The sequence below is a fragment of the Microbacterium altimontanum genome, from assembly GCF_058349865.2.
In genome coordinates, this window is the sequence record NZ_JBYRJB020000011.1 from 1 (window position 1) to 96,690 (window position 96,690).

The 96,690-nt window shown below is 68.6% G+C and carries 103 protein-coding genes, 1 tRNA gene and 2 pseudogenes; 63 read left to right on the top strand and 43 right to left on the bottom strand.

The genetic code is table 11. The features are described from left to right. The 11 genes from AC3RX1_RS16190 to AC3RX1_RS16240 form a co-directional block, all read left to right on the top strand. A partial coding sequence (locus tag AC3RX1_RS16190) for a hypothetical protein (RefSeq protein WP_491502303.1) occupies positions 1–519 on the top strand: 519 nt, incomplete at its 5' end. Positions 520–662: 143 nt separating this feature from the next. Then, the gene (locus AC3RX1_RS16195) at positions 663–1,160 is read left to right on the top strand and encodes a hypothetical protein (RefSeq protein WP_491502304.1); all 498 of its coding nucleotides are present in this window, start codon (positions 663–665) and stop codon (positions 1,158–1,160) included. Between the two features lie 117 nt (positions 1,161–1,277). After that, complete coding sequence (locus tag AC3RX1_RS16200; RefSeq protein WP_491502305.1) at positions 1,278–1,832, top strand: hypothetical protein; 555 nt, start codon at positions 1,278–1,280, stop codon at positions 1,830–1,832. A 110-nt stretch (positions 1,833–1,942) separates the two neighbouring features. After that, entirely contained in the window at positions 1,943–2,284 is a 342-nt protein-coding gene (locus tag AC3RX1_RS16205) for a hypothetical protein (protein ID WP_259984119.1), read from the top strand. Between the two features lie 165 nt (positions 2,285–2,449). Further along, the gene (locus tag AC3RX1_RS16210; RefSeq protein WP_259984117.1) at positions 2,450–3,454 is read left to right on the top strand and encodes a DUF4192 family protein; all 1,005 of its coding nucleotides are present in this window, start codon (positions 2,450–2,452) and stop codon (positions 3,452–3,454) included. Between the two features lie 55 nt (positions 3,455–3,509). Next, positions 3,510–4,037 (top strand): hypothetical protein, encoded by a 528-nt coding sequence (locus AC3RX1_RS16215; RefSeq protein WP_061016818.1) that lies wholly within the window; start codon positions 3,510–3,512, stop codon positions 4,035–4,037. A gap of 119 nt (positions 4,038–4,156) precedes the next feature. Then, positions 4,157–4,666, top strand: coding sequence for a hypothetical protein (locus AC3RX1_RS16220; RefSeq protein WP_259984113.1), 510 nt, complete (start codon positions 4,157–4,159; stop codon positions 4,664–4,666). Between the two features lie 264 nt (positions 4,667–4,930). After that, entirely contained in the window at positions 4,931–5,473 is a 543-nt protein-coding gene (locus AC3RX1_RS16225; RefSeq protein ID WP_061017194.1) for a hypothetical protein, read from the top strand. Between the two features lie 164 nt (positions 5,474–5,637). Further along, positions 5,638–6,564, top strand: coding sequence for a DNA-processing protein DprA (gene dprA, locus AC3RX1_RS16230; protein ID WP_259984110.1), 927 nt, complete (start codon positions 5,638–5,640; stop codon positions 6,562–6,564). 59 nt (positions 6,565–6,623) lie between these two features. After that, on the top strand, positions 6,624–7,004 hold the full coding sequence (locus tag AC3RX1_RS16235; RefSeq protein WP_061016556.1) for a hypothetical protein: 381 nt from the start codon (positions 6,624–6,626) through the stop codon (positions 7,002–7,004). A 614-nt stretch (positions 7,005–7,618) separates the two neighbouring features. Continuing rightward, a complete protein-coding gene (locus tag AC3RX1_RS16240; RefSeq protein ID WP_491502306.1) occupies positions 7,619–7,945 on the top strand; it encodes a hypothetical protein in 327 nt (108 codons plus the stop codon). A 23-nt stretch (positions 7,946–7,968) separates the two neighbouring features. Here the strand turns inward: AC3RX1_RS16240 and AC3RX1_RS16245 are convergent. Then, positions 7,969–8,997 (bottom strand): annotated as a pseudogene (locus tag AC3RX1_RS16245) (IS256 family transposase); the annotation flags it as partial. A 395-nt stretch (positions 8,998–9,392) separates the two neighbouring features. Between AC3RX1_RS16245 and AC3RX1_RS16250 the strand changes: the two are divergent. Further along, positions 9,393–10,542: pseudogene (locus AC3RX1_RS16250) on the top strand (IS3 family transposase). Between the two features lie 104 nt (positions 10,543–10,646). Here AC3RX1_RS16250 and trxA read toward each other — a convergent pair. The 3 genes from trxA to AC3RX1_RS16265 all read right to left on the bottom strand — a co-directional run bounded on the left by trxA (position 10,647) and on the right by AC3RX1_RS16265 (position 13,163). Next, the gene (trxA, locus tag AC3RX1_RS16255; RefSeq protein WP_061018793.1) at positions 10,647–10,970 is read right to left on the bottom strand and encodes a thioredoxin; all 324 of its coding nucleotides are present in this window, start codon (positions 10,968–10,970) and stop codon (positions 10,647–10,649) included. A 74-nt stretch (positions 10,971–11,044) separates the two neighbouring features. Then, positions 11,045–12,025 (bottom strand): thioredoxin-disulfide reductase, encoded by a 981-nt coding sequence (gene trxB / locus AC3RX1_RS16260; protein ID WP_061018795.1) that lies wholly within the window; start codon positions 12,023–12,025, stop codon positions 11,045–11,047. 85 nt (positions 12,026–12,110) lie between these two features. Further along, positions 12,111–13,163, bottom strand: a complete 1,053-nt coding sequence (locus AC3RX1_RS16265) for a lipid II flippase MurJ (protein WP_491502333.1) — start codon at positions 13,161–13,163, stop codon at positions 12,111–12,113. On the opposite strand from AC3RX1_RS16265, the gene AC3RX1_RS16270 reads away from it, so the two are divergent. The 4 genes from AC3RX1_RS16270 to AC3RX1_RS16285 all read left to right on the top strand — a co-directional run bounded on the left by AC3RX1_RS16270 (position 13,044) and on the right by AC3RX1_RS16285 (position 16,204). Then, positions 13,044–13,622, top strand: a complete 579-nt coding sequence (locus AC3RX1_RS16270) for a hypothetical protein (RefSeq protein WP_491502335.1) — start codon at positions 13,044–13,046, stop codon at positions 13,620–13,622. The two genes, AC3RX1_RS16265 and AC3RX1_RS16270, sit on opposite strands and share 120 nt — an antisense overlap. Positions 13,623–13,831: 209 nt before the next feature. After that, entirely contained in the window at positions 13,832–14,500 is a 669-nt protein-coding gene (locus tag AC3RX1_RS16275; RefSeq protein WP_061018327.1) for an HNH endonuclease family protein, read from the top strand. A 14-nt stretch (positions 14,501–14,514) separates the two neighbouring features. Further along, a complete protein-coding gene (locus tag AC3RX1_RS16280) occupies positions 14,515–14,922 on the top strand; it encodes a hypothetical protein (RefSeq protein ID WP_061018329.1) in 408 nt (135 codons plus the stop codon). Positions 14,923–14,935: 13 nt separating this feature from the next. Further along, entirely contained in the window at positions 14,936–16,204 is a 1,269-nt protein-coding gene (locus tag AC3RX1_RS16285) for a hypothetical protein (protein ID WP_061018331.1), read from the top strand. A 156-nt stretch (positions 16,205–16,360) separates the two neighbouring features. Here the strand turns inward: AC3RX1_RS16285 and AC3RX1_RS16290 are convergent, their stop codons facing one another. The 5 genes from AC3RX1_RS16290 to AC3RX1_RS16310 form a co-directional block, all read right to left on the bottom strand. After that, positions 16,361–16,732: a GNAT family N-acetyltransferase gene (locus tag AC3RX1_RS16290; protein WP_061018333.1), complete on the bottom strand. Its 372-nt coding sequence runs from the start codon at positions 16,730–16,732 to the stop codon at positions 16,361–16,363. 84 nt (positions 16,733–16,816) lie between these two features. Next, the gene (locus AC3RX1_RS16295; protein ID WP_061018335.1) at positions 16,817–17,734 is read right to left on the bottom strand and encodes a hypothetical protein; all 918 of its coding nucleotides are present in this window, start codon (positions 17,732–17,734) and stop codon (positions 16,817–16,819) included. A 37-nt stretch (positions 17,735–17,771) separates the two neighbouring features. After that, positions 17,772–19,094: an MFS transporter gene (locus AC3RX1_RS16300; protein WP_491502307.1), complete on the bottom strand. Its 1,323-nt coding sequence runs from the start codon at positions 19,092–19,094 to the stop codon at positions 17,772–17,774. Next, a complete protein-coding gene (locus AC3RX1_RS16305; RefSeq protein ID WP_061018340.1) occupies positions 19,091–19,471 on the bottom strand; it encodes an ArsR/SmtB family transcription factor in 381 nt (126 codons plus the stop codon). Before AC3RX1_RS16305 ends, AC3RX1_RS16300 begins: the two co-directional genes overlap by 4 nt. 49 nt (positions 19,472–19,520) lie before the next feature. Next, positions 19,521–20,126, bottom strand: a complete 606-nt coding sequence (locus tag AC3RX1_RS16310; protein WP_061018341.1) for a TetR/AcrR family transcriptional regulator C-terminal domain-containing protein — start codon at positions 20,124–20,126, stop codon at positions 19,521–19,523. A 93-nt stretch (positions 20,127–20,219) separates the two neighbouring features. Here AC3RX1_RS16310 and AC3RX1_RS16315 point away from each other — a divergent pair, with 93 nt between their 5' ends. After that, positions 20,220–21,161 carry a cation diffusion facilitator family transporter gene (locus tag AC3RX1_RS16315; protein ID WP_061018344.1) on the top strand — a complete coding sequence of 314 codons (942 nt, stop codon included), beginning with the start codon at positions 20,220–20,222 and terminating at the stop codon, positions 21,159–21,161. A 14-nt stretch (positions 21,162–21,175) separates the two neighbouring features. On the opposite strand, the gene AC3RX1_RS16320 is transcribed toward AC3RX1_RS16315, so the two are convergent. From AC3RX1_RS16320 to AC3RX1_RS16330, 3 genes are read right to left on the bottom strand one after another with little or no spacing between them, the layout of a single operon-like run. Beyond that, on the bottom strand, positions 21,176–21,868 hold the full coding sequence (locus tag AC3RX1_RS16320) for an SDR family NAD(P)-dependent oxidoreductase (RefSeq protein ID WP_061018346.1): 693 nt from the start codon (positions 21,866–21,868) through the stop codon (positions 21,176–21,178). 24 nt (positions 21,869–21,892) lie between these two features. Further along, complete coding sequence (fdxA, locus tag AC3RX1_RS16325; protein ID WP_061018348.1) at positions 21,893–22,225, bottom strand: ferredoxin; 333 nt, start codon at positions 22,223–22,225, stop codon at positions 21,893–21,895. Between the two features lie 9 nt (positions 22,226–22,234). Beyond that, positions 22,235–24,133: a multicopper oxidase domain-containing protein gene (locus AC3RX1_RS16330; RefSeq protein WP_061018351.1), complete on the bottom strand. Its 1,899-nt coding sequence runs from the start codon at positions 24,131–24,133 to the stop codon at positions 22,235–22,237. A gap of 139 nt (positions 24,134–24,272) precedes the next feature. Here AC3RX1_RS16330 and AC3RX1_RS16335 point away from each other — a divergent pair, with 139 nt between their 5' ends. From AC3RX1_RS16335 to lnt, 3 genes are all read left to right on the top strand, one after another. Then, positions 24,273–24,728 (top strand): hypothetical protein, encoded by a 456-nt coding sequence (locus AC3RX1_RS16335; RefSeq protein ID WP_157543647.1) that lies wholly within the window; start codon positions 24,273–24,275, stop codon positions 24,726–24,728. A gap of 283 nt (positions 24,729–25,011) precedes the next feature. Further along, positions 25,012–26,040 carry a flavin-containing monooxygenase gene (locus AC3RX1_RS16340; RefSeq protein ID WP_061018355.1) on the top strand — a complete coding sequence of 343 codons (1,029 nt, stop codon included), beginning with the start codon at positions 25,012–25,014 and terminating at the stop codon, positions 26,038–26,040. 304 nt (positions 26,041–26,344) lie between these two features. Then, entirely contained in the window at positions 26,345–27,982 is a 1,638-nt protein-coding gene (lnt, locus tag AC3RX1_RS16345) for an apolipoprotein N-acyltransferase (RefSeq protein WP_082738576.1), read from the top strand. Here lnt and AC3RX1_RS16350 read toward each other — a convergent pair. Then, positions 27,979–28,383 carry a four-helix bundle copper-binding protein gene (locus tag AC3RX1_RS16350; protein WP_061018357.1) on the bottom strand — a complete coding sequence of 135 codons (405 nt, stop codon included), beginning with the start codon at positions 28,381–28,383 and terminating at the stop codon, positions 27,979–27,981. The two genes, lnt and AC3RX1_RS16350, sit on opposite strands and share 4 nt — an antisense overlap. A gap of 108 nt (positions 28,384–28,491) precedes the next feature. Between AC3RX1_RS16350 and AC3RX1_RS16355 the strand changes: the two genes are divergently transcribed. The 3 genes from AC3RX1_RS16355 (at position 28,492) to AC3RX1_RS16365 (ending at position 30,517) form a co-directional block, all read left to right on the top strand. Further along, positions 28,492–28,923 (top strand): DUF6153 family protein, encoded by a 432-nt coding sequence (locus AC3RX1_RS16355; RefSeq protein ID WP_061018360.1) that lies wholly within the window; start codon positions 28,492–28,494, stop codon positions 28,921–28,923. Between the two features lie 87 nt (positions 28,924–29,010). Beyond that, positions 29,011–29,625 carry a DUF305 domain-containing protein gene (locus tag AC3RX1_RS16360; protein ID WP_061018432.1) on the top strand — a complete coding sequence of 205 codons (615 nt, stop codon included), beginning with the start codon at positions 29,011–29,013 and terminating at the stop codon, positions 29,623–29,625. Positions 29,626–29,683: 58 nt separating this feature from the next. Further along, complete coding sequence (locus tag AC3RX1_RS16365) at positions 29,684–30,517, top strand: F510_1955 family glycosylhydrolase (RefSeq protein WP_061018362.1); 834 nt, start codon at positions 29,684–29,686, stop codon at positions 30,515–30,517. 30 nt (positions 30,518–30,547) lie between these two features. Here AC3RX1_RS16365 and AC3RX1_RS16370 read toward each other — a convergent pair. The 12 genes from AC3RX1_RS16370 to AC3RX1_RS16425 form a co-directional block, all read right to left on the bottom strand. Beyond that, positions 30,548–30,621, bottom strand: a tRNA-Cys gene (locus AC3RX1_RS16370). Positions 30,622–30,679: 58 nt separating this feature from the next. Then, on the bottom strand, positions 30,680–30,994 hold the full coding sequence (locus tag AC3RX1_RS16375; protein WP_061018364.1) for a metal-sensitive transcriptional regulator: 315 nt from the start codon (positions 30,992–30,994) through the stop codon (positions 30,680–30,682). 15 nt (positions 30,995–31,009) lie between these two features. Continuing rightward, the gene (locus tag AC3RX1_RS16380; protein ID WP_061018366.1) at positions 31,010–33,190 is read right to left on the bottom strand and encodes a heavy metal translocating P-type ATPase; all 2,181 of its coding nucleotides are present in this window, start codon (positions 33,188–33,190) and stop codon (positions 31,010–31,012) included. Between the two features lie 25 nt (positions 33,191–33,215). Then, entirely contained in the window at positions 33,216–34,409 is a 1,194-nt protein-coding gene (locus AC3RX1_RS16385; protein ID WP_082738577.1) for an FAD-dependent oxidoreductase, read from the bottom strand. A gap of 56 nt (positions 34,410–34,465) precedes the next feature. Next, the gene (locus AC3RX1_RS16390; RefSeq protein WP_061018368.1) at positions 34,466–34,678 is read right to left on the bottom strand and encodes a YHS domain-containing protein; all 213 of its coding nucleotides are present in this window, start codon (positions 34,676–34,678) and stop codon (positions 34,466–34,468) included. A 141-nt stretch (positions 34,679–34,819) separates the two neighbouring features. After that, on the bottom strand, positions 34,820–36,340 hold the full coding sequence (locus tag AC3RX1_RS16395; RefSeq protein ID WP_061018370.1) for a multicopper oxidase family protein: 1,521 nt from the start codon (positions 36,338–36,340) through the stop codon (positions 34,820–34,822). Next, positions 36,337–37,569, bottom strand: coding sequence for an MFS transporter (locus tag AC3RX1_RS16400; protein WP_491502308.1), 1,233 nt, complete (start codon positions 37,567–37,569; stop codon positions 36,337–36,339). The genes AC3RX1_RS16395 and AC3RX1_RS16400 overlap by 4 nt, the downstream gene beginning before the upstream one ends. A gap of 84 nt (positions 37,570–37,653) precedes the next feature. Next, positions 37,654–37,944, bottom strand: coding sequence for a metal-sensitive transcriptional regulator (locus AC3RX1_RS16405; protein ID WP_061018374.1), 291 nt, complete (start codon positions 37,942–37,944; stop codon positions 37,654–37,656). A gap of 55 nt (positions 37,945–37,999) precedes the next feature. After that, positions 38,000–38,242 (bottom strand): YHS domain-containing protein, encoded by a 243-nt coding sequence (locus tag AC3RX1_RS16410; protein WP_061018376.1) that lies wholly within the window; start codon positions 38,240–38,242, stop codon positions 38,000–38,002. Positions 38,243–38,294: 52 nt separating this feature from the next. Then, entirely contained in the window at positions 38,295–40,571 is a 2,277-nt protein-coding gene (locus AC3RX1_RS16415) for a heavy metal translocating P-type ATPase (RefSeq protein WP_061018378.1), read from the bottom strand. A gap of 35 nt (positions 40,572–40,606) precedes the next feature. After that, positions 40,607–41,569, bottom strand: a complete 963-nt coding sequence (locus AC3RX1_RS16420; protein ID WP_061018381.1) for a DUF8832 domain-containing protein — start codon at positions 41,567–41,569, stop codon at positions 40,607–40,609. Continuing rightward, positions 41,569–41,778: a heavy-metal-associated domain-containing protein gene (locus tag AC3RX1_RS16425; RefSeq protein ID WP_061018383.1), complete on the bottom strand. Its 210-nt coding sequence runs from the start codon at positions 41,776–41,778 to the stop codon at positions 41,569–41,571. The genes AC3RX1_RS16420 and AC3RX1_RS16425 overlap by 1 nt, the downstream gene beginning before the upstream one ends. 199 nt (positions 41,779–41,977) lie before the next feature. Between AC3RX1_RS16425 and AC3RX1_RS16430 the strand changes: the two genes are divergently transcribed. The 3 genes from AC3RX1_RS16430 to AC3RX1_RS16440 are packed head-to-tail and all read left to right on the top strand — an operon-like array spanning position 41,978 to position 42,985. Further along, complete coding sequence (locus AC3RX1_RS16430; protein ID WP_061018386.1) at positions 41,978–42,535, top strand: hypothetical protein; 558 nt, start codon at positions 41,978–41,980, stop codon at positions 42,533–42,535. Beyond that, on the top strand, positions 42,532–42,756 hold the full coding sequence (locus AC3RX1_RS16435) for a hypothetical protein (RefSeq protein ID WP_061018388.1): 225 nt from the start codon (positions 42,532–42,534) through the stop codon (positions 42,754–42,756). The genes AC3RX1_RS16430 and AC3RX1_RS16435 overlap by 4 nt, the downstream gene beginning before the upstream one ends. 7 nt (positions 42,757–42,763) lie before the next feature. Further along, a complete protein-coding gene (locus AC3RX1_RS16440; RefSeq protein ID WP_061018390.1) occupies positions 42,764–42,985 on the top strand; it encodes a hypothetical protein in 222 nt (73 codons plus the stop codon). Between the two features lie 49 nt (positions 42,986–43,034). Here AC3RX1_RS16440 and nrdH read toward each other — a convergent pair whose 3' ends face one another. From nrdH to AC3RX1_RS16500, 12 genes are all read right to left on the bottom strand, one after another. Further along, entirely contained in the window at positions 43,035–43,268 is a 234-nt protein-coding gene (nrdH, locus tag AC3RX1_RS16445; RefSeq protein WP_061018392.1) for a glutaredoxin-like protein NrdH, read from the bottom strand. A gap of 43 nt (positions 43,269–43,311) precedes the next feature. Next, complete coding sequence (locus tag AC3RX1_RS16450; protein ID WP_061018394.1) at positions 43,312–43,593, bottom strand: hypothetical protein; 282 nt, start codon at positions 43,591–43,593, stop codon at positions 43,312–43,314. Continuing rightward, complete coding sequence (locus AC3RX1_RS16455) at positions 43,590–43,781, bottom strand: hypothetical protein (RefSeq protein WP_061018396.1); 192 nt, start codon at positions 43,779–43,781, stop codon at positions 43,590–43,592. Before AC3RX1_RS16455 ends, AC3RX1_RS16450 begins: the two co-directional genes overlap by 4 nt. Positions 43,782–43,796: 15 nt before the next feature. Beyond that, a complete protein-coding gene (locus AC3RX1_RS16460) occupies positions 43,797–45,905 on the bottom strand; it encodes an FtsK/SpoIIIE domain-containing protein (protein WP_197429275.1) in 2,109 nt (702 codons plus the stop codon). Positions 45,906–46,325: 420 nt separating this feature from the next. After that, positions 46,326–46,907 carry a hypothetical protein gene (locus AC3RX1_RS16465; protein ID WP_061018400.1) on the bottom strand — a complete coding sequence of 194 codons (582 nt, stop codon included), beginning with the start codon at positions 46,905–46,907 and terminating at the stop codon, positions 46,326–46,328. 100 nt (positions 46,908–47,007) lie between these two features. Next, positions 47,008–48,375: a M23 family metallopeptidase gene (locus AC3RX1_RS16470; RefSeq protein WP_061018402.1), complete on the bottom strand. Its 1,368-nt coding sequence runs from the start codon at positions 48,373–48,375 to the stop codon at positions 47,008–47,010. Next, positions 48,375–50,345: a hypothetical protein gene (locus AC3RX1_RS16475; protein WP_061018404.1), complete on the bottom strand. Its 1,971-nt coding sequence runs from the start codon at positions 50,343–50,345 to the stop codon at positions 48,375–48,377. Before AC3RX1_RS16475 ends, AC3RX1_RS16470 begins: the two co-directional genes overlap by 1 nt. After that, a complete protein-coding gene (locus AC3RX1_RS16480) occupies positions 50,342–52,861 on the bottom strand; it encodes an ATP-binding protein (RefSeq protein ID WP_061018407.1) in 2,520 nt (839 codons plus the stop codon). The genes AC3RX1_RS16475 and AC3RX1_RS16480 overlap by 4 nt, the downstream gene beginning before the upstream one ends. A gap of 11 nt (positions 52,862–52,872) precedes the next feature. Beyond that, on the bottom strand, positions 52,873–53,361 hold the full coding sequence (locus tag AC3RX1_RS16485) for a hypothetical protein (RefSeq protein WP_157543649.1): 489 nt from the start codon (positions 53,359–53,361) through the stop codon (positions 52,873–52,875). Positions 53,362–53,430: 69 nt separating this feature from the next. Further along, positions 53,431–53,706: a hypothetical protein gene (locus AC3RX1_RS16490; protein ID WP_061018411.1), complete on the bottom strand. Its 276-nt coding sequence runs from the start codon at positions 53,704–53,706 to the stop codon at positions 53,431–53,433. 30 nt (positions 53,707–53,736) lie between these two features. Further along, the gene (locus tag AC3RX1_RS16495) at positions 53,737–54,714 is read right to left on the bottom strand and encodes a conjugal transfer protein (protein ID WP_157543650.1); all 978 of its coding nucleotides are present in this window, start codon (positions 54,712–54,714) and stop codon (positions 53,737–53,739) included. Then, on the bottom strand, positions 54,714–54,944 hold the full coding sequence (locus AC3RX1_RS16500) for a hypothetical protein (protein ID WP_061018415.1): 231 nt from the start codon (positions 54,942–54,944) through the stop codon (positions 54,714–54,716). The genes AC3RX1_RS16495 and AC3RX1_RS16500 overlap by 1 nt, the downstream gene beginning before the upstream one ends. A gap of 295 nt (positions 54,945–55,239) precedes the next feature. Here AC3RX1_RS16500 and AC3RX1_RS16505 point away from each other — a divergent pair, with 295 nt between their 5' ends. The 16 genes from AC3RX1_RS16505 (at position 55,240) to AC3RX1_RS16580 (ending at position 70,362) form a co-directional block, all read left to right on the top strand. Further along, entirely contained in the window at positions 55,240–56,010 is a 771-nt protein-coding gene (locus tag AC3RX1_RS16505) for a hypothetical protein (RefSeq protein WP_061018417.1), read from the top strand. 773 nt (positions 56,011–56,783) lie between these two features. Further along, positions 56,784–57,446, top strand: a complete 663-nt coding sequence (locus AC3RX1_RS16510) for a ParA family protein (RefSeq protein ID WP_061018420.1) — start codon at positions 56,784–56,786, stop codon at positions 57,444–57,446. Then, a complete protein-coding gene (locus AC3RX1_RS16515) occupies positions 57,446–58,072 on the top strand; it encodes a hypothetical protein (RefSeq protein ID WP_061018424.1) in 627 nt (208 codons plus the stop codon). The genes AC3RX1_RS16510 and AC3RX1_RS16515 overlap by 1 nt, the downstream gene beginning before the upstream one ends. 3 nt (positions 58,073–58,075) lie before the next feature. Continuing rightward, complete coding sequence (locus AC3RX1_RS16520; protein WP_061018426.1) at positions 58,076–58,759, top strand: SAF domain-containing protein; 684 nt, start codon at positions 58,076–58,078, stop codon at positions 58,757–58,759. 8 nt (positions 58,760–58,767) lie between these two features. Further along, the gene (locus AC3RX1_RS16525; protein ID WP_061018428.1) at positions 58,768–59,562 is read left to right on the top strand and encodes a CpaE/TadZ family protein; all 795 of its coding nucleotides are present in this window, start codon (positions 58,768–58,770) and stop codon (positions 59,560–59,562) included. A 2-nt stretch (positions 59,563–59,564) separates the two neighbouring features. Further along, entirely contained in the window at positions 59,565–61,187 is a 1,623-nt protein-coding gene (locus AC3RX1_RS16530; RefSeq protein ID WP_259983354.1) for a TadA family conjugal transfer-associated ATPase, read from the top strand. Continuing rightward, the gene (locus tag AC3RX1_RS16535; RefSeq protein ID WP_061015152.1) at positions 61,184–62,050 is read left to right on the top strand and encodes a type II secretion system F family protein; all 867 of its coding nucleotides are present in this window, start codon (positions 61,184–61,186) and stop codon (positions 62,048–62,050) included. Before AC3RX1_RS16530 ends, AC3RX1_RS16535 begins: the two co-directional genes overlap by 4 nt. Beyond that, entirely contained in the window at positions 62,047–62,928 is an 882-nt protein-coding gene (locus AC3RX1_RS16540) for a type II secretion system F family protein (RefSeq protein ID WP_061015153.1), read from the top strand. The genes AC3RX1_RS16535 and AC3RX1_RS16540 overlap by 4 nt, the downstream gene beginning before the upstream one ends. A 129-nt stretch (positions 62,929–63,057) precedes the next feature. Then, complete coding sequence (locus tag AC3RX1_RS16545) at positions 63,058–63,261, top strand: hypothetical protein (protein ID WP_061015154.1); 204 nt, start codon at positions 63,058–63,060, stop codon at positions 63,259–63,261. 88 nt (positions 63,262–63,349) lie between these two features. After that, positions 63,350–63,682, top strand: a complete 333-nt coding sequence (locus AC3RX1_RS16550) for a TadE family protein (RefSeq protein WP_231728714.1) — start codon at positions 63,350–63,352, stop codon at positions 63,680–63,682. Further along, the gene (locus tag AC3RX1_RS16555; protein ID WP_491502309.1) at positions 63,679–64,125 is read left to right on the top strand and encodes a TadE/TadG family type IV pilus assembly protein; all 447 of its coding nucleotides are present in this window, start codon (positions 63,679–63,681) and stop codon (positions 64,123–64,125) included. The genes AC3RX1_RS16550 and AC3RX1_RS16555 overlap by 4 nt, the downstream gene beginning before the upstream one ends. 4 nt (positions 64,126–64,129) lie before the next feature. Beyond that, a complete protein-coding gene (locus AC3RX1_RS16560; protein WP_491502310.1) occupies positions 64,130–64,552 on the top strand; it encodes a TadE/TadG family type IV pilus assembly protein in 423 nt (140 codons plus the stop codon). Between the two features lie 12 nt (positions 64,553–64,564). Further along, on the top strand, positions 64,565–65,179 hold the full coding sequence (locus tag AC3RX1_RS16565; RefSeq protein ID WP_491502311.1) for a hypothetical protein: 615 nt from the start codon (positions 64,565–64,567) through the stop codon (positions 65,177–65,179). Continuing rightward, on the top strand, positions 65,173–66,192 hold the full coding sequence (locus AC3RX1_RS16570; RefSeq protein WP_292684370.1) for a hypothetical protein: 1,020 nt from the start codon (positions 65,173–65,175) through the stop codon (positions 66,190–66,192). Before AC3RX1_RS16565 ends, AC3RX1_RS16570 begins: the two co-directional genes overlap by 7 nt. A gap of 92 nt (positions 66,193–66,284) precedes the next feature. Continuing rightward, on the top strand, positions 66,285–69,734 hold the full coding sequence (locus tag AC3RX1_RS16575; RefSeq protein ID WP_491502312.1) for a LysM peptidoglycan-binding domain-containing protein: 3,450 nt from the start codon (positions 66,285–66,287) through the stop codon (positions 69,732–69,734). 13 nt (positions 69,735–69,747) lie between these two features. Continuing rightward, entirely contained in the window at positions 69,748–70,362 is a 615-nt protein-coding gene (locus AC3RX1_RS16580) for a prepilin peptidase (protein WP_491502313.1), read from the top strand. A gap of 10 nt (positions 70,363–70,372) precedes the next feature. Here AC3RX1_RS16580 and AC3RX1_RS16585 read toward each other — a convergent pair whose 3' ends face one another. Continuing rightward, positions 70,373–70,540, bottom strand: coding sequence for a hypothetical protein (locus AC3RX1_RS16585; protein ID WP_491502314.1), 168 nt, complete (start codon positions 70,538–70,540; stop codon positions 70,373–70,375). A gap of 159 nt (positions 70,541–70,699) precedes the next feature. On the opposite strand from AC3RX1_RS16585, the gene AC3RX1_RS16590 reads away from it, so the two are divergent. The 8 genes from AC3RX1_RS16590 to AC3RX1_RS16625 all read left to right on the top strand — a co-directional run bounded on the left by AC3RX1_RS16590 (position 70,700) and on the right by AC3RX1_RS16625 (position 78,810). Next, complete coding sequence (locus tag AC3RX1_RS16590; RefSeq protein ID WP_491502315.1) at positions 70,700–71,287, top strand: type II toxin-antitoxin system HicA family toxin; 588 nt, start codon at positions 70,700–70,702, stop codon at positions 71,285–71,287. Positions 71,288–71,547: 260 nt separating this feature from the next. Continuing rightward, positions 71,548–73,659, top strand: a complete 2,112-nt coding sequence (locus AC3RX1_RS16595) for a site-specific DNA-methyltransferase (protein WP_491502316.1) — start codon at positions 71,548–71,550, stop codon at positions 73,657–73,659. After that, entirely contained in the window at positions 73,659–76,214 is a 2,556-nt protein-coding gene (locus AC3RX1_RS16600; RefSeq protein WP_491502317.1) for a DEAD/DEAH box helicase, read from the top strand. Before AC3RX1_RS16595 ends, AC3RX1_RS16600 begins: the two co-directional genes overlap by 1 nt. Before the next feature lie 45 nt (positions 76,215–76,259). After that, positions 76,260–76,568: a hypothetical protein gene (locus AC3RX1_RS16605; RefSeq protein WP_491502318.1), complete on the top strand. Its 309-nt coding sequence runs from the start codon at positions 76,260–76,262 to the stop codon at positions 76,566–76,568. A gap of 230 nt (positions 76,569–76,798) precedes the next feature. Then, the gene (locus AC3RX1_RS16610) at positions 76,799–77,263 is read left to right on the top strand and encodes a sigma-70 family RNA polymerase sigma factor (RefSeq protein WP_491502319.1); all 465 of its coding nucleotides are present in this window, start codon (positions 76,799–76,801) and stop codon (positions 77,261–77,263) included. Then, positions 77,260–78,339 (top strand): zeta toxin family protein, encoded by a 1,080-nt coding sequence (locus AC3RX1_RS16615; RefSeq protein WP_491502320.1) that lies wholly within the window; start codon positions 77,260–77,262, stop codon positions 78,337–78,339. The genes AC3RX1_RS16610 and AC3RX1_RS16615 overlap by 4 nt, the downstream gene beginning before the upstream one ends. Positions 78,340–78,451: 112 nt before the next feature. After that, positions 78,452–78,676: a DUF2188 domain-containing protein gene (locus tag AC3RX1_RS16620; RefSeq protein WP_491502321.1), complete on the top strand. Its 225-nt coding sequence runs from the start codon at positions 78,452–78,454 to the stop codon at positions 78,674–78,676. A gap of 2 nt (positions 78,677–78,678) precedes the next feature. Then, positions 78,679–78,810, top strand: a complete 132-nt coding sequence (locus AC3RX1_RS16625) for a hypothetical protein (RefSeq protein WP_491502322.1) — start codon at positions 78,679–78,681, stop codon at positions 78,808–78,810. A 23-nt stretch (positions 78,811–78,833) separates the two neighbouring features. On the opposite strand, the gene AC3RX1_RS16630 is transcribed toward AC3RX1_RS16625, so the two are convergent. Beyond that, positions 78,834–79,754 carry a F510_1955 family glycosylhydrolase gene (locus tag AC3RX1_RS16630; protein WP_491502323.1) on the bottom strand — a complete coding sequence of 307 codons (921 nt, stop codon included), beginning with the start codon at positions 79,752–79,754 and terminating at the stop codon, positions 78,834–78,836. A gap of 708 nt (positions 79,755–80,462) precedes the next feature. On the opposite strand from AC3RX1_RS16630, the gene AC3RX1_RS16635 reads away from it, so the two are divergent. Beyond that, entirely contained in the window at positions 80,463–81,311 is an 849-nt protein-coding gene (locus AC3RX1_RS16635; protein WP_206543020.1) for an aminoglycoside phosphotransferase family protein, read from the top strand. A 25-nt stretch (positions 81,312–81,336) separates the two neighbouring features. Beyond that, a protein-coding gene (locus tag AC3RX1_RS16640) for an IS5 family transposase (protein WP_153004258.1) occupies positions 81,337–82,231 on the top strand; the annotation gives its coding sequence in 2 pieces (ribosomal slippage) (positions 81,337–81,687 and positions 81,689–82,231; 894 coding nt in all). Positions 82,232–82,456: 225 nt separating this feature from the next. Here AC3RX1_RS16640 and AC3RX1_RS16645 read toward each other — a convergent pair. Further along, positions 82,457–82,846 carry a heavy metal-responsive transcriptional regulator gene (locus AC3RX1_RS16645; RefSeq protein ID WP_019157635.1) on the bottom strand — a complete coding sequence of 130 codons (390 nt, stop codon included), beginning with the start codon at positions 82,844–82,846 and terminating at the stop codon, positions 82,457–82,459. 109 nt (positions 82,847–82,955) lie between these two features. Here AC3RX1_RS16645 and merA point away from each other — a divergent pair, with 109 nt between their 5' ends. Next, positions 82,956–84,380, top strand: a complete 1,425-nt coding sequence (merA, locus tag AC3RX1_RS16650; protein WP_055990915.1) for a mercury(II) reductase — start codon at positions 82,956–82,958, stop codon at positions 84,378–84,380. Positions 84,381–84,427: 47 nt separating this feature from the next. Further along, entirely contained in the window at positions 84,428–85,093 is a 666-nt protein-coding gene (merB, locus tag AC3RX1_RS16655; protein ID WP_055990918.1) for an organomercurial lyase MerB, read from the top strand. A gap of 48 nt (positions 85,094–85,141) precedes the next feature. On the opposite strand, the gene AC3RX1_RS16660 is transcribed toward merB, so the two are convergent. Next, positions 85,142–85,342, bottom strand: coding sequence for a Y-family DNA polymerase (locus tag AC3RX1_RS16660; protein ID WP_488250902.1), 201 nt, complete (start codon positions 85,340–85,342; stop codon positions 85,142–85,144). Further along, a complete protein-coding gene (locus AC3RX1_RS16665) occupies positions 85,343–85,780 on the bottom strand; it encodes a LexA family protein (RefSeq protein ID WP_491502334.1) in 438 nt (145 codons plus the stop codon). A gap of 240 nt (positions 85,781–86,020) precedes the next feature. Between AC3RX1_RS16665 and AC3RX1_RS16670 the strand changes: the two genes are divergently transcribed. From AC3RX1_RS16670 to AC3RX1_RS16690, 5 genes are all read left to right on the top strand, one after another. After that, positions 86,021–87,082, top strand: coding sequence for an ATP-binding protein (locus AC3RX1_RS16670; RefSeq protein ID WP_491502324.1), 1,062 nt, complete (start codon positions 86,021–86,023; stop codon positions 87,080–87,082). Positions 87,083–87,560: 478 nt separating this feature from the next. Continuing rightward, positions 87,561–87,875 (top strand): hypothetical protein, encoded by a 315-nt coding sequence (locus AC3RX1_RS16675; RefSeq protein ID WP_259983902.1) that lies wholly within the window; start codon positions 87,561–87,563, stop codon positions 87,873–87,875. 216 nt (positions 87,876–88,091) lie between these two features. Continuing rightward, positions 88,092–93,221, top strand: a complete 5,130-nt coding sequence (locus tag AC3RX1_RS16680) for a telomere-associated protein (RefSeq protein ID WP_491502325.1) — start codon at positions 88,092–88,094, stop codon at positions 93,219–93,221. Beyond that, a complete protein-coding gene (locus AC3RX1_RS16685; protein WP_491502326.1) occupies positions 93,221–93,802 on the top strand; it encodes a helix-turn-helix domain-containing protein in 582 nt (193 codons plus the stop codon). Before AC3RX1_RS16680 ends, AC3RX1_RS16685 begins: the two co-directional genes overlap by 1 nt. 47 nt (positions 93,803–93,849) lie before the next feature. Then, a complete protein-coding gene (locus AC3RX1_RS16690; protein ID WP_491502327.1) occupies positions 93,850–94,155 on the top strand; it encodes a hypothetical protein in 306 nt (101 codons plus the stop codon). Here the strand turns inward: AC3RX1_RS16690 and AC3RX1_RS16695 are convergent, their stop codons facing one another. After that, on the bottom strand, positions 94,156–94,680 hold the full coding sequence (locus AC3RX1_RS16695) for a DUF1643 domain-containing protein (protein ID WP_491502328.1): 525 nt from the start codon (positions 94,678–94,680) through the stop codon (positions 94,156–94,158). A gap of 172 nt (positions 94,681–94,852) precedes the next feature. Between AC3RX1_RS16695 and AC3RX1_RS16700 the strand changes: the two genes are divergently transcribed. The 4 genes from AC3RX1_RS16700 to AC3RX1_RS16715 all read left to right on the top strand — a co-directional run. Then, on the top strand, positions 94,853–95,005 hold the full coding sequence (locus tag AC3RX1_RS16700; protein ID WP_491502329.1) for a hypothetical protein: 153 nt from the start codon (positions 94,853–94,855) through the stop codon (positions 95,003–95,005). A gap of 12 nt (positions 95,006–95,017) precedes the next feature. Beyond that, entirely contained in the window at positions 95,018–95,533 is a 516-nt protein-coding gene (locus tag AC3RX1_RS16705; protein ID WP_491502330.1) for a hypothetical protein, read from the top strand. Between the two features lie 13 nt (positions 95,534–95,546). Continuing rightward, entirely contained in the window at positions 95,547–96,287 is a 741-nt protein-coding gene (locus tag AC3RX1_RS16710) for a hypothetical protein (RefSeq protein ID WP_491502331.1), read from the top strand. Positions 96,288–96,331: 44 nt separating this feature from the next. After that, positions 96,332–96,690 (top strand): hypothetical protein (locus tag AC3RX1_RS16715; RefSeq protein WP_491502332.1); only part of this gene is annotated, 359 nt, incomplete at its 3' end.

Below are 96,690 nucleotides of genomic sequence, written 5' to 3' on the forward strand. Positions count from 1 at the left end.
CGGATGGGGTGCCCGGCGCTGCGCGCCGTGCTCCGGGTGGGCGGCAAGCCGCCCACGGGCCACGCAGGTCGGCCGCTGCGCGCCCTCCCCGAGGGGGCTGCGCGGGACACCGACGCCCCGAACCTCACGGAGAAGCGTCTACAGAAGGCGATCGACCGGGCGGGGCTCGACATGGTGGATCAGGCCGTGGATCGAGACGGTGAGGGGTGGCAGATCACCGGGCATTCCAAGTACGAGGCCGAGGGGATCTACAGGCTGGCCGAGGACGTCACGCGCCGTCACCCGGGATCGCGCGCCGAGGTCTTGCAGGAGTGGGACACCCGCGATGCCGACGAGGCGGGGCAGAGCCTCGACGTGTACGTGGGCGGCGAGTACCAGGCCGCGCGGGCTCGCGTGTCCGGGCTGGTGCCCACGGATCTCGCGGCGAGCGTTGCGGCGGTGCGCGCTGCGCTCGACGGCGGTGGGGATCTCGCGGCCGCGGCGTTGTGGCTGGTCAACGGCCTCGACGGCACCCGGTAGAGGACTCCGCCGCCAGCGCCCCGCCGGGATCATCCGGCGGGGCGCTCTTTTGCATCCACCCTGACGGCGGTCCCCGGCCAATGTCCGACCCCCCTCCTAATGTTGTGTGTGTCAGATACACAACATGTCTTTAGGAGGACATCATGGGAATGGACGTCTACGGCAAGAACGCCACCGCTGAGGTCGGGGGCTACTTCCGCAACAACGTGTGGTGGTGGCACCCGCTGGCCGAGTTCCTGACCACGACCTACCCGGACCTCACCGCCGGGTGCGTCCACTGGCAGAGCAACGACGGCGACGGGCTCGACGCGGCCGCATCCGTGGCCCTGGCCGACGCGCTCGACCGCGACCTCGCCAACGGGCGCGTGACGGCCTACGCCGACCAGTACGCCGCCGAGCAGAACGCGCTACCGGACAGCGAGTGCGACCTGTGCACCGGGACGGGGCTGCGCACCGACGCCATCGGCCGCGAGTACGGCTACGACAAGCCGCGCGACCCCGACACCGGCAAGGGCGGATGCAACGCCTGTGCCGGGACCGGCCGCCGCGAGCACTTCGGCAAGTCCTACCCGTTCGACGTCGAGAACGTGCGCGAGTTCGCCGCGTTCCTGCGCCACTGCGGAGGATTCGAGATCTGGTGATCTCACACCCGAGCGCCCCGCCGAGACGATCCGGCGGGGCGCTCTGGCGTCCGCTTCCAATGTCGGAGGCTCCCCGTATTGTTTTAGGTGTCAGATACACAACATATGGAGGATGCCATGAGCACCATGAAGACGGAGACGGCAGCGGAAATCCTGGCGAGCTTCGATCAGAACTTCGGGGCGATCTTCGAGCGGATCAACTGGGCCGAGGACGAGATCGCGCAGGCAGCCGCCCGACACCCTGAGCGGGCCGACGCGATCTATCACTCGTTCTCGCTGCTCAGCGGCGGCGACGCCGCTGAGCGGATGAGCGTGGAGGCGGTCTATCGGGCGCACGCACGGGAGATTCTCGAGAGGGTGGCGCACGGCCAGGACACCCGCCTGGGCACCGCCGTAGAGGTCGTGATCGGCCTGCTGGCGGCCGCGGAGCGCGCCCCGCTCTCGCACGAGGGATTCGGGCTGTGCGCGCGCCTGTGGGTCACTGCGGGCCTGCCGGACAACGACGGGTTCAGCACCAAGTTGGAGCACATCGAGGCGCTGCACTCCTCCCGCATCGACGCCGAGGAAGCCGACGCCCGCCGCGCGTGCCGAGACGACGCCCGCAAGCTCGGCCGCATCGAGTGTGACGGCTGGCACCACGGCCAGCAGGTGCCCTGCACCTACGCCGCATGACGCGGCGAGCGCCCCGCCGATCCGATCCGGCGGGGCGCTCCCGGGGCCGTTCAATGTCGGACCGCACCAGTACATTTATAGGTGTCAGATACACAACACATGGAGGAACCATGACCACCGTTACCGTCGAGATCGACCGCGAGGTCATCGCCGAGGCCGCGCAGATGGTGCGCTACTGGAACGCGGGCGAAGTGCTCAACCGGATCAACATGGGCGAGGGCTTCACCCTGGCCGCCCTGTTCGACGCGCTGCACGAGCACGCCACCGCCGATCACATCATCCGCGAGGTCTGGGAGGGCGAGACCGAGGGCGACCGCGACCCGCTCCCCTGGGTCAACGGCCACGGCTCCCGACTCAGCGACGAGGACTATCGCGCTCGCGCCGATGACCTCGCCCACAACGAAGGCGACGAGCGATTCCACTTCACGCCGCGCCGATCGTGGGACGACTAGCGGCCCACCGCTGACGCAGCACAGATGCCCCGCCGGGACCAACACCGACGGGGCATCCGCACGTCTCGGCAACTACCGGCGGCGAGCGCAGACCAGGGTTGCCAATGTCCGCCGCATCGACTAGTGTTATGTATGTCAGATACACAACAGTTCTAGGAGGACGACATGACTACCACCCACAAGGTCACCGGAGCCGGCGACTTCCTCGCGGCGCTCCCGGCGCTGCTGGGCTTCCGTCCCATCGAGTCGGTCGTGGCGGTGCCGTTCACCGGCTCGCGCACGATCGGCGCGATGCGCTTCGATCTCCCTGCCGCCGACAATGCCGCCGAGCTCGCGCGGGTGGCGATGGGCCTGATCTGCAAGGTCGAGAACGTCACGGGCCTGGCGCTGGTCGTCTACGGCGAGCGCGAGCGTGCCGAGGCGGTCGGTGAGCAGATCGCCGCTCAGGCGGACGCGTGCGGGTTGCAGCTGATCGATCGGCTGTACGTCACGGGGGACGCCTGGGGCGTGATCGGCGAGGACGCGACCGAGGCGCTGCCGGAGACTCCCGCGCACCTGGCGGCGATGCTGACCGCTTCGGACCAGCACGCCGGGGCGGCCCTTCCGGTCGTGGATGAGGCGCTGGCGGACGAGGTCGCGGAGGCGCTGCCGACCGACCTGCCGGTGGCGCTGGCGCTGGCCGGTGGCGATCCACTGGACGTGATCGAGCGGGCGCTGTCCTGGGACGGCGCCGACCTCGAGGCGGGCGCGGTGGCGCTGCTGTCGGGGATGCTGAACCGGCCCGGACTGCGCGATGTCGCCCTGGTGCAGTGGGCGCACGGCTTCGCTGCCGGTGAGAGCGCGCTGGACGCGCAGATCGGCTGGGAGCAGGGTGAGGGGTACCCGGCGCACCTGGCGCGGGTGATGTGGGGTGAGGGTCCGCGACCGGACGCGAAGCGGCTGGACGCCGCTCTGACGGCCTGCCGGTACGTCGCGGCCCTCTCGCCCGAGGAGGCGCAGGTGGGGCCGCTGGCGGCCGCTGCGTGGCTGTCCTGGGCGCTGGGACGCTCCACTCACGCCGACGTCTACGCGCGTCGCGCGCTGGCGATCGATCCCGAGCACGGCCTGTCGCAGATCGTGCGGACGATGGTCGATGCCGGTCACCTGCCCGAGTTCGCGTTCTCGCGCTGACACTGACCGCCGCACCCTCCCCGGAGGGTGCGGCCCGGACCTCACGGAGGACACCATGACCAACCAGCTGACGCCCGCGAAGGGCATCACCGTGACCCACTACCGAGGCGCGAGCGACGGCGTGCCTGTGGTGCAGATCGACACCGCGCAGGACGCCGGACGGCTGCGCGTGAACCTCAACGACGGCCCGCCCCTGTACGACGGCGACCCCGAGCGGGACGACGCGCCGGGAGCGTTCCGCGGGCCGTCCGCGCCCGATTCGATCCTCGTTCAGGGTGCGCCCGAGTCCGCGCAGCAGATCGCGGATGCCGTGATCGCCGCCGGGTACGGCGACGCCGAGACGTTCGCCTTCGCGCTGCGGGCGGAGCCCATCGACGCGCACACCGTGCGCGCCCTCATGGCCAAGGCCGCACGCGCAGCGTTCGGCACCCTCAGCGTGCAGGTGGCGGACGTTCGCGAGGGCATCAGGAACCTGAACGACGCGGCCGAGGGTGATAGCAACGACGCCGTGATCGAGGCCGCTCACGACATGCTGAACGCCGCCGCATGGCTGGCCGACAGTGTGGACAGCGGCATGCGGTGAGACTCGCGCGGGCACCTGCACCCGAGCGGGTGCCCGCGTGACCCCGAGGCTTGCGAATGTCGGACCCCCCTACTAGTGTTGTGTATGTCAGATACACAACACGTTCTAGGGAGGACGACATGACTGACATCACCACCACCGCCCCGGCGAACGGGATCGCGGAAGGCCCCCTGACCTTCCCCGGCACCCCGTCCGTCACCGACCGCCGCAGCGCGTTCGCGGGCGAGCTGGCGCGCGCTCACGCCGAGCTGGCCGAGGCCCGCGAGCAGGTCGCCGCGCGCGAGCGCGAGATCGAACGGCTCCGCACCGAGCAGATCACGGACGGGTCCGACCCCCGCCTGATCGACTTCTGGGACAAGGCGGGTCGGATCGCCGATCACGCCGACTTCTGCCAGGAGTACGACCGGCTCGCCGAGGCGATGAACGGCACCCCTCGATACCGCGACTGGGAGGTGGAAGCCGAGGTCACCGTGACCGTCCGGGTCACCTACTCCACCAGCGCGACCACCGAGGAGGACGCTGACGACAACGCCCGCGAGGGCATCGACTTCGACGACGTGCTCGCCGCGTACCGCGACAACGGGCACGAGAGCTTCGACGTCTCGATCATCAGCACCGAGCGGGTCTAAACCCGCCCCTGGCGGGGCCACAGCGCCCCGCCAGGGCCACGTGCTGGTCTCGACCGTCACAGCACCCACCCACGACGGCACGCTGATCATCGACACTCTTGCCCTCACCGAGACCTACTGAGGCAGCGGGCGCTCGCCGCGACACCCCAGCGAGCGCCCTACCGGGCACGATGCCCCTCATCTACACTCCAATCCAGGCCACTGAAACGCAGTAGGTGGCCAGACATGCGCCCGAAGCGAAGTAGGGCGCGGAAGGTGGTCCCCATGACCGTTCTCGACCCGTCGAGCATGCTCCTCGACAACATCCAGCCCGGCCAACTCGTCACAATCAGCGGCCTGGCAGGCAGCGGCCGCACCACCCTCGCCCGCACCATCGCCGCCAGCCTCGTGCAGCGCGGGCACCGGGTGGGAGTGGTGTCCATGCAGCCCCAAGACACAGACCGAGCCGGACTCAATATCGAGTATCAACCGATCGAGCACCACGCGCTCGCCGCAGACGCCGACCGCCCCGACTCCACAACGGCAGTCGTCTACGACTACGGGAGCAGCTGGGCATCCGAAGAGCTCGCCGACGCGATCACCGCGGACCTCACCGCCGCGCGAATCGTCATCCTGGTGTCGATGCCAACCCCTCTCACCGAGCGCGCAGATGTCCGCGTGATCGTCGGCCGTCCAACCCGGCGGCTGTTCGCCGAGGTCTACGGCATCGAAGCGCCAAGCGAGGGCGTGCCCGCCCCGAGGCGAGGAACAGCGTTCGTCGCAGCACCGGGCGCCGATCCGATCCTGATCACCTACCGGGCCGCCTGAGCGGCGTTCGCGACCGGTAGCGGCGGCGATTCTGCCGCTACCGGTTCGCGGCTCGAAGAACAGAGAGCCGCGCGCGCTCGCCGACCGAAGGCTCGCCCTTGCAATGTCCCCCGACTATGCTAGTGTTATGTATGTCAGATACACAACATGCTCGGAGGGACGACATGAACACCGCACTCACCACCGCCACCGCCCTCGAGGCCCGCGCCGCCTGGTCGACGATCACCGAGCCCGGCGACGCCACCGCCGGAGCCCTCACCCGCCACATCGGCCACACCGCCGCCCTCGAGGCGCTCACCGCAGGCCGCGACACCCTCCTCGCCGCACTCGACGCCGCCGACGTCACCCCCGAGGACGCCGCACACGCCGCCGCCCGCTGGCTGCCCCGCCACAACCCCCGCCACATCGACGAGACCCTCGCGCTCGCCGCACGCCACGGCATCACCCTGATCGACCCGGCCACCATCCCCGGCCTCAGCGACCTCGGCGACGCCGCCCCGCACGTCATCTGGGCGCGCGGCACCCTCACCCCGCTCACCCGCAACCTGACCGACCGGATCAGCCTGATCGGAGCGCGCGCCGCCACCACCTACGGCGAGCACGTCACCGCCGAGATCGCCGCCGACCTCGCAGGCCGCGGCATCGTCATCGTCAGCGGCGCCGCCTACGGCATCGACGGCGCCGCACACCGCGCCGCGCTCGCCGCGGGCGGGTCCACCGTCGCCTGGCTGGCCGGTGGAGCCGACCGCCCCTACCCGGCCGGTCACAGCGACCTGATCGCCCGGATCGCCGAGCGCGGCGGCGCGATCGCCAGCGAGGTCGCCCCCGGCGCGGCGCCCACCCGCTGGCGCTTCCTCGCTCGCAACCGGCTGATCGCCGCGACCACCGCCGCGACGGTCGTCGTCGAGGCCGGCGCCCGGTCTGGGTCGCTCACCACCGCGACCCACGCCGCCGAGCTCGGCCGCACGATCGGCGCGGTCCCCGGCCCGATCACGTCCGCCGCATCCACCGGATGCCACCGCCTCATCCGCGAGGCCGACGCCCACCTGGTCACCAGCGCCGACGAGGCCTACGAGCTGCTCGGTCGCTGACGACGGCGGGGGCCGGCCACCCGCCGGCCCCCGCACCGCAGCCCCGGAGAGGACACCCCATGGGAACCCCGCACAACCTTGACCCGCTCGCCCTCGCGACGCCCGCGCTGCTGCTGCTGCTGCTGTGGCTCGCTGCGCTGCTCGCGCTGCTGCTGTGGCGACGACGCATCCGCAGCGCCCCGATCGCCTCCCACGGCGACATCCTGCGCCGAGCCGCTCGAGCTCGCCGCCACGCGGCCGCGATGATCGCCTGGCACATCCTCGGCGGCATCGTCCTCATCGGCGCGTTCGGGCTGCTGTCCTGGCCCGCCGCGGCCGCCGGCATCCCGCTGCTGCTCATCCCCGTGCTCGGCATCCGCAAGTGGGCGCGCACCGCGCGCACGCTCACCCACATCCTGCACAGCCCCGCTCCTCACACCCGCGCGCAGCTGCGCACCTGAAACCCGACCACAGGGGTTGCAGCATCCTCCTGACATGCACTAGTGTTGTGTATGTCAGATACACAACCTAACATCCGGGCAACCACAGACCACCAGACCCGCGGGGATCGCACCATCAGGTCGACCCCCGGCAGGACGGGCACCCACACGCAGCCTGGCGGAGCGCTCGCCGCACGCCGCTCGCCCGTCGATGGCAGCCGGCCCATTTCGTCCTCCTCCCGGCCCGCTGCCGGCGGGGGCGGCGCCCCTGACACCGCCGCCCCCGCCACTTCCGCATCACCGGCAAGATCCGCTTCCCTTCCTCCGCTCACGCTGGTATTGTTGTGCATGTCAGATACACAACTAGATCACGGAGGATCATCATGCGTTGTCCGATCTGCGGCCTACCGAAGGTCATGTACCTTCCCGCCACCGACGCCCCCGACATCGGCCTGTACAGCTGCGAGTGCGGATTCGAAATCGAAGGCCCCGCCGAGAACGTCGTCCGGCACGCTCGTCCCACCCGCTCACCGCTCAGCCGCCCCACGCCGATCTCCCTCGCCCCGGTCGGGCCGCTTGCGACGAGCAGCCCATATCGACGCTGAGCAGGCACCCAGAGACCCAGGAGACCCGACATGAGCACCAACCCCGAGACCGGCGACACCCGGTCATCCGAGGTCACATACATGGGCCGGCGCCAGCTGAGCACCGGCAAGCTCGGCTACGCCTACACCGACGATGACGGCTCGCCCCGCTACTACAAGGCCGCCCTCGTGACCGGCGCCCAGATCGGCCAGCGCATCACCATCGAAAGCCCGATCGACGAGCGCGACGTCTACTACTCGAAGGGACCGCGAGCTCCCCGCATCACCGGGTTCGACGAGACTGTCTCGCGTCAAGTAGTTGGCAGGATTTCTTCGGTTTCGAAGTTGGGGATGGTGGGGTCGGCCAGGCCGGCGTAGACCTCGGCGGGTCGGTTCCAGGCGATCGCCTCGTTGGGATTGTTGGACCAGATCTGCTGCCAGAGCCCGTCGGGGAAGCCGGAGAACGCGAGGATGTCCGCCCTTGCGGCATCGAGGTGCGCGAACGCGTCGGGGAGCTTCTCCTCGACGTAGTCCAAGAGCCGGTCGAACTGCGCGTTCACCGATGCTGCGTCGGGCTGGTCGTAGACGGAGTGCAGCATCGCTTTCACGGCCGGCCACATGCTCTTCGGGCAGACGCTCATCAGGTTCGCGGCGTAGTGGGTCCTGCAGCGCTGCCAGACAGCGCCGGGCAGGTTCGCCGCGATCGCTTCCACGAGTCCGGCGTGGGCGTCGGAGGTGACGAGACGGACCCCGCCGAGACCGCGGGCGACGAGGTCGGCGAAGAACGAGTTCCACGCCGCGCCGGTCTCCGATGTCGCGACGCGCAGTCCGAGGACTTCGCGGTGCCCGTCGGCGTTGACGCCGGTCGCGACGAGCACGACCGCGTTGATCACCCGGCCGCCCTCGCGGACCTTCATCGTGAGCGCGTCGGCGGCGACGAACGGGAACGGGCCCGCGTCACCGAGTGGGCGGCGTCGGAACTGGTCGACGTGCTCGTCGAGGTCCGCGGCCATCCGCGAGACCTGTGACTTCGAGAGGGAGTGGATCCCGAGGGGCTTCACGAGCTTGTCCATTCGGCGGGTGGAGACCCCGGCGAGGTAGCAGTCTGCGACGACGGTGATCAGCGCGGTCTCGGCGCGTTTGCGCCGCTCGAGCAGCCATTCCGGGAAGTAGGTGCCCTTGCGGAGCTTCGGGATCGCGACGTCGATCGTCCCGACACGCGTGTCCAGGTCGCGGTGGCGGTAGCCGTTGCGCTGCGCGGTGCGGTCCGGGGACGCCTGACCCCATTCGGCGCCGACAACGGCGTCCGCGTCCGCGGACAACAGTGCGTTGATCATCGTCTGCAGCAGCTGCCGCATCAGATCCGGCGACGAATCGACGAGGGCTTCGCTAAGTAGGCGGGCAGGGTCGAGAATATGAGGAGCGGTCATCGTGATGATGCCTTTCGAGTGGAGGTAAGAGACTTCTCGAAGGATCACACGGTGACCGCGCTTACGTCGCGAGCGACGAGGCGGCCACCGTGGGCTACACCACCTTATGGGGCACTACTGCTCAACAGCGCGATTGCTTTTATGACTTCCGCCCGCGGGAGCACACACGCCGCTTCGTTCCGTCCTGAGGATGTAGCGGTCAGACGCCCCACCGCGTCGAACACCGCTGCAGCCAACGAAAGCATTCCGAAATCTCTAACCGAGCCAGTCTCTCGCTGCGCTAAGCGGGCAAGCGAGGGTACGAGATTATGCTGGACTGACCCCGTCTTGTAGGTCCAGTCGTTGTGTGAGTCGTCCTGTCGCCCGAGGGTTCGGGCAGGGAGACTGGTCAGATCATGACGAACAGCAGGAAGCGTCACACCCCGGAGCAGGTCGTCCGAAAGCTCGGGCAGGCCGACAGGATGCTCGCCGACGGCGCGGACGTCGCCGCGGTGTGTCGGGAGCTCGGCGTGTCCGAGCAGACGTACTACCGGTGGCGGAACCAGTACGGCGGCCTGAAGGCCGACGACGCGAAGCGTCTCAAGGAGCTCAAGAAGCAGAACGCCACTCTGAAGCGGCTGCTGGCCGAAGCGGAGCTGGAGAAGGCCGCGCTGAAGGAGTTGGCTGAGGGAAACTTCTAGGCCCGGGCAGGCGCCGCGCCGCCGTCGCTCACCTGATCAGGACACTGCAGGTGAGCGAGCGGATGGCGTGCCGTCTGGCCGGGCTGAGCAGGTCCGCGTACCGTCGCCCGCTCAAGGGCGACACGACCGCCGACCCGGACAGGGCGTTGCGGGACTGGCTGCGCGCGTACGCGAAGAAGCATCCGCGGTGGGGATACCGCAGGGCCTACCACGACGCTCGCGGCGAGGGGTGGGTCGTGAACCACAAGAAGATCCAGCGGCTCTGGCGCGAGGAAGGCCTCCGTGTCCCCCAGCGGCGGCGGCGCAACGCGTCGGATCCTCGACCGTCGACGCCCCGGCAGCGGTCGCACCGAATCTCGTGTGGGCGGTGGACTTCCAGTTCGATGCCGACGAGCAGGGCCGCCCGATCAAGATCTGCTCCATCGTCGACGAACACACCCGTGAGTGCATCGGAGGGCTTGTCGAGCGGTCGATCACCGCGGACCGACTCACTGCCCACCTCGAGGACCTCGTCGCCGTCCGCGGCGCGCCCGCGGTGCTCAGATCAGACAACGGCCCGGAGTTCATCAGCGACGCGATGGCCGACTGGGCCGGCACCCGCACCGGCCTGTCCTACATTCCGCCCGGCTCGCCCTGGCACAACGGGTACGTCGAGTCGTTCAACAGCAGGCTCCGCGACGAGTGCCTGAACATCAACAGCTTCTACTCGCTGCTGCACGCCCAGGTCGTGATCGGCGACTGGAAGACCGAGTACAACCATGACCGCCGGCACTCATCGCTCGGATACCTCGCACCGGTCGACTACGCTCGGCAATGCACCCATCAACTGGAAACCGACGACTCGCACAGCGACCGGACCGAATGAAGGGGGCGGCCCACCGTCGTGGTGGGCGCGGATGTTCCGGCGGCGCGGAAACGACGAAGGACCCGGCGACCGGGGTCGCGCGGGTCCTTCGTGACGTGGGGTGCTCAGCCGATGTAGTCGGCGAGGTCCTGCTCGAGGGCGAACTTCGGCTTGGCGCCGATGATCGTCTTCTCGACCTGGCCCTTGTTGAAGACCTTCATTGCCGGGATCGACGTGATCTGGTACTCCATGGCGAGCTGCGGGTTCTCGTCGACGTTGAGCTTCAGAACCGTGATCTTCTCGGGGTTCTCGGTCTGGATCTCGTCGAGGATGGGGCCGACCATGCGACAGGGTCCGCACCACGCCGCCCAGAAGTCCACCAGGACGGGGCCTTCGGCGTCGATGACGTCCTGCTGCCAGGTGCTCTCACTCGTGGCCTTGGCGGTCATATGTCTGTCTCCTTAGGAATCGACACGTGGGTGTCAGAGGGGAAAACGCAGCGGATGCCGCAATTGTTCCGCGCTCAGGCGGGGGTCGGCAGCCCGTCGATCAGTGCGGCGTCCTGCGCGGGGGCACCCGCGTCGCCGCGCGCGGCGAGGTAGTGCTCGAGGTCGAGGGCGGCGACCGTGCCGCTGCCGGCCGCGGTGACGGCCTGGCGGTAGGTCGGGTCGATGACGTCGCCCGCGGCGAAGACACCGGGGACGGAGGTCTTCGAGGTGCGGCCGTCGACCCACACGGTGCCGTGCTCGGTGATGTCGAGGACGTTGTGCACGAGGTGCGTGCGGGGGTCGTAGCCGATCGCGACGAACACGCCGTCGAGGGCGAGGTCGCGCTCGGACCCGTCGACGGTGTCGCGCAGACGCACGCCGGTCACGGCATCCTCACCCAGGACGTCGATGACCTCGGCGTTCCAGACGAACTCGATCTTCTCGTTGGCCTTGGCGCGGTCCTGCATGATCTTCGAGGCGCGCAGCTCGTCGCGACGGTGGATCACGTAGACCTTCGAGGCGAACTTCGTGAGGAACGTCGCCTCTTCCATCGCGGAGTCGCCGCCGCCGACGACGGCGATGACCTTCTCGCGGAAGAAGAAGCCGTCGCACGTGGCGCAGTACGAGACGCCACGGCCCGACAGGCGGGTCTCGCCCTCGATGCCGATCTTGCGGGGCGCGGAACCGGTGGCGAACACGATCGCCTCGGCCTCGTGCGTCTCGCCGCGGCCGAGCGTGACGGTCTTGATGTCGCCCGAGACGTCGAGCGACACGACGTCGTCGTAGACGACCTCGGCGCCGAACTTCTCGGCCTGCTCCTGCATCTTGGTCATGAGGTCGGGGCCCATGATGCCCTCGGGGAACCCGGGGAAGTTCTCGACCTCGGTCGTGTTCATCAGCTCTCCGCCGGCCTCGACCGAGCTGGCGACGACGAGGGGCGACAGGTTCGCGCGCGCCGCGTAGATCGCCGCGGTGTAGCCCGCCGGACCCGAGCCGATGATGATGACCTTGCGCACGATGATTCCTCTCTTCGTCTGGGCGATGTTCGCGCCCGGACAGTTCAACCCATGGTAGCCGCGTGGCATTCCACGGACCGGGGGCTCACCGGCCCGGCAGGAAGCGGCGGACGGCACGGAACGCGACGCCCAGCTCGGGGGTGCGAAACAGGGCCAGGATGCCGCCGTAGACCAGCAGTGTCACACCGCCGATGAGCGCGGCGCCGAGGAGTCCGGGGAGACGCTCGGAGACGGCCCACCCCTCGACCCCGCCGAGAAGGAGGAAGACGGCCCACCCCGCGGCCGCTGCAGGGACGGCCGCGAGCAGGAAGCGCAGGACTCCGCGGAGCGCCGCACCGAGACCGAGCGGACCGATCTTCCGCCGCAGGAGGGTGATCGCGAGTGCGAACTGCAGGATGTTCGCCACGGACTGTCCGAGGGCGATCGCGAAGGCGAGCCAGGTCAGGGGCAGGATGCCGGCGTGGACGAGCGCCGACGCGGCCAGAGCCGTCGCGATGACGAGCGCCGCCTGCACGAGCGTGTACACGAAGGGGGTGCGGGTGTCCTTGAGGGCGTAGAAGGTGCGCTGGATGCCGAACTGGAACGACAGCGGCAGGAGCGCGAGCAGGTACGCGCCTAGGACCCAGGCGAAGGCGACGGCGTTGTCCGGCGTTGTCGTGAACAGGCGCGCCAGCGGCACGGAGGCCACGGCCATCGCGGCGAGGATGCCGACCATGAAGATGCCGACGGTCCGGGTGAGCGAGGACAGGTCGGCGGTGACCGCATCCGTCCGTCCCTCCGCGACGTGCTCGCTGAGCTTCGTGTAATACGGGGTCCCGAGGGAGAGGACGATGACGGAGAACGGGAGCATGAACAGGAGCCACGCGTTCTGCAGCGTCGCCCCGGCCGCCGCGGGACCCGAGGCGGCACCCACGATGTTGATCTGGAAGGCGCCGGCGATCTGCCCGACGACGACCATGAGGAACGTCCAGCCGGCGAGGCGGCCGATCTGGCGGAATCGCTCGAGCTCGGCCGCTTCGTGCTCACCGACGCCGTGCCCGCGAACGCCGAATCCTGGTTCCTCGCGCAGGTCTGGCGCCAGGCTGCCGCGGCCAGCCTCCGCGGGGTGGTCACCTTCGCCGATCCTCTGCAGCGGCAGCGCGCGATCGCCGACGTCGATGAGGACGGCCAATCGGTCACCCGCGTCGAGACGATCACCCCCGGCCACGTCGGGGTGATCTACCAGGCCACCAACGCCGTCAGCCTCGGCCGCTCCACCGCCCGCACGATCAACTACGTCCCCTCCGCCGGGCTCGTCCTCCCCGAACGCACCCTCTCGAAGATCCGCACCGGCGAGCAGGGCTGCGAAGCCGCAGAGCGCCACCTGGTGACCCTCGGCGCACGAGCCCGCCGAGCACACGAGGACACCCGCAGCTGGCTGCGCACAGCGCTCGAGGAGATCGGGACGCAGAAGATCCGCCACCCCGGCAACCACCGCTACGCCTGGGCGCTCGGCAACGCTCGCCAACGGCGCCGGCAGCTGATCGCGCTCGAGCGGACGCCCTACCCCAAAGCTGCCCGCGATCTCCTGCAGCACATCCCGTCGATCGGGGCTTGACCCCGCGCGCTCATCCGACTAGTGTTGTGCATGTCAGATACACAACTTAGGTCGACGGGGAGTTCTCGTCGACACGGCGAGCACTCTCCCGAGTGACACGCGACCGCGAGCCGGCCGGCACAGGCCCCGGCCCGCGGCCGCTCCACCCTCGCCGTCCGCGAACGGCCGGGGAACCGGCCTATATGCAGTGAGACCCGGGAGGTCACCCAATGAAGCTCACCCGCACCGCAGGCGCAGCCGCCGGCGTCGTCGGCATCGCCGCGGCCGCCGCGCTGCTGCTGTGGCCGGCCCCGCACGCCGGCGACAGCCTCTCCCCCGTCACGCTCCCCACGGCGACTTCGACAACCGCACAGTCCTCCCCAATGTCTGCCGCGGCCGAGGAGTACTCGCGGGAGGAGTTCGGCCCTCGCTGGGCCGACGTCGACCGCAACGGCTGCGACACCCGCAACGACATCCTCGGACGCGATCTCGTCGACGTCGTCCACAAGCCCGGAACCAACGACTGCGTCGTGCTCACCGGCATCCTGCACGACCCATTCACCGGGGAGACGGTCACCTTCACCCGTGTCAACGAGGGCTACCAGCCCGTGCAGATCGACCACATCTTCCCTCTCGCGGTCGCCTGGTCATCCGGCGCCGCCAGCTGGACGACCGAGCAGCGCACGCAGTTCGCGAACGATCCCGCCAACCTGCAGGCCACCACCGCCAACCAGGTGAAGGGAGACAGCACCCCGAGTGAATGGCTGCCCACCGGCGCCGCGGCCTGCACCTACGCAACCCGCTACCTCGAGGTCACCGACACCTACGCCCTCGAGATCTCCGCAGCCGACCTCAGCGCCCTCGACGAGGCGCTGACCCGCTGCCCGAGCACTCGATAACCCAGGAGACCGACATGAGCCTCACCCTCCGGCGCATCAGCGACGAGACCGGCACCAACTACACCGACCTGTTCGCTGATCTCGACCCCGACAGCTTCGACCTGCTGCCCGGCGAGCTCGGCCCCCGCGGTGTCGACGCCATGGTCCCCAACGCGCCCCACTCCCCCCGCGCCAACGCGGACGGCCCACTCGGGGCGGTCATCGTCCGGTGGATTCAGTCGCGGGTCGACACCCCTGCCGACCGATACGGCTGGCAGTACCTCGACGCCGCCGACGTCCACACCATCGCCTACCTCGACGACGCCAGCGGCGAGCTCGAGTTCATCAACATCTTCGGCCACGTCGAGCACGGCCGGCGCGGCTACCGACTGCGGACCATCGCCGACGCCCTCGGCCTGCTCATCGAGCACGACCTGCACTGAGAGGACACCACCGATGTCGACCCTCGATCTCCTCACCGACACCTTTCCGCACGGAACCCCGGACGGCTATCGTCTCGGCTGCCGCACCGCGGCGTGCCCGGCCGTCCTGCCCTGCCGTGCGGTGCACAGCCGCTACTGCGGCGACTTCACCTTCGCCAAGCTCATCGACGCCGGCGTGCCGCTGGCCGAGATCCTCGAGCGCGACGCCGCCGAGAAAGAGAGCATCCGCCACCGCGACCAGATCGCCGCCCGCAAGGCACGACGAGCAGCTGCACAGCCGAAGGCGGCGGCGCGAACGAAGACGGCGACCCGGCCTCGCGCCGCGGGAACCACGACGTCGCCCCGGCCGAAGCCGGCCGCCGCACAGCAGCCCGCTCGCACATCCCGGCCGCAGCGCCCCCACCCCGGGCACAAGTGGCTCGCCGAGGCGACCGAGGCGATCGCGCAGCTGCCGGCAGACATGCAGGCGCAGCGTCGGGAGGATCTCGCCCAGTACCGACGCGACCTCGATCGTCACGTCGCAGAGCTCGCCCAGTGGCAGGAGCGACGGGACGCGGCCCGCGCTCACCTGAAAGCCGCGGCCTCGACACTCAAGACCGCGACGATCGCCTCCGGCACCGGCCTGTCTGTTAGCGGCGCGATCGAGAACGCGCTGCACGCCGCCACCATCCAGCACCAAGCGGCGACCGACACGCTCGCGCAGGTCGACCAGCAGAAGCCTCCGGCACCGGCCAAGCCCCGCGCACCGCGGCCGCCTCGTGCGCCTCGCATCAGCAAACCCCGTCAGCTGCAGCCGCACGGCACGAACGCCTGCCGAGCTCGCGGCTGCGACCGTCCCGAGTGCATCGAAGCGGGCCGCGAGTATCACCGGATCTGGATGCAACAGCGCCGCGCCGAAAGCATCCCCCTCGAGCACCACGGCACCGCCTACGGGTATCAGCTGGGATGCAAAGACCGGGAGACCTGCCCCGCAGAGATCTCCTGCGCCGACGCCTCCCTCGCCGAAGAGCGCCGCCGGCGCCGCGAAGCCGGCATCGGCGAGCAAGCTCCTCGCGTCCCCGCCGAACCCGTCCGCGAGCACGTCCGTCAGCTGATGGCCGGCGGCATGACCGTCCTGGGCATCGCGGAGAAGGCGGGCGTGTCCAAGACCGGGGTGAAGATCCTGCTCTACGGACGCTCGGGCGCACGCAAGGGCGAACTCCCCCGCGAGATCGAAGAGACCAAGGCGCAGCGCATCCTCGCGCTGCAGCCCGCCGACGCCACCCTGGCGATCTCCGCCTGATCCCCTCGACGCCCACCCGGTAGCATCGAGGCCTGGGCACCCGTCCGTAGAGCATCCTCTGTTCGCAGTGGTGCCGCCCTCCCAGTTGTGTATCTGACAATCCGCATCTGAGTTGGCTCCGGACGGGTGCCCTTTCTCTTTGCCTGCAGACGCGGATTACTCGTCGTCGTCGTCGCCGATCGCGATAAACCGGAACTCCGGGTGCCGACGTCGCGCCGACGCCAGCAGGGCATCCATCTCCCCGGTCGCCGAGTGAGTGCGAACGGTCAGCTGCTCGCCGGAGAGCCGGTACGTCGCCAGCGCCATATCGAGCAGTCGCGTCGCTACACCCTTCCCGCGCCAAGCCTCATCGACCTCGACGTGCTCGAGGTAGAGATCCTGGTCGTCGATCCACCGCATCACGAGCGTTCCGTGCGTCACCCCGGCCCTGTCCTCCTCCCAACACGCCACCCGCGAGGGCTCTTTCCTCGCCTGCATCACCACGTACTCGTCCATGTCGCTCTCCCGTTCGATCGTGAGCACCTTCACTAAGAAATATCGGCCGCGCGGCTCCCGAACCGTGAAGCGTCCCTGTCCTCGTCGACGAGGCCCACCCACTGTGCGGCCAGACACTCACGACCCGGAGAACCACCGAGCCGGCGCGGCCGCCGCCCACTGATCCAACGCCGGCGACGAGTACCCGAAGTAACGCAGGATCAGCAGCGCGGCGTTGTAGGCGAAGAGGCACCCCAGCCTCACCTGGAAGTTGATCACCCGCGGGATCGCGGGGTAGTCGGTTGACGTGATCCCGTCTTCATCCCTCGTTGTGGACTGGAAGGCGAGCGAGATCACCGAGGGGTGCGTGTTGTCGGAGAGCACGTCGTACAGCGCTGCGGCCCCGGTCATGTGGAGCTCGAGAAAGAGACCGATCGACTTGCCCAGGGGCAGCATCGGCTCGCCGCCGATCCGCCACTCGTCAATCTGCTGCGGGTTGTCCAGAGGAGTGTCGACGTCGTCGAAGAGCTCACGGATGCGGGCGAGGAGCTCGTCGCGCTTGCCCTTGAACTGCTTCGCCCGGGGCTTGTCCCACTTGCCGGCTGTGAACCGCTGCCGCTGTATCGCCGCCAGGTGATCGAGCATTTCACGTGCGACCCTGCGGGTGCCCGCCTCCGCCTCCGGGAGCGGCTCAAGCAGCCACGCGACTCGACCGGCGTACTCGAGCTCCGATCTCACCAGCGGCCAAACACCCAGAGGAATCATCGGCTCAGCGCGCAGCAACGTCACCACGGACCGCAGCTGCAGCACGATCGCGTTGACCAGGTTGCCCGCCATCTGGCCATGGGCGTACTCGAGGTTCCGCGGCCGGTTCTCCGGGAACGCCTGCACGATCGCACGGGCGTCGAGCGCGGATGCCGAGTCCGGTGCTGCGCCGGCACCGGACTGAGCCGAATCCTCGTGCCATGCGGCGATGAGCGCCTCGCACACCTCCGCGAGCTTTATCGGGCTCAGGTCGCCGTCGTCGCTCGCCGCCGCCCGGTCGTAAGTGGTCATCTACCCAATTCCTTGTCGTCGTTGTCGCTGTAATCCGCTACAAGATGTCCAACCCCGGCCCAGTAGTTCTCAGTCGCAATAAGCCTCGAGGACCACCTCGATCAAGGCCATTTAGAGCCTCCGCTGCACTACCGCCTCGTCTATGTGCGCGGCGGAAAGGGCGGTTCTGTGGAGGACGGTGACGGCGATCGCGCCAAGGATCGCGAGTCCGAGGAGCGCGATGGCGGCGATCGGCAGGCCGATGGCGCCGAGCCATCCGGCGATCGGGTAGCTGATCAGAAAGCAGCCGTGGGACAGGGCGAACTGAGCGGTGTAGACCAGGTTGCGGTTGGCGGGGGTGGATGCGTCGGCGAGAAGCCGCGACGAGGGGGTATTGATCAGTGATGTGCTGGCTCCGAGGAGCGCCCAGGTGGCGAGCAGCGCCCACCACCCCCCCCCCCGTCGATACCGCGACGACCGTCATGGCGACAGCGGCGCCCATGGCGGCGACGAGGAGCCAAGCACCGATGCTCATGGTGCGGAGCACTCCGATTCTGTCCACGATCCAGGGGACGTTCAGCGCGACGACGAGGGACCCGACACCGTACGCGCCGAGCGCGAGGGCGAGCGCGGAGTCATCGAGGCCGAACACGCCCTTGGCGTAGACGACGGAGTTGACCAGGACAATCGCGGTGCCGGCTGCGACGACGATGTTAGCGGCCATCAGGAAGCGGAGGCTGGGGGTGCGGGCGAAGACGCGCAGGCCGGTGGGCAGCCGTTCCCAGAAGGTACCGGTGATCGCCTCCGGGACGTGAGCGGGGAGGCGGGCGATGAGGACGAGGGTGGCGGAGGCTGCGAAACCGAGCGCGGTGCCGATGAACAGGTTGTTGTAGCTGATCACGGTGAGCAGGGCTGCGGCGATGACAGGGCTGAGGATCGAGTCCAGGTCGTAGGCGAGGCGGGAGAGCGCGAGCGCACGGGTGTACTGCTGGAGGTCGGGCAGCACGCTCGGGATGAGCGATTGGAACGCGGGGGTGAAGGTCGCAGACGCGGATTGCAGCACGAACACGAGCAGGTAGATCTGCCAGGTGTCCTGGACGAAGGGCAGGGTGAGCGCGATCGCGAGTCGGACCGCGTCGGCGCCGACCAGGACGGCCTTTTTGGGGAGCCGGTCCACGAGCGCTGCGACCAGGGGTGCGACGCCGACGTAGGCGACCATCTTGATCGTCAGCGCGGTGCCGAGCACCGATCCGGCGGCGTCGCCGGCGATCTGGAACGCGAGCAGTCCGAGGGCGACGGTGAGCAGCCCGGTGCCGACCAGGGCGATGACCTGGGCGAAGAACAGCGCCCGGTACGTGCCGTTGCGGAGGACGGTGATCATGACGGCCCGGGTCGGGTGGTGTCGGCTTCGGTGTGGTGGTGCGGGACGGTGCCGCCAAGGGAGTGCTCTGCTTGGAAGATCGCGTCCGTGACGAGCTGGCGGGCGTGTTCGTCGGCGAGGGCGTAGAAGACGCGGGTGCCGTCTTGCCGGGTGGTGACCATGCGGGCCAGGCGCAGCTTGGCCAGGTGCTGGGAGACGGCGGCCGGGGACTTGTCGACGATGTCGGCGATGTGGTTCACGGACAGCTCCCCCGCCCCGTCCAGCGCGAGGATGATCCGCACGCGGGTGGCGTCGGCGAGCATGGTGAAGACCTCGACGGCGAGCTCGACGTACAGGCTGTCGGGGTCGCGACCGCACGTCTTGTTATCTGCATCCATACGCAGATTATTTCATATGGAGGGCGCGGCCGGCAGCTGACGAGAATGCTCAGTCGAGATGACGCGCGCGATGCAGCAGAGCATCCATGCCGAATTCGAGGTGCGCGGCGACGTTGTCGCCGAGGAAGAGATCGCGGACGCTGGTCAGGGCGGGGAACGAATGCGAGGCGAGTTCCTGCTCGAAACGGTGGGCGCCGTCCTCAGGGGTGGTCTGCTCTTCGTGGACGAGGCCGACCACGAGGTAGTTGAGACTCCAGAAGGTGGTGACCGCGAGGTCGGGGTCGACGCCGGCATCGAGCAGCGCGGCGATCACCGCCTCCCCCAGGCGCAGGGTGTTGGTCTCGGAGACCCGCGTGCCCGAGACGAGGTGCGCGCCGTCGCGGTGGTTCAGCAGGACCTGACGGTAGCGGCGGAAGATCTCCTTGACCCGGTCGATCGGCGGGTGCGGGAGGTCGTCGAAGGAGAGCTCGCCGAGGATGGCGTCGGCCATCAGGTCGAGCAGGCGCGCCTTGCTTCCCACCTGCAGTGACACCGAGTTGAGGTGGACGTCGAGGTGTCGGGCGATCCCCCGGAGGGTGATGGCGTCCGCTCCGTCGCGATCGAGCAGGAGCAGGGCGGCGTGGATGACGTCGCGGCGGGACAGTCGGTCGGCCACAGGGTTCTCCTCGGGGTTGGTCAGTGACCAACATTGTAGTAGCTTGGTCACCGACCAAGAGTGTTGGTCACTGACCAAGTGAGGGAGCAGGACATGGGTGCGGGTCACAATCACGGTGCGCCGGCGAGCGAGGCGGGAGCGCCTGGGGATCACCGGGCACGTCTGTGGATCGCGTTTGGTCTGACGACGACGATCGTGGTCGCGCAGGCGATCGGGTCTGTCGTCACCGGCAGCCTGGCGCTGCTGACGGACACCGCCCACGCGATCACCGACGCATCCGGACTGCTGGTCGCGCTGATCGCCGCGACCTTGATGCTGCGGCCGGCCAACCCGAAGCGGACCTGGGGGTTCCGGCGGATCGAGGTGATCGCCGCGCTCGGACAGGCCGCGCTGCTGCTGGTGGTCGGCACCTACGCCGCCATCGAGGGCATCCGGCGTCTGTTCGAGCCGCCGGAGGTCGCCGCCGGCGAGATGCTCGTGTTCGGCATCGTGGGACTGGCCGCGAATGTCGTGGCGATCGTGATCTTGTCGTCGAGCCGCGGCGCGAACTTCAACATGCGTGCCGCGTTCCTGGAGGTGATCAACGATGCACTCGGCTCCCTCGGAGTGATCGTGGCCGCGATCGTGATCGCCACGACCGGCTTCCAGCAGGCCGACGCGATAGCGGGCCTCCTGATCGCCGGGCTGATCGTGCCGCGCGCGATCATCCTGATGCGTGACACCACCCGGGTGCTCATGGAGTTCACCCCCGCCGGGCTCGACTTGGACGAGGTGCGCCGGCATATCCTCGAGCTCAAGCACGTCACCGACGTACACGACCTGCACGCGTCGACGGTCGCGACGGGCCTGCCCACCCTAACCGCCCACATCGTGGTCGAGGACGAGTGCTTCACCGATGGGCATGCCGCAGAGGTGTTGCACGAGGTCCGCGAATGCGTGGCCGGGCACTTCCCGGTGTCGATCCAGCACTCGACCTTCCAGGTCGAGACCGCGCACCTCACCGAGGACGAGTCGGCCCTGGTCCGGCACCGCTGAGCGCGGCTAGCAGCTCACGGGAGCAGTGTCTCGAAGGCCCCGCCGTGCTGATGCCGGTCCCAGATGGAGCCGGCGATCTGGGCGGCGTCGATGCTGGGGAAGCTGCCGTCCGCGTTCCATTCGGCGGCGGCGTCCGCGGCGGCGCTGCCCTCGATCATCGCGGCGACGAAGGTTGCCCCGACGAACACATCGCCGGCGAGCTCATCGCGCAGGGTAGCGAGGTAGTTGCGGGCGGCGGCCATCGCCGGGGCGGGACCACTCATCCCGGCGGGTGCGCCCAGGGCGCTGGCGCCGTTGACGTAGAAGATCGCACCGTGCTCGCTACCTCGGAGGTCCGCCAGGGTGAGTTGAACGGTGGTGATCAGCGGGTAGAGGAACAGGTCCGCGAAGGTGCGGGCCTGTTCGCTGGTGAGATCTGCCGCCGGGACGAATCCGTCGTCGGAGGCCGCGGTGAAGGCGATCGCGTCGATCCGCCCGAGCCGCTCGCGCACCTGGTCGATGACCGTGCGCAGCTCGTGCGGGTTTGTGATGTCGGCGGGGAACGCGGCGATCTCGCCGCCGTTGCGGCGGATGCTGTCGGCCAGAGCGGTGAGCGGGTCGGATCGGCGGGCGACGAGGGCGACGTTCCAGCCTTCGGCGGCGTAGGTGTGTGCGAGGGCGCGGCCGGTGCCGGGTCCGGCGCCGAGGATGAGCAGGGTGGCGGTCATGGGTGTCCTTCGGGGTGGGGTGGGTCAGTCGAGGCCGCGCGGGTGCTGCAGCGGGAGGGCAGCGACAGTGGGGTGGTCGAGACCGAGAACACCGGTCTTGGCGGCACCGCCGGGTGAACCGAGCTCGGTGAAGAACTCGACGTTGACGGTGTAGTAGTCGGCCCACTCGTCGGGGAGGTCATCTTCGTAGTAGATCGCTTCGACCGGGCAGACGGGCTCGCAGGCACCGCAGTCGACGCATTCGTCGGGATGGATGTAGAGCATCCGGTCGCCCTCGTAGATGCAGTCCACCGGGCACTCGTCCAGACAGGCGCGGTCGGTGACGTCCACGCAGGGCAGTGCGATCACATAGGTCATCAGTAGGGTCTACTCGGTGACGTTGATGATCATCGTGAGCCCGCCGGCGCCGTCGGTCTCGACGTTGTTGTTGGTCGTGTGGTGGTTGATGTGGCAGTGGATGAGCCACTTGCCGGGCTCCAGCGCCTCCCAGATCACGTCGTAGCGTTGACCGGGCCCGATGTTGATGGTGTCGGCTTTGAATTGTTGGTCTTCGGCGAGGGATTCACCGTCGCGGGCGACGACGGTGAACGGGCCGCCGTGGATGTGCATCGGGTGGATGCCGACGGTGTTCGAGCCGATGAAGCGGACCCTGAGGGTCTCGCCAACTTTCATGTCGATGGTTTCGGTGGCCGGGTACGCCTTGCCGTTGATGGTGAAGTAGTTCGGCATCCCTCCTTCCATCGGCATCGCCGGATAGGTCAGGCCTTCTCGGTTGAGCCATTCCTGCAGCTGGATCGTGTAATCGTGATCTGCTGGTGGCTGCTGGGACGGGTCGGCCGGGTCGATGATGAGGGCCCCGTAGAGGCCAAGGGATTGCTGCCGGTCGGCGTGGTCGTGGGAGTGGTAGAAGAAGGTGCCCCACTGCTTGACGGTGTACTCGTAGCTGTACGTGTCACCGGGCTCGATCGGGTCCTGGGTGATGCCGGCAGGGCCGTCCATCTCGTTGGGGACGTCCAGGCCGTGCCAGTGCACAGTGGTGGTTTCGCCGAGCTTGTTGGTGACGTCGATGCGGATCCGGTCGCCTTGGGTGAAGTTCAGCCGGGGCCCGGGCACCTGCCCGTTGTACGCGTATGCGTCGACGGCAACACCAGGGAGGATCTCCCATCGGATCAGGGAGACAGTGAGCTCGTAGATCTTCACGCCATCCTCGATCCGGGAAGGCTCGAGGACCTCGTCACCACGGGTGTCCACGTCGTAGGCGCTGGTGACGTCCCGCGGATCGACCGCAGCCATGTCCTCCATCGCCTCGGCGGGAGTGTCGCGGGTCATGATCATGCCCGGCGGCATGATCAGACCTCCGACGTCTTCGGCGCTGAGGGTCATGTTGACCGCGTTGGCGGGGGCGACCATGCCCACGATCAGTGCGATCGTCGCGAACGAGGCAACGACGGTCAGCTGCGGCACAGTGACCTTGCTTGCCCCATTGGGCTGATGCTGCTCATGCTCGGATGGCTGTTGCGCATCGTCATGCCCCGCTCCGGATCCGGCGGCCATCGCCGCGTGCCCGGCGTGTTCAGGCTGCGGATCGGTGGCCGGCTCCTTGCGCTGAGTCATCAGTCCGTGCTTGATGCCCTTCTTCACCATCCACACGTTGGAGGGGTAGGCCAGCGCAAAGCCGGCGGCAACACCGACGGACATCACGGCCCAGAAGATGAGTTCAGTGGGGACCATGGCCCGCATGTCCCGCCCCATCATCAGCAGCGACATCACCGGCGCCATCCCGGCCATCATGAAGTTCATGCTGATGAATTCCGGCAGGAACGAGCGGCGCACGTTCTGCCAGTAGGTGCCTCCCATCATGTTCTTCATGAACAGGGCCTGGAAGATGAAGAGCCCGAAAGCGAATCCGGCGATGTACTCGATGATCAGATCGAGCCACATCGGCAGGCCCAGGGTAGAGACGATCACCGCGGCGGCGATGATTCCCGTCGCGTCTCCGGCCACGCAGTGAATGGTCGATCCGATGCCCTGCTTCCAGAGGGGCTTTGTGAACTCTTCGTGCTCCCCCGGCCGTGGCTCCTTGTCCGCCAGGACATATAGGAGCGCACCGATGGGTCCGAGGTAGAGGGTGACGAGGATAAAGCCCCACTTCATCACGGTGGGCTCGGGGTTGCTTCGGAACTGGTCGACGCCGACCCAAAGGGTACTGATGGCTACAAGGACGAACCAGCCGACCAGGAAGTAGTCGATGGGTTGGATCAGCATGGCGCTCCTTTTCGCCGAGCCGGTCGGTGCGAAGGAGGCTCAGACCCGTATAGCCTACCCCCGCAGGGTATCCACGATTGGTGGTGTGCCTGCTCGTGCCCCTGGCTCCTCCGGCTGATTCATCAGCGTGATTGCTAAAGTGAGCGCCACCATGGTGTCGGCGCTGCGTTCTCCGGGAGACGCCCTGCGGGGCGATCGGTGGCTGGTGCTGCGTGCCATTACGGTGCTGGGCTTGGGGTTGCTGGTCTGCGCCGGGATCTTCTCGAGCACGCATGCCGAGGAGGGCTCCTCGGGAACGGGGACCGCGGTCAGTGTTGTCACCCCGGAGCTTGTGGCGGATGCGCCTGCAGGAGCAGCCGCTAGCGCGGAGACGGTCGCGGTGCCTACGGATGGGGCGCTCGGTGCAGCGGCATGTTTCATCGGGGTGCTGTGCACGCTGCTGATCTTTACCCTGATCCGCGCGTTCGTGTTGCGGGGGCGGGCCGCACCGTTGCGGGCGCCCCACGTGCGACGTCCGCTGCGCGCCATGCCCATGCCGGGCGGTGCGCCGCCCACGCCGATATCGCTCGTCCAGTTGTCGATTTCTCGAACCTGAGAACCGGGTCGCCGTCCCGTTGTGGGCGGCTCCTCCCCCGCCATCGGCGGGGATGATGACCTGCCGTTTTCGTGTTCTTGGAGAGCTTCGTGACTCATTTTTCGGGGGCGACGCCTGTCGCCGCTGCGGCCACCCCGCCGGGTGTGTGCCGTATTGACCTGTTTTTCTGCCCACCCGAGCCGTTCACCACCGTCCCGGGGGTGCTCGGTTCTGCTGTGACGCGGCGGGCGGGGCTGTCCCTGCGCCCTGGCATCGCGTTCGGTGAGTCTGTGGGGTACGGCTGGTGACCGCGCCGGGACTGTCGCATCGCCGCGCCATCATTGTCGGCGCCGGGCAGGCGGGCCTGGCGGTCGCCGCGGGGCTGATCGCTCGCGGTCTGCGCCCGCAGCAGGATTTCGTGGTCATCGATGCGGCGCCGCGCGGACAGCGCAGTTGGGCGTCCCGGTGGCATTCGATGGAGCTGCTGAGTCCGGCGCGGCACAGCACGCTGCCGGGACTGCCGCTGCCTGGCGATCCCCGACGGCGCCCGCGAGCCGATGAGATCCTCGAGTATCTGGACTCGGTGGAGGCCGCGCTGGGGGTCACCCCGGTGTGGTCAATCCGGGCCTTGGGGCTCGAGCGGCGCGGCGACGGGATGGCGTTGACGCTGTCCACGACAGCGGGCGAGGTGCAGACCCGCAACGTGGTGTGTGCGACGGGCGCGTCCGCGCGCCCGCGCGTCCCCGAATGGGTCACCCGGATGCGGGTTCCCGGAGTGCGGATCCACAGCAGCGACTACCACTACCCGAAGCAGGTCCCGGCGGGCAACGTGCTGGTCGTGGGCGGCGGCAATAGCGGCGTCCAGATCGCGCGTGAGCTCGCACCCTCGCACACCGTCACTCTGTCCACGCGCACCCCGCGACGTCACCGTCCAGCGATGCGGTATCCCGCCGCCGCCGGCACCTCCACGTCGTGGACGTCGGGGGCGCAGGTGCCCGAACCCGTCTTCGGGAACAGGGATGAGCAGCTCCGGCAGGCCGGGGTGAAGCTGGTGCCGGCCGTGATGGATGTGCAGGACCCGTCGACGGTGGTGCTGGCTGACGGCGAGCAGGTGCGGGGAATCGATTCGGTGATCCTCGCGACCGGGTACCGGGCGGGTGACGAATGGCTGCCCGAGGTGGTGCGAACCGAACCCTCCCGCCGCACCCTCACCTCAATGCCGGGCCTGTTCGTGGCGGGGATCCCCGCGTACAGTCGGCGGCGAGCCGACACGCTGGCCGGAGTGGGGCGTGACGCGGCCGCGATCGCTCGACAGATCGTGGACCGGCCGTGAACCGCGGCGGACACCAGCGGCGGCCGCGGGCTTGGTGGCGGCGGTCCCGTCCGGAGCATCCGCGGAGTGACCAGCGCGACGAGGTCGCCGACGCGGCTCGGCGGTACCGTCGGCAGCGCCGCTTCGTGCGTCTCGGGCAGGTTCTCATGTTGGCCGGTGTGGTGGTCGCGGTGGCGCACTGGTTGATGCACCTGGAGATCTTCGGCCCGGGGCAACCGGAAGGGTGGGTGGATCTGGCCGCGGGGTACCCGATGGGTGCGCTGCTACTCCTGGTGGGAGCGGTCATCGCGGGACGGAAACCGGCATGACACGCCTCCGCGATTCCGGCGCGCTCCGCGTTCTCCCCCCACTCCCCCGGACCCGTCGGCAGGATCAGGGACGGGAGCGGGCACCACTGCTGCCGTTGTGGGCGGCGCTGCCGGCAGCGGCCGTGGCCGGGATCCTCATGGACCTCGCCTACCCGGAGGTGGGCTGGTGGCCGGCCGCGTTCCTGGCAGCCGGGGTGCTGCTGGTCGCCGCGATCGGCCGCAGCGTGGCCGGTTCCCTCGCGGTCGGGCTGGTGTTTGGGCTGGTGTTCTTCTCCCTGGTGGTGTCGTGGACGTCCCGGTACCTGGGGCCGGTGCCGTGGGCGGCGCTGACGGTGGTCGAGGGGGCACTGACCGCGGTGTGGGTGATCCCGCTGACGTTGGCGTACCGGTGGGTTCCCCGGCTTGTTCCTCCGGGGACGGTGCGTCTGGTGCTGCTTCCCGGTGTGGTGGCCGCGCTGTGGACGGGCAGGGAGGTGATGCTCGGGGCGTGGCCGTACGGCGGGTTCCCGTGGGCGCGTCTGGGGATGACGCAGTCAGAGTCTCCCGCCGCGGCGGTCGCGTCGTGGGTGGGGGTGAGCGGGTTGAGCTTCGTGATGGTGTTTGCCGTTGCGGTCAGCATCGAGTGGGCACGCACCCGCGCCTGGCGATACCCGCCGCGCACACTGGTTCCTGCCGCGACGATCGGCGTCCTGCTGCTCACGCCGGCGTTCCCGACGACCCCGGCCGGGACGATGCGGGTCGGCGCCGTGCAGGGCAACGGCCCCTCCGGGTATTTCGATCAACGCGGCCCGTGGTCGATCGCGTCGGCGCAGGGTGACGCGTCGGCCGCGCTGGCGGGCACCGATCTGGATCTGCTGGTCTGGCCGGAGGGGTTGGACGACGACCCGTTCGACAGTGACTACCTCGCCGCCTACCTGACCGGGGTCAGTGAGCGGGCGGGGGCGCCGCTGCTGGCGAACGCCGCTACCAGGGTCGACGGGAAGTTCTACAACACGTCGTTCCTGTGGGACCCGACGCTCAGCTCGACCCCGCCCAGGGACCAGCTGCAGACACACGCGAAACGCAACCCGGTGCCGTTCGGCGAGTACGTTCCCGATCGGGACTTCTACATGATGTTGGCCCCGGATCTGGTGGGGCTGATCCAGCGGGAGTATGCGCACGGGACCAACCCGCCGGTCGTGTCGGTGGGCGGCACCAGAGTCGGGCTGGCGATCTGCTTCGACGTCATCTATGACCAGGTGATCTCCGAGAGCATCAGTGCCGGTGCGGAGCTGTTGGTGTTCCAGACCAACAACGCCGATTTCCGTGGCACGGATGAGAATCTGCAGCAGCTCGCGTTCGCGCGAATGCGGGCGATCGAGACCGGCCGGTCCGTCGTGAACGTGTCGACCGTCGGGACGAGCCAGATCATCCGTCCCGACGGGTCCACGATGGCCTCGCTACCCGCCGATGAGCCGGGCGTGATGGCCGAGGCCGTCGAACTGCGCACCGGCGTCACCCCGGGGGCTGTCGCGGGCGGATTCATCTCCACCGTGACGGTGTGGAACGGGCTGATTCTTCTCACTCTCGCCGGTGTGCTGGTGCTCCGGCAGGACCGGCGCCGCGGCGACCGGCCTGCCGGAGGGGCGGGTTAGAGCGTCGCGAGCAGGTCGGTGCAGGCCTGCTCGCAGCGGCGGCAGGCCTCGGCGCAGACCCGGCAGTGCTCGTGCATGTCGGCGTGCGCGTCGCACTCGGCCGCACATGCGGTGCAGGCGGCGCGGAGGGCCTCCAGGGTGGCGCGGAGGATGGTCGTGTCGGGAGTGGTGCGACGGGAGAGGATCCGTGCGGTGGCGTCGCACAGGTCGGCGCAGTCCTGGTTGATGCGGATGCAGGTGGTGAGCTCGGCGACCATCTCTTCGCTGAGACAGGCGTCCGCGCACGCGGTGCAGGCCTGCCCGCACTCCAGGCATGCGTCGATGCAGGCCAGCAGAGCGTCTCGTGCCGGTCCGTCGAGCGGGCGCGGGTGGGTGTCGATCATCTGGGCGGTGACAGTCATGGTTCCTCCGGGGTCGTGGGAGGCGCCACGCTACCTGGGGCGCTGCACGGGCCGCGACCCCCTTCGTTTACGGTGCGGGGGTATGGTACGGGCATTAGGCTGGGAGGGATGATCAGCCTGTCCGCGCTGCGTACCCGGCTGCCGCGTTCGACGCGGTGGCTGCTCCTGGTGTGCTTCGCGGCCGCGATCATCGTCGGGCTGATGGGCATGCACACCCTGGCCTCCTCCCACGCGCCGGCGATGTCGTCGACGGCGGAGATGACCGGCGCCACCGTTCCCGAGGGTCATCACGGCGCAGCCACTGCCCCGGTGGACGACGCGGGGCACGGGTGTGTGACGTGCAGCCCGGAGGGCGGTCACGACGCGCTGATGGTGATGTGCGTGCTGGCGCTGCTGGCGACGGTGCTGCTCCTCCTGCTCCCTCGGCTGATCCGCGGGACACCGCAGGAACGGGCCACATGGTGGCCGGTGATGTTCGTAGCGCGGCCGGCTCCGAGCCGCCCGCCTTCACTGCGGGAGTTGTCGATCAGTCGGACGTGAACGCGCCGGACCCCGCCGTCCGGTGGGGTTTGTTGCCGTGCCCGTTCGCGGGCGTTCACGTACACCCAAGAGAAGGACTGATTGATGATGATGAAGAAGAAGCTCCGCACCGCAGCACTCGTCGCCGTTCCGCTGGCGACGGCCCTGTTCCTCGCTGGGTGCGCCGGCAGCGGCGACTCGATGCCGGGCATGGATCACGGCGGCGGGTCCTCGTCGGCGCCATCGGAGTCCGCAGAGGCGGACTTCAACATGGCCGATTCGATGTTCGCGATGATGATGATCCCCCACCACCAGCAGGCGGTGGAGATGAGCGACATGATCCTCGCCAAGAGCGACGTCGACCAGCAGGTGCTGGATCTGGCGCAGCAGATCAAGGATGCGCAGCAGCCGGAGATCGACACGATGCAGGGCTGGCTCGATGACTGGGGCATGTCCGCCGACGATATGGACATGGGCGACATGGACCACGGCGGCGGGATGATGTCCGAGGAGGACATGGCGCAGCTGGAGGCCGCGACCGGCGCCGACGCTGCCCGGATGTTCCTCGAGCAGATGATCGAGCACCACAAGGGCGCGATCGAGATGGCCGAGACCGAGCTGGCCGACGGGAAGAACCCGGACGCGAAGGAACTGGCCCAGGCGGTGGTGGACACGCAGTCCGCGGAGATCACCACCATGGAAGATCTGCTCGCTCAGCTCTGAGGCACCCCGGTGGGGCGTCACCGATGGTGGCGCCCCACCCTGATCGTGGAGGGTGCATATGCGCGTCCGTTTCAAGGCGGCGGCCGTGATCGCCGCCGTCATGTCCGTGCCTGTCGTGTTGGCGGGGTGCGCGAGCACGCCCGCGTCGACAGGGGAAGAACACACCGCGTTGTCCACGCATGTGCACGCGGTGGTCGTGGACCCGGAGACGGGGCAGCTGCTGCTGGGCACCCACGAGGGCATCTACGAGGTGTCCGAATCGGGTGAGCTCGGCGGCCGGGTCAGTACCGCCGACTTCGACGCGATGGGGTTGACGGCGACGTCGCAGGGCCTGATCGCGTCCGGGCACCCGGGCCCGCAGACCCCCGAAGAGTGGGGAGCACCGAATCTGGGAGTGATCCGCAGTGTCGACGGCGGCGCGAACTGGGAACCCGTCGCGTTCACCGGGGAGAAAGACTTCCATGCGCTCACCGCGGGCGCCGATGACACCGTGTACGGGTTGGCGACCGACGACACCGACCTGTTGCGCAGCGTCGATGCCGGCGCCACCTGGACTCCGACGGGCGCGCAGGTGCCGGCGGTGAGTTTGACCGCGGATGCCAGCGGCCGGGTGGTCGCGGCGACCGCGGACGGGGTGACCGTGAGCACGGACCGGGGGGCGTCGTTCTCGGCGTGGCCGGATGCGCCGCTGCTGTACACGCTGGGAGCGTCCCCGGATCGGAAGCGGCTGGTCGGGGTCGGCACCGATGACCGGATCTGGGTGCTCGGGTCCGGGGAGGACCAGTGGCGGGAGGCCGGCACGGTGCACGAGCAGGCGCAGGCGGTGGGGATCGACGCGGACGGCCGGGTCGTCGTGGTCGACGCCAGCGGCATCACCGTGCTGCCCCAGTAGCGGGGGCCGCACGGCGGCTGCGGTGACGGGTGGAGGTGCCTACGGGAGTCGAACCCGTCTGGGCGGCTTTGCAGGCCGCTGCCTCGCCGCTCGGCCAAGGCACCAGGTTCCGCCCCGACGTGGGGCGGGGGGATGCCGGACGGGTCGTCCGTCTGGTCCGGGTTAGGACCGGACCAGACGGGCGATCGCGTCGCTGGCTTCCTTGATCTTTTGCTCGGCCTGGTCGCCGTCCATCCGTGCTGCGTCGATCACACAGTGCTTGAGGTGATCGTCGAGCAGCCCGATCGCGACGGCCTGCAGGGCGCTGGTGAGAGCGCTGATCTGGGTGAGGATGTCGATGCAGTACTTCTCGTCATCGACCATCTTCGAGATCCCGCGCGCCTGACCCTCGATGCGCTTGAGCCGGTTCAGGTACTTGTCTTTGTCGGTGATGTACCCGTGAGTGGTGTGCGTCGTGTCGACGGTGGGTGTGGACATGGCCGGTTCCTTCGGTCAGCGGTCGAGGACCGCGCGGGTGCTCGCTTCGGGTGTGAGGTCGATTCGGCGCAGCAGCTGCGCGTTCAGGGCGACCACGACGGTGGACAGCGACATCAGGATCGCACCGACCGACATGGGAAGCACGAACCCGATCGGGGCCAGCACGCCGGCGGCGAGCGGCACGGAGATCAGGTTGTAGCCTGCAGCCCACCACAGATTCTGCTTCATCTTCCCGTACGCCGCGCGGGAGAGCTGGATCACCGACAGCACCGACCGGGGGTCGGAGCTGGCGAGGATTACCCCGGCGGAGGCGATGGCGACGTCCGTGCCGGCGCCGATGGCGATGCCGACGTCGGCCTGCGCGAGGGCGGGGGCGTCGTTGACGCCGTCTCCGACCATGGCGACCTTGCGGCCTTCCTTCTGCAGCTCGGCGACCTTGCTGGACTTGTCCTCGGGGCGCACGTGCGCGAACACCCGGTCGATGCCCAGCTCGCTGCCGACGGCGTTCGCGACGGCTTCGGCGTCGCCGGTGATCATGACCACCTGCACGCCGAGCTTGTGCAGCGCCTCGACGGCTTCGCGGGACTCGGGACGGATCTCGTCGGCGAGCTTGAGCCCACCGATGACTTTCCCGTCACGGGTGACGTGCAGGATGATTGCGCCCTCACCACGCCAGCTGTCAGCCTGGTCGACCTCACGGGCGCCGACCTCCTCGAGCAGGCGGGGGCCGCCGACGCGGATCTCCGCACCGTCGACGGTGGCGGTGACGCCCACCGCCGGTGAGGAGCTGAACCCGGTCGCCTTGGGCAGGGTGAGGTTCTTCTCCTGCGCGGCACGGACGATGGCCTTGGCGAGCGGGTGCTCACTGTCGGCCTCGGCCGCCGCGGCGATCGCAAGCACCTGGTCAGCGTCCAGGTCACCGATCGGCTCCACCGCCGAGACGGTGGGCTCACCCTTGGTGAGGGTGCCGGTCTTATCGAACAGGACGGTGTCGACGGTGCGCATGCTCTCCAGCGCGAGCCGGTCCTTGACCAGCACCCCGCCGCGGGCGGCGCGCTCGGTGGCGATGGAGACCACCAGCGGGATCGCCAGGCCCAGCGCGTGGGGGCAGGCGATGACCAGGACGGTGATGGTGCGGATCACGGCTTCGTCGGGGTTGCCGACGAGGGTCCACACCACCGCGGTGATGGCGGCGGCGATCAGTGCGAACCAGAACAGCAGGGCCGCGGCACGGTCCGCGATCCGCTGCGCACGGGAGGAGGAGTTCTGCGCCTCGGTGACCAGCCGCTGGATGCCGGCGAGGGTGGTCTCGTCGCCGGTGGCGGTGACCTCCACGCGCAGCCCGGAGTCGGTGGCGACGGTGCCGGCGGTGACCGGGTCGCCGGTGCCGCGGGCGACCGGGCGGGATTCGCCGGTGACCATGGACTCGTCCATGTCGGCGCGGCCGTCGACGATCTTCCCGTCGGCGGGGACGCTGCCGCCGGGGCGGACCACGACGACATCCCCGACGGCCAGGTCGGCGGGTGAGACCTTGACGATCTGGTCTCCTTCGACTCGCTCGGCCTCATCGGGCAGCAGCGCGGCCAGGGTGTCGAGGGCGGAGCTGGTCTGGGCGAGGGAGCGCATCTCGATCCAGTGACCGAGCAGCATGATCACGATCAGCAGCGCCAGCTCCCACCAGAACTCGAGCTCGTGGTGCAGCAGCCCCAGCGTGGCGCCCCAGGACGCGAAGAACGCGACCGTGATCGCCAGGCCGATCAGCAGCATCATCCCGGGCTTGCGCGAGCGCAGCTCGCTGACCGCGCCGGTCAGGAACGGCCACCCGCCCCACACGTACATGACGGTGCCGAGCACCGGGGCGATGAACCGGGCCCAGCCGGGGACCTCGTAGCCGAGGATCATCGCGAACATCGGGGAGAACGCCACCACGGGGACGGCGATGATCAGGTTGATCCAGAACAGCCGCCGGAACTGGCCGACGTGGTCGCCGTGCCCGGCGTGCCCGCCATGGCCTCCGCCGTGGCCGGAGTGGTCCATCTGGCCGCCGGCGTGCTGGCCGTGGCTGGGCTGCACGTCGTGCCCGGTGTGGGTGTCGTGCTGCGTGGGCGGCTCCGGGGTGTGGTCGCCGTGCTCGCCGGTGGCGGTGGCGGCCTTGCCGGTGGGGTGGTTGGTGTGGTGTGCGTGCGGGTCGGTCATCAGTTCACTTCCCTGTGCCTAGCGGTTATTTCGAGTCTGCCGTGCCGGTCCCGGTGGAGGCGAGGGCCTCCGCGTCGGGGCCGGTCGGGGTGTGCAGCTTGGGCATCCAGCCGAAGACGGCGGGGGCGGCGTCCAAGCCGAGGACACCGACGGGGACCGGGCCGTGCTGGCGGATGACCACCAGCGGCTCGGAGCTGTCGATGCGGGTGTCGGTGCGGGTGTCGGTCAGTCCGGCGCCGGCGATCATCGCGCCGTGGACTGTGGCGGTGAACGGGGCGCGAGGCTGGTAGCTGCCGGGCTGCTCCCCCGCGCCGAGATCGGCGAGCAGGGTGCGGGCGGCGTGCTCGCCCTGCGCGGCCGCGTCGGACCAGTGATCGATCCGCCACGCCCCGAGGGCGGGGTCATCGTGCACGGCGACGCCGCCGGCGGCGTAGACGTGCGCGGCCGCGGTGCGCAGGCTCTCGTCGACCGGCACGGGTCCGTCCCACGGGGATGGTGCGGTGGGGGTGGTGCCGTGGGCGATGAGGAGGAGGTCGGCGGGCAGGGCGGTGCCGTCGTCGAGGGTCAGCTCGAGCCGGTCACCGCTCTCCTGTACCCCGGTGAGAGTGCGGCCGAACGCGGTGTCCAGATTCGCGTGGTGGGCGTCGTTGAGGCGTTCCGCGAGCTCGGCGCCGAATACCCGGACGCCCGGGGTGGTGTCGCGGGTGAGGAGGGTGACCTGGTGGCCGCGTTCGCGCAGCAGTGTCGCGGTCTCCGCGGCGACCAGCCCGGCCCCGGAGATCACGACCTGTGCGGGCCGCCCGAGCCCGGCGATCAGGTCGCGGACGGTGATCGCGTCTTCCAGGGAATGCAGCGTGGTGATCCGAGCTGTTCCCGTGGTGGCACCGGGGATGGTGTCCTCCAGGAGCCGCGGGGTGCTGCCGGTGGCGAGGATGAGGGCGTCGTAGTGCTCGACGCGGCCGGACGCGAACCGGACGGTCTTGTTCTCCGGGTCCACGTCCACCGCTGTGTCCGCCTCGGCGGCGACACCGGGGATGGCGGCTTGCTCGGGGGTGAGCAGCCCCACGGCGACGCCCTTGTTGACCAGGGTGCGGTTGTAGGGGGTTTCGCCGGTGCGCCCGATCAGGGTGACGGTCACCGTGTCCGTGCCCGCGAGGACGCGGGCGGCGGCTGTGCCGGCGGCGCCGGCACCCAGGATGAGGATCTTCTGGGGTGACATGTCGTTCCTTGAGAGGGTCTGTGGGGCCCGGATGTTCCGGGCCCCCGAGGGTGGTGTCAGGCGGCCTTGACGTACTTTTCGGGGTCGGCGTCGAAGAGCGGACCGCACGCGGCGCAGCAGAACCAGTACCGCTCGCCTTCGTAGTCCCGGTACAGGCCCTGGGCCTCGGCGACGCTCTTGCTGACGGTGCTGCCGGGCATCACGGGACAGACGACGACGTCGTTCGCGTCGGCGGGGGCCTCGTGGTGGTGGTCGTGGTCGTGGCTCATGGCGGGTGTTCTTTCTGTCGGTTGTCGACGGCCGAGCGGCCGTCGGTCCGGCACGGTGTGCGCCTGGGACTCCCCTAGCGTATACCCCGTATGGGTATCACAACAGGCGGGTGCCGCCTGCTATTCCCGTCCGGGTCGACCTCATTGGCGGTAGGCGAGGACGGTCATCATGCCGGCCTCGCCGTGGTAGATGTTGTGGCAGTGGGCCATCCACCGTCCGGGGTTGTCGGCGTCGAACTCCAGCTCGAGCGTTTGCTTGGGGAGCACGATGGAGGTGTCTTTGCGGGGGCCGCCGCCGGTGTGCTGGTAGGTGTGCCCGTGCAGGTGGAACGGGTGCCACATGTCGGTGTCGTTGGTGACGGTCAGCCGCACGCGTTCGCCCGCGGTGAGCGGGTGTGCGTCGCGGAGTGGGTCGTGCATGTCGAACTGGCGGCCGTTGAAGCCCCAGTCGTAGTCGGCCATGCTGCCGGTGAGGGTCAGCGCGATGGTGCGGTCGGCGTCACGCCGGTCGAGGGTGACCGCGGCGGTCGCGGCCAGCCGCTCGGCGGTCGCGACCTGGGCGCCCTCCCCCAGCTCGGTGATCTGCACGTCCGCGGCCGGCGCCTGCCCGCCGCCGGTGCGGACGAGCGCGAAGCCGCGTTCGCGTTTGCCTTCGGCTTCGGCGATGAGCGGGAACACTCCGTCGCCGAGGGTGACGAGCACGTCGTAGCGTTCACCCATCCCCAGCAGGACGCTGTCGACCTCGACCGGGTCGACGGGGTACCCGTCGGTGTGGGTGACGGTGAGCCTGTGTCCGCCGAGCGCGACCCGGAATGCGGTGTCTCCACCGGCGTTGATCAGGCGGATCCGGACCCGGGATCCGGGGGTGCCGGTGAACTGGGCGGGGTCGGCGGCGGGTTTGCCGTTGATCAGGTAGTGCGGGTAGTAGACGTCGCCGGCGTCACCGCCGAGCAGGTCGGAGGTCGCGCCCATCAGCATGTTGCCCATCCGCATGAACATGTCACCGTGGCCGCCCATCTCCCCCATCCCCTGCCGCAGCTGCTCGAGCACCTCGTCGGGGGTGGCGGTGACGCCGTCGAGCCAGTCGTCGAGGATGATGACCCATTCGTCGTCGTAGCGGAGCGGTTCGTTGGGGTCCTCGACGATGAGCGCGCCGTACAGTCCGGTGTCCAGCTGGGCGCCGACGTGCGGGTGGAACCAGTGGGTGCCCGGATCGGGGGCGGTGAACTCGTACCGGAAGGAGTCGCCGGCGGCGATGGGCTGCTGGGTGAGCGGGGGGACACCGTCCATGTCGTTGCGCAGCGCGAGCCCGTGCCAGTGCACGGAAGTGTCGAAGGGGAGATCGTTGCGCAGCGTCGCCTGCAGGGTGTCCCCGGCACGTACCCGCAGGACCGGTCCGGGCACCGACCCGTAGGAGAACGTCGCCGCGGCGGTGCCGGCGAGGTCGATGGTGGTGGCCGCGGCGGTGAGCGCCGCGGTGGTGACCCGTCCGGTGCCGCGCCGGTCCCGTTCGGCGCGGTCCACGGCGGCACCGGTGGGGGTCACCCATGCCGGGGTCGGGGTGCAGGCGGCGAGGGCCACGGCGGCGACGGCGCCGGTGCTGAGGGAGAGGAACCCGCGGCGGGTGAGCTGGCGGCGGGGACGAGGAGCGGGGGTGGTCATCGGCGCGTGGTCTCTTTCTGGTGGGCGGCCGCCGCGCGGCGGGCGGGCTGGTCGGTCAGGAGCAGGCGGGTGAGGATGGCGGTGATGCTCAGCGCCACAACAGCCCCACCAAGCAGGGTCGCCGCGCCCGGCAGGGTGAGCACGGGCACGAGGAGCCCGGCGAACACGGTGGGTAGCGACATGGCCAGGTAGGAGATCGTGTAGATCACGGCCATAACGGTGGCGCGCTGGCCGGGGTCGACGTGTGGGAGCAGGGTGCGCATGGCCCCCATGAACGCGGTCCCGAATCCGGCGCCGACGATGGCGACGCTGGCGAGGTATCCGGTGAGGCTGTGCCCGTGCAGGGTGAGCAGGCTGAACAGGGTGCCCAATCCGAGGCTGACGCTGCCGAACAGGGTGATGCGTCGCGGGCTGGAGCGGTGCAGCAGCACCGCGGCTGCGACACCGGCGGTAGCGAGGATCACGATGGACGCCGCTTCCTGAGTGCGGGTGTCGGCGGTGAACTGGGTGGCGACGATCCCGGTGCCCAGGGCCAGGAACATGCCGTTGGTGACCCACCCGGAGATGACCGCCGGGACGACGGACAGGATCACTCGCCGGGTGCGCGGCGGCAGCGGAACACGACGCGCACGGCCCCGGTCGTGGCGGGCGGGGGCGGCGTCGGGGATGCTCCACGCGGTCGCGGCGAGCACGACGAACGCGGCGGCGAGCACGAGGAAGATGGTGCCCGCGTCGATGCCGTCCAGGTCCAGCAGCACCGCGGCGGTGAGCGCGCCGAGTGCGAGCCCGGCCATGGGGGCGGCGGTGTTGGCCAGCGCGGCGGCTCCCGGCCGGCGGGGTGGTTCGAAGTCGACCATCATCGCGTTTAGCGCCGGGACGAGCAGCCCCGCGGCGAGGCCTTGGAGGGCCCGGGCGGTGAGCAGGGCGGGCAGCGAGTCGGCGGCCCAGAACAGCAGCAGGCTGACGGTGAGCAGCACCGCCCCGACGCTGAGGACGCGGCGTCGTCCGATCCGGTCGGAGAAGGAGCCGAGGGTGAGCAGGGCGATCAGCAGCGGGAGGGCATAAATCGCGAAGATCAGGGTGGTCGCGACCGGTGCCAGCTGCAGCCGCTGGGTGAGCTGCGGGTAGAACGGTGAGGGGGCGGAGGCTGCGGCCATCAGCAGCACGGTGCCAGTGATGGCCAGACAGAAGCCGCCGCGGGCGCGGGTCGCGAGTGCTGCGGCGGTCATAGGAGTCCTCCTGGGCGAGCGGCGACGGGGCGCGGCTGGCATGTCTGTGTGCGGTGTCCGCTGCGCTGCGAAGAGGGGTGGGGGTTAGGGCTGGATCAGCCGGGCGATGGCCGCGGAGGTGGCGGCGAGGGAGGTCTCGTCGGTGAGGGTCCCGGTGGTGTTTGCGTGGCGGAGGTGGTCGTCGAGGAGGCTGAGTGCTACGCCTTCCAGTGCGCGTTTGCTGGCGGAGATCTGGGTGAGGGTGTCGATGCAGGGGCGTTCCTGCTCGATCATGCGGGTGATTCCGCGGAGCTGTCCCTCGAGGCGGCGGAGCCGGTTGCGGTAGGTGCGCGGGTCGGTGATGTAGCCGTCCGCGGCGGGTGTGGGGATGGTCATGGTCGGGTGTCCGTGTCCCGGGCCCACACGGTGGGTGTGGGCCCGGGAGTGAGGATCAGGCCATGGCGGCGGCGTGCTTGGCCGGGTCCGCGTCGAACGCGGGACCGCAGCCGGCGCAGCAGAAGTAGTACCGCTCGCCCTCGTAGTCGCGGAACAGGCCGGCGGCCTCGGCGGTGGCCTTGTTGACGGGGGTGCCGGTCATGACCGGGCAGGTCGTCATGTCAGCGCCGGTGGTGCCGTCGAGGAGGTTCTCGCGTCCGCCGGGGGCGGGGGCGCTGGTGCTGCAACAGCTGGACATGGGTGGTGTTCCTTCCGATGTGGGTGATGGGTGCGCTGGCGGGTGGGCCCGGTCAGCGCGCGATGCTCTTGAATCCGCGCAGACGCAGGCTGTTGCCGACGACGAACACGCTGGACAGGGCCATGGCGGCCCCGGCGAGCATCGGGTTGAGGAGGCCGAGAGCGGCGACTGGGATCGCAGCCGTGTTGTAGGCGAAGGCCCAGAACAGGTTGGTCTTGATCGTGCCCAGGGTCTTGCGGGACAGGCGGATCGCGTCGGCTGCGCTGCGCAGGTCGCCGCGGACCAGGGTGATGTCGGATGCTTCGATCGCGACGTCGGTGCCGGTGCCCATCGCAAGTCCCAGGTCGGCCTGCGCGAGCGCGGGGGCGTCGTTGACGCCGTCTCCGACCATCGCGACGACCTTGCCCTCGCCCTGCAGGCGGGTGACGACGTCGACCTTGTCTTTGGGCATGACCTCGGCGATGACCTGGTCGATGCCGACCTCGGCGGCGATCTGGCGGGCGACCGCCTCGTTGTCGCCGGTGAGCAGCACCGGGGTCAGGCCCAGCGCCTTGAGCTGGGCGATGGCTTCCTTGCTTGTCGGCTTGACGGTGTCGGCGACGACGAGGATGCCGCGGGCGGCACCGTCCCATCCGACGGCGACGACGGTCTTGCCCTCGCTCTCGGCCTGTGCCTTCGCGGCGGCGACCTCGGCGCTCAGGCGCAGCGACCACTCGGCCAGCAGTGACTCCCGGCCCACGAGCAGCGCGTGCCCGTCGACGACGCCCTGGACGCCCTTGCCTTCGAGGTTGGTGAACCCTTCCACGGCCGGCAGGGTGCTGCCGGTTTCCTGGGTGGCGCCCTTGGCGATCGCCTGCGCGATGGGGTGCTCGGAGGCGTCCTCCAGCGCACCGGCGAGGCGGAGCAGCTCGTCCCGGTCCACGCCGGGCTCGGTGACCACGTCGACCAGGGTCATTTTGCCGGTGGTGACGGTGCCGGTCTTGTCCAGCACCACGGTGTCGACCTTGCGGGTGGACTCCAGCACCTCCGGGCCCTTGATCAGGATGCCCATCTGCGCGCCGCGGCCGGTGCCGACCAGCAGCGCGGTCGGGGTTGCAAGGCCCAGGGCGCAAGGGCAGGCGATCACGAGGACGGCCACGGCGGCGGTGAATGCGGCGGAGATCGGGAAGCCCGCCCCCCACCAGGCGCCGAGCGCGATGACCGCGATGAGGATCGCGATCGGTACGAACACGCCGGAGATCTTGTCGGCCAGGCGCTGCACCTCGGCCTTGCCGGTCTGGGCGTCCTCGACGAGCTTGGCCATCTGGGCCAGCTGCGTGTCGGAGCCGACCCGGGTGGCGCGGATGACCAGGCGTCCGCCCGCGTTCACGGTGGCGCCGGTGACCGGGTCACCCTCGCCGACCTCGACCGGGACGGATTCGCCGGTGAGCATGGACGCGTCGACGGCGGAGGTGCCGGAGACGACGACCCCGTCGGTGGCGATCTTCTCGCCCGGGCGGACGACGAATTCGTCCCCGACCTGCAGCTCGTCGACGGAGATCTTCGTCTCCACGCCGCCCCGCAGGACCGCGACCTCCTTCGCGCCGAGCTCGAGCAGCGCGCGCAGCGCGGCCCCGGCCTGCCGCTTGGACCGCTTCTCGAAGTAGCGGCCGGCGAGGATGAACATCGTCACTCCGGCGGCGACCTCGAGGTAGATGTTCGCCGCACCGTCGGAGGGGGCGAGGGTCAGCTCGAACGGGTGCGTCATGCCGGGGACGCCGGCGGTGCCGAAGAACAGGGCGTACAGCGACCACAGGAACGCGGCGGTGGTGCCCATCGAGATGAGCGTGTCCATCGTCGCCGCGCCGTGGCGGAGGTTCGCCCAGGCGGCCTTGTGGAACGGGAACGCCGCCCACACGATCACCGGCGCGGCCAGCGCGAGGGACGCCCACTGCCAGTAGGTGAACTGCAGCGCGGGGACCATCGCCATAGCGATGACCGGGACGCTGAGGATGATCGAGACGATCAGCCGGTTGCGCAGGCTGGTCAGCTCCGGGTCGGCGTCGTCCGCGTCCCCGCCCTGGGTGGTGTCGTTCTTGGTCTTCTTCGGGGCCGGGAGTGCGGCGCTGTAGCCGGTCTTCTCGACCTCGGCGATCAGCAAGGCCGGGTCGTACCCGGCGGGCACGGTGACCTTCGCCTTCTCGGTGGCGTAGTTCACCGTCGCGGCGACGCCGTCGAGCTTGTTCAGCTTCTTCTCGATCCGCATCGCGCAGGAGGCGCAGGTCATCCCGCCGATCTGGAGTTCGACTGCGGAGTCCGCGGTCGAGCCTGCGGGGGCTGTGGTGCTCATGGTGTTCCTTCTTCTCTCAGATCACCGCGGGGCGGTCAGTGACCGTCGCCCGTGTCGCTGTGTGTGTCGTCCGTGTCCGTGCCGCCGGTGCCGTGACCGGCGTCGACGACGAACTCGGCGGTGTGGACCTTCCCGTCGACCTGGAAGTCGAGGTAGAGCAGGTACCGGCCGGCGGTGGGGGCCTCGGCTGCGAACCGGATGTCGGGTCCGGCGGTGTCGCCGTCGCGTGGTTCGTCGCCTTCGGCGTGCACGTGCAGGTAGGCCAGGTCGCCGTCGCGCAGCGCGACCAGGTGCCCGAAGGCGCCCAAGTACGGCTGCAGCGTGGTGACCGGCTGCCCGTCGCGGGCGACCGACAGGGTCAGCTCGGAGCTCTCCCCCGCGGTCAGGTCACCGTCGAGGGTGACCGTGTACCCGTCGACCTCGCTGGCCGTGGAGGTGGCGGTCGCCGGGTCCGGGGTGAACTCCCCCGCGACGTCGACCGTGCGGGTCAGGGTGACCTTGTCGGGGCCGTCGGTCACGTCCGGCACGAAGTCCGCGTAGATCCGGTAAGTACCGGCCTCGGCCCACTCCCACGATGCCGACCAGGTGCCGGTGCCCTCATCAAACGTGGGGTGCACGTGCCGGAACTGGGTTCCGTCGGTGCGCACCACGATCAGATGCAGGTCCTTCTCGTGCGAGGTCTCGTAGGCGGTCAGCGGCGTCCCGTCGGCGTCCAGGATCTGGAAGCTGAACTCGCCGGCCTGTCCCGTGCCGGTCGGCGCGGTGATCGGGCTGAGTTCGTACCCATAGCCGGAGAGGGAGACACCGGGGATGGTCGCGGTCTCGGTGGTGTCGGTGTCGGTCATGCCGGCGTGGTCGGCCATCGAGCCGTCGCTGGCGGCGGCCGTCCAGTTGGCGACGGCGCTGTCCGGGACGACCGCTGCCGCGATGCCGAACGCTGCGCCGAAGGCCACGACGACGCCGGCGCCATACAGGCTGAGTCGTCCCGCAGCGTTCATCAGGCGCGCACCGCCGAGTAGCCAGCCTCGTCGACAGCGGCCAGCACGGCGGCGTCATCGAGGTCGCTGGTGGACGAGACGACGAGCTTGCCGCTCTGGGCGCTCACCTGGATCTCGTCGACCCCGGGGATCTGGGAGACCTCTTCGCGGATGGACATCTCGCAGTGTCCGCACGTCATGCCGGTGACCTGGTACTCGCTGGTGGCCATGATGGGTTTCCTTCCGTCTGGGTGGTGCTCCTGAGTGGGGCTCTCCCCACCGTAACACCCCTACCCCCCTAGGGTATTCCAATTCACCGTGACGGACCCTGTTGCGCCATGCCTAACTTGCTCTCCCCCTTGACGACTGGACCGCTTCCAAATATTGTTATGTAGGTCAGATACACAACTTTACTAGGAGGTAGTTGCCATGCGCGCGCTCCCCGTCCCCCAGGACGTCGTTGACCTGTTGGTCACAGCGATCCTGATCAGCAGCACCGACATCACGCAGTCTCCCGCCCGGGTGCCGATCGTCGCCTCGGGCCGCTCCCCCGCCGCAGTTCTCGCCGACGCCGACCGTCTCGGTCAGCAGCTGTGGGACGAGAACTACGCCAGCGTCAGCTTCGCCAACCGCTGCAGCGTTCCAGCGCCCCGCTACGAGTGGCGTCCCGTCGCGGAGTTCCTGGGCGACCGCATCGACACCGAGCAGATCCTGCAGATCGAGCGGTGCCGGCTGTACATGGAGGAGGTCTCCTGCCATCACGCCGGGTGGGACGACTCCGAAGCGAACCGGCAGCTGAGCCGCCTCGAGCAGAGCATCGAGGCTCGCCTGTACTTCCATCCCCGCGAGGCATCCACGCAGGAGCCCGGCGTCGTGGAGTACGTCGGACTCAGCCGCGCCGTCGACGAGTGGACGCGCGAGATCGGATTCCGATCCTCGCTGACCGTGGCCGCGGCCGCGAAGGCCCTGGACGTGGGTGACCGATGAGCCTCGCGACTCCGCGCAAGCACGCGGACATCCCCGACGAGATCCTCACCCGGCTGCGCCGGATGATCATCGGTCTGCTCACGATCGGCCTCGCGGTCGGCGCCGGCTGGCTCGGCATCCTCCTCGCGCCGCACATGGGCAAGATCCTGCTGACCGCGGCCGCGATCGTGCTGCTGTGGGCGCTCGTGATCAGCGTGATCGACTTCTTCCGCAGCAGCTGAGGCCACCATGTCGGCCTACAAGGTCACCTGGACCCAGCAGGCGATCGCCACCGCAACCGTCGACGTCGAACTCGACGAGCTCGCACGGTGGGCGATCTCCGCCGGCGTCGTGCGCGCAGGCCCCGACCCACGACCCGCGGATGCGGAAGCGCTGCGGCGATCGCTCGAGCGCAACACCCATCTGCGCGACGCGCTGCTTCGGCTCTACGCCACCCGGCAGCAGACCTGACACGACTGAGGGGCGCCCCATCCGGGACGCCCCTCAGTCACTTGCTCGCTCACACCAGGCGTGCGGCGAGCTCGTCGATCTTGTCCGGCCGGAACCCGGACCAGTGATCCTGATCCGTGATCACAACCGGCGCCTGCAGGTAGCCGAGCGACTTCACCTGCTCGAGCGCGGCGGGATCTTCCGACAGATCGAGAACGTCGTAATCGATCCCCTTGGAATCCAGCGCGCGATAGGTCGCCGTGCACTGGACGCACGACGGCTTCGTGTACACCGTGACAGCCATGTGACTCATCCTCCTCTCTTGGTCTCGTAGTTTGTGGATCGGGTCAGACACGCTCGCGGGCGCGGCGGCGCAGCCAGACGACGGTGGCCACCAGGGCGGCGATCAAGCCGCTGGCCACGACGATCTGCGGCCATCCGAACCCGATGCCGTCGATGAACGGAATGACGACCTCGGTGCCGTTCGCGAGCAGGTGGTACTGCAGCATCCAGTCGCGCACCGGGTGGAGCAGCACACCGAACGAGAACATCCCGGTCGCCATGCCTCCGCAGAGCATGAACATCAGCGTCAGCAGGTCGTCCTCGTTCTCGGCCACAGACTGCGTCATGAGATCCACACCTCCTCGGGCGTGGGCGCCGGCGCGTCCGGGTAGCGGATCTCGCCGGCGCGGTCCTCGAGCACGTTGACGTACTCACCGGCGAACTCCTCCGCACGTTCGCGCGCAGCACCCTGGGTGAGTGCGAACGCGAAGGCCTGCTCGTGCGCGAGCTCGGCCCGGTTCTGAGTGCTCTGCATCACTGCTCCTTTCGTTCACGCGGCGGCGGGGCGCCGGTAGGTGAGCACTTCGTTGTCCGACACGGTCATCAGGCCCTCGTCGCCGGTGTCGAGCTCGCGGTACTCGATCGCCATCGCGTCCTCGTCGACGATGTCCGGCTCCACGGACTCCACGACCACCCAGATCCCGAGGGTGGAATCGGACAGCACCAGGTCGCCGACCGCGAGGTCGCCGGCCAGGCCCTCGGAGATCTCCCCGTAGCCTTCGTCGTCATCGGCGGCCGCGGCGGGTTCGTCGTCGACGTCCAACGGCTCGGGCTCGAACCGGACATTGCCGGCCTTGCGTGCGCCGAGCGCGACGACGTTGCTGGGCAGGGCCTTGGGAGTCTCCACCGCCGGCGGCTCGACGCCGTCGAAGAGGGTGATGCGGGTGGTCGCCCAGTCGTTGTAGGTCGGCGGGAGCTCCTCGTCGCCGTCGATGAGCGCAGACGGTTCGGCGATGGTCTTGCGAGGGTGATCAGTCTCGAGCGGGGTGAGCGTGCGCAGGTGCTCCCAGTCCTGCGCGTCGGACTTGTCGAGCTTGGCCGGGTCGGGCGTGTAGAAGGTCTGCACTTCCACCGGAAGCGACTCGGCGCTGAGGGTGACGCCGCGGCCGCGCTTGTTGCGAGGCAGCGCGACGCCGATCGCCGGAGAGTCCCACATCATCATCGCGCCCTGCGGGGAGAGCCGGCCGAGGGAGAGTCGGGCTCCGAAGTTGTCGCGCATTTCACCGCCGAGGAACTCGACGTCGGGGCGCTGGATGCCCAGCAGCATGTGGATCTTCGCGCTTCGCGCCAGACGGGCCAGATCCGACAGGAGCTCGAGCACCGGCGCCTGAGTGGGCGCCCCCTTCGGCTTCACCGTCTTGTACCAACGCTGCACGCGAGCCTTGAACGTCGCGTACTCGTCGATGATCAGTGCGAGCGGCTCGAAGTCCTCGAGGCGGGCGGTGCCCTCCTCGAGTTGGGTGTAACGCTGCTCCATGAGCTCGTGCGCTGCGTGCAGCATCCGCACCTGGTGCTCGACGCGGGCCGCGACGAGCTCGACGTTCGGCCAGGTGCGGAACCCCGCGAACTCGATCCGCTTCCCGTCCAGCACCCACACCCGCCAGCGGGCCTGCGCCAGGTGGGTGAGCACCGTGTGCTGGAACGACGTCTTGCCCGAGCCCGTTCCACCGATGACGAGCATGTGCGGGGAGACCGAGGGCTGCCATGTCTGCACCGACCCGTCCTCGTCGACGCCGATCGGGATCTTGAACGCCTTGTACTCGGCGTGCGTCAGCTGCTTCGTCGACGGCGCCGGCTCGTGCAGCACCATGTCGGGCATCGGGGGACGGATCTCGAAGGTGACCTCATCGCCCTCGAGATCCCAATGCGCCCGCCAACGCCCCGGCAGCATCGAGGAGATCACCTTCTCGATCTGCATTCGTCGCGCCGGGATCGCCAGCCGCGGCCCCATGTCGTGCTTGACCTTCATCTTGCGGACGTCGTTGGATTCGGGGTCGGTGGTGACCTCGACCTTGGCGCTCTCCCCCAGCAGCAGCTTCGCGACCTGCTCGGCCCGCTGCTGCTCTCGAGAGACCGGCGTGGTGGGCGGCGCGAGCTCGAGCACGAGGAGGCAGCGGCGGGGGACGTGCTTGAGCACGCGGTACTCCTCGCCGATGCGGCGCGAGAACGATGTGACGATCTGGTCGACGAACCGCACATCACGGTCGTCGACGTGGGAGGCGTATCGGATCGTCACCTTGCGAGGGACGCCGACCCAGCCGCGGGTCCACTTCACCGCACGGACCAGGTCGCGCGACGGACGCTGCGCGCCCAGCGACGGCAGCACCGCCTCGATGCCCGGATCGAGCCGGCTCTGCTTCTGGTAGGTACGGATGCCGGACGCGACCGACACGGCCGCGATCACCACAGCTGCAACCCACACCCACGCGATCGCGTCGGTGAAGCGGGCCTGCATGTTCACTCCGGTCAACACCACCGCGGCCGCCAGCACCACCAGTGCGGGGAAGATCCCCGTCACCTGCCGACGCGGCAGCACTCCCAATGGGGCGACCGGCGCCGACGACGGACGGGCCGGCGGGCGAGCAAGTCGAGTCGCCATCGGATGCCTCCTGAACCGGGCCGCGCCGATCGCGGCCCTCTGCGTCATATAGGCCCCGCGAACCCCTCTTCGCGGACACGAGGATCTGGATCTGGCAGCTTCGAGCGACCCGGGAACCCGCCGCGCTCGATGTGGCGAGAGGTATTGCGGGCGTAGTGCCGCAGCACTTTCCCGCACATCAGCGCAATATCGTCGCCACCTTGGCGCTTGACAACAGTGGTAGGCTTGCCCCGCGTAGCTGAAGCGAAGTCGGAAGCGGAGCGGGGCAAACCCCCCACCGCCGTAAGAAATATCCAGCCCGCAATATCCCCGCAGCATCACCGCATCAGCTGCACTCTCTCGGCGGCGACCCGGGCCGCACATCCCCCGCATAACGTTCACGCGCGGGCCGGACTGCAGCTGTCGGCGGTCGGGCGGCGCTCAGCCCTGAGCGGAGCTCTCGCCGCGACGGTTCTCCCACTCGCGCCGCATCCACTCCCCCTGACGCACTGCTGCGGCCCGGCTCACGCCACGCGCGGACTCTGGTGCCGGCGGGAACGGGGCGCCGTTGTTGTGCCGCTGCTCGAGCATCGCGGCCGCGGCGATAAACAGCGCCTCGACCACCGATGACAGCGCCGGCGTGCGAGCATCGCGCAGCACCCACCAGGTGGCCTTGAGTCGTGCGTGCAGGTCCGCGGGAAGGTAGTACGCCACGAGCCGGTGCCCCTCCGAAGCAATACTCCTCGGCCCCTGCGCGCCCCGAGGCGCAGACGGGAACGGTCGGCCGCCGTTGTGCTCGAGCTCAGCCGCCGTGACGTACTCGAGGAAGATCCCCTCCACCAGGGCCGAGAGCGTCGGCGCTCCGTCCGGGCACTCGCGAGTCGCCCACCAGGCGGCCTTGAGTCGCGCATGCAGCGCTGCCGGCAGGTAGTACGAAACAGATCGGTATCCGGTTGCTGTGGTGCGCGCAGCGGGACCGGATACTGCCTGATCGTCGACGTGGGGGGCGTCTCGATCGGTCACACATCACCGTCTGGAAAATGGCGGGCTGAGCCCGCGGGTGTTCGGGTAATCGGTAGCCTACCCGCCGCTTATCCAGACGTCAGGGCCTCAGCTGCCCGTGCTACTGGCAGGAGCCGACCGGGCAGAGCTCGACGCCCCAGAGCTCGAAGAAGTCCTCCGGGTTGACGAAGTTCTGGTGCTCGGGGAGCGTCGCCGGTCGCGGCAGGCGAGTGTCGTTCTGGGACAGGATGAGCTTCGCGACCTCGGGGTTGGTGTTGTTGGCGACGTTGATCCGCAGATCAAGGTGGCAGCCGCCGGAGGGCGGGACGTTGCCCACGACGCCGATCTGCTGGCCGGCTTCGACGGTGTCGCCGACGTCGACCAGGCGCTGCGACTTGTACATGTGCAGGTAGGAGACCACGTAGCCGTCTGCGTGCTCGATCGACAGCCACAGGGCGCTTGAGAGGACGACCTTGCCAGGCAGGATCGCGTAGACCGGGTCGCCGCAGGGGTTGGGCCACCGCTGCAGGTCGATCGCGGCGTGCCAGGTGGAGGCGCCGGGGACGCCGGCGGCGCGAGGTCCGTAGCCGCTGGTCATGTTGTAGTCGGAGCGCAGGGGCAGCTGGATCTCGCCGTCGATGCTGCCGCTGCAGCCGCCGCCGATGATGCCTTCGCCCAGGGTGGCAATCAGCTGCTCGGCCGCGGGCTCCCACTTGTCGTAGGCATCGGGGAAGGCGCTGACCTGAACCCTCTGAGCCGCGACGCCGGGCTCCATGCTCTCCCAGCCGTTGATGTCGAGCAGGCCGCGCGGGGAGCCCCCGTTGGGGCCGGTGGGGCCGCCGAAGAACGCCTTGATGGAGTAGTCGAGGTTCATGAGCTCCGCGACGGTCCCCCACCCCGACACGCGCTGCTGGAACGGGTTGACGCTGTCGTGGTCGCTGCCGACCGCGTCGTGGGGGTAGTTGAGCGACTCGGGGACGGAGGAGTTCGCGTACATGCGCAGCACGGATTCCTGCAACGCCGTCATCAGAGCGATCTTGAGACCCTTGTCGGAGACGCCGAGGTCACGCCCGACCGTGATGATGCGGGTGGCGATCGCGATCTGCTTCTCGTTCAGCGTGATCTTGCCGCCGCGGCCATTGGGGATCTCGATCGACTGCGGCGCGGCCGCGGCCGCCGGCGCCGTCTCGCTCGTCGACGAGCTCCCCCACCCCGTCGACGAAGCGGGCGGCTTCGAGCTCGACGACGCCGGCGGGGTCGGTCGCGTCGACGTCGCATCGCCCCACGACGCCGAGGAGGCCGTCGACGCGGGGACGCACCCGCCGCCATCCGATCCCACTGCGCCGGCGGACGAGGCGATGACGCCCATGAACACCGCGAGGAGCCCACCGACGACCATGGCGAAGATCAGGCCGACGACGCAGAGGATCGCGACGATCCGCTTCCACGGCGACCGAGCCTCGTCCTCGTCCACTGTCAGATCCGTCATCAGCGCGTGAGCTCCCGGGGACGGTAGGCCTCAAGCTGGCGGCGCCGCTCGAGCGCACGGGCAGAGGGCCGCTGCGCCGGGCGGGGCGGCAGCGAGGAGATGTCCTGCACCCCGGTCGCGGACTTGCGGTGCGCGGTGGCCACCCCCTGCGCGTCGACCTCGATGCGGCTGGCGCGGGTTTCGGCGACCTTCACGACCTTGAGCTCGCCGGCGTCGACCACCTGAGGCGCCACCCGGCGTGCGGCGGCGTTGGTGACGGCCGACGTGGCCTTGTTCGCGGTCTTCCGGGCGACGCTCTTGCCGACGACCACAGCGCCGGCTGCGGCCGCGCCGGCGACTCCGCCGCTGGCTGCTCCCTTCGCGACGGTAGCGGCACCCTTCGCGACGGAGGTCGCTGTGGACGCCGCGCCGAGGGCCTTACGAGCCGCGCCAGGACCGACCGAGGGTCCGCGGGTGCCGGAGGGGCCTCTGCCGCCTCCTGCGCCGCCCTGAGGGCCGGGGTCGCGGACCTGGGTGAGGGTCACGGGCTCGGGCTCCGGTGCAGCGGGCTTCTCCGGCAGCGCCGCGGCGCTCGGCTTGGCCGGACGGCGCTTGATCAGATCCTTCGCGGTGTTGGCCATGCTGGCGATAGCGCTCATCTTGAGCAGGGCGTTGGAGTCCTTCGGGCCGGGCTTCATGCCCAGGCCGAGCTTGTTCAGGTGGCCCGCGACACCGCGCCCGGCGCGCAGGGTGGCCCGACGTGCCCGCCACACCAGGACGATGACGATGATCAGGAAGATGATCAGAAGAACCATCCGCAGCTGGTGCGGGAGGAAGCCGGTCTGCCCCATGATCCAGGTCGTCAGCTTGAGGTACAGCGCCATCACGACGGTCATCACCGCGAGGCTGATCGCGCCCATGTAGGTGTCGGAGATCGCCTTCCACAGCGGCTCGCGGTTGACCGGGAGGATGCACAGGTACACCAGCAGCATCGACTTGACCGCGGCGACCAGGAAGAACACCACCGACACCATCAGCAGCGCCGCGATCACCATCCCGAACACGAACATGACGGAGACCCCGCCGCCGGCGACCATGGCGTTGAGGATGTTCATGCCGCCGGGGTTGTCGTGCGCGAACCTCGCCGCCTCGGGGGCGCAGTCTCGCAGCGCCGACTGCGGCTCGCCGGACTGGATGAAGGTGTCGAAGATGCCCTGGCAGTTGTCGGGCAGCACCTGGGCGTAGGAGATCACCTGGTACGGAATGCGCACGAAGATGTCCATCAGCGTGGCGTTGACCGCGGTCGCAAGCGTCCCGTCGCTGCTCTGCGCGTCTGGATCTACGACGATCGAGTTGGCCAACTGGCTGCCGAACTCCTGCGCGTTATCCAGAACACCGCCGGTGGCGGTGAGTGTGGCGACCGGGTTGGCGAGCACGCCCACAGCCAGGACGGCCAGGACGGCGGAGACGAGCATTTCCCAGAGCCCGCCGGACACGCGCCCGACGTAGAGGGCGATGCCTCCCACCAGGGCGCTGATCATCAGCGCGAAGGGAATCCAGTTGACCGTGCCCAGCTGCTCCTGCATCCACACCGCGAGGGCGTTGAACGGGGTGGCCAGCCACGCGACCCACTCGAAGCTGAGGAGGAAGTCGAACAGCCAGAGGATCACGCCGGTCGCGAAGTACTGCATCGACCACAGCAGCTGCACGATGAAGTTGACGACGACCGTGCCCGGCGTCCACACGTCGCCGGCGTTGATGTCGATCACCCCGTACTGGGAGAACGGGTTGCCGTGGCTGTCGATGTAGTCGACGCCGTCCGGGAGGAAGCTCACCGCGTGCGCGGTCTGGCCCTGGATGAAGGTGAAGTACCCGATGAGCCCGATGGTGGCGATGGTTCTCGCCCACCGGGGGTGCCGGTGCGCCCAGACCCGGGCGCGCCAGGCCCACCCGCCCATCGAGCGGAAGGCGTCAACGTAGAACGTGATCATGAGATCTCCACGGGGGCGGAGGGAGTGGACAGCACCGCCTGACGACGGTCGGGGCGGGCGGGCAGCGTCTTGCGGAACTTGCCGTAGCGGCCGCGGACGTCGCGCATGATCCCCTCACCGCGGCGCTCGATCGGCACCTTCCGGTCGGGTCCGATGGGGCTCAGGTTGGTCATGACCTCACGGACGAGCTCGGGCGAGACGGGCAGGCCCAGCCAGTCGACGGCGCGCTTGGCGAGGGTCTCGTCGCGCTGGCGCATGACGAACCGGATGGGGATCAGGCCTCGGGTGACCTCGTCGCCGAAGTCGTGCGGGTCGTGGGAGCCGACCGCGGCCGCGGCGGCGTGCTTGCGGCCGTCGCGGAAGAACGTCTGCAGTTCGGCCTGGCCGTCGCGGGAGGCGCTGATGTGGTGGGTCTCGTCGAAGATCGCCAACGCGAAGCGGTGGCGGTCCATGAAACACACCTCGCGGGTCAGCTGGGCGAGCATCGCGTACATGGCTCGGCCGACGATCTTCTCAATGGGCATCTGCTTGAACAGGTGCTCGTTCTCGACCTCGGCGCGGTCGGGCAGGCTCAGCCCGTGAGTGGTGAACACGACCGCGTCGACGGCCTTGAGATCCAGCGGGGGCAGGGACTCGTCGAAGAGAACGGCGCCGAAGTCCTTGGTGGCCACGACGCGGATCAGGCCGAGCAGTTCCGCCGCCACCGCGTTCTGCTGCCCCAGCTGGCGCAGGTGCTCGATGAGCGCACCGAGGCTGGTGATCCGGTGCGTCTCCATGTACTCCGCCTCGAGCAGCCCCGACAGCTGCACGCCGCGGGTGTCCATGGTCTGGATGCCGAGCATCAGCGAGAACAGCGACTGCACCATGCGGGCGCCCTTGCGCGGGCCGAGCACCCGCAGCGGGTCCAGAGACCACTGCGGCTCGAGCATGTCGATGACGCGGGTGGAGGTTCCTGGCAGCGACTCGGCGAACGTGGCGTACTCGCGGGCCACGGTGCGGTCCAGCGCCACGATCAGCCCGCCGCGATCGAGCACGTCACCGGCGACGCTCTTGAGCAGGACGCTCTTGCCGGCGCCGAGCTCGGCGACCACTCCGAAGCTGCCGGAGGAGTCCGCCTGGATGTTGCCGAACAGGTCGACGAGGATCGGGGTGTGCCGTCCGGTGGTGATGTTGTCGCCGAGACGGATGCCGCGGTCATCGCCGAGGGCGCTGCTGACGACGGGCAGGCCGGACGCGAACTCGCGGCCGGTGGTGATCTGGGACAGGTCGCGCACGATGCGGGAGGTCGGTACACCCGGCTGCATCGCCCACCAGAGCTCTTCCTGGCCGCCGAGGGGCGCTTCCAGGAGGAAGTCGGAGGCCTTGTAGTCGGCGGCGATGTAGCGGGCGCGAGCCTGCGCCGTGGCGGGATCGGGGCCGCCGACCGCGTAGATCACGGTCGCTTGGACCTCGACCTCCTTGTCGCTGGCGTTGAGAGAGGCGTGGTACGCCGCGAGGGTCTCAGCGACCTGCGCGAGATCTGACCCGCTGCCGGTGATCGCGAGGGTGCCGGACTGCTGGTCGACCTGATCCAGCAGCTGCTCCTCGGCGCGCTTGTTGCGGCGCTTGACCGCGTCGGCGCTGGTGACGGTCAGCCGGATCGCCCAGTCGACGTCGAGCTCGTACTGCTCGACGCGGGAGATCCACTCGACGCCGGGCATCAGCCATCCGCCCTTCGGGCCTCCCACGACGGCCTGCATGATCTGGTAGCTGGGGGCGTCGGCGTGCGGGCTCTGCACCTTGAGGTAGCGGCGGTTGAACGGCAGGAACCGCTTGAGCTCGGCCGGGGAGAGGTCGGACTGGCCGCCCTCGTCGATCCAGGGGTTCGGCATCGCGGTAGGCAGCTGGGTGGCGGGCACTTCCGCGATGCCGACGTCGCCGGCCTCGGGGACGGAGCCGTCGATGTCCAGGCCGCGGTGCTGAGAGTGCAGTGCCATCCAGACGTATTCCGCGACGGTGGCGGGGCGGGCGTAGAAGTCGGCGGGGATACGGTTCTCGATCTCCTGGGCAGCGGCCATGGCCGCGGCGATCTCGGATTCGGCCGGTGTGGTCCGAGGAAGGGCCAGCTGCTCGCGGAACTGCTCGAGGCCGGCGCGCCAGGCGGCCTGCGATCGGGTGCGCCAGTTGCCGGCAGACAGGGGGATGGAGAGCCAGTAGGCGCGCTCCCCCAGTGCGATCTCCTCGAGGGAGTCGAGAGTGAGGGCGCATTCCTCGGCCCATTCGGGATGCTGGCGGATGTCGACTCCCGCGAGCATCTTGTCGACGATGTCAACGGGGTCGCTCGTGGCGCACAGCCCGATCAGCAGCGCCTCTCCCCGGAGCGACTGGAACAGCGCCTGGTGCTGACCGAGCACCAGCTGACGGAGCTCGTCGGTGCCGTACCCGTGCGGGAGGCCCTGCAGGCGCCAGGTGGCCCAGATCGTGCCGGTGCGGGTCCACATCAGGTGTCCGGCGAAAGAGGCGGCGGGAATGCGCATGAGACGTGCTCCTAGTTCGTGTTCTTGGACTGCTGCAGCAGACGCTCGACGGCGCTGACCGCGGCGCGAGGCTTGGCTGCAGGCGCGGGGGCGGGGCGCTCAGGACGGCGCTCGGGCACTGCCGGAGGCTGCTCGGGGGCGGCATCCTCGAGCTCGGCGCCCTGGTGGTCCGCCACGGGGGGCGGCATCCGGGTCGACCCGATCGCCTGGTGCGGACGCGCTAGGCGGATCGGGCGGGCCTGATACCTCCCCCCGTGCGGCTTGAACATCGCCGCGACCGCGCCGACGAAGGCGAGGACGAGGTTGCGGCGCGTCATCGGGATAAGTCCGACGAGCCAGGTCACGCCCCAGGCGACACCGACCGTGATAGCCAGATCGAGGAGAGTCGCTCCCGTGCTCCACAGCGTTCGCGTCGCGAGCAGACCCATGAGAGCCACGCCGCCGAAGCCGACCTGGGTGAGCGTGTACGGCCCACCCGGGATGCGAGACCCATCGGTCATCCGACCGATCATCTTCGGGAATCGGCGCGACCGCGTGTAGAAGCGGGCGATCTCCTCGTTGGCCACGAGTCAGGCAGCCAGGTCGTGACCGACGACGTCGGTGATGGCGGCGGGGGCGGCGTTGGTCTCGTTGTTGATGGTCTGCGAGAACCAGCCAAGACCGTTCATCGTCACCGCCCAGATGACGAAGCCGGCCACCAGCGACGTGACCAGGAGCTTGCCCCAGGCCAGGCGGGTGACGATCGCCACGACGATGACCAGGACGATCGAGGCGAGCAGCGCGAACGCCTGCACGACGCCGGTCCACGTCGAGAAGAGGTTGTTGAGGTATTCGGAGAGTGCCATTGCAGTGCTGTCCTTTCGGTGCGTCCCGGGCTATCGAGACGGGTTGGGTGTGGGGTCGGCGCCGGGCGCGGCGCTTTCCAGTGGGGCGAGATCGACGGATGTCGTCTCCCAACGCCCGTCGCGCGCGGTGAGCGTGAGGGCGTAGGTCGTGGTCAGCCGCTGGTCGCTGGCGCTCAAGACCTCGGCTGTCGCGAGGACGTGCACCACCGATCCCGTGCTGGGGGTGTCACTCGGCTCGACGTCGCTCTTGACGTCGGTGACCGTGATGGTCATGTACGGCGCCGGGGTGATCGCGGAGATCTCCGAGCCGGGCGAGACGTAACGGCTGATCTCGCCGGAGCCAGCCAGGTAGGCGGAGAGGAACGCCTCGACCGTCTGCCGAGCGCTCGAGGTCTGCAGCACCGTCTGGCCATACGCCAGGCGCACGGCGCTGTCTTCCTTCGCCGGCGCAGCAATCGGAGCGGGCAGACCCACCACCGACAGGCCTGCGTCCGTGACGCGGGCGGTGACGGCGAAGTAGCGGCGCGGCCAGACGGTGGCGCCGCTCTCGCTCTCCATGTCGAACTCCTCGACGTTGGCGGCGACGACCACGCTCACCAGATCCGACTCATCCGTCTTCTCCACCGACACCACGGCGAGGTCGCGGTACTTCCATGCGGTGGCCGACAGCTGCCCGACAGCGGCCGGGTTGATGTACGTGGCGAGGGTGCCTTCGTCCTCGCGCGAAGCTCCCAGCCATGCCGCGACGAACGCTGCACCGTACTCCCCTGCCGACTGCTCCTGGGCGGTCAGCGGGGCGTCGACGGCGACCTGAGCGACCGCCTGGCGAGGCTGCCCGTTGATGGCCGCGTTGACCAGCGCGAGCGGGCCGCACGCGACCGCGACGATCAGCGCACCGGTGACGGCCTTCTGACCGAACCCGCGTCCGGCCGTCCACTCGCTACCCTTCGCCGGCGTCGTCTTCGACCCCTTTGCCGGCTTCGCTTCCTTCGGCTTGCGCAGAGTCATCACACACCCCCGCTGAGCTGAATGCCGGCCACCCGCATCGCTGCCGGCGCGGCTTCGCGCAGTTCCGCGAGTGCCGCTTCGACACCCCCGTAGGTGCTCGTGTCGAACGGGCGATCCAGGGTCCGAGCTACCGCATCCTCGAATCCCTGAGTCGCACGGATGGCGCGCGCGGCGTCGGGCTTGAAGCTGTCCCAGGTCGGGTCGCTGAGGTTGTCATCCGCCACGGCCACGTTCCCTTCTCGTCGTCGTCTTCACTCCCCCGCACCGGGGGCTCTACGTCATATAGGCCCCCCTTCTGGCCCTTCGCGGACACCGGACGACGAGATTTCTTGCAGGAATATTGCGCCCTTGTGCCCCTTGCCTTATCGCGCCGCTGATCTGGGTTTTGTAGATCTGATCCAGGCGCATTTCTGCCAGTACGCGCTTGCGCGCGCAGATGGCGTGCGCCCTTATCCAGACGTTGACCCTGGGGTGCTGAGGAACGTGGCCGCCGTCAACCGACGTAGCGACGAAGGGGCCATTTCCATGCACGTCTACAACGCAGCCACCACCCTCGAGCGGGCACTACTGAATGAGTGGAACAGCACGCTCGCGACCTTGCGCCACGACTACGGCGCCCTCGGGGAGCTCGCCGGCGATGAGGCGATCGAGCTCATCCGCCGGCCCCAGCCGGCCGAGGCCCGCGACCAGATCCTCAGCCAGCTGCTCGAGCTCGAGCACGGCGGAGACGTCGTCGCCGGCAAGGTGATCCTCAAGTCCTTCCTGCCCCTGGCGTTCCGCCTGGCACGCACCTGCAGCAGCGTCCGCGCCATCTGGCGCAACTCCCCCACCGACGCCACCGCGACGACGATCGGCGCACTGTGGGAGGTCATTCGCACCTACCCGCTGCACCGCACGAGCTCGGTCGCCGGCAACATCCGACTCGAGTGCATCAAGCTCCTCGAGCGAGGCTTCGGGGCTACGCCCGACATCGAGCTCGCGGTCGACGACGAGACCCTGGAGCACCTCGTGAACGCGGACGCCGACACCGAGACCGACGACCCTCTGCGCGACCTCGTCACCCTGTTCACCTGGGCCATCGACAACGGCACTCTGACGGCCGACGAGGTCCGCCTGCTCGCCCGGATCGAGCTCGCCGAAGGCAACCCGGGCGAAGAGCGCCAGCAGGCAGCCGACGAGCTCGGCATCAGCCGCGACACCCTCAACCGCCGGGTGCATCGCATCCGCACCAAGCTCATGACCGCGGTGTGCGGTGACGTGCAGGAGCGGATGTCCTACGCCCCTCGCCGCAGCTGACACACCCCTTTCGCCGACAAAGCCCCTGGATGGCCCCCAGGGGCTTTGTCACGTCCGGCGATGCCCTCACACCCGAGCGCAGGGCCGTTCGACGCTCAGAATGGCTCTGACGGCCTGCTGGGGGCATGATCGTGATCGCCTTCCCCCCACAGCCGCCCGCTCATCGACCAATCCCCCCTCTCCGGTCTCCCGCCGCATCCGTCCCTTGCTCCACCTGGCGGCTCTCCCCTGGGCCGCAACATCGCTGCACGTCGATAGGCTCATCGGTGCAACACCCTCCGCTCGATCGTTCGCTCCACTGGCGCAATACGACACGGGGGTCTGGCGGATGATCACCGCATGCACCGCGCTCGATCACCGCACGGCATCTGCCCGATTCTCGCAATATCGGTCGCAATATCGCACGCAATATTGTGGCTACATTGAGCGCATGTATTGCGCGGGTATTGCGCTCAGTATAGCACCTTTCATGCGGCACTCTGCCGCATAGGTTCCGCCGCATCCGCGCCACTGTCCGGTAATAGTTCCGGCGATGTGCCGCCGTACCTCCGCTCGCTTCCCGCCCATACTGCGCCGATACCGCGCTCTGTCGCGAATCGATGCGCCCGCAGTATTGCGCCGTTATTGCGGGTGTAGTCCGCAGTTATATCGGGGGTCTATCGCTAGACTGCCGCCATGGATCAGCACATGTGCTTACAGTCGAGCGTGGCAACTGCGCCACGTCGTCGCAGGGTCACCGCCACATCGGCGCTTATGAGGAACGGGAGGGACGGATGAAGGTCATCGCGATCGCCGGACAGAAGGGCGGGGTCGGTAAGACGACCAACGTCATGAACCTGGCGGCATGCCTGACGCGCGGTAGCCGCGTCCTCGTGGTCGACGTCGACCCGCAGGAGTCCACGACCTGGTGGGCAGAGAACGCGGGGGAGGAGTTGCCTTTCGACTTCACCGCTGACGTCGACCCAACCAACCTCTCGCTGATCCGCAACGCCGACGACTACGACTACGTACTGATCGACACCCCAGGCAGCCTCGACAACACCGCTGTCCTGTCCGCCGTTCTCGACGTGGCGGACTTCGTCATCCTCCCGCTGAACCCCGAGCCCCTGGTCGTGCCGGCGCTCCGTCGCACTGTCGCCCAGCACATCGCACCGCGCGGCCTCGACTACCGGGTGCTGCTGAACAAGATCGACCGACGAGTGTTCGGCCAACTCGAGGACTGGCAGGAGCTCGTGGATGACGGCCTCAAGATGCCCCGGTTCGAGGGGTACATCCGGGCAAGCAAGAGCATCGCGGACGGCCCGCTGGACGGGAAGGTCGTCACTCAGTACAGCGACACCCGCGCCACGCAGAACGCGATCTTCGACTTCACCACCGTCGCCCGCGAACTGCAGGCCGCACTAGAGGCCACGCCCGCCATGAAGGGAGCGAACTGATGGCACGCAAGAGCCTTGGATCACTGGTCGGCAAGGACGCTGACACACCAGTGCCGACCGTGGGGGAGCAGGCGGCGCCTGCGCCCGCAGCCGCACCGACCCCACCCGTGCAGACTGAACCGGCGCCGGCTACGGCAATCGAAAAGGCGACGCCGCCTCCCGCCGCAGAGGAGTCCAGCACCCCGGCCCGCAAGACGCGCGGTCCCCGCCGCACCGCGACGGCGGCGGACGGCGAGAGCGATCGCGAGACCGCCTCCAAGGGCGTCCCGGTGCACCTGACCGAGGAGCTCAACGAGCGGCTGCAGGCGTACATGGCTACCACCCGTTGGAGCCATCACAACGTCCTTCTCGACGCGATCGAGACGACGTATGAGCGCCTGCCTGAACTCATCGCCGAAGCAACCGCCGCTGCCAGCCGCAAGGCCGAGCGCACGGTCCTGTTCGCCCGCCCCAACCCCACCGCGCCCAAGGCGTCGGGGGAGGCCCGTGTCAAGCACACCGTGAAGATGAGCGACACCAACCGGAACATCCTCGACCGCGTCACCGCCGAGGTCGGCGCCCCCAGCCGCAACTTCCTCATCACCGTGGCCTACGAGGCCTACCTGCCCACCATCGAGAAGAGCTAACCCATGACGACAACCGCCCCTGAGAAGACCAGCAAGCGAGCCCGGAACACCGAGAAGGCTGCGACCCGACCCGCCGCGGTCGGGCAGCCGACCAAGTCTCGTCGCCGCGTGTGGATGATCGCCCTCGGCATCACCATCGTCCTCATCGGCGCGTTGGCCACCTGGTACGTCACCACCACCACGTCACGCACCGTCTCGGTCCTGACCATCAGCGACGCCGTCCAGCGCGGTGAAGCGATCACCCAGAACGACCTCACGACGATCTCGATCGCCGGCGGTCAGAACGTCGACGCGATCCCCGCGTCGGAAGCATCCGACATCGTCGGGCAGGTCGCAGCAGTCGACCTGCCCGCCGGGTCGCTGCTCACCACCAGCAACATCATCGACACGCTGCCGGTCCCGGAAGGCTCCTCGATCGTCGGCATCGCCTTGAACGCGAGCCAGCTGCCCTCCTACCGTCTCGCCGCCGGAGACGCCGTCCGCCTGGTCGACACCCCGGTCGCGCAGGGCGAACCGCCGACATCCGACCCGCAGACCTTCGACGCCACGGTGTTCACCACCACCTACGACGAGGCCAACCAGACCTGGATCGTCGACGTCGTGGTCCCCGAGCGCGAAGCCGCATCCATCGCGGCGCGCGCTGCTACCCAGCGCGTCTCCATCGTCCTCGACGGCGTGGGGGAGTAACCCCCCCCATGTCGATCGTCTACCTCACCAGCACATCAGGTGCGCCGGGAATCTCCACCCTGGCAACCGCCCTCACGCTCAACTGGCCGCGTCCGGCTCTCCTGCTCGAGGCTGACATCGCCAAGACCAGCCACATCCTCTCCGGCTATCTGCGCGGTCAGTACCAGCACGTTCAGAGCCTCACCGAGGCCGCGATCGCCAACCTCCGCGGCGGGATGGACGGGGAGACCCTCTTCGCGCAGACCATCAGCCTCGGCGAGGGCCGCTACGTCATCCCCGGATTCAACGACCTCGGCGGGGCGCGTGGAACCACGAGCGCGTTCTGGGCGAACCTGCTGCGCGCACTCGAGCAGCTGCCGCGCACCGCCGCCGCTCCCGACCTGGACATCATCGTCGACGCCGGACGGTTCGCCCCCGGAGACCCCCGCAGCCCCTTGATCGCCGCCGCGGACGCGGTGCTCGTAGTCACCGGGAACACGCTCCCCGACATCCACGCCCTGTACGCGAGCTCGGGCGCATTCGGCTCCACGCTCGAGGCATCCGGCCACCGCGACTATCTCGGGCTCACGATCACCACCAGCCCGCTGCGAGGCCAGGGCTACAGCGCCCACGAGATCTCCTCCAAGACCGGCCTGCCGTTCATCGGAGCGCTGCCCTGGGACCCCGCCACCGCCGCGCACTACTCGCACGGAGCCGCAGCCCCGTCAAAGCGCTCGCCCTACACCAAGGCGCTGTCGGAGATCATCACCACCCTTGACGGTGACCTCGCCGGCCGCCGCTACACGCCCACCGCACAGGACTGACCATGGCCAAGAACCCCACCCCGGACCCCGCAGACCTCTCCACCCTGCCCCTGTTCGCGCCCGGCCAGCCTCGGCAGGCGAACCCCGCAGCCAGCCACCTGCTGCGCGCGACCACTCGCACCGAACAGCCCGCGACCGAACCGGCACCCCCGGCAGCAGCCGGCACCCTCGACCCGTTCGCACCCGCCGTCGCCGGCGCAGTCCCGCCCCCCGTGACACCGACCCGCGCGGCCGCTACCCGCCGCAGCGCGGCCGCGATGTTCGAGGATCAGGGGCGCATCCCCTGGGACGCGGTCTCGGAGATCCGCGACGCAGTGTCGACGATCCTCGCCGACGCAGGACAAGCGAACCCCACCCTCACCGATAAGAGACGCGAGGCGATGGCCCGGCAGCACACCGCCGAGCTCATCCGCGCTCGAGTCGACGACCTCACCAGGCACGGGCAGGAGCCGTGGAGCCTCGACCTGCAGGAAGACGTCGCACAGGCCGTCTTCGATGCCATGTTCCGGCTCGGCCGGCTGCAGCCGCTCGTCGACATCGAGGGCGTCGAGAACATCGACATCGTCGGCTACGACAACGTCTGGCTGACCTTCGCCGGCGGCAACCGGCAGAAGTACCCCCACCCGGTCTCGCAGAACGACGACGAGCTCGAGCGGGAGATCAACTTCATCGCCACCCGCCGCGGCGAGGGCGCACGGTCGTTCAACTCCTCCCGCCCCTCGCTGCACCTTGACCTGCCCGGCGGCGCCCGTCTGGCTGCGCTCGCGCGACCGGTTGCCGAGCGCCCCTCGGTGACCATCCGTATCCACCGTCACGTCGACATCTCCCTCGACGACCTGGTGGCCACGCACACCATGACCCGGCTCGCGGCGCGGTTCCTTGAGGCCTCGGTCCGCGCCGGCCTGAGCCTCGTCACCAATGGCTTCCAGTCATCGGGAAAGACGACGCTGCTGCGTGCGTTGGCCGACTGCATCCCGCCGGACGAGAAGCTGGCGACGATCGAGATGGAGCGCGAGCTCTACCTGCACAAGAACCCCGTCAAGCACCCCCTCGTCATCGCCTTCGAGTACCGTCCCGGCGAAGGCGAACCGGGCGCGGCGGGGGAGCGGGCCGGCGAGTTCCCGCTGATCCGCGGACTCGAGGACTCGCTGCGGCACACCACCGACCGGCTCATCGTCGGTGAGGTCCGCGGCTCCGAGATCAACGCGATGCTGCAGGCGATGCAGTCGGGCGTCGGCTCGATGAGCACCCTCCACTCCCAGAGCCCCGAGGACGCAATCGAGCGCATGGTGACCCTCATGATGAAGGACGGCTCCAACGCGACACCCGCCTACTGCTACCGCCAGATCGCGCAGAACATCGACCTCATCGTGCAGATGGCGAAGATCCGCGACCACGAGACCGGCAAGGCCCGGCGCGTGATCACCGCGATCTGCGAGATCCAGCCCGGCGAGGACAGCTACGGTGTGGCCCGCCCCACCCTCAGCAAGATCTTCACCTTCGACAAGGCGACCCAGACGCTCGAGCTCGGCCAGCTGCCCTCGCGCGAACTGCTCGACAAGCTCGCCGAGGTCGGGTTCAAGGAATCCGAGCTCACGCCCTACGCCGGGGAGGCCAGCGCATGAACACAGCCGGCATCCTGATCGCCATCCTCATCGCCGCCGCCGGCGGCGTCCTGGTCGTGTTCGGGCTCGCCTACCAGGCGCCCGAGCCCGGCACGGCCAAGCCGGTGCGCTCGAGGCGCACCACGCCGCTGTTCAGCCGGCAGCAGCAGCTGTGGGCCGCGATCGGTCTGGGCGCCGGCGTGCTGCTGTTCATCTACTCCGGCTGGCTCATCCTGGTGCCCATCGCCACCGTCGCCGGCGCGACCCTCCCGCTCTTCCTCGGCAAGGGCGACGCCCCGCAGAAGATCGCCCGCCTCGAAGCCCTCGAGACCTGGACGCGCAGCCTCTCCGGCCTCACCGTCGCCGGCGCGGGCCTCGAACAGACGCTGATGGCTTCCCTCGCATCCGCCCCCGAGGCGATCAAGCCGCAGGTCGGCTCGCTCGTGGCCCGCCTCAACGCACGCTGGCCCACCCGTGAAGCGCTCGAGGCGTTCGCCCGCGACCTCGACGACCCGACCGCCGACCTGATCGTGATGCACCTGCTGCTCAAAGAGCAGGCCCGCGGCGCCGGCCTCGCCGAAGCCCTCGACGACCTCGCGGAGATCATTTTCGAGGAAGTGAAGGTGCGCCGGCAGATCGAAACCGACCGCGCCAAGCCGCGCACGCAGGTCCGCATCGTCGCGATCGCCACCCTCGTTGTCCTGGCGGTGCTGCCATTCCTCGGCAGCTACACCGCTGCCTACGGCACCCCGCTGGGGCAGATCCTGCTGGTCATCTGGGTCGGGCTATTCGGCCTCCTGCTGGTGTGGATGCGTTCGATCAGCATGGGCAAGCCAGCACCCCGGCTGCTCGTGGCCCCCGAAGCGAAGGAGGACGCGCTGTGAACCTGCTCGCACTCATCCCCGGCCTGATCCTCGGCGCCGGCGTCGCGCTCATCGTCAGCGCGCTCATGCCGCGTCAGCCTCACCTGGCGGCGACCCTCGACCGGCTCACAAACACCACCATCGCCGCCGCCGAGCCCGGTGACGACTCACTGCAGCACCGCATCGGATCGTGGGTCGCCGAGCACCTTCCCGAACGGTCCTGGCTCAAGGTGCCCACCACCGATCTGCGCCTGATTGGGATGCCGCTGGACAAGTACTACTACGACAAGGTGCTCCTGGCCCTCGTCGGACTGCTGTCCCCGCTCGTGCTGGGCCTGTTCGCTCAAGCCCTCAACTTCCTGCCGTTCTACATCCCCGCGCTGCTGGGCCTGCCCCTTGCAGTGTGGCTGTGGTTCAGCGTCGACCAGGACATCCGCTCCAAGGCCAACGACGCCCGCGCCGAGTTCACGCGAGCGGTCGCCGTCTACCTCGAGCTCGTCGCCGCAGAGCGCAAGCGCGGCGCCACCGCCGCCCGCGCACTCGAGACCTCCGCCGACGTCGGACGGTCGTGGGTGTTCGTCCGCATCCGCCAGGAACTCACCCGAGCCCGCTACGCCGGCGTCGCTCCCTGGGACGCACTGCGCACCCTCTCCGACGAGATCGACGTGCCGGATCTCGCCGACGTCGCCAAGATCGTCCGACTTTCGGGGGAGGAGGGCGCATCGATATATGAGACACTCAGATCGAGGGGAAAGACCCTCCGGCACAAGCTCCTGGCCGAGGAGCACGAGAAAGCGAACAGCGCGAGCGAGCGGATGCAGATGCCTCTGGCGACCACCCTGTTCGTCTACGTGGGCATCATCATCACCCCCCTGATCCTGAATCTCCTCGCGACATAAGAGCCATGTCCGCGAACAGCCAGGTGAGCGGCCTATATGAAGTAACGCCTCCCCAAGACGCACACCCATAGTTGACTTCCAACTCAAAACCGCAGTCCACGCACCACCCAACCCCGGAAAGAGAGAGAAATGAGCAAGACCACCGAGCGCATCACCCTCGCCGTGGAGGCCGCAAAGGGCCGCTACCGCGAGCTCAGCGAGCAGCCCGAAGAGGGCCTCGAAACCGCGGAAAAGATCTTCCTGGTCGTCGGCTCAGTCCTTCTAGCGGGCACCGCAATCGGACTAATCACCGCATGGGTTACGGGGCAGATCAACCTCCTCCCCAGTAACTGATCTGTTGACCATGGCTTCGACGCGCGCTCGTCTCCTCCGTCCGCTCCGGCGGGCGGGGCGAGACGAGCGCGGCTTCGAGACCGCGGAGATGGCCATCGTCATGCCGGCGCTGCTACTGCTGATCTTCGCGATCGTGCAGGGAGGGCTCTGGTATCACGGCACCAACCTGGTCCACGCATCCGCTGTCAACGCTTACGAGGCCGCCCGCCTCTACGACGCCACCACCGCGGATGGCATCACTGCTGGCACCGCCACCGCCGAACAAGTCGGCGGAATGCTCACTAACGTCACGGTGAACGTCACCCGCACCGCCACCGACGTGACTGCAACAGTCACCGCAGTCACCCCCAGCCTGCTTCCCGGAGTCAACACGGCCGTCACCAGGACGATTACCGGACCCGTCGAAAGGTGGGTGCCATGATCACCCGCCTTCGCCAGCGCCTCGTGGCCGACGAGCGCGGCTCCAACGCCGCCGAGATCGTCATCATCGCGCCCGTGATCGCGATGCTGATCCTCGTCCTCGTCGCCGGCGGCCGAACCGCCCTCGCCGACAACGCGACCCAGAGCGCCGCCTACGCCGCCGCGCGAGCCGCATCGCTCTCCCGAGACGCCAGCACTGCGGTCACCAACGCCGAGGACGCTGCACGCCGCGCGATGAGCCAGTCCGGCATCACCTGCACGACCCTCACCGTGAGCGTCGACGCCAGCGGCCTGAACACCGCGATCGGCACGACCGGTACCGTCTCCGCCGCCGTCAACTGCGACGTGAGCCTCGCCGACATCACCCTCCCGGGCATCCCCGGAAGCCGGACCATGAGCTCGTCGGCCGCCTCACCCGTCGACGCCTACCGAGAGCGAGGCTGACCCCGTGACCACCATCCGCCGGCTGCTCCGCAAGCTCCGCGACGACGAGCGCGGCTCCATCACGCCGTTCTTCGTGGTGTTCGTTCCCGCGCTCGTCCTCATCGTCGGGCTCGTCGTCGACGGCGCCGGGAAGATTCAGGCCAACGAGAACGCGCAAGCCATCGCCTCCGGCGCCAGCCGCGCCGCAGCCAACGCCGTCGCCGCGCAGGTCGTCTCTAACGGCGGCATCAGCCTCGACAACAACCGGGCACGCACCGCTGCGACCGACTACATCGAAGCGTCCGGCATGACCGGCACCGTAAACGTCGTCGGAGACCGGATCACCGTTAGCGTCGAAACGTCGTACAGCACCAAGTTCGTTTCCATCATCGGCATCACCACCCTCCCCGCCGAGGCAACCGCCACCGCCGAGATCATCACCCAATAGGAGCAGCCCCCCATGAGCACCAAGCGCCTCGCCCTCGCCGGCATCATCGCTGCCGCACTGACGCTGACCGCCTGCACGGGCACCGGCACCCCCAACCCCACGGGCAGCGCGAGCGAGACCCCCACGCCCACCCCCTCGGCTACGGCGATCACCGGCGAAGCACCCGCCGACGAGAACGAAGCCATCGACCAGGCCGAGGCGACCATCGACCTCCTGCTCGCGACGCAGGCAGAGATCGGCGCGGCCGGCGGGGCGAACCCCGAGCGGTATGAAGCCGTCGCCACAGGGAAGGCCCTGCGCGAGTTCCAGGACGACGCCACCCGGATCGCCGAGGGACCGATTCTGAACGAGGACGGCGAGAGCATCGAGGGGCAGTCGACCGTCGAAGGGTCTCTCATCTTCGAGCCCGCGACCGGCTACGGCCAGGAGTACGAGGGAATCGCCAACGGACTCGTGATCGTGCCGGGTTGCCTCGATGGCTCTCAGCGCAAGATCACGACAGCCGATGGCAAGCCGGCAATGCAGAACCCGAACCCCCGCAACGAGGTCGAGTTCCATGTGATCTACAACGCCGAGACGAAGACGTGGCTCGTCAATGACCGCATCAGTCTGGGGACCACATGCTGAGGCGAACGCTCGCGGTCCTCGCCACCGCACTCATGATCGCGGTTGGATCTGTTGTAGCTGCGGCCCCCGCTCAGGCTGCGGGCGGCGTCTACTGCAACGATCTCGCCGTCTGCTACATCACGATCTCCAACGTGCCCTCCGACCCGGCGCCGAACCCAGACAGCAACGGGTGGACGCCTGGTGCGCCGACTTGCTACTACGAGAACTCGGAGTCGGGCCTGCTGCAGCTGGGGTGGAGCGAGGCCGACATCCGCGTCTTCGACGGCGGCAGCTATCAGCGGTTCTACGCGATCATCGATTGCGGTGGCTCGACGTCGTACTGGTCGAATACCCGGCAGTGCTACGTGTTCATGAAGGACGGCGTCTGGCCGACGCGCCCCCCTGGGTACTCCGACAAGGCCGGCTACTACGGCTGCATCATGTTCAACCCGACGCCGGGCGGTTCGCCTGGTGTCGGCCAAGAGACCAACTTCTGGTCTGAGACGGTCCCGCCCGGCCTGCAGGTTCTGCCCCCTGGCGTCGCCGCCGAGCGGCTGATCTCGACGTTCGCGCTGCGCGGGATTGACATCGGCATGGCGCCCGAGGTCAACCCCGCGTGGGGTCACCGCCGCTCCTACCTGGGCGTACCCGTGTGGCTCTGGGTTGAGAACCCGCAACCGCTGACCTGGGGACCGTACAGCGAGACGGCCACCCTCGGCGGGCAGACCATCACCGCGACCGCCCGCGTGACTTCCGTTCGGTGGGACATGGGCGACGGCGGATCGCAGGTCTGCGGCGGCACTGGCACCGCGTACACGACCGGCTACGGCGTCACTGATTCGCCGACCTGCGGCTACCGCTACCGCACGACCTCGGAGTCTCAGGGCGGCGATCGCTACACCGTCACCGCGACGAGCCAGTGGGTTGTGGAGTGGACCTCACTCGCCGGTCCCACCGGCACGATCAACCTGACGACCTCGAGCTCGGTCCCGCTCGAGATCAACGAGTTGCAGACCGTCAACGTCGGCGGGTGAAAGCCAGATGTCCGCGAACCGCCAGCTGTGGGGCCTATATGACGTAGGACCCGCACCGCGCGGGCGCTGACGCTGAAATCGAGGAGACGACCGTGAGGCGAATCACCGCAGGGCTCGGAGCTCTCATCCTGTCTGCCGCGCTGCTGGTGGGTCTGCCTGCCGCGCTGGTCTTCCTGGCCGGTAACCCGATCCCCTCGTGGGATCGCCTGATGTCGGCGCTGACGATGCCCGACTACGGCGGGGAGTTCCTGGTCGGCACCGTCATCCCGCTCATCGCGTGGGCCGCGTGGGCAACCTTCGCGATCGGCTACCTCGCGGAGATCCCGAACCAGCTGCGCATCGCCATGTCGGGCCCCGGCGTGAAGCGGATGAAGCTGCCCGGCCTGGGCGTGCAGCAGAAGGCTGCCGGCGTCCTGATCGCAGCCATCATCGCAATCTTCGCGCCGAACGCCGCCATGGCCGCCACTCCGACCGCTGCCGATGTCGCCCCCGCGAGCGTGTCTGCCAGCGTCACCAGCTACACCGACCAGGCACCTGCCCCGGCAGCTGAAAGCGCACCGGAGGCCGCCACTGCGGAGCAGGCGCCTGCTGCTGCGCAGACCTACACCGTGAAGGCCGGCGACTCTCTGTGGGCGATCGCCGAGCAGCACCTTGGCGACGGTCAGCGCTACCAGGAGATCGTCGAGCTCAACCGCGACCGCCCCCAGCCCGGCGGCTACACCGTGGGGCAGCGCGACGGCATCGACCCCGGCATGGTGCTCGAGCTCCCGGACGCGGCCGCCAGCGTGACGCAGGCCGGCGAGGAGCAGCGCACCGTGGTCTCCGGGGACACTCTCTGGGACATCGCCGCAGACGAGCTCGGCTCGGGGGAGCGGTACACCGAGATCTACGAGGCCTCCCGCGACATCACCCAGCCTGACGGGCGGCAGATCTCCGACCCCAGCCTCATCGTGCCCGGATGGACGGTCGCCATCCCCGCCGCCTACGTCGCCGCGGCTGCGTCGATCACCGAGGCGCCGGCCGAGACTCCCGCGCCGACCACGCCGCCGACCGCCATCGACGGCGCCGAGGGCGCCACCGATGACCCTGCTGTCGTCGACGGCACTCAGACCGAGACCGACGACGCCGGATCGGCGACGACCGACACCGATCAGAGTGTGGGCAGTGAAGGGTCGTCGACGACCGAGGACACCGTAGACGAGGCGGGCGGCGCCGGTGATGCCGACGAGCCCGCTGCTGAGCCCGCCGAGAACGCGGGCACCGACACCGGCCTCGGCTTCGTGACCGATGGTGGCGCGGCCGAGACGGCGCCGACGCAGGAGAACGCGCCGGCCGAGTCGGCACCCGTGCCGGCTGAGGTCGACGAGGCCGCCGAGGCGAGCGACGCCCCCGACTGGGCCGACGTCGTCACCGACTGGCGCACGCTCGGGATCGGGGGAGTGCTCGCCGCCGGTCTGCTCAGCTTCCTCGGTCTGCGCCGCGTCCAGCAGCGCCGCAACCGCAAGCCCGGCCAGCGCATCGCGATGCCCGCGGAGGAGATCTCCACCGTCGAGCTCGAGCTTCGCGCCGTAGAGAACCCGCAAGGCATGGACGCCGTCGACCACGCGCTGCGGATGCTGGCCGTGTGGGCTCAGGACACCGGCGCCACCCTCCCGGCCCTGTACGCGCTGCGCCTTTCGGCCGACGAGATCTCCGTGTTCCTCGACGAGCCCGCTCAGCTGCCCGCGCCGTTCCACCAGGACACCCCGGACGAAATGGCATGGTCGATCGGCTTCGACGACCTCACCCCGCTCGAGCGCACCCCGTCAGCGCCCTACCCGGCGCTGGTCACCCTCGGCCATGACGAGAACGACGCCCACCTGCTCGTGGATCTCGAGAAGCTCGGCTCGCTCAACATCGACGGCACCCCCGAGCTCGAGGAGGCGGCGCTGACCGCTCTGGCCCTCGAGCTCGCGACCAGCACCTGGGCCGAGAACCTGCAGGTCACCCTCGTCGGTGTCGCGGCCGGGCTGCCCGACGCGGTCGGGTCCGGCCGGGTCCGCCACGTCGACGACGTCGACGCGCTGATCCGGGATCTGCGCGGCCAGGCCGAGGAGGTCACCGCCGCGCTCGAGGACGCCGGAATCACCAGCCTCGAGCAGGCGCGCACCGCCGGCCCTCTGGCGGAGTCCTGGACCCCGGAGATCATCGTGCTCGGCCAGCTGCCCGACGAGCGCACCCGGCTCGAGCTCGCCGAGCTCGTCAGCCGCGTGCCGCGCGTGGGAATCGCGACGATCTCCGCCGGCCACCTGGCCGGGGGGTGGAACTTCCGCCTGCAGGACCGGACGACCGCCGAGCTCGAGATCCCGGACACGGACGGCGCGACCCTGCCGCTGACCCCGCAGGTCGTCACCGCCGAGGAGTACGCCCGCATCCTCGCTCTGTTCACCGTCGCCAACGACCAGCCCGCCATCGAGCACTCCTCGGCGTCGGCCGAAGTCGAGCTCGACGAGATCTTCCAGGGCGCCACAGACGAAGCTCCCATCTACCCGGAGGCTGAGACCACCGAGCTCGACCCGAACGGCACAGTCGTCGACGCCGAGGAGCTTCCCGCCGAGCACCTGGTCGACGCCGCTCCCGTCGACCAGGTGCTCGAGCCGACCGACGTCGCCGACGAGCAGACGATCACCGACACCCCGGCCGAAGCTCCGACCGCAGACACTGTCGCGACGGCAGAGACCCCCGCCGACGACACCGCTCACGACGTGAGCACCCTCGCACCGATCGTCGACCTCCGCTCGCCTCGGCTGCAGCTGCTCGGCCCCGTCACCGTGCTCAACCCGCAGGGTGAAGCGCCGAGCAACGCGCAGCAGTGGAACTCGCAGCGCCTGCGCGCGATCGAGCTCATCGCGTTCGTGGCCACCCACCCCGAGGCCAGCACCGAGCAGGTGCACGATGCGCTGTGGCCCGGCAGCGACCCGGCCCGTGGCACGTCGTCGCGCAACCGGCTCACCACGGCGGCGCGGCGCTGGCTCGGAAAGGACCGTGCCGGTCACAGCTACCTCGTCCCGGCCACCAAGGGTGTCTACGCCCTCACCGACACGTTCGCCAGCGACTGGGACGAGTGGCTCGCCCTGATCGGCACCGACCCAACCACCGCGACGACCGAGAACCTCGTGCGCGCCCTCGGCCTGGTCAAGGGCCAGCCGATCTCGGGCGTCAAGGAGAAGTACTACGTGTGGGCCGAGACGCTGCGCCAGGAGATGATCGCCGCGATCGGTGACGCCGCCCACGAGCTCGCCACCAGGTCGCTGCGCGAGGGCAACACCCGCAACGCACGCCTGGCCGCCGCGATCGGCCGCATGGTCGACCCGATCAACGAGGTCTTCTGGCGGGACGCTCTGCGCGCCGAGCACATGGCCGGCGACAGCGCCGGCGTCGAGCGCCTCGTCACGCAACTCGAGCACGCGCTGACGCAGATCGACCCGGACTACGCCGAGCCGGAGCCCGAGACCGAAGAGCTCATCGAGCAGCTGCGCCGGCGTCACGCGGTCGCCAGCTGATCCCGTCGCCATCGTGACCGAACATCCCGCACGCACCGAGGAGCCGCAGCGCCGTTCGGCGGCTCCTCGGCTGCTGTGGTGGTGTCTCGCTGCCCTCGTGGCCGGTTTCGGGCTCTCAGCGGCGCTCACAGCGCCTCTGGCGACCGAATCGCGCCTCGGGGTAGGGGAGTGGGGCGCCATCGCCGTGTTCGCGGCCGTGGGCGTGCCTCTGGCCGTCGTTGACGGGAGAACCCGCCGCCTGCCCAATGCAGGCACCTTCCCGCTGGCGGCCGCGCTGCTGGGGTACTGGGCGGGACTCGTCACCACGACCGGGCAGTGGCAGCTGCTGGCGCAGGCGGCCGTCACCGCCGCGATGATCTTCGCTGCCGCCGCGGTGATCGCCCTGGTCGGCACTCTCGCCGCCGGAGACATCAAGCTGTTCCTCGCGATCGGGCTGCTCACGGGATGGTTCAGCTGGCTGCTGCCGCTGTATGCGCTCGTCGCCGGGTACGTCCTCGCCATCCCGCACGCGGGCATCCTGCTCGCTCGTCGACGTCACGCACCCGGCACTGACACGCGCCTGCCGTTCGGCCCCTACCTGGTCGCCGCGGCGCTGCTGGTCACGATCGCCGCCAAGCTCGCCGGGTAGCCAGAACTGCTCACCCGCCGTGGATCGACGGCCCGGTGAACAGCGGCACCACGATCGACTGATCAACCGGGATCACCCACCCGCACGCCGGGCACACCCAACCGCCGGGACGATCCCGCATCACCACCCGACAGTCGCGACAGCGCAGCTGCGCCTGAGCCTCCATCGCCTCATCCATCGCCCGAGCATAGATCTCCGCCGGCATCCCCGACTCCCGCAATCCACAGCCGACCGATGTGTCCGCGAAGGCCGAGCGCTGCGGCCTATATGAGTAACCGCCGCCTCTCTCTCCCACCATGCCCTGACCCGTCCCTCACGAATCGATCACCGCGAGCACATGACTTCTGGCCTACCCACCCCCAGTCAGATCGCCGCGCGCGTCGCTCCCCGCGCGGTCGCCGCGGCCGCGGCCGAGGCCGCGGCCCGGAGCACGCCGGAAGGGCGCCGGCTCTCACGCAAAGCGGCCGCTCAGATCCGCGAGCTCGGCGTCGACGTCTCGGCCGTCGACCGGGCGATCTCCTCACCGCACTCGACGGAACCGACGCACCAGCACAACGGGACGCTGTACGTCCGCGGAGATCTCGGCGTCATCGTCCCCGACGACGACCAGGCGCTCATCGTCGGCCTCGTGCGGGTCGACCCCGACACCGCACCGCTTCGCCGCTCGAGGCGCGCAGGCGGCGGACCATCCCGGCCCACGCCGACCACCACCGCCGAGCTCGAGCAGCTGCTGCGCGCCCATGGCTTCCAGATCACCGCGGCGCGAGGAGGCCACCGCAAGGCCGCCCATCCCGACCGGCCCGGAGTGATCATCACCATCCCGCACACCCCTAGCGACAGCAGGAGCTACCCGAACCTGGTGGCCGACATCCGCCGGCTCACCGGTGTCGACATCCGAGGCGCCGTTCGAACCAACACCGCCTAGCCGACAGCACACGCCCGTCCGACCTGCGGGTTACCCTCGCTGGGAGGGTTTCGGCTGATTGTCCGCACCTGGCGGCGGTTTTCGGCAGATGTGCACAACGACGCGACGGCCATAGGGAATCGCCTAGTAACCAATCTCGCCCCGAGCGGGCGCCGGCTCACTGCTGGGCGCGGCGCAGCGGCCACTAGGCTGAAGACGAGTTCGCGCCGCACGCCTGAAGCGGCTGCGGGCTCATTCTCGTCTGCCTACGAAGGGTTGAGATGTCGCGGCTTTCCGACCTGTTGCGTGCTGCCAGTCAGCTCGATCCGCAACTCGCCAAGGATCTCGAGGAAGAGATCCAGCCGCTACAGAAGCGACTTCCATTCGGTCTGAATTTTGAGCGCCACGCTCCCGAAGCCGTCGAGCTCGCTGGCCATAAGATCCGCAAGGGAAGCAAGGTTCGGATCCTTCCGCCCCGAGGGGTGGGAGGACAGGGAGACCGTCGTCTTTGGCGCGTCGAGTCAATCGCTGACGGTGAAGCTGTGCTTTCAACACCCGCTAGCGAGGACGTCGAGACCTCCACGGTGTCACTCGATGATCTCCTTCTCGTAGCCGAGTTCCGTGATCGCATCTATCCGGGCCTGCGCCCGGACGGTGAGGTCGCTCGCGGCGGCGATAAGCCCTTCCACACTGTTATCAACGGCGAAAATTTCCACGTCCTGGAGCAGCTCACCTTCACTCACGAGAAGGCCGTAGACGCGATCTACATCGACCCGCCGTACAACACGGGGGCACGCGATTGGAAGTACAACAACGACTACGTAGAAGGCGACGATCTCTACCGGCATTCGAAGTGGCTCGCCTTCATGGAGCGGCGACTCAAGCTCGCGAAGCGGCTCCTGAAACCGGCCAACTCAGTGCTCATCGTGAGCATCGACGAGAAGGAGTATCTGCGGCTTGGACTGCTGCTGGAGCAAACTTTCCCGGAGGCTGACATTCAGATGGTCAGCTCGCAGATCAACCCCGCTGCCTCTGCACGGATGGGATCCTTCGGCCGCGTCGACGAGTACATCTATTTCGTCAGGCTCGGAGGCGCTGTGGCCCAGCGCGTTGCCCTGTCGAGGGAGTGGGTTTCGTCCAAGGGCCGCACACACACTGGAGCGCCACGGTGGGACATGCTGCGCCGGTCTGGCGGAGGTGCCAGGCGACAAGACTCTCCCGGAGGTTTCTACCCGATCTACGTCGATCCCGCCGGCCCCAGAGTCAAAGCAGTTGGGACACCACTTCCCGCGGGGGTCTCGGATGCGCCCCTCGTCGAGGGCGCTGTCGCCGTTCTCCCCCTCCGCAAAGACGGATCGGAAGGGCGATGGATGTGGAGCAGTCAGGAATTTGAACGAAGGCTCGCACAGGGGCGGGTCCGAATCAGCGGTAACGCGAGACGCGGCTTCGTCGTCTCCATCCTCAAAGACGGCGAGTACGCCAAGATCGTCGACGGCGAGTACACCCCAACCGGCCAAGGGCCCGATGGATCTTTGACCTTCGAACGCGACGAAACTGATCTGGTTCGAGCCGTGCCCGGGACGCAGTGGAGGATCTCGTCTCACGACGCAACGCAGTACGGTTCCCGGCTGCTCCGCGATTCGCTGCTCCCAGGACGAGAATTCCCCTTCCCAAAGAGCCTGTACGCAGTTGAGGACGCACTTCGATTCTTCATCGCGGACAACCCCAATGCCGTTGTCGTGGACTTCTTCTCCGGCTCCGGCACGACCGCTCACGCGGTCATGCGACTTAACAAGCAGTACGGCGGTTCACGTCAGTGCATCTCCGTGACGAACAACGAGGTATCGGCGGAGGAGCAAGGGAAGCTCCGTGCGCAGGGCCTCCGCCCCGGGGATCCCGAGTGGGAGCAATGGGGCATCTGCGACTACATCACGAAACCACGTATTCGAGCTGCAATCACAGGCGCAACCGCGACCGGGGAACCAATCAAAGGCGAATACAGATTCGTCGACGAGTTCCCCATCGCGGACGGCTTTGCGGAGAACGCCGCCTTCTTCACGCTCACATACGAATCGCCATTCATGGTCAGCACCGACCGTGCCTTCGCGGCAATCGCTCCCATGTTGTGGCTTCGGGCTGGTGCGCGTGGTGCCCGAATCGATTCTGTCGATCAGGGCTTCGCGGTGGTCGACAGCTACGGCGTCCTGCGTGACCTCGATCAGGCCGCGGAGTTCGTTGATGCGCTGCGGGAACGAGACGGGATCCGAATCGCTTACATCGTCACGGACGATGAAGGCCGCTATCAACAGGTCGCCAGCGAGCTGCCCCATATAGAGACAGTTCGCCTCTACGAGGACTATCTCCGCAACTGCGAAAGCACGGGTGACTTCTGATGCGCTTCACTCTGAAGGACTACCAATCAGACGCGGTAGGGGACACCCTCCGGGAGCTGGCCTCCGCGCGTGATTTCTATCGCAGCGCTAGTAAGCGAGTGTCTTCCGTCGCTCTAACCGCCACGACGGGTGCCGGGAAGACGGTGATGGCCGCTGCGGTCATCGAGGCACTTTTCTGGGGAAACGATGAGTTCAGTGTGGTTCCGGATCCCGGCGCCGTTGTGCTGTGGTTCAGCGACGATCCCGCGCTGAATCAGCAGACCCGGCATCGTCTAGAGCAAGCATCGGACAGGCTGCGCAACCGTCTTGTGACGGTGGAGCACCCCTTCCGCTATCCGAAGCTGCAACCGGGCCGGGTGTACTTCCTCAACACCTCGAAGCTCTCCAAGAACAGTCTCCTGGTTCGAGGGCACGATGACACCAACACTCTCGCCGGCATGGGGTCTCACCCCGACACGGTGCCGTTCACGTTCTGGGACACGCTGCGCAGCACCATCGACGACGATGACCTGACGCTGTATATGGTGCTCGACGAGGCGCACCGCGGGATGGGCAAGCGACCGTCGGACACCCCGACAATCGTCAAGCGCCTCATCAACGGACACAGTGGCGTCCCGCCGGTACCGATCGTCTGGGGCGTTTCCGCGACCGTGCAGCGGTTCGAAGAAGCGATGAACGCGGCCGAAGTGCAGGCAAACCGAGTGCACCTCGGAACTGTTCAGGTCGACCCGGTGAGAATCCAAGAGTCCGGGCTCCTGAAAGATGACATCGTGCTCGATTTCCCCGCGGAGACGGGGGACTTCAACACGGTCCTTCTGCGGCGAGGAGTCCGCAAGGTCAAGGCACTCTCCGCCGCGTGGGCGACGTACGCCGCGGAGCAGAACGATGAGCCGATCAAACCGCTCATGGTGTTGCAAGTACCGAACAAGCCAGCACCTGCGGAGGTCGCTTCAGCTATCGACGTGATCCGTGATGAATGGCCAGAGCTGGAGTCCGACGCGATCGCGCATGTGTTTGGTGAGCACACCGCGCAAACCTTCGGTGCCCACAACGTCCCGTACGTCTCGCCAGAGCGTGTGCAGGACGCTTCTTACATTCGAGTGCTGCTCGCAAAAGATGCGATCAGCACAGGGTGGGACTGCCCGCGCGCTGAGGTCATGGTCTCGTTCCGCCCCGCAAAGGACGAAACCCACATCACCCAGCTTCTCGGCCGAATGATCCGCACCCCGCTCGCTCGTCGTGTGGAGGGGGACGACCTATTGAACAGCGTCGAGTGCATCCTGCCGCGTTTCAACAAGGCCACTGCGAGTCTCGTGCTGGAAAAGATCATGGGAAGCGACCTCATGGACTCTGACGGAGGCACCGGACAACGCATACTCATCGACCCACAGGTAATGACGGCGAACCCGGCGATTCCTGATGAAGTGTGGGAGCGATTCGGATCCCTTCCCGCCGAGACCCTTCCACGCAAGCACGCCAACCCGATCAAACGGGTCACCTCGCTGGCTCACGCTCTGGCCGCCGACCGGCTCGTGCCCGACGCCGGCAAGCTCGCCCACGAGCGTCTCCACGGCGTCCTGAACGGTCTTGCCGCGCAGTACTCGAAAGAGTTCAGCAAAGCGGTGGAGAACGTGCTAACTGTCGAAGGCGGCACCGTGCGCGGGCAGACTCGTCACGGCCTACGGCGCGACGAGTCCTGGACCGAGGTTGCAGACGACCGTGCCATTCAAGACGCCTACCGCGCCGGAGCCCGCACGATTACCCCCGACGTCGCGCGCACCTACGTGGAGCACCTGGCCAACGACGCCGAAGACGAGGACGCGTACCGCGATGCAAACGTGCGCGTCGCTGCGCTAGCGATGCTCCCGCAAACACGACCTGCACTAGACACAGCCGCCGACGCAATCGCGCAGGAATGGCTCTCGGGGTACAGGGTCGCGATCAAGGCACTTTCCGAATCGCGCCAGAGTCTTTACGCGGAGATCACCGCCATGAGCACCGATCCTCAGCTGATCTCTGTCGCGCTGCCGAAGAACCGGCAGGAAGAGACCAAGCGCACTATCGGAGAGACCCAGCAGCTCCTAGAACGGCGAGCCCTGCACCTCTTGGCCGATGATGAAGGCATGTTCCCTGTCGGAAAGCTCAACCCCGATGAAATCGCCGTACTTGACACGGAGATCGCCCGAGGAAATCTCCTCGGTTGGTATCGAAACCCCACTGGCGGGCGAGACTCCATGAGCATCGCTTACCAAGACCGACACGGCGACTGGCGAACACTGCGGCCAGACTTCCTCTTCTTCGTCGACAGCGACAAAGGCGTCCGAGCCAACATCGTCGACCCTCACGGACACTGGCTACCCGACGCGATCTGGAAGCTACACGGCATGGCCCGCTATGCCGCCGTATACAGCGACCAGTACCACCGCATCGAATCCATCTCACGCATCGACGGCGAGCTGCGGGTCCTGGACTTCACGAACCCGGACGTCCGAGCGCACGTTCTCGAGGAATCAGACGCTGACTTCGCCTACCGGCGCTGGTCAGTGACGTACTAAGCCCGCCCCTCAGGCTTCGGCAATGACAACTGCGAAAATAGACAGATGCTCTCGCTTTTCGAGGACGATCCATCAACCGAAAACTCACCCACTGCACCAGTGATGATGTCGGATCTTCAGCGGGCCGAGATCCGATCTCTCTTCGAATCCCTAGAGGTTCGAACTGCTCGCGAGCAGTTCGAACTCGTCGCCGAGGTCACGGGAACGCGTATCACGTCGGTTGGGCAGCTCGACGGCGCGACCGCTCATCGTTTGATCGCGCGCCTTCAATCTCGCATCGCGAATCAGGGACGCGTGTCGACCGGCAGCAGCTGGGATGATCGCACGGAGGACACCTGGATCGATCGGCTCTAGCAGGAGAGATCGATCGAGCGGCTGCTCAGTAGCATTGGCCTCATGGCGTGCTCTACCCAGCTGCACGCCCAGGTGCCCGAGGAGCACGAGCTCATCGCCCTCCGCGGCGACCGTGACGCCACAGGAGAGTGACCAACTGTCGCTAGTCCGGCGCCGGATCACCGCCCCCAGAAAGACCACTTGCATATATGCAAGAGCTAGTAGACTGATGGTGAGAGGAGGCGATGGATATGACCACGACCACCGACACCGCCGCTGAGCTCCGCGAGCTCGCGAACCTGAATCGACGGCACGAGCTCATCGAGAAGGCGATCAATGAGCGCCTCGTGGCCCTTCGCTTCGGCAAGGGCGTTCAGCTGCAGGAGCTCGGAGCCGCACTGGGCAAGAGCGAGTCGCAGATGTCGCGCATCCTCAAGGCGCTCGAGAAGAGCACCGACGTCGTCGCAGCGCCCGACAAGCAAGTGGCCGCGACGGCGATGGAGCTCGTGCGCCAGGCGCAGCGCGGTGAGATCCCACACGAGAAGTTCGTCGAGCTCCTCAAGCACTGGAACTACGACCCGCAGTACAAGACCCAGGGCGAAGCCGACGACTGGGAGGTCGTGGACAACAGCTTCGACGCGGTCTACCACGCCTATGTCGGGCTCGATCTGCTCTCTGACGAGGAGTACGAGGAGATCGAGAGAGCAGCCGCTTGACGGACTCCGATCACTCGGAGCACCTGGCCACGCTTCGATCCCTCACCGCTGTCAACGGCCCCATCGACGCCGACGCACCCACCGCCACGCGCCAGCAATCGAAGAACTACAGCAACGGACGCCTCACCGCGCCTCGAGCGAGGCTGCACAAGCAGATCATCCGGGAGTTCTTCGCCGAGAACGACGCGGTGATCCGCGACCGTCAGGTACTGGTGATGGCCGGCCCTCCCGGCGCCGGCAAGAGCTCCGCACGCCGCGAACGCATCCCCGAGGCCGAGGAGAAGCACTGGCGGTTCATCGACCCCGACGATTTCAAGACGCGGCTGCTGCGCAAGCTGCGCGAGTCGGGGGAGTACGACGAGATCGTGCCGCCGGCGGTGAAGTCCCGTATCGACGCCGGCGACCGTTTCGCTCCGGGTGAGCTCGCCGCCCTCGTGCACGAGGAGTCATCCGAGCTCGCCCGAGAAGCGGCGACGATCTCCCTCGAGCGGGGCGAGCGGGTCGTGATCGACGGCGTGCACGGCAGCAAGGTGAAGCTGCTCAAGCGGTTCCAGCAACTCGCCGAGCAGGGCTACACGTCGATCGAGATCATCGCCGTCGACGGGCCGCGGGAGGTCACCCGGGCGCGCGTGATCAACCGCTGGGAGAAGGGCTACGCCGCGTTCCAGGACGGCACGGACGACGCGGCCTACCAGGCCCGGTACGTCCCGGAGCACATCACCGACTCGTTGTACGTCGACGACGACAGATTCTCCGCATGCGCACGGGCAGTGGCCATGGCCACCAAGGGGGCACCCGAAGGTCTCACCGTGCGCGCAGACGTCTACTACGTCGACGACGTCAACGCCGCCGGCGCACCATGGCGCACCTACCGCAAAGACCTCGACGGCTTCGCTCACGAGAAGCTCCGCGACATCCCCCGCCCGCAGCCTCGCACGGCCCCCGCTGGCGCCTCGAGCACGCCTGCCGGCGGCGACAGCACCCCGGGTGCGGGGGAGATCTACGTCGCCGGCTACGAGCGCTCAGACGGCACCGTGGTCCCTCCGCACACGCGCGTCCGGCCCGCCGGACATTAGCGGTTCTCCCAGGCCCCACCGCTGGCCCGATCCGACATCGGCCCGCTCGTGCAAGCCCGGTGATCATCCCGGCGCTGTGCGGTACGACGGAACAACCACCGAAGGGAGCATCATGCCGGCAGGAGACGTCGAGACGTTCCACCAGGACGGTGCGTGGCACAACCGCATCGAGGGAGAGAAGGGGACCACCGGCCCGTTCTCGACCAAGGCCGAAGCCGTCGAGGCTGGCCGTGACGAAGCTCGCCGCGCCAAGCGGGAGCACATCATCAGAGACGAGAACGGTCAGATCGGGGAGCGGAACTCCTACGGGAACGATCCCCGCGACGTGAAGGGCTGATCGTGACGCTGCCGGTCGCGCTGCGCCCGCCTTTGGAGGTCGCGCTGGCGCGGCCGGTGGCCACGATCCCCGCCCCCTCCGCGCTGCCCGGCGGGTGTCTGTACGAACCGAAGTGGGACGGCTTTCTTCACTGAACCCGGGAAGGCCCGGTTGGACGTCAAGTGTGCGGCTCCGGGCGGAAGATCTCTTCCCAGGTGGTACCGAAGTCACGTGTCGTGACCACGCCACGTTGGTCGACGAGGGCGATCTCGTCGCCCGGCGTGACGGTGAGGGCCTGGGCGGCACCTTCGTACTCGCCTCCGGTGGCCCACTCGCCGCTGGGGAGCTGGTAGACGAGTGTGTTGTCGAAGCTGGTGCCGACCAGTAGCCCCAGGCTGTTCGTCGCGATCAGAACCATCCGCGGCGCAGTCTCGTCGAGCTCGAACGTCGCACCCGCGTCACGGCTGACATAGAGCCCTTCGGGAGTGGTCGCGTAGACGGTGTCGGAATCGTCGGGGTCGGCGAGCATGTCGCGTGCGTCGACGCCGACTCCGTCGTTCCAGGTGCGCCCGCCGTCGTCGGAGCGGTAGACGATGCCGAAGTTGTTCGCGTAGATGCGATTCGGATCGGATTCGCTGATGGCGAGGTCGTGGAAGTCGGCCTCACCGGTGAATGCGACGTTCGTCCAGGTGCGGGCGTTGTCGTCGGAGCGGATGAGGCCGAGATTCTGGCCGGCGAAGTGGTCGGGGCTGTTCGGCCCGGGGTGTCCGGAGGCATAGAGCTGACCGTCGACGGCGGTGAACCCCATGGCGTCGAAGTCGTTGCCGGCGACCGGCCCGCTCAACTCGGCCGAGCGGGTGAGTGCGTCGAGTTGGTAGATGCCGCCGTGGCTGGCGATGAGCAGACCGCCCGTCTCGGGGTCGGAGGCGAGCCCGTGGATGTGCGTTGCGCGCGCCGGTTGGCCCGTGGCCCGGCTGCTCGTAGGGCTGGGACTGGTCGTGGCACTACTTATGGGGTGCTGGGCGGCAACGCATTCGGAGACTGAAGGCGTCTCGGCCGCGCCGATCGCGGAGTCGATCGGCGCGGCCAGCTCGGGCACCGTTGTCGCAAATTTGACAGCGGATGGGTACGCCAGCGAGACCGGAGATCTCGACGCCGCCCTGTGCCTGCTCGGAGTGGCGTGCATGTTGGCACTCGTTGTCCTAGCCTGGCGGGCACCATCCCGCACGTACAGTCTCGAACGTGTCGCCGGGATGGTGCGTGAGCTGATCGCGGTGCCGCTGTCCCGGACGCCGGTGCTCACTCTTACCCAGCTGCGCGTTTGCCGAACCTGAACCACGACTCAACCCCCTCGCACCCGTGAGAGCGTGCGGATGCTGGCGCTGCCAGACCGCACGCCTGTTGAGTCCTGGTATTGGAGTACGTTGTGGCAAACCCGTTCCGGGTGACTTCGGTCACCCGCGCCGTACACCCGGCTGCCCATCGAAGATCCCGGCGCACGTTCCGCGCGGCTGGCGCAATGCTCGCTGTGACTGCCGTGCTCGCGGTCGCAGGGTGCACATCCCGCGCCGGCCATCATATGGCACCCGACACGCTCAACAGCCGGCTCCGCGCCGTCGGCATCCCTCCACGACTAGGGCGTGTCTGACAATTGGCTTAGTTATGGGCCGTGGTGGCCGTTGGGGTCGGCGGCGTGGCGCTCTGTGGTGAACTGTTGAGCATGGGCCGAGATCGAGAGTTCGTTGTTCCGGCGAGCGTTCTCAGTGCTTTCGTGACAGGCAATGACGTGACCCGCGAATGGGCGAGTATGTTGTCGTCGGTCGCAGGCGACCTCCTTCAAAAGTGGGAGCTTCGAGCGGAAGGTGCGGTCCGATCGGGGGAAGCGGGGGTTGTCGTGCCGGTGCGTCGCGCCGATGGGACACGGGCAGCGTTGAAGTTGCAGGTACCGCGGGCCGAGACCACGGCGGCGATCATCGGTCTCGTCCGATGGAACGGCCGAGGGATAGTTCGCCTCTTGGACAGCGACCGCGGCCGGGGCGCAATGCTCCTCGAGCGCCTCCATGCCGATCGCACCCTCGAGGTCGTCGAGAATGACGACGACGCTGTTCGTGTGGTCGGGTCGCTTCTAGCGCGCTTGCATAGCGCGCCTGCGCCCGACGGGCTTCCTCAACTCCAGACGATCCTCTCTGGGATGCTTGACGACGCGCCCGCAGCAATGACAGCACTTGAACGTGACGACCGGGCTCGGCTCCGTCGATGGATGAGCAGAGTCACCGATCTTGAAGCCGAGCCCGGACATCACCTGCTGCACTGGGATTTGCACTATGGCAATGTCCTCGCAGCCGACCGCGAACCATGGCTGGCGATCGATCCGGAGCCTCTCGTTGGCGATCCTGGGTTCGATCTTTGGCCTGCGCTGGACAGCGGGTGGAGCACCGATGACACCCTCACCGAGGCGCCACGCATCGTGCGACGACGCTTCGACATCCTCACCGAGATGCTCGACCTCGACCGTGGTCGTGCAGCCGGGTGGACGGTTGCTCGCCTGCTGCAGAACACGCTGTGGGACATCGAGGACGGACATGCCGCCATCAGCACGTCCGCCAAAACGGTAGACGACGCTCTCGCCCCCCTCGGTGGGTTCCGGAAAGGTTGAGCGTGCGGGCTGAGACACTTGACACGTGTCGCGGTTTCAGAAGCTCTCGGATGCTCAGTGGTCGTTGATTGAGGGGATGCTGCCGCGTCCGACGGGGCGTAAGGGTAGGCCGTTCGCGGATGCGCGGCTCATGGTCGAAGGCATCGTGTACCGGTATCGAACGGGGATCGCGTGGCGGGATCTCCCGGCGGTGTTCGGGCCCTGGCAGACGGTCTGGACCTGGCACCATCGGATGGCGACGGAGGGCATCTGGGATCGGGTGCTGGCGAAGGTCATCGCTGCGGCGGATGCCGCCGGGATGGTGGACTGGTCGATATCGGTAGATTCCACGATCGCCCGCACGCACCAGCACGCTACGAACACCACCCGCCTCACAGGGGGCTGGATCAAATTACACGAATCCGAGGCTCGAGCCGCCTGATCACGGCATCGGCCGCTCCCGCGGCGGCCTCTCTACGAAGATCCATCAACTCGTCGACGGCAACGGACTCCCGCTGGTGACCTTGATCACGCCGGGACAGGCCGGGGACTCACCGATGTTCCTGCCGCTGATGGCGCAACTGCGGATCGAACGAGATCGCGGTAGGCCACGCACCCGACCGGACGCCGTCCGCGGCGACAAGGCATACTCCTCGCGCGCGATCCGCGGTCACCTCCGCACCCGCGGAATCAGAGCCGTGATCCCCGAACCCGACGACCAGAAAGGCCACCGCCAGCGACGCGGCTCACGTGGCGGCCGGCCTGTCGGCCTTGATGACGCGGACTACCGCCACCGGAACGTGATCGAACGCAACTACTGCCGCATGAAGCAATGGCGCGGACTTGCCACCCGCTACGACAAGCACGCCATCGTCTACCGCGCCGCAGTCGTCCTCAACGCCGTCATCGCCTGGACCCAGCAATTGTCAGACACGCCCTAGCACGCACCAGCGCGTTGATCGCCCTCGCGCAGGAACTCCCACCAGTCGTTCTCAGTCGCCTGACGAGGTTGGACATCTCCTCCGCAATCGCCTGGTCCAACGCGATCGGCGCGAACAACAACGCCTACGCCACCGCAGTCATCGAACGAGTCGGCATGCCTTTGCCGACTCTCTGAACCATGACCCTACGCCCTGTCAGCGGAGTCCTTGGACGGTCGGCTTCGGCTATAGGTATCGGCATACGTCGACAGAACTACATGTGTCGGGTTCGACGTGTTCGGCGTGGTCGCGGAGCCCGGCGAGGGTGTTGCGCAGGTCGTTGAGCTGCGCGATCTGCTGGTCGATATCGGCGAGCCTCGTATCGAGCAGGTCCCGGACGTGACCGCAGGGTGCTTGACCGTGGTCGCGGATGTCGAGGATCTGCCGGATTTGGGCGAGTGTGAGGCCTGCGGCTTGCCCGCGGTGGATGAAGCCGATCCGAGTGAGGGCATCGGCCGTGTAGTCGCGGTAGCCTGCGGGTGTCCGCTCGGCGGACGGTAGGAGCCCTTGGTCTTCGTAGAACCGCAGCGTTTTCGTGGTCGTGCCGGCCGCGTCGGCGAGTTCTCCGATCCGCATGTTCCTCGCTCCTCTGCGCATGTTGCACGCACCTCTTGACCTTCCCCCATGCTGGAAGGTTCATGATGACTGTATCAGCAGGATTTTCAGTACTCCAGGGAGGAATCGGATGCAGTCGACGTTTGATCTCGCGATTGTCGGGTCGGGTGGCGGGGCGTTCGCCGCCGCGATCCGCGCCACGATGCTGGGTAAGTCGGTGGTGATGATCGAGCGTGGCACGTTCGGTGGCACGTGTGTGAACACCGGATGCGTACCGTCCAAGGCGCTGCTCGCGGCCGCTGAGGCACGCCATGTGGCCGCCGACGCCGGTTCCCGGTTCCCGGGGATCGCCGCCACCGCGGACCTGGTGGACATGCCGGCGCTGATCGCCGGGAAGCAGGATCTGGTGGAGGCGATGCGGAGCGAGAAGTACGTCGACGTGGCCGATGCCTACGGCTGGCAGAACCATCAGGGTGATGCGGCCTTTGCCGGCACCCCGGATGCACCGGTGCTGGAAGTCACGGCCGCGGACGGCAGGGTCGAAACGGTCGAGGCGGCGCATTACCTGATCGCCACGGGCGCGCGCCCCTGGGCCCCACCGATCGAAGGGCTGGACGGGGTCGACTTCCTGACCTCGACATCGGCGATGGAGTTGGACAAGGTCCCGGACTCGCTGCTGGTGCTCGGCGGTGGCTATGTGGCACTGGAGATGGCCCAGTTGTTCGCCCGGCTCGGCGCGAAGGTGACCCTCCTGGTGCGGTCCCGGCTGGCGTCGAAGGAGGAGCCAGAGGTCTCCAAAGCGTTGCAGGAGGTCTTCGCCGACGAGGGCATCCGGGTGGTCCGCCGTGCTGTTCCCACACGCGTGGCCCGGGACGTGGCGACCGGTCAGATCGTCGTCACGGCCGAAGTCTTGGGCAGTAAGCAGGAGTTCCGTGCCGACGAGATCCTCGTCGCGCTCGGACGCCGCCCGGTCACGCAGGGTCTCAACCTGGATGTAGTGGGAGTGAATACCGGCGACGCCGGGCAGGTCCTAGTCACCGGCGACCTGCAGTCCTCGAATCCTCGCGTGTGGGCGGCCGGGGATGCGACCGGGCATCCCGAGTTCGTCTACGTCGCCGCCCGGCACGGCACGATGGTCGCCGAGAACGCCTTCGCCGATGCACACGAGTCCGTCGACTACACGCGGATGCCGCGTGTCACGTTCACCAGTCCCGCGATCGGCTCGGTCGGGATGACCGAGAAGGAAGTCCTCGCGGCCGGGATCCGCTGCGACTGCCGCGTCCTTCCCCTGGAGTACGTGCCGCGGGCGGTCGTGAACCGAGACACCCGCGGGTTCATCAAGATGGTCGCCAACGCCGACACCGGTGAGATTCTCGGCCTCACCGCCGTCGCCCGGGACGCCGGCGAGCTCGCCGCCGCGGGCGTCCATATCCTCGGTAAGACCATCACGGAGGTCGCCGACGCGTGGGCCCCGTACCTGACCATGGCCGAGGGCATCCGCATCGTCGCGAAAGCCTTCACCACCGACGTCTCGATGCTGTCCTGCTGCGCCTGAGCACGGACCAACCCGCTTCATCACCCACGAAACCGGAGAAAATGCCCATGACTGACCTCACGACCGATCTGTCCGACCGGCTCGCCCGATTCGATGAAGAAGCCCTGCTGGTCCCGTTGCTGCGACTACTCGTCGACGGTGACCCGGTCACCATCGACGACCTCGCGGGCGCCGTAAAGCTCCCCGTCGACGAGGTCCGAGCCCGCCTGGCCGCTACGCCGGACACCGAGTACGACGGCCAGGGCCGGATCATCGGCCAGGGCCTCACCTTGCGCCCCACCAGGCACCGGTTCACCGTCTCCGGTGAAGAGCTCTACACCTGGTGCGCGTTCGACACCCTGATCTTCCCCGCCCTCCTGGACCGCCCCGCCCGCATCGAGTCGATCTCCCCAACCAGCGGCGACACGATCCGGGTGAGCGTCGACCCGACCGTCGGCGTCACCAGTGTCGAACCGGCGACCGCGGTGATGTCCCTCGTGAATGCCGCAGACACGCCATCGATCCGCTCCTCGTTCTGCAACCAGGTCCACTACTTCACCTCCCCGCAGGACGCTGCCAGCTGGCTCACCGAACACCCCGGCGCGCAGACCCTCCCCGTCAGCGACGCCTTCGAGCTCGGTCGCACCGTGATCACCGGGATTCTCGAGCGGCCCCAGCCCGCTCGCAGCGTCGAGCCGTCCAGCAACTGCTGCGGACCCGAGACCTGCTGCTGAACGGCATACGAAATCGAGGCTCAATAGCGCGAGGCTCAATAACGCGCGCTACCAATAACGCTGCGCATGCGGGCGGAGCTCGAACCACGGGCGGCCGAGATCCAGCCCGAGCGCCTTGGCCTCTTTGCTCGAGGCGACCACCATCCCGTCGTTGTTGCTCAGCACCACGGTCGGCACCGCCTCGAGCGCGGGATTGAACACTCGCTCGAAGGACACGTAGGCGCTGTTGACGTCGACGTGGGCCAGCATTCAGGGCCGCCGCAGGTGGTGGATCGAGAAGGTCGCCACGCCCCAGATCACAAGCTCGGAGAGCTCGGGCACCGCGATGTCGGGATGCTCTGCGCTCTCGGACTTGAGCGTCACTCGGCCGGCGGAGATCTGCAGCCGTTTGATCGTCAGCTGCCCGTCGAGAACGGCCACCACGACATCGCCGTCCCGCGGCTGCTTCGAGCGGTCGACCAGGAGCTCGTCGCCGTCACTGATCCCGGCTTCGGTCATCGAGTGCCCGGACGCGCGCACGATGAACGTCGCTTCCTGGTCGTCGACGAGCATCTCCGTCAGATCGATCGGGCCGTCGTAGTAGTCCTGCGCAGGGGACGGGAACCCGCACGCCACCGCGACGGGGGAGGCCTGCAGCATCAGCACGGTCGGCTCGTCGACGGGGCGAGGCGACAGCGCGAGCATGATGGCCTCCCGGATCGCTTATCGAATATGTGACCGATCCAGAGTATGTGCATCGGTCCCGACATTAGAACGGGTATCCTGCACGTTGCCGCCCCTGCTGCGAGAATGGGGACCATGACCCCGACCGCGCCCGAGGATGAGGAGATCGCCGCGATTATCCGGGCACGGCGCACTATGGACGGTGAACCCAACGCCGGCGTCGACGTCGACGCGCGGCGGGGGATCTGACCGGGAGGTCTGCCGATGCTCTCACCCGCTGTCGACGGCGAACCGGTCTCCACCGCGCAGGCGCGCGTGGCATGGGAGACCGGTGTCGCGCCTCTGCTCGAGGCGTTCCCCGATCACGCCGGCGACATCCTCCGCACGATCGCCTTCGCGCACCGCGCGCCCTTCCCGGTCCCGGTGTTCATCACTGGGCGACCCGGGGCCGGTAAGACGACCCTCGCCCGGGCGATCGGCGAGCTCACCGGGCGCAGCGTCCCGCTCGAGCTCCCGCAGCGATCGCTCGCCTCCATCCGCAAGGCAGCCACGCCGGGGGAGCCGCTCGTCCTCGACGACATCGCGCCCGCGCACTCCCGAGCCCGGCCGGCGATGTTCACCCAGATCCAGGCTGAGGTCTACGCCAGCCGCAACTCCCCGCTGAACGCCGCATCCCTCGTCGTCGCCACCGGCGAGCAGAAGATCGACGAGCTCAGCCTGCAGCGCACCCTTGCCACCCGCATCAACAGGCGCCGGGCGCCGCGAGAGATCTACGCGCAGCTGCAGTCGCCAGCCGCGGCCGCGGCACGCCTCAGCGTGCACGCCTACCTGCAGGCACAGATCCCCCGGGTGACGTTGCGCAGTGCGGACAGCGCCGCCGCACGCCTCGCCCTCGGCGTCGACATCGAGCACGAACGACGCCGCGACGCCGCCCTGCACGTCGGGGGAGTCCTCCTGCGCGCGCTCGATCTCGACGCCGGCACCAGCCGGCACCGGATGCCGCGCGAAGACCAGATCCTCGTCGGCGTCTACGCCGCCCTGCAGTACGCGCTCGACAACGGCGCCCTCCTCGGCGGTCGACCCACCGCCGGCGACTGGGTGCTCGGCCGCCGCGACGAGGACTACCTGTACCTGATCCCCGGCGAGATCCTGCCGATCATCCGTGCCGAGCTCGACGACGACACCCTCACCAGCAACGCCGTCGCGGCAGCCCTCGAGGACCGCGGCCTGCTGTACCCCTCACGGCGCCAGGGCCGCAGCACCCCCCGCAGCATCAACGGCACCCTCACCCGCGTCTGGCGACTCAGCCCCGCTCTCCTCGTCTGACACGACACGCCGACGACACCGCCACAACCCCACGGCCTGTCGCGTCGACGCCCGCTGAATCGCTGACGCGAACACGTCGAGATCGGCAGATTTTCGACGTGCGCCGCTTACGGGTTTTCGGTGTTCCGTGCCAACTGCGGCAGAAAAGGTGTTCCAGGTGTTCCAGCGCCTGACCGGGGGTTTCTTAAAACGGCGAATCCTCGAAATCGGGCAGGTGTTCCACGGGTAATATGAGCTTGACCTGGGTTTTACATGCAGGCGGAACACCTGGAACACATTTTCAGACACACACACCCCGCACGCGCGATGCGTACGCGCGCGCAAGGGTGTTCCAGGGGTGCGAGTAACTTTTTTCAGGACGCAATGTCCGCGAGGGCGTGGATGATCGGCCTATATGGGGCATGGACATCCGACGCGACGCGCGACTCGCCATCGAAGAAATCCCTATGCGGCATCAGGTTTCTGCTAGACATGTCGCATGGCTGACGAGACGACCCCCGCTGGGGGACCAGAGCTTGACGCTCCGGTGGAGCGCCGCCGGCGCGGAACTCGGCCTCGAGGTAACCGCACCGCCATCACCGTCCGTGTACCGGATGAGCAGTACGCCCAGTACTCCCGGGAAGCTGAGGATCTCGGCATCCCGATCGGCAGCTGGGCCGCGATCGTTCTCGCCGAATCTCGAGGGCTCGAGGTTCCGGAGTACATCAAGACCGAGATCAGCAAAGCGGCTGCGCGTCGTGACGCTGCCCACCGAGCACACGCAGAGGAGCTGCCGTTGCCAAGGTCCGCGTAAAACAACTCACCCCTGCTGGTCGGCAAACCAACAGGGGTAATGAGTTTGAGGTCACGTCCTCCGGCAAGAGGACGCAAATTTTTGATTCTGAATCAGACCGGGAAGGTCGTTCATGATTGTAGCCGCAATATTGCGGATGTCTAGCGTCGTTGTGCGCAGTGTCGCGCCGACCGCTAGCATCCCTGCGCGCTACCCCGTCGAGGGGGTGGTGCTGCGATGACTCTCGAGATCCCCGGCACCGCCGCGTCGATGAACTCTCTCGACCGCGTGTGGGAGGCGCTGGACCGTGGAGGCTACAAGCCCACCCGCCGCGCCAACACGTTCAAGGCCCTCTGCCCCGTGCACGGTGACGCGAACCCCTCGCTGAGCGTTCGCTACGACCCGCGGGCCGGGAAGATCGCACTGCACTGCTTCGGGTGCGAGGCGCCCGTCTCCGACATCACCGCTCACCTGGGTCTGACCGTGAGCGATCTCTTCGACGCCCCGCTGCCCGCCGATCGTCGCACCCAGAACCGCACCCCCCGCCCTCGCCGCCCGGCGCTGCCGCCCCGCCTGACCCGCGAAGAGCTCGCCACCCCGGCCCCGGATCTGACCGGCGCCAAGTGGGAGCGAGTGAAGGCCTACGAGTACGTCGACGTCGACGGCATCGTGCAGCAGCGGGTGCACCGCGAGGAGACCGTCGTCGACGGCGTCCGGCACAAGCGCTTCACCCAGAGCTACCGCGGCGCCAACGGCCGGTTCGTCAAGCGCAAGCCCGAAGGCTTCGCCCCCCTGCTGTACAACCTCCGCGCCGTCACCGAGGCCGTCACGGCCGGCAGCGACGTCTGGCTGCTCGAGGGGGAGAAGGACGCCGACAACGCGATCGCGCAGGGCCTGGTGGCCACGACCAACGCCGGCGGCGCCACCGCGTTCCCCGCCGAGCTCGTCGACCACTTCCGCGGCTGCCGCGTGCACCTGGTCGTCGACAACGACCACGCCGGCTACAAGCGCGCCGCATCCGTGACCGCGCAGCTGCTGCGCGAGCGCATCGAAGCCCGCGCCTACCTGCCCGCGCTCACCGACCGCAAGGCCGACTTCACCGACCACCTGGACGCCGGTGGCACCACCGACACGCTCGTCGAGATCTCCGTCGACGACGCCACCGCGCTCGATGCCGCGGCCGAGGCCGTGAAGCTGCTCGTCCAGGTGGAGATCTGCCGCAAAGAGGCCCGGGCGCAGCTGGACGCACAGGGTCAGGACCGTGGCATCGCCGAGCGCAACGCCGAGGCGTGGGCGCGCGAGTCGTCCAAGCGGCTCGAGCGGATCACGTCGCTGCAGCCGCTGATCGCCCACCAGCTGAGCCACCGCGCCGAGGCCGCCCGTGACGAGCTCACCGCGACCGTCCGCGAGGCCGCGGAGATCGCCCGCGACACGTACCAGATCGCCGGTCTCGACGTCCCCGCCGATGTCACCGCCACCCTCGGCACCACCCCGGCCGAAACCGATGCTCCCGAGACCGCCGACGTCGACGCGGCCGGCGAGAAGCCCGCCCGCGACCCCCGCACCCTCAATGTCTCGTTCCAGACCGGCGGTGCAGCCGGCGGCGCCGGCGGCGCCGGCGGCGGCAAGGGCAACGGCGGCCGCGGCCCCCGGTTCGATGGCGGGGACTCGGGCAAGCGGGCCGTGATCAAGCGCGAGGAGTACGACGTCGTCGACGGGATCACCGTCAGTGTGAAGTGGGTCCTCGCCGAGGATGCCGACGAGGACGGCAAGCAGAAGTGGGAGCCGCGCTACACCGCGGTCCTCAACGGCTGGGCCGAGATCGAGACCGTCGCCGTGGAGGACGACGGCACCGACAGCGAGATCGCCCGCTCCCCGCACATGATCGCGATCCGGTTCTACCGCTACGTCCGCGACGCCCGCGGCAACGCCGTCGCCGACGAGGAGACCGGCCACCCGCAGATCGAATCGACCCTCGTGAAGTTCGACGAGGAGCAGCTGCGCACCGGCACCTGGGCGCAGGCGCTGCCCTGGCCCAACCTCATCGAGTCCACCACCCGCCGCGGCAAGGACCAGGCGTGGGACGCGATCCGCAAAGCCCGCCAGACCGTGGCCAGCAACAGCCTCGTCTACACCACCCTCGGATGGCGCACCACCGCGGCGGGGCAGCCGTTCTTCGTCCACTCCACCGGCGCGATCGGCACCGAGGGCGCGATCGACGACGTCGAGGTCAAGCCGTCGCTGTTCAACGTCTTCGCCCTCCCCGCCCCGTCGACGGATGCCGCCGAGCTCCGCGCCGCCTGGCAGAAGGGCACCCTCGAAGCCAAGGACTCCTGGCTGCTCGGCCGCGCGATCGCCCCGCTGCTCGCCCAGTCGTGGGGATCGGTGCTCAAGCCCAACGACGCCACCGTGCACCTGGTCGGCGGCCGCGCCTCCCTCAAGTCCGCACACGGCCGGCTAGCGGTGCAGTACTTCGCCCCCGACGTCCACTACCACGGCGTCAAGGAAATGCTCTCCGGCTCCGCGAAGGGCGGCTCCGCGCTCGGCCTCATCCGCAGCGCGAACACCGTCTCGCACCTGCCGCTGCTCATCGACGACTTCGCCCCGGACGGCAACGCCAAGCAGGCTCAGAACCGCCTCGGCGAGCTGGCCCGCATGCGGTTCAACTCCACCGGCCGCAAGGTCTCCACCCAGCGCGGCGGAGTACGCGAGGACCGCCCGATCGAGGCCAACCTGATCACCACGGGCGAGCTCACCGCGACCGGCTCCGCCGACACCCGCATCCTCAACATCCCGCTGCACCCGCAGTCCGTCGACAAGGGCAAGGCCCTGTTCGCCCGGCTCGAGTCACGCAGCTACCGCGCCGCCCGCTCCCTGCTCGGCTCCTCGCTGATCCACTGGGTCGCCCAGCGCCGCGACCAGATGCTCGAGGAGATCCAGGCCGCCATCGAAGGTGACACGAGCTCGCCGCTGGCCACCGACACCTACTGGGAACGCCGCCTCGCTGACCTGCCCCACGACTCCGGCGTCCGCAACCGCCTCGAGAACATGGCCGTCGACCTCGACCGCGGGATCTACATCATGCTCAAGATGCTCCGCGAGTACGAGGCCATCACCACCGACGAGGCCAACGAGTTCTACGCCTGGGCGCGCGACGGGATCTACGACGCCGTCGCCCTGCAGGACTCCGCCTCCTCCGACGCCGGCGAACTGCTGCTCGCGTTCCTCCGCGAAGCGCTGATCTCCGGCGGCGCGCACCTGAGCACCCAGCACGGCGACGCCCCCGACGACGCAGCCAGCCTCGGCTGGGTCAACCAGAGCGCGGGGGAGATGCCGCAGTGGCGCCCCATGGGCGCCCGGATCGGCGTCATCGTCGGCGAGGGCGACGCGCAGCGCGTCTACCTCATCCCCTCCGTCGCGATCGGCGTCGCCAACACCGTCGCCAGCCGCGCCGACGAGGTCTTCTCCGAGACCACCCACTCCATCGCCAGCAGCTTCGAGAGCCACGGATGGCTCACCAAAGACCACGAAGGCAAGCGCTCCGGTGCTCGGCGCATCGGCGGCCAGAAGATGCGCGTCTGGGATCTGCCGCTGTCCGCTCTCCTCGGCTCCGACAACGACGGCGACGACCCCACCACCGACAGCGACGGCGGCCACGACCCCGACACCAACCCCGGCCTGTTCGACATCCACCCCTCCGGCCCCACCGCGCCGACCGACGAGCCCCCGGTCGACGAGGAGCCGCCCGCCGACGAGTACCCCCCGACCGACCCCTACCTCGCCGACGAGCCGACCGGCCCCGTCGACGACGTCGCGCCCACCGCGGCCGCGGCCGACGTGGCCCCGGCACCCGCTCCCGCCGCACCGCCGGCCCCCGTACCGGCCGCCGCGCCGGCCGCTCGCCGCGGCACGTTCCGCGCCTCTGTCGCGGTCCTGCACACCGATGGCGTGTGGCTGCCTGATGGCAGCCGCGTCGACCTCGAGGAGCCGATCGTGCACGCCGGGCAGATCGCGCTGCTGGCGTCCAAGCTCTCCCTCGGCACCCAGATCAACACCGGCCCGAGCAAGCTGCGGCGCACCGAGCGCGGCCAGGTCTACATCACCCGCGACTACGCGCTGACCCTCGGGATTCCCTTCGACAAGCTGCCTACCCCGATGGCGTTCCAGTACCGCGAGAAGCTGCAGGCGGCCACCGCCGGCACCCCGTTCATCGCCGAGGCGCGCACCGCCGGATTCCAGGTCTCCGGCAAGGACTCCCTGGACCCCAGCATCGAGGTCTGGCACGACGACAACCCCGAGCTCGGCGTGCTCATCGGGTTCCTGCCCGCGCTGCCGCCGGCGTTCCAGCAGGTCATCCTCGCCGACGACCCCACCCCGCTCGACGTCGCCGACCGGCTGCAGCGGTTCAGCGGCGCGCTGCGCTTCCCCTACCGCAAGACCCCCTCGAGCACCGGCCTGGATCTCGCGTTCGCGCTGCACCCCCGCACCGAGCGTGAGCGCCTCTTCGAGTCCTGCGAGTCACCGGCCGTGCTCCGCGAGGCCGGCCACGCCGAAACCGACCTCGACTGGCAGCGCACCCTCACCCCCGACGAGCAGCAGCACAGCTGGGTGCACGCCTTCGACCGCGGCGGCTCCTACCTCGCCGCCGTCGCCGGCCTCGAGGTCGGCATCGGATCTCCCACCCACCACCCCGAGCCGCTGCCGTTCACCAAGCTCCCCGGCTACTGGAACATCACCATCCCCGAGGACGGCCACTGGCTCACCCCCAACCTGTTCAGCCCCCGCGGCGTGACCGGACAGGCCACCCCCGGCAGCCGCATCTGGGTCGCGACGCCCACCATAGAGCTCGCCGCCGAGCTCGGCGTCGAGCCGGAGATCCACGAGGCCTACCTGTGGCATGAGAAGGGCCGCATCTTCGACACCTGGCAGAAGCGCATGCGCGAAGCCCGCCAGCTGCTCGACACCGACAACCCCAACGACCAGATCGCCCGCGACCTGCTCAAGAAGGTCTACGTCTCCGGCCTGGGCATCATGGCCAGCGATCTCCACCGCAACGGCCGCCTCGGCTACGCCCCCCACCGCTACGACCACATCATCGCCAAGGCCCGCGCGAACATCCTGCGCCGCGTGTTCCAGATCGGCCGCGACACCGGCCGCTGGCCCGTCGCGATCAGCAAGGACACCCTCGTCTACACCAGCCCCGACCTCGACGCCGAGACCTCCTGGCCCGGCAAGCCCGAGCACTACGGCCGCGGGCTCGGCAGCTTCAAGTACGAAGGCTCCGCCGCTCTCTCCGAGCACGCGAAGTACTTCACCGGCCAGGCGCGCCCCTACGAGGGTAAGAACGACCTCTCGGAGATCTTCTGATGCTCGACGACAACGCCTCCGACGCGATCGCCCAGCGCAACGCGCTCTTCCGGTTCTTCACCGGCCAGGACTACTCCACCGTCTCGTCCTCGCCGGCGAGCATGCTCCGCTACCTCTACGCCGGCAAGAGCGATCGTCACCCCATCGACACCAAGACCGCCGCGACCCGCCTCGGCGTCTCCCAGCGCACCGTCCAGCGCTGGATCAAGGGCGACTCACAGCCGCGACCCGAGCTCCTCAAAAAGCTCACCGACCGCACCCGCCAGACCGTCACCACCAAGCGCGGCCGCACGCAGATGGCCAAGCGCGCGAAGGCGGCCCTGCCCGGCGATCGCCGCACCCTCATCGTCCACGGCGTGCAGGGACTCTCCGCCGACCCCCAGGACATGGGCTACAACCGCAACGGGAACAGCTACATCCACCTCACCGACGACGAGCAGCGCGGACTCATCGACGCCTGGGGCAACGGCGGCGACACCGGCGCCCTCAGCTACCTCGAGGGCATCTACGCGCAGCCCGGCCGGTACACCGACTCCGGCACCTGGCGCTTCCACGGCGTCGACGGGATGCAGTGGCGCTGAGCCCCGCGACCGCCGCTCACCACGACGATCTGTGATTGGGTCGCACCATGACATCCCGACGCTCCGACACCGTCGACTATTCGACCCAGTGCACCGTGATCATCTCGTTTCACGACCACGACCGTGAAGACCGGATCGTCTACGAGCGTCCCCAGACTCAGATCCCGGACGGCCCTCTCAGCACGTTCGATCGCATTCGTATCTCGCAGTTCCCGACCGACGACGAGCTCACCACCGAGGCGCGCATGATCTTCGCCGACATGAAGCGGAACGACCGCATCGGCGAGGCCGCAGCGCTGAGCTCTATCTTCATCGCCCGCTCCGCGGCCACCGCGCTCGAAATGGGACTCTAGTCACGCCCCGAGGGCGCGCAGATACCCCGTGACATCGAACGGCCGTAGGGGCAAGGCATAACCCGCTCGAGACGGGTGGCGTGGATGCCCACTCTTGAGCAGGTCGCCGATCGAGACCCACTCGCACCCCGAGGCGTCCGTCACAGCCACGATGCCGGCCAGCAGCTGCCGAAGGTAGCTGCGGGTCTTGATCAACTCGCCCCACGCCGCGAGCAGGGTGAGCGGACGACCGGCAACCAGCGCCGCGATATGCCGCTCATTCTCCGCCTGCAGCACCGGATCGTGCACCAGGTGCATACCTCTCGGATCGGTCGACCGCTGCGCGTAGAGATTCAGCATCACCCAGCTGTCGAAGCCGTTGCGCGCCGCGAACCCCATCACCTTGCTCACCGTCAGATCCGGGTCTCCCGGCACCGCAGTACTCGGGTTCACACCCACGCAGATCAACGGGTTCTCACCCACTGTGCCCAGCACGAAACGCGCCGAGTCGTCGACGTTGTGCTCATACATCCAGACGTCGCTCACCACCGCACCCTCCCGACTCTCACCGTAGACGCGCCACGTCGACGCTGCGCGATCGACCAAACCCGGGCTAGTGTTGTGTAGGTCACATGCACTCAACTTCGACGGATAGGGAGGGACAGCAGGTGACCACGACGACCAGCCCCAGCTGGGGCGCCTCTCACGAGGAGCAGCGATGAGCCTGCACCCCGCCGAGACCGCGCGATTCCTCACCGACCTGCAGGAGCACATCGAGAGCGTGACCACGTTCTACATCCCGCAGGACGAGCTCACCACCGTCCTGCAGCGCATGGCCGACGACGGCCACCGAGAGATCCCCACGACCTAGGAGCGGCACCCCATGGCCAAGACCAACCCCGTCCAGCAGATCGCCGGCGCCGAGCTCGTCGGCTACGACTACTTCGCCAAAGAGCTCGACGTGCAGCTGCGCACCATCTACGCCTACGCCAGCGAGACCAACGCGCAGCGTCTCGAGAACTTCCCCCGCCCGATCACCCCAGCCGGGCACCGGCAGCCCCTCTTCGACAAGGCTGACGCCGACAGGTTCATCGCCGAGCGGCGCGCCGGCAGCACCACTGGCAAGGGCCGCGTGAAGGCCCGACCCCTCACCAAAGCCCAGCGGGCCGCGGTGCCCGCGGCCGCGGAAATCCTCGGCCGCGAGATCGACCTGCGCGATCGCGTGGCCCTCCGCGCAGCGATCTACGACGACCTCGCCCTGCCCGTCATCGTCACCAGCGAGAAGGCCCAGGTGCCGGCCGTCGACACCGCCACGATCAAGAAGCTCTACAAGCAGACCGAGCACCCCTTCCTGCAGCAGCTGCTCATCTATCGCGGCGTCGACGTCGCAGCCGGCTGACACCGAGAACCCCATGACCGACCCCACGCCCCTCTGGCGCACCACCGAGCACGCGGATCTCGCCGTGCTCGAGCAGGCCTGGGGATCGCACCGGCTCTCGCAGATCCTCGGCGCGGCGCTCGGCAGCTACAACCGCCGCGGCAACGTCGACGCACGCACCGCCGGCGCCGTCCTCGGGGTCACCGATGGCACTATCCGCCGGTGGGTGCGCAGCGGCGTGCCCGCGAGCAAGATGCAGGCCGTCATCGACCTCGTGCGGCCGCCGCAGGGCGCTTTCGAGCTCGAGCACTCCGATCTCATCGTCGCGCGCCAGAACCTCGAGATCGTCACCGCTGACCCGCAGAAAGGCGCCGACCTCTGGGGGCACAAGGGCTGGCTCGATCGCCACGACCTCTCGATCGTCAAGATCGCCGGCGCCCCCGTGATGGTGGCGCGCATCGCCAAGCATGACCGCTCCGCCACCGCGCAGCGGAACATGCTGCAGGGTGGAGCGAAAGACGCACACGGCCACTACCTGCCCCCGGCGGAGATCCTCACCTTCCCCAACTACTTCGCCGCCACCATCGCCCGCCTCGAGATCCTCGAGGACGTCTACCCGTTCCGCGTGCAGATGCCCGAAGGCAAGCTCTCCCGCGGCGGATCCAAAGCGTGGCTCGCCGAGGCCCCCCGCAAGCCCCTGAGCTCCTACCGCCGCAACCCCCGCCGGCGTACCCGCAGCAAGGCCCAGGTCGGCGTTCGCCCCGCCGCCGATTGACACCTGCCCGCGGGTTTTCTGAGCTCGCCGCGTACATGGTGGATGTGACACCCCACCAACGCATTCGCCGAAGCCTCCACCGCATCACCCGCACCGCTCGGGCCATCGCCGACCTCGCACGAGAGCTCACCCGCATCCTCGCGTGGGTCGGCGCAGCCGGCCTCGTCATCGCGGCCGCGAGCTCGAGCGGGGGAGCGGACCTGCTGGTGACCGTGCTCGATTCGAGCTCGCCGGCAGCATCCGGCGCTGACCCCCGGCGCCCGCCCCACGGGCTCGGCTTCGGCGCGCAGCGCCGAAACCTCACATCCATGACCAGCACCCGCCCACGAGGGGCACGCGGTGCAGCGCCCGGCTTGCCGGGTGCCCGGGTCTGGGCGCGCAGCGCTCAGCCTGCACCCGCAGG

Bases quoted from the DNA above. Each gene is read 5' to 3' on its own strand.
- AC3RX1_RS16195 (WP_491502304.1), top strand. From the start codon at position 663: ATGGGAATGGACGTCTACGGCAAGAACGCCACCGCTGAGGTCGGGGGC.
- AC3RX1_RS16200 (WP_491502305.1), top strand. From the start codon at position 1,278: ATGAGCACCATGAAGACGGAGACGGCAGCGGAAATCCTGGCGAGCTTC.
- AC3RX1_RS16205 (WP_259984119.1), top strand. From the start codon at position 1,943: ATGACCACCGTTACCGTCGAGATCGACCGCGAGGTCATCGCCGAGGCC.
- AC3RX1_RS16210 (WP_259984117.1), top strand. From the start codon at position 2,450: ATGACTACCACCCACAAGGTCACCGGAGCCGGCGACTTCCTCGCGGCG.
- AC3RX1_RS16215 (WP_061016818.1), top strand. From the start codon at position 3,510: ATGACCAACCAGCTGACGCCCGCGAAGGGCATCACCGTGACCCACTAC.
- AC3RX1_RS16220 (WP_259984113.1), top strand. From the start codon at position 4,157: ATGACTGACATCACCACCACCGCCCCGGCGAACGGGATCGCGGAAGGC.
- AC3RX1_RS16225 (WP_061017194.1), top strand. From the start codon at position 4,931: ATGACCGTTCTCGACCCGTCGAGCATGCTCCTCGACAACATCCAGCCC.
- dprA (WP_259984110.1), top strand. From the start codon at position 5,638: ATGAACACCGCACTCACCACCGCCACCGCCCTCGAGGCCCGCGCCGCC.
- AC3RX1_RS16235 (WP_061016556.1), top strand. From the start codon at position 6,624: ATGGGAACCCCGCACAACCTTGACCCGCTCGCCCTCGCGACGCCCGCG.
- AC3RX1_RS16240 (WP_491502306.1), top strand. From the start codon at position 7,619: ATGAGCACCAACCCCGAGACCGGCGACACCCGGTCATCCGAGGTCACA.
- trxA (WP_061018793.1), bottom strand. From the start codon at position 10,970: ATGACCGCCAAGGCCACGAGTGAGAGCACCTGGCAGCAGGACGTCATC.
- AC3RX1_RS16275 (WP_061018327.1), top strand. From the start codon at position 13,832: ATGAAGCTCACCCGCACCGCAGGCGCAGCCGCCGGCGTCGTCGGCATC.
- AC3RX1_RS16280 (WP_061018329.1), top strand. From the start codon at position 14,515: ATGAGCCTCACCCTCCGGCGCATCAGCGACGAGACCGGCACCAACTAC.
- AC3RX1_RS16285 (WP_061018331.1), top strand. From the start codon at position 14,936: ATGTCGACCCTCGATCTCCTCACCGACACCTTTCCGCACGGAACCCCG.
- AC3RX1_RS16295 (WP_061018335.1), bottom strand. From the start codon at position 17,734: ATGACCACTTACGACCGGGCGGCGGCGAGCGACGACGGCGACCTGAGC.
- AC3RX1_RS16300 (WP_491502307.1), bottom strand. From the start codon at position 19,094: ATGATCACCGTCCTCCGCAACGGCACGTACCGGGCGCTGTTCTTCGCC.
- AC3RX1_RS16305 (WP_061018340.1), bottom strand. From the start codon at position 19,471: ATGGATGCAGATAACAAGACGTGCGGTCGCGACCCCGACAGCCTGTAC.
- AC3RX1_RS16315 (WP_061018344.1), top strand. From the start codon at position 20,220: ATGGGTGCGGGTCACAATCACGGTGCGCCGGCGAGCGAGGCGGGAGCG.
- AC3RX1_RS16320 (WP_061018346.1), bottom strand. From the start codon at position 21,868: ATGACCGCCACCCTGCTCATCCTCGGCGCCGGACCCGGCACCGGCCGC.
- fdxA (WP_061018348.1), bottom strand. From the start codon at position 22,225: ATGACCTATGTGATCGCACTGCCCTGCGTGGACGTCACCGACCGCGCC.
- AC3RX1_RS16330 (WP_061018351.1), bottom strand. From the start codon at position 24,133: ATGCTGATCCAACCCATCGACTACTTCCTGGTCGGCTGGTTCGTCCTT.
- lnt (WP_082738576.1), top strand. From the start codon at position 26,345: ATGACACGCCTCCGCGATTCCGGCGCGCTCCGCGTTCTCCCCCCACTC.
- AC3RX1_RS16350 (WP_061018357.1), bottom strand. From the start codon at position 28,383: ATGACTGTCACCGCCCAGATGATCGACACCCACCCGCGCCCGCTCGAC.
- AC3RX1_RS16355 (WP_061018360.1), top strand. From the start codon at position 28,492: ATGATCAGCCTGTCCGCGCTGCGTACCCGGCTGCCGCGTTCGACGCGG.
- AC3RX1_RS16360 (WP_061018432.1), top strand. From the start codon at position 29,011: ATGATGAAGAAGAAGCTCCGCACCGCAGCACTCGTCGCCGTTCCGCTG.
- AC3RX1_RS16365 (WP_061018362.1), top strand. From the start codon at position 29,684: ATGCGCGTCCGTTTCAAGGCGGCGGCCGTGATCGCCGCCGTCATGTCC.
- AC3RX1_RS16375 (WP_061018364.1), bottom strand. From the start codon at position 30,994: ATGTCCACACCCACCGTCGACACGACGCACACCACTCACGGGTACATC.
- AC3RX1_RS16380 (WP_061018366.1), bottom strand. From the start codon at position 33,190: ATGACCGACCCGCACGCACACCACACCAACCACCCCACCGGCAAGGCC.
- AC3RX1_RS16385 (WP_082738577.1), bottom strand. From the start codon at position 34,409: ATGTCACCCCAGAAGATCCTCATCCTGGGTGCCGGCGCCGCCGGCACA.
- AC3RX1_RS16390 (WP_061018368.1), bottom strand. From the start codon at position 34,678: ATGAGCCACGACCACGACCACCACCACGAGGCCCCCGCCGACGCGAAC.
- AC3RX1_RS16395 (WP_061018370.1), bottom strand. From the start codon at position 36,340: ATGACCACCCCCGCTCCTCGTCCCCGCCGCCAGCTCACCCGCCGCGGG.
- AC3RX1_RS16400 (WP_491502308.1), bottom strand. From the start codon at position 37,569: ATGACCGCCGCAGCACTCGCGACCCGCGCCCGCGGCGGCTTCTGTCTG.
- AC3RX1_RS16405 (WP_061018374.1), bottom strand. From the start codon at position 37,944: ATGACCATCCCCACACCCGCCGCGGACGGCTACATCACCGACCCGCGC.
- AC3RX1_RS16410 (WP_061018376.1), bottom strand. From the start codon at position 38,242: ATGTCCAGCTGTTGCAGCACCAGCGCCCCCGCCCCCGGCGGACGCGAG.
- AC3RX1_RS16415 (WP_061018378.1), bottom strand. From the start codon at position 40,571: ATGAGCACCACAGCCCCCGCAGGCTCGACCGCGGACTCCGCAGTCGAA.
- AC3RX1_RS16420 (WP_061018381.1), bottom strand. From the start codon at position 41,569: ATGAACGCTGCGGGACGACTCAGCCTGTATGGCGCCGGCGTCGTCGTG.
- AC3RX1_RS16425 (WP_061018383.1), bottom strand. From the start codon at position 41,778: ATGGCCACCAGCGAGTACCAGGTCACCGGCATGACGTGCGGACACTGC.
- AC3RX1_RS16430 (WP_061018386.1), top strand. From the start codon at position 41,978: ATGCGCGCGCTCCCCGTCCCCCAGGACGTCGTTGACCTGTTGGTCACA.
- AC3RX1_RS16435 (WP_061018388.1), top strand. From the start codon at position 42,532: ATGAGCCTCGCGACTCCGCGCAAGCACGCGGACATCCCCGACGAGATC.
- AC3RX1_RS16440 (WP_061018390.1), top strand. From the start codon at position 42,764: ATGTCGGCCTACAAGGTCACCTGGACCCAGCAGGCGATCGCCACCGCA.
- nrdH (WP_061018392.1), bottom strand. From the start codon at position 43,268: ATGGCTGTCACGGTGTACACGAAGCCGTCGTGCGTCCAGTGCACGGCG.
- AC3RX1_RS16450 (WP_061018394.1), bottom strand. From the start codon at position 43,593: ATGACGCAGTCTGTGGCCGAGAACGAGGACGACCTGCTGACGCTGATG.
- AC3RX1_RS16455 (WP_061018396.1), bottom strand. From the start codon at position 43,781: ATGCAGAGCACTCAGAACCGGGCCGAGCTCGCGCACGAGCAGGCCTTC.
- AC3RX1_RS16460 (WP_197429275.1), bottom strand. From the start codon at position 45,905: ATGGCGACTCGACTTGCTCGCCCGCCGGCCCGTCCGTCGTCGGCGCCG.
- AC3RX1_RS16470 (WP_061018402.1), bottom strand. From the start codon at position 48,375: ATGACGGATCTGACAGTGGACGAGGACGAGGCTCGGTCGCCGTGGAAG.
- AC3RX1_RS16475 (WP_061018404.1), bottom strand. From the start codon at position 50,345: ATGATCACGTTCTACGTTGACGCCTTCCGCTCGATGGGCGGGTGGGCC.
- AC3RX1_RS16480 (WP_061018407.1), bottom strand. From the start codon at position 52,861: ATGCGCATTCCCGCCGCCTCTTTCGCCGGACACCTGATGTGGACCCGC.
- AC3RX1_RS16485 (WP_157543649.1), bottom strand. From the start codon at position 53,361: ATGACCGATGGGTCTCGCATCCCGGGTGGGCCGTACACGCTCACCCAG.
- AC3RX1_RS16490 (WP_061018411.1), bottom strand. From the start codon at position 53,706: ATGGCACTCTCCGAATACCTCAACAACCTCTTCTCGACGTGGACCGGC.
- AC3RX1_RS16495 (WP_157543650.1), bottom strand. From the start codon at position 54,714: ATGACTCTGCGCAAGCCGAAGGAAGCGAAGCCGGCAAAGGGGTCGAAG.
- AC3RX1_RS16505 (WP_061018417.1), top strand. From the start codon at position 55,240: ATGCACGTCTACAACGCAGCCACCACCCTCGAGCGGGCACTACTGAAT.
- AC3RX1_RS16510 (WP_061018420.1), top strand. From the start codon at position 56,784: ATGAAGGTCATCGCGATCGCCGGACAGAAGGGCGGGGTCGGTAAGACG.
- AC3RX1_RS16515 (WP_061018424.1), top strand. From the start codon at position 57,446: ATGGCACGCAAGAGCCTTGGATCACTGGTCGGCAAGGACGCTGACACA.
- AC3RX1_RS16520 (WP_061018426.1), top strand. From the start codon at position 58,076: ATGACGACAACCGCCCCTGAGAAGACCAGCAAGCGAGCCCGGAACACC.
- AC3RX1_RS16525 (WP_061018428.1), top strand. From the start codon at position 58,768: ATGTCGATCGTCTACCTCACCAGCACATCAGGTGCGCCGGGAATCTCC.
- AC3RX1_RS16530 (WP_259983354.1), top strand. From the start codon at position 59,565: ATGGCCAAGAACCCCACCCCGGACCCCGCAGACCTCTCCACCCTGCCC.
- AC3RX1_RS16535 (WP_061015152.1), top strand. From the start codon at position 61,184: ATGAACACAGCCGGCATCCTGATCGCCATCCTCATCGCCGCCGCCGGC.
- AC3RX1_RS16545 (WP_061015154.1), top strand. From the start codon at position 63,058: ATGAGCAAGACCACCGAGCGCATCACCCTCGCCGTGGAGGCCGCAAAG.
- AC3RX1_RS16550 (WP_231728714.1), top strand. From the start codon at position 63,350: ATGGCCATCGTCATGCCGGCGCTGCTACTGCTGATCTTCGCGATCGTG.
- AC3RX1_RS16555 (WP_491502309.1), top strand. From the start codon at position 63,679: ATGATCACCCGCCTTCGCCAGCGCCTCGTGGCCGACGAGCGCGGCTCC.
- AC3RX1_RS16565 (WP_491502311.1), top strand. From the start codon at position 64,565: ATGAGCACCAAGCGCCTCGCCCTCGCCGGCATCATCGCTGCCGCACTG.
- AC3RX1_RS16570 (WP_292684370.1), top strand. From the start codon at position 65,173: ATGCTGAGGCGAACGCTCGCGGTCCTCGCCACCGCACTCATGATCGCG.
- AC3RX1_RS16585 (WP_491502314.1), bottom strand. From the start codon at position 70,540: ATGGATGAGGCGATGGAGGCTCAGGCGCAGCTGCGCTGTCGCGACTGT.
- AC3RX1_RS16590 (WP_491502315.1), top strand. From the start codon at position 70,700: ATGACTTCTGGCCTACCCACCCCCAGTCAGATCGCCGCGCGCGTCGCT.
- AC3RX1_RS16595 (WP_491502316.1), top strand. From the start codon at position 71,548: ATGTCGCGGCTTTCCGACCTGTTGCGTGCTGCCAGTCAGCTCGATCCG.
- AC3RX1_RS16600 (WP_491502317.1), top strand. From the start codon at position 73,659: ATGCGCTTCACTCTGAAGGACTACCAATCAGACGCGGTAGGGGACACC.
- AC3RX1_RS16605 (WP_491502318.1), top strand. From the start codon at position 76,260: ATGCTCTCGCTTTTCGAGGACGATCCATCAACCGAAAACTCACCCACT.
- AC3RX1_RS16610 (WP_491502319.1), top strand. From the start codon at position 76,799: ATGACCACGACCACCGACACCGCCGCTGAGCTCCGCGAGCTCGCGAAC.
- AC3RX1_RS16620 (WP_491502321.1), top strand. From the start codon at position 78,452: ATGCCGGCAGGAGACGTCGAGACGTTCCACCAGGACGGTGCGTGGCAC.
- AC3RX1_RS16635 (WP_206543020.1), top strand. From the start codon at position 80,463: ATGTTGTCGTCGGTCGCAGGCGACCTCCTTCAAAAGTGGGAGCTTCGA.
- AC3RX1_RS16645 (WP_019157635.1), bottom strand. From the start codon at position 82,846: ATGCGGATCGGAGAACTCGCCGACGCGGCCGGCACGACCACGAAAACG.
- merA (WP_055990915.1), top strand. From the start codon at position 82,956: ATGCAGTCGACGTTTGATCTCGCGATTGTCGGGTCGGGTGGCGGGGCG.
- merB (WP_055990918.1), top strand. From the start codon at position 84,428: ATGACTGACCTCACGACCGATCTGTCCGACCGGCTCGCCCGATTCGAT.
- AC3RX1_RS16660 (WP_488250902.1), bottom strand. From the start codon at position 85,342: ATGCTGGCCCACGTCGACGTCAACAGCGCCTACGTGTCCTTCGAGCGA.
- AC3RX1_RS16670 (WP_491502324.1), top strand. From the start codon at position 86,021: ATGCTCTCACCCGCTGTCGACGGCGAACCGGTCTCCACCGCGCAGGCG.
- AC3RX1_RS16675 (WP_259983902.1), top strand. From the start codon at position 87,561: ATGGCTGACGAGACGACCCCCGCTGGGGGACCAGAGCTTGACGCTCCG.
- AC3RX1_RS16680 (WP_491502325.1), top strand. From the start codon at position 88,092: ATGACTCTCGAGATCCCCGGCACCGCCGCGTCGATGAACTCTCTCGAC.
- AC3RX1_RS16685 (WP_491502326.1), top strand. From the start codon at position 93,221: ATGCTCGACGACAACGCCTCCGACGCGATCGCCCAGCGCAACGCGCTC.
- AC3RX1_RS16690 (WP_491502327.1), top strand. From the start codon at position 93,850: ATGACATCCCGACGCTCCGACACCGTCGACTATTCGACCCAGTGCACC.
- AC3RX1_RS16700 (WP_491502329.1), top strand. From the start codon at position 94,853: ATGAGCCTGCACCCCGCCGAGACCGCGCGATTCCTCACCGACCTGCAG.
- AC3RX1_RS16705 (WP_491502330.1), top strand. From the start codon at position 95,018: ATGGCCAAGACCAACCCCGTCCAGCAGATCGCCGGCGCCGAGCTCGTC.
- AC3RX1_RS16710 (WP_491502331.1), top strand. From the start codon at position 95,547: ATGACCGACCCCACGCCCCTCTGGCGCACCACCGAGCACGCGGATCTC.